General features: G+C 64.4%; 119 protein-coding genes, 2 tRNA genes and 1 pseudogene (2 of these 122 cut by a window edge). 52 read left to right on the forward strand and 70 right to left on the reverse strand.

Annotated features, from left to right (window positions below; all coding sequences use genetic code 11):
* Positions 1 to 283, forward strand: the 3' portion of a protein-coding gene (locus tag K410_RS0120150; protein ID WP_028136552.1) for a DUF6481 family protein. The gene continues 65 nt to the left of window position 1, outside the view; 283 of the gene's 348 nt are visible here — the last part of the coding sequence; the start codon falls outside the window, past its left edge; its stop codon occupies positions 281 to 283.
* A 164-nt stretch (positions 284 to 447) separates the two neighbouring features.
* On the opposite strand, the gene K410_RS0120155 is transcribed toward K410_RS0120150, so the two are convergent.
* Complete coding sequence (locus K410_RS0120155) at positions 448 to 693, reverse strand: pentapeptide MXKDX repeat protein (RefSeq protein WP_028136553.1); 246 nt, start codon at positions 691 to 693, stop codon at positions 448 to 450.
* Positions 694 to 1,020: 327 nt separating this feature from the next.
* Between K410_RS0120155 and K410_RS0120160 the strand changes: the two genes are divergently transcribed.
* The 3 genes from K410_RS0120160 to K410_RS0120170 are packed head-to-tail and all read left to right on the forward strand — an operon-like array spanning position 1,021 to position 3,949.
* Positions 1,021 to 2,043, forward strand: a complete 1,023-nt coding sequence (locus K410_RS0120160; RefSeq protein WP_028136554.1) for a TRAP transporter substrate-binding protein — start codon at positions 1,021 to 1,023, stop codon at positions 2,041 to 2,043.
* Positions 2,040 to 2,594, forward strand: a complete 555-nt coding sequence (locus K410_RS0120165) for a TRAP transporter small permease (RefSeq protein WP_028136555.1) — start codon at positions 2,040 to 2,042, stop codon at positions 2,592 to 2,594. Before K410_RS0120160 ends, K410_RS0120165 begins: the two co-directional genes overlap by 4 nt.
* The gene (locus K410_RS0120170) at positions 2,591 to 3,949 is read left to right on the forward strand and encodes a TRAP transporter large permease (RefSeq protein ID WP_028136556.1); all 1,359 of its coding nucleotides are present in this window, start codon (positions 2,591 to 2,593) and stop codon (positions 3,947 to 3,949) included. Before K410_RS0120165 ends, K410_RS0120170 begins: the two co-directional genes overlap by 4 nt.
* 161 nt (positions 3,950 to 4,110) lie before the next feature.
* On the opposite strand, the gene K410_RS0120175 is transcribed toward K410_RS0120170, so the two are convergent.
* The 4 genes from K410_RS0120175 to K410_RS0120190 are packed head-to-tail and all read right to left on the reverse strand — an operon-like array spanning position 4,111 to position 9,827.
* Positions 4,111 to 5,022 carry a hydroxymethylglutaryl-CoA lyase gene (locus K410_RS0120175; protein WP_028136557.1) on the reverse strand — a complete coding sequence of 304 codons (912 nt, stop codon included), beginning with the start codon at positions 5,020 to 5,022 and terminating at the stop codon, positions 4,111 to 4,113.
* 1 nt (position 5,023) lies between these two features.
* Positions 5,024 to 7,021 carry an acetyl/propionyl/methylcrotonyl-CoA carboxylase subunit alpha gene (locus tag K410_RS0120180; RefSeq protein WP_028136558.1) on the reverse strand — a complete coding sequence of 666 codons (1,998 nt, stop codon included), beginning with the start codon at positions 7,019 to 7,021 and terminating at the stop codon, positions 5,024 to 5,026.
* 4 nt (positions 7,022 to 7,025) lie between these two features.
* Positions 7,026 to 8,630, reverse strand: coding sequence for a carboxyl transferase domain-containing protein (locus K410_RS0120185; protein WP_028136559.1), 1,605 nt, complete (start codon positions 8,628 to 8,630; stop codon positions 7,026 to 7,028).
* Between the two features lie 24 nt (positions 8,631 to 8,654).
* Complete coding sequence (locus tag K410_RS0120190; RefSeq protein WP_028136560.1) at positions 8,655 to 9,827, reverse strand: isovaleryl-CoA dehydrogenase; 1,173 nt, start codon at positions 9,825 to 9,827, stop codon at positions 8,655 to 8,657.
* A 101-nt stretch (positions 9,828 to 9,928) separates the two neighbouring features.
* Here K410_RS0120190 and K410_RS0120195 point away from each other — a divergent pair, with 101 nt between their 5' ends.
* Positions 9,929 to 10,957: an AraC family transcriptional regulator gene (locus K410_RS0120195; protein WP_028136561.1), complete on the forward strand. Its 1,029-nt coding sequence runs from the start codon at positions 9,929 to 9,931 to the stop codon at positions 10,955 to 10,957.
* Here K410_RS0120195 and K410_RS0120200 read toward each other — a convergent pair.
* Both K410_RS0120200 and K410_RS0120205 read right to left on the reverse strand, forming a co-directional pair.
* Complete coding sequence (locus tag K410_RS0120200) at positions 10,954 to 11,442, reverse strand: Lrp/AsnC family transcriptional regulator (RefSeq protein WP_028136562.1); 489 nt, start codon at positions 11,440 to 11,442, stop codon at positions 10,954 to 10,956. The two genes, K410_RS0120195 and K410_RS0120200, sit on opposite strands and share 4 nt — an antisense overlap.
* A 225-nt stretch (positions 11,443 to 11,667) precedes the next feature.
* Positions 11,668 to 11,973, reverse strand: coding sequence for an ETC complex I subunit (locus tag K410_RS0120205; protein ID WP_028136563.1), 306 nt, complete (start codon positions 11,971 to 11,973; stop codon positions 11,668 to 11,670).
* A gap of 255 nt (positions 11,974 to 12,228) precedes the next feature.
* On the opposite strand from K410_RS0120205, the gene K410_RS0120210 reads away from it, so the two are divergent.
* Together K410_RS0120210 and K410_RS0120215 are read left to right on the forward strand one after the other, a co-directional pair.
* Complete coding sequence (locus tag K410_RS0120210; RefSeq protein ID WP_028136564.1) at positions 12,229 to 13,392, forward strand: OpgC domain-containing protein; 1,164 nt, start codon at positions 12,229 to 12,231, stop codon at positions 13,390 to 13,392.
* A 173-nt stretch (positions 13,393 to 13,565) separates the two neighbouring features.
* Complete coding sequence (locus tag K410_RS0120215; RefSeq protein WP_028136565.1) at positions 13,566 to 13,964, forward strand: hypothetical protein; 399 nt, start codon at positions 13,566 to 13,568, stop codon at positions 13,962 to 13,964.
* An 82-nt stretch (positions 13,965 to 14,046) separates the two neighbouring features.
* Here K410_RS0120215 and K410_RS0120220 read toward each other — a convergent pair whose 3' ends face one another.
* Positions 14,047 to 14,241, reverse strand: coding sequence for a hypothetical protein (locus K410_RS0120220; protein WP_028136566.1), 195 nt, complete (start codon positions 14,239 to 14,241; stop codon positions 14,047 to 14,049).
* 334 nt (positions 14,242 to 14,575) lie between these two features.
* Between K410_RS0120220 and K410_RS40440 the strand changes: the two genes are divergently transcribed.
* Positions 14,576 to 14,734 carry a hypothetical protein gene (locus tag K410_RS40440; protein WP_196236026.1) on the forward strand — a complete coding sequence of 53 codons (159 nt, stop codon included), beginning with the start codon at positions 14,576 to 14,578 and terminating at the stop codon, positions 14,732 to 14,734.
* Between the two features lie 291 nt (positions 14,735 to 15,025).
* Here the strand turns inward: K410_RS40440 and K410_RS0120230 are convergent.
* The 4 genes from K410_RS0120230 to K410_RS0120245 all read right to left on the reverse strand — a co-directional run bounded on the left by K410_RS0120230 (position 15,026) and on the right by K410_RS0120245 (position 17,456).
* Positions 15,026 to 15,102: transfer RNA gene (locus K410_RS0120230), tRNA-Pro, on the reverse strand.
* Positions 15,103 to 15,199: 97 nt separating this feature from the next.
* The gene (locus tag K410_RS0120235) at positions 15,200 to 15,685 is read right to left on the reverse strand and encodes a DUF192 domain-containing protein (RefSeq protein ID WP_028136567.1); all 486 of its coding nucleotides are present in this window, start codon (positions 15,683 to 15,685) and stop codon (positions 15,200 to 15,202) included.
* 148 nt (positions 15,686 to 15,833) lie between these two features.
* The gene (locus K410_RS0120240) at positions 15,834 to 16,496 is read right to left on the reverse strand and encodes a cold-shock protein (RefSeq protein WP_028136568.1); all 663 of its coding nucleotides are present in this window, start codon (positions 16,494 to 16,496) and stop codon (positions 15,834 to 15,836) included.
* 198 nt (positions 16,497 to 16,694) lie between these two features.
* Positions 16,695 to 17,456 carry an SIR2 family NAD-dependent protein deacylase gene (locus tag K410_RS0120245; RefSeq protein ID WP_028136569.1) on the reverse strand — a complete coding sequence of 254 codons (762 nt, stop codon included), beginning with the start codon at positions 17,454 to 17,456 and terminating at the stop codon, positions 16,695 to 16,697.
* Between the two features lie 241 nt (positions 17,457 to 17,697).
* Here K410_RS0120245 and K410_RS40445 point away from each other — a divergent pair, with 241 nt between their 5' ends.
* Positions 17,698 to 17,862: a hypothetical protein gene (locus tag K410_RS40445; RefSeq protein ID WP_162832225.1), complete on the forward strand. Its 165-nt coding sequence runs from the start codon at positions 17,698 to 17,700 to the stop codon at positions 17,860 to 17,862.
* A gap of 67 nt (positions 17,863 to 17,929) precedes the next feature.
* On the opposite strand, the gene K410_RS0120255 is transcribed toward K410_RS40445, so the two are convergent.
* On the reverse strand, positions 17,930 to 18,217 hold the full coding sequence (locus K410_RS0120255; RefSeq protein ID WP_028136570.1) for a hypothetical protein: 288 nt from the start codon (positions 18,215 to 18,217) through the stop codon (positions 17,930 to 17,932).
* 282 nt (positions 18,218 to 18,499) lie between these two features.
* Here K410_RS0120255 and K410_RS0120260 point away from each other — a divergent pair, with 282 nt between their 5' ends.
* Both K410_RS0120260 and K410_RS41290 read left to right on the forward strand, forming a co-directional pair.
* On the forward strand, positions 18,500 to 18,730 hold the full coding sequence (locus tag K410_RS0120260) for a hypothetical protein (RefSeq protein WP_028136571.1): 231 nt from the start codon (positions 18,500 to 18,502) through the stop codon (positions 18,728 to 18,730).
* A 79-nt stretch (positions 18,731 to 18,809) separates the two neighbouring features.
* Positions 18,810 to 18,935, forward strand: coding sequence for a hypothetical protein (locus tag K410_RS41290; protein WP_283805926.1), 126 nt, complete (start codon positions 18,810 to 18,812; stop codon positions 18,933 to 18,935).
* A gap of 33 nt (positions 18,936 to 18,968) precedes the next feature.
* Here the strand turns inward: K410_RS41290 and K410_RS0120270 are convergent, their stop codons facing one another.
* On the reverse strand, positions 18,969 to 19,166 hold the full coding sequence (locus K410_RS0120270) for a hypothetical protein (protein WP_028136572.1): 198 nt from the start codon (positions 19,164 to 19,166) through the stop codon (positions 18,969 to 18,971).
* 346 nt (positions 19,167 to 19,512) lie between these two features.
* On the opposite strand from K410_RS0120270, the gene K410_RS41295 reads away from it, so the two are divergent.
* Positions 19,513 to 19,647 carry a hypothetical protein gene (locus K410_RS41295; protein WP_283805927.1) on the forward strand — a complete coding sequence of 45 codons (135 nt, stop codon included), beginning with the start codon at positions 19,513 to 19,515 and terminating at the stop codon, positions 19,645 to 19,647.
* 54 nt (positions 19,648 to 19,701) lie between these two features.
* Here K410_RS41295 and K410_RS40450 read toward each other — a convergent pair whose 3' ends face one another.
* The gene (locus K410_RS40450) at positions 19,702 to 19,839 is read right to left on the reverse strand and encodes a hypothetical protein (RefSeq protein WP_194402184.1); all 138 of its coding nucleotides are present in this window, start codon (positions 19,837 to 19,839) and stop codon (positions 19,702 to 19,704) included.
* A gap of 435 nt (positions 19,840 to 20,274) precedes the next feature.
* Positions 20,275 to 20,571 (reverse strand): HU family DNA-binding protein, encoded by a 297-nt coding sequence (locus K410_RS0120285; protein ID WP_018323108.1) that lies wholly within the window; start codon positions 20,569 to 20,571, stop codon positions 20,275 to 20,277.
* Positions 20,572 to 20,922: 351 nt separating this feature from the next.
* Here K410_RS0120285 and K410_RS0120290 point away from each other — a divergent pair, with 351 nt between their 5' ends.
* Both K410_RS0120290 and K410_RS0120295 read left to right on the forward strand, forming a co-directional pair.
* Entirely contained in the window at positions 20,923 to 21,414 is a 492-nt protein-coding gene (locus K410_RS0120290; RefSeq protein WP_028136574.1) for a hypothetical protein, read from the forward strand.
* Positions 21,415 to 21,625: 211 nt separating this feature from the next.
* Positions 21,626 to 21,928: a hypothetical protein gene (locus K410_RS0120295; protein ID WP_028136575.1), complete on the forward strand. Its 303-nt coding sequence runs from the start codon at positions 21,626 to 21,628 to the stop codon at positions 21,926 to 21,928.
* Between the two features lie 71 nt (positions 21,929 to 21,999).
* On the opposite strand, the gene K410_RS0120300 is transcribed toward K410_RS0120295, so the two are convergent.
* From K410_RS0120300 to K410_RS0120315, 4 genes are all read right to left on the reverse strand, one after another.
* The gene (locus K410_RS0120300; protein WP_028136576.1) at positions 22,000 to 22,377 is read right to left on the reverse strand and encodes a hypothetical protein; all 378 of its coding nucleotides are present in this window, start codon (positions 22,375 to 22,377) and stop codon (positions 22,000 to 22,002) included.
* Between the two features lie 10 nt (positions 22,378 to 22,387).
* Entirely contained in the window at positions 22,388 to 22,555 is a 168-nt protein-coding gene (locus K410_RS39685; protein ID WP_155253517.1) for a hypothetical protein, read from the reverse strand.
* A gap of 72 nt (positions 22,556 to 22,627) precedes the next feature.
* Positions 22,628 to 22,852, reverse strand: a complete 225-nt coding sequence (locus K410_RS0120310; protein ID WP_235884773.1) for a hypothetical protein — start codon at positions 22,850 to 22,852, stop codon at positions 22,628 to 22,630.
* Positions 22,849 to 23,082, reverse strand: a complete 234-nt coding sequence (locus tag K410_RS0120315) for a hypothetical protein (protein ID WP_028136578.1) — start codon at positions 23,080 to 23,082, stop codon at positions 22,849 to 22,851. Before K410_RS0120315 ends, K410_RS0120310 begins: the two co-directional genes overlap by 4 nt.
* A gap of 97 nt (positions 23,083 to 23,179) precedes the next feature.
* On the opposite strand from K410_RS0120315, the gene K410_RS0120320 reads away from it, so the two are divergent.
* The 4 genes from K410_RS0120320 to K410_RS0120340 all read left to right on the forward strand — a co-directional run bounded on the left by K410_RS0120320 (position 23,180) and on the right by K410_RS0120340 (position 24,951).
* Positions 23,180 to 23,371 (forward strand): DUF3072 domain-containing protein, encoded by a 192-nt coding sequence (locus K410_RS0120320; protein WP_028136579.1) that lies wholly within the window; start codon positions 23,180 to 23,182, stop codon positions 23,369 to 23,371.
* Positions 23,372 to 23,429: 58 nt separating this feature from the next.
* Positions 23,430 to 23,582 (forward strand): hypothetical protein, encoded by a 153-nt coding sequence (locus tag K410_RS39690; RefSeq protein WP_155253518.1) that lies wholly within the window; start codon positions 23,430 to 23,432, stop codon positions 23,580 to 23,582.
* A gap of 34 nt (positions 23,583 to 23,616) precedes the next feature.
* Positions 23,617 to 23,769, forward strand: coding sequence for a hypothetical protein (locus K410_RS39695; protein WP_155253519.1), 153 nt, complete (start codon positions 23,617 to 23,619; stop codon positions 23,767 to 23,769).
* 522 nt (positions 23,770 to 24,291) lie between these two features.
* Complete coding sequence (locus tag K410_RS0120340) at positions 24,292 to 24,951, forward strand: oxidoreductase (RefSeq protein WP_028136580.1); 660 nt, start codon at positions 24,292 to 24,294, stop codon at positions 24,949 to 24,951.
* Between the two features lie 225 nt (positions 24,952 to 25,176).
* On the opposite strand, the gene K410_RS37080 is transcribed toward K410_RS0120340, so the two are convergent.
* Both K410_RS37080 and K410_RS0120350 read right to left on the reverse strand, forming a co-directional pair.
* On the reverse strand, positions 25,177 to 26,013 hold the full coding sequence (locus K410_RS37080; RefSeq protein ID WP_049820133.1) for an abortive infection family protein: 837 nt from the start codon (positions 26,011 to 26,013) through the stop codon (positions 25,177 to 25,179).
* Positions 26,013 to 26,792, reverse strand: coding sequence for a hypothetical protein (locus K410_RS0120350; RefSeq protein WP_028136581.1), 780 nt, complete (start codon positions 26,790 to 26,792; stop codon positions 26,013 to 26,015). Before K410_RS0120350 ends, K410_RS37080 begins: the two co-directional genes overlap by 1 nt.
* Positions 26,793 to 27,041: 249 nt before the next feature.
* On the opposite strand from K410_RS0120350, the gene K410_RS0120355 reads away from it, so the two are divergent.
* Positions 27,042 to 27,494, forward strand: a complete 453-nt coding sequence (locus tag K410_RS0120355; RefSeq protein ID WP_028136582.1) for a VOC family protein — start codon at positions 27,042 to 27,044, stop codon at positions 27,492 to 27,494.
* A gap of 303 nt (positions 27,495 to 27,797) precedes the next feature.
* A complete protein-coding gene (locus K410_RS0120365) occupies positions 27,798 to 28,436 on the forward strand; it encodes a glutathione S-transferase family protein (protein WP_028136583.1) in 639 nt (212 codons plus the stop codon).
* A 64-nt stretch (positions 28,437 to 28,500) separates the two neighbouring features.
* Here K410_RS0120365 and K410_RS39700 read toward each other — a convergent pair whose 3' ends face one another.
* The 3 genes from K410_RS39700 to K410_RS0120380 are packed head-to-tail and all read right to left on the reverse strand — an operon-like array spanning position 28,501 to position 29,234.
* Positions 28,501 to 28,668, reverse strand: coding sequence for a hypothetical protein (locus tag K410_RS39700; RefSeq protein ID WP_063831427.1), 168 nt, complete (start codon positions 28,666 to 28,668; stop codon positions 28,501 to 28,503).
* A gap of 6 nt (positions 28,669 to 28,674) precedes the next feature.
* Positions 28,675 to 28,923, reverse strand: coding sequence for a hypothetical protein (locus K410_RS0120375; protein ID WP_028136584.1), 249 nt, complete (start codon positions 28,921 to 28,923; stop codon positions 28,675 to 28,677).
* Between the two features lie 56 nt (positions 28,924 to 28,979).
* On the reverse strand, positions 28,980 to 29,234 hold the full coding sequence (locus tag K410_RS0120380) for a PilZ domain-containing protein (RefSeq protein ID WP_028136585.1): 255 nt from the start codon (positions 29,232 to 29,234) through the stop codon (positions 28,980 to 28,982).
* A gap of 226 nt (positions 29,235 to 29,460) precedes the next feature.
* Between K410_RS0120380 and K410_RS0120385 the strand changes: the two genes are divergently transcribed.
* The 7 genes from K410_RS0120385 to K410_RS0120420 all read left to right on the forward strand — a co-directional run bounded on the left by K410_RS0120385 (position 29,461) and on the right by K410_RS0120420 (position 35,102).
* A tRNA-Glu gene (locus tag K410_RS0120385) sits at positions 29,461 to 29,535 on the forward strand.
* Positions 29,536 to 29,652: 117 nt separating this feature from the next.
* On the forward strand, positions 29,653 to 30,324 hold the full coding sequence (locus K410_RS0120390) for a hypothetical protein (protein ID WP_028136586.1): 672 nt from the start codon (positions 29,653 to 29,655) through the stop codon (positions 30,322 to 30,324).
* 205 nt (positions 30,325 to 30,529) lie between these two features.
* Positions 30,530 to 31,156 (forward strand): pilus assembly protein PilZ, encoded by a 627-nt coding sequence (locus K410_RS0120395; protein ID WP_028136587.1) that lies wholly within the window; start codon positions 30,530 to 30,532, stop codon positions 31,154 to 31,156.
* Between the two features lie 120 nt (positions 31,157 to 31,276).
* A complete protein-coding gene (locus tag K410_RS0120400; protein ID WP_196236027.1) occupies positions 31,277 to 31,549 on the forward strand; it encodes a hypothetical protein in 273 nt (90 codons plus the stop codon).
* A gap of 544 nt (positions 31,550 to 32,093) precedes the next feature.
* A complete protein-coding gene (locus K410_RS0120410) occupies positions 32,094 to 33,134 on the forward strand; it encodes a PrsW family glutamic-type intramembrane protease (RefSeq protein ID WP_028136589.1) in 1,041 nt (346 codons plus the stop codon).
* Positions 33,135 to 33,203: 69 nt separating this feature from the next.
* Positions 33,204 to 33,782: an HdeD family acid-resistance protein gene (locus K410_RS0120415; RefSeq protein WP_028136590.1), complete on the forward strand. Its 579-nt coding sequence runs from the start codon at positions 33,204 to 33,206 to the stop codon at positions 33,780 to 33,782.
* Between the two features lie 234 nt (positions 33,783 to 34,016).
* Positions 34,017 to 35,102 (forward strand): 3-deoxy-7-phosphoheptulonate synthase, encoded by a 1,086-nt coding sequence (locus tag K410_RS0120420; protein ID WP_028136591.1) that lies wholly within the window; start codon positions 34,017 to 34,019, stop codon positions 35,100 to 35,102.
* A 64-nt stretch (positions 35,103 to 35,166) separates the two neighbouring features.
* Here the strand turns inward: K410_RS0120420 and K410_RS0120425 are convergent, their stop codons facing one another.
* Genes K410_RS0120425 through epmA form a run of 3 tightly spaced genes read right to left on the reverse strand, consistent with a single transcriptional unit; the run spans position 35,167 to position 37,609 of the window.
* Positions 35,167 to 35,415 carry a hypothetical protein gene (locus tag K410_RS0120425; protein ID WP_028136592.1) on the reverse strand — a complete coding sequence of 83 codons (249 nt, stop codon included), beginning with the start codon at positions 35,413 to 35,415 and terminating at the stop codon, positions 35,167 to 35,169.
* Positions 35,416 to 35,453: 38 nt separating this feature from the next.
* Positions 35,454 to 36,548 carry a lysine-2,3-aminomutase-like protein gene (locus K410_RS0120430; protein WP_028136593.1) on the reverse strand — a complete coding sequence of 365 codons (1,095 nt, stop codon included), beginning with the start codon at positions 36,546 to 36,548 and terminating at the stop codon, positions 35,454 to 35,456.
* The gene (gene epmA / locus K410_RS0120435; protein ID WP_028136594.1) at positions 36,545 to 37,609 is read right to left on the reverse strand and encodes an EF-P lysine aminoacylase EpmA; all 1,065 of its coding nucleotides are present in this window, start codon (positions 37,607 to 37,609) and stop codon (positions 36,545 to 36,547) included. Before epmA ends, K410_RS0120430 begins: the two co-directional genes overlap by 4 nt.
* Before the next feature lie 162 nt (positions 37,610 to 37,771).
* Between epmA and efp the strand changes: the two genes are divergently transcribed.
* Genes efp through K410_RS0120450 form a run of 3 tightly spaced genes read left to right on the forward strand, consistent with a single transcriptional unit; the run spans position 37,772 to position 41,035 of the window.
* Positions 37,772 to 38,338 (forward strand): elongation factor P, encoded by a 567-nt coding sequence (gene efp / locus K410_RS0120440; RefSeq protein WP_028136595.1) that lies wholly within the window; start codon positions 37,772 to 37,774, stop codon positions 38,336 to 38,338.
* 24 nt (positions 38,339 to 38,362) lie between these two features.
* Positions 38,363 to 39,985, forward strand: a complete 1,623-nt coding sequence (locus K410_RS0120445) for a peptidoglycan DD-metalloendopeptidase family protein (protein WP_028136596.1) — start codon at positions 38,363 to 38,365, stop codon at positions 39,983 to 39,985.
* A 57-nt stretch (positions 39,986 to 40,042) separates the two neighbouring features.
* Positions 40,043 to 41,035, forward strand: coding sequence for a DUF808 domain-containing protein (locus K410_RS0120450; RefSeq protein WP_028136597.1), 993 nt, complete (start codon positions 40,043 to 40,045; stop codon positions 41,033 to 41,035).
* Positions 41,036 to 41,059: 24 nt separating this feature from the next.
* Here the strand turns inward: K410_RS0120450 and K410_RS0120455 are convergent, their stop codons facing one another.
* Positions 41,060 to 41,563: a cupin domain-containing protein gene (locus K410_RS0120455; protein WP_028136598.1), complete on the reverse strand. Its 504-nt coding sequence runs from the start codon at positions 41,561 to 41,563 to the stop codon at positions 41,060 to 41,062.
* A gap of 21 nt (positions 41,564 to 41,584) precedes the next feature.
* The gene (locus K410_RS0120460) at positions 41,585 to 42,061 is read right to left on the reverse strand and encodes a carboxymuconolactone decarboxylase family protein (protein WP_028136599.1); all 477 of its coding nucleotides are present in this window, start codon (positions 42,059 to 42,061) and stop codon (positions 41,585 to 41,587) included.
* A 54-nt stretch (positions 42,062 to 42,115) separates the two neighbouring features.
* On the opposite strand from K410_RS0120460, the gene K410_RS0120465 reads away from it, so the two are divergent.
* Positions 42,116 to 42,646 (forward strand): MarR family winged helix-turn-helix transcriptional regulator, encoded by a 531-nt coding sequence (locus K410_RS0120465; protein WP_028136600.1) that lies wholly within the window; start codon positions 42,116 to 42,118, stop codon positions 42,644 to 42,646.
* A gap of 35 nt (positions 42,647 to 42,681) precedes the next feature.
* Here the strand turns inward: K410_RS0120465 and K410_RS0120470 are convergent, their stop codons facing one another.
* Together K410_RS0120470 and K410_RS0120475 are read right to left on the reverse strand one after the other, a co-directional pair.
* A complete protein-coding gene (locus tag K410_RS0120470) occupies positions 42,682 to 42,933 on the reverse strand; it encodes a hypothetical protein (RefSeq protein WP_028136601.1) in 252 nt (83 codons plus the stop codon).
* Between the two features lie 62 nt (positions 42,934 to 42,995).
* Positions 42,996 to 43,256, reverse strand: coding sequence for a hypothetical protein (locus tag K410_RS0120475; protein ID WP_028136602.1), 261 nt, complete (start codon positions 43,254 to 43,256; stop codon positions 42,996 to 42,998).
* 148 nt (positions 43,257 to 43,404) lie between these two features.
* Here K410_RS0120475 and K410_RS0120480 point away from each other — a divergent pair, with 148 nt between their 5' ends.
* Positions 43,405 to 44,634, forward strand: coding sequence for a lytic murein transglycosylase (locus tag K410_RS0120480; RefSeq protein WP_028136603.1), 1,230 nt, complete (start codon positions 43,405 to 43,407; stop codon positions 44,632 to 44,634).
* Positions 44,635 to 44,650: 16 nt separating this feature from the next.
* Here the strand turns inward: K410_RS0120480 and K410_RS0120485 are convergent, their stop codons facing one another.
* The 3 genes from K410_RS0120485 to recJ all read right to left on the reverse strand — a co-directional run bounded on the left by K410_RS0120485 (position 44,651) and on the right by recJ (position 48,230).
* Complete coding sequence (locus K410_RS0120485) at positions 44,651 to 45,448, reverse strand: aldolase (protein WP_028136604.1); 798 nt, start codon at positions 45,446 to 45,448, stop codon at positions 44,651 to 44,653.
* A 96-nt stretch (positions 45,449 to 45,544) separates the two neighbouring features.
* A complete protein-coding gene (locus K410_RS0120490; protein WP_028136605.1) occupies positions 45,545 to 46,354 on the reverse strand; it encodes an SDR family NAD(P)-dependent oxidoreductase in 810 nt (269 codons plus the stop codon).
* A gap of 34 nt (positions 46,355 to 46,388) precedes the next feature.
* Entirely contained in the window at positions 46,389 to 48,230 is a 1,842-nt protein-coding gene (recJ, locus tag K410_RS0120495) for a single-stranded-DNA-specific exonuclease RecJ (protein ID WP_028136606.1), read from the reverse strand.
* Positions 48,231 to 48,508: 278 nt separating this feature from the next.
* Here recJ and K410_RS0120500 point away from each other — a divergent pair, with 278 nt between their 5' ends.
* The 3 genes from K410_RS0120500 to K410_RS0120510 all read left to right on the forward strand — a co-directional run bounded on the left by K410_RS0120500 (position 48,509) and on the right by K410_RS0120510 (position 52,084).
* Complete coding sequence (locus K410_RS0120500) at positions 48,509 to 49,585, forward strand: methyl-accepting chemotaxis protein (RefSeq protein ID WP_028136607.1); 1,077 nt, start codon at positions 48,509 to 48,511, stop codon at positions 49,583 to 49,585.
* A 198-nt stretch (positions 49,586 to 49,783) separates the two neighbouring features.
* Positions 49,784 to 50,527 carry an SDR family oxidoreductase gene (locus K410_RS0120505; RefSeq protein ID WP_028136608.1) on the forward strand — a complete coding sequence of 248 codons (744 nt, stop codon included), beginning with the start codon at positions 49,784 to 49,786 and terminating at the stop codon, positions 50,525 to 50,527.
* A gap of 300 nt (positions 50,528 to 50,827) precedes the next feature.
* Positions 50,828 to 52,084 (forward strand): adenylate/guanylate cyclase domain-containing protein, encoded by a 1,257-nt coding sequence (locus tag K410_RS0120510; RefSeq protein WP_028136609.1) that lies wholly within the window; start codon positions 50,828 to 50,830, stop codon positions 52,082 to 52,084.
* On the opposite strand, the gene K410_RS0120515 is transcribed toward K410_RS0120510, so the two are convergent.
* The 6 genes from K410_RS0120515 to K410_RS0120540 all read right to left on the reverse strand — a co-directional run bounded on the left by K410_RS0120515 (position 52,072) and on the right by K410_RS0120540 (position 58,416).
* Positions 52,072 to 53,076 (reverse strand): 4-hydroxythreonine-4-phosphate dehydrogenase PdxA, encoded by a 1,005-nt coding sequence (locus K410_RS0120515; protein WP_028136610.1) that lies wholly within the window; start codon positions 53,074 to 53,076, stop codon positions 52,072 to 52,074. The two genes, K410_RS0120510 and K410_RS0120515, sit on opposite strands and share 13 nt — an antisense overlap.
* Positions 53,073 to 54,611: a tripartite tricarboxylate transporter permease gene (locus K410_RS0120520; RefSeq protein ID WP_028136611.1), complete on the reverse strand. Its 1,539-nt coding sequence runs from the start codon at positions 54,609 to 54,611 to the stop codon at positions 53,073 to 53,075. Before K410_RS0120520 ends, K410_RS0120515 begins: the two co-directional genes overlap by 4 nt.
* 11 nt (positions 54,612 to 54,622) lie before the next feature.
* The gene (locus K410_RS0120525) at positions 54,623 to 55,105 is read right to left on the reverse strand and encodes a tripartite tricarboxylate transporter TctB family protein (RefSeq protein ID WP_028136612.1); all 483 of its coding nucleotides are present in this window, start codon (positions 55,103 to 55,105) and stop codon (positions 54,623 to 54,625) included.
* A gap of 207 nt (positions 55,106 to 55,312) precedes the next feature.
* Entirely contained in the window at positions 55,313 to 56,305 is a 993-nt protein-coding gene (locus K410_RS0120530; RefSeq protein ID WP_028136613.1) for a Bug family tripartite tricarboxylate transporter substrate binding protein, read from the reverse strand.
* 53 nt (positions 56,306 to 56,358) lie between these two features.
* Positions 56,359 to 57,612 (reverse strand): CaiB/BaiF CoA transferase family protein, encoded by a 1,254-nt coding sequence (locus tag K410_RS0120535; RefSeq protein ID WP_028136614.1) that lies wholly within the window; start codon positions 57,610 to 57,612, stop codon positions 56,359 to 56,361.
* A gap of 9 nt (positions 57,613 to 57,621) precedes the next feature.
* Complete coding sequence (locus tag K410_RS0120540; protein WP_028136615.1) at positions 57,622 to 58,416, reverse strand: enoyl-CoA hydratase/isomerase family protein; 795 nt, start codon at positions 58,414 to 58,416, stop codon at positions 57,622 to 57,624.
* Between the two features lie 119 nt (positions 58,417 to 58,535).
* Between K410_RS0120540 and K410_RS0120545 the strand changes: the two genes are divergently transcribed.
* Both K410_RS0120545 and K410_RS0120550 read left to right on the forward strand, forming a co-directional pair.
* A complete protein-coding gene (locus K410_RS0120545; protein WP_028136616.1) occupies positions 58,536 to 59,201 on the forward strand; it encodes a GntR family transcriptional regulator in 666 nt (221 codons plus the stop codon).
* A gap of 163 nt (positions 59,202 to 59,364) precedes the next feature.
* Positions 59,365 to 60,336, forward strand: a complete 972-nt coding sequence (locus K410_RS0120550; protein ID WP_028136617.1) for an MBL fold metallo-hydrolase — start codon at positions 59,365 to 59,367, stop codon at positions 60,334 to 60,336.
* Between the two features lie 72 nt (positions 60,337 to 60,408).
* Here the strand turns inward: K410_RS0120550 and K410_RS0120555 are convergent, their stop codons facing one another.
* The 5 genes from K410_RS0120555 to K410_RS0120575 all read right to left on the reverse strand — a co-directional run bounded on the left by K410_RS0120555 (position 60,409) and on the right by K410_RS0120575 (position 65,438).
* Positions 60,409 to 61,128, reverse strand: coding sequence for a haloacid dehalogenase type II (locus K410_RS0120555; RefSeq protein ID WP_028136618.1), 720 nt, complete (start codon positions 61,126 to 61,128; stop codon positions 60,409 to 60,411).
* Positions 61,129 to 61,294: 166 nt separating this feature from the next.
* Positions 61,295 to 62,296: a class II fructose-bisphosphatase gene (gene glpX, locus K410_RS0120560; protein WP_028136619.1), complete on the reverse strand. Its 1,002-nt coding sequence runs from the start codon at positions 62,294 to 62,296 to the stop codon at positions 61,295 to 61,297.
* Positions 62,297 to 62,381: 85 nt separating this feature from the next.
* Positions 62,382 to 63,698 (reverse strand): homoserine dehydrogenase, encoded by a 1,317-nt coding sequence (locus K410_RS0120565; RefSeq protein WP_028136620.1) that lies wholly within the window; start codon positions 63,696 to 63,698, stop codon positions 62,382 to 62,384.
* A 28-nt stretch (positions 63,699 to 63,726) separates the two neighbouring features.
* Positions 63,727 to 64,947, reverse strand: a complete 1,221-nt coding sequence (locus tag K410_RS0120570; RefSeq protein ID WP_028136621.1) for an LL-diaminopimelate aminotransferase — start codon at positions 64,945 to 64,947, stop codon at positions 63,727 to 63,729.
* 215 nt (positions 64,948 to 65,162) lie between these two features.
* A complete protein-coding gene (locus K410_RS0120575) occupies positions 65,163 to 65,438 on the reverse strand; it encodes a hypothetical protein (RefSeq protein ID WP_028136622.1) in 276 nt (91 codons plus the stop codon).
* 253 nt (positions 65,439 to 65,691) lie between these two features.
* Here K410_RS0120575 and K410_RS0120580 point away from each other — a divergent pair, with 253 nt between their 5' ends.
* Positions 65,692 to 67,500, forward strand: coding sequence for a PHA/PHB synthase family protein (locus tag K410_RS0120580; RefSeq protein WP_028136623.1), 1,809 nt, complete (start codon positions 65,692 to 65,694; stop codon positions 67,498 to 67,500).
* 143 nt (positions 67,501 to 67,643) lie between these two features.
* Complete coding sequence (locus K410_RS0120585; RefSeq protein WP_028136624.1) at positions 67,644 to 68,042, forward strand: MAPEG family protein; 399 nt, start codon at positions 67,644 to 67,646, stop codon at positions 68,040 to 68,042.
* A 13-nt stretch (positions 68,043 to 68,055) separates the two neighbouring features.
* Here the strand turns inward: K410_RS0120585 and K410_RS0120590 are convergent, their stop codons facing one another.
* From K410_RS0120590 to K410_RS0120610, 5 genes are all read right to left on the reverse strand, one after another.
* Complete coding sequence (locus K410_RS0120590) at positions 68,056 to 68,649, reverse strand: class I SAM-dependent methyltransferase (protein ID WP_049820135.1); 594 nt, start codon at positions 68,647 to 68,649, stop codon at positions 68,056 to 68,058.
* Between the two features lie 13 nt (positions 68,650 to 68,662).
* Entirely contained in the window at positions 68,663 to 69,709 is a 1,047-nt protein-coding gene (argC, locus tag K410_RS0120595) for an N-acetyl-gamma-glutamyl-phosphate reductase (protein ID WP_028136626.1), read from the reverse strand.
* 26 nt (positions 69,710 to 69,735) lie between these two features.
* Complete coding sequence (gene argC, locus K410_RS0120600; RefSeq protein ID WP_028136627.1) at positions 69,736 to 70,719, reverse strand: N-acetyl-gamma-glutamyl-phosphate reductase; 984 nt, start codon at positions 70,717 to 70,719, stop codon at positions 69,736 to 69,738.
* On the reverse strand, positions 70,716 to 71,381 hold the full coding sequence (locus K410_RS0120605; protein ID WP_028136628.1) for an FMN-binding negative transcriptional regulator: 666 nt from the start codon (positions 71,379 to 71,381) through the stop codon (positions 70,716 to 70,718). The genes argC (K410_RS0120600) and K410_RS0120605 overlap by 4 nt, the downstream gene beginning before the upstream one ends.
* Positions 71,382 to 71,651: 270 nt before the next feature.
* The gene (locus K410_RS0120610; RefSeq protein WP_028136629.1) at positions 71,652 to 72,182 is read right to left on the reverse strand and encodes a DedA family protein; all 531 of its coding nucleotides are present in this window, start codon (positions 72,180 to 72,182) and stop codon (positions 71,652 to 71,654) included.
* A 273-nt stretch (positions 72,183 to 72,455) separates the two neighbouring features.
* Here K410_RS0120610 and parE point away from each other — a divergent pair, with 273 nt between their 5' ends.
* The 4 genes from parE (at position 72,456) to K410_RS0120630 (ending at position 77,007) form a co-directional block, all read left to right on the forward strand.
* Positions 72,456 to 74,498, forward strand: a complete 2,043-nt coding sequence (gene parE, locus K410_RS0120615) for a DNA topoisomerase IV subunit B (RefSeq protein ID WP_028136630.1) — start codon at positions 72,456 to 72,458, stop codon at positions 74,496 to 74,498.
* Between the two features lie 442 nt (positions 74,499 to 74,940).
* A complete protein-coding gene (locus K410_RS0120620; protein WP_028136631.1) occupies positions 74,941 to 75,729 on the forward strand; it encodes an outer membrane protein in 789 nt (262 codons plus the stop codon).
* Between the two features lie 300 nt (positions 75,730 to 76,029).
* Positions 76,030 to 76,215, forward strand: a complete 186-nt coding sequence (locus tag K410_RS0120625) for a hypothetical protein (RefSeq protein WP_028136632.1) — start codon at positions 76,030 to 76,032, stop codon at positions 76,213 to 76,215.
* A 21-nt stretch (positions 76,216 to 76,236) separates the two neighbouring features.
* On the forward strand, positions 76,237 to 77,007 hold the full coding sequence (locus K410_RS0120630; RefSeq protein ID WP_028136633.1) for an SDR family NAD(P)-dependent oxidoreductase: 771 nt from the start codon (positions 76,237 to 76,239) through the stop codon (positions 77,005 to 77,007).
* Between the two features lie 72 nt (positions 77,008 to 77,079).
* Here K410_RS0120630 and K410_RS0120635 read toward each other — a convergent pair whose 3' ends face one another.
* From K410_RS0120635 to K410_RS0120660, 5 genes are all read right to left on the reverse strand, one after another.
* Positions 77,080 to 77,799, reverse strand: coding sequence for an outer membrane protein (locus tag K410_RS0120635; RefSeq protein ID WP_028136634.1), 720 nt, complete (start codon positions 77,797 to 77,799; stop codon positions 77,080 to 77,082).
* A 281-nt stretch (positions 77,800 to 78,080) separates the two neighbouring features.
* Positions 78,081 to 78,848, reverse strand: a complete 768-nt coding sequence (locus tag K410_RS0120640) for an outer membrane protein (protein ID WP_028136635.1) — start codon at positions 78,846 to 78,848, stop codon at positions 78,081 to 78,083.
* Positions 78,849 to 79,027: 179 nt separating this feature from the next.
* Entirely contained in the window at positions 79,028 to 80,269 is a 1,242-nt protein-coding gene (locus K410_RS0120645; RefSeq protein ID WP_028136636.1) for an FAD-dependent oxidoreductase, read from the reverse strand.
* Between the two features lie 423 nt (positions 80,270 to 80,692).
* A complete protein-coding gene (locus K410_RS40455; protein ID WP_063831428.1) occupies positions 80,693 to 81,130 on the reverse strand; it encodes a hypothetical protein in 438 nt (145 codons plus the stop codon).
* A gap of 89 nt (positions 81,131 to 81,219) precedes the next feature.
* Entirely contained in the window at positions 81,220 to 82,734 is a 1,515-nt protein-coding gene (locus tag K410_RS0120660; protein ID WP_028136638.1) for a caspase family protein, read from the reverse strand.
* Positions 82,735 to 82,915: 181 nt separating this feature from the next.
* Between K410_RS0120660 and K410_RS38540 the strand changes: the two are divergent.
* A pseudogene (locus K410_RS38540) lies at positions 82,916 to 83,059 on the forward strand (AraC family transcriptional regulator); the annotation flags it as partial.
* Positions 83,060 to 83,114: 55 nt separating this feature from the next.
* Here the strand turns inward: K410_RS38540 and K410_RS0120670 are convergent.
* On the reverse strand, positions 83,115 to 84,983 hold the full coding sequence (locus tag K410_RS0120670) for an alpha/beta hydrolase (RefSeq protein WP_028136639.1): 1,869 nt from the start codon (positions 84,981 to 84,983) through the stop codon (positions 83,115 to 83,117).
* A 424-nt stretch (positions 84,984 to 85,407) separates the two neighbouring features.
* Here K410_RS0120670 and K410_RS0120675 point away from each other — a divergent pair, with 424 nt between their 5' ends.
* From K410_RS0120675 to K410_RS0120690, 4 genes are all read left to right on the forward strand, one after another.
* Positions 85,408 to 86,943 (forward strand): DEAD/DEAH box helicase, encoded by a 1,536-nt coding sequence (locus tag K410_RS0120675; protein ID WP_028136640.1) that lies wholly within the window; start codon positions 85,408 to 85,410, stop codon positions 86,941 to 86,943.
* A 167-nt stretch (positions 86,944 to 87,110) separates the two neighbouring features.
* Positions 87,111 to 88,178: a GGDEF domain-containing protein gene (locus tag K410_RS0120680; RefSeq protein ID WP_028136641.1), complete on the forward strand. Its 1,068-nt coding sequence runs from the start codon at positions 87,111 to 87,113 to the stop codon at positions 88,176 to 88,178.
* 174 nt (positions 88,179 to 88,352) lie between these two features.
* Complete coding sequence (gene fabA, locus K410_RS0120685) at positions 88,353 to 88,883, forward strand: bifunctional 3-hydroxydecanoyl-ACP dehydratase/trans-2-decenoyl-ACP isomerase (RefSeq protein ID WP_028136642.1); 531 nt, start codon at positions 88,353 to 88,355, stop codon at positions 88,881 to 88,883.
* Between the two features lie 709 nt (positions 88,884 to 89,592).
* Positions 89,593 to 90,285, forward strand: a complete 693-nt coding sequence (locus K410_RS0120690; RefSeq protein WP_028136643.1) for an outer membrane protein — start codon at positions 89,593 to 89,595, stop codon at positions 90,283 to 90,285.
* Between the two features lie 392 nt (positions 90,286 to 90,677).
* On the opposite strand, the gene K410_RS0120695 is transcribed toward K410_RS0120690, so the two are convergent.
* Entirely contained in the window at positions 90,678 to 91,406 is a 729-nt protein-coding gene (locus K410_RS0120695; RefSeq protein WP_028136644.1) for a Crp/Fnr family transcriptional regulator, read from the reverse strand.
* A gap of 160 nt (positions 91,407 to 91,566) precedes the next feature.
* Entirely contained in the window at positions 91,567 to 91,806 is a 240-nt protein-coding gene (locus tag K410_RS0120700) for a DUF6894 family protein (protein WP_028136645.1), read from the reverse strand.
* Positions 91,807 to 92,137: 331 nt separating this feature from the next.
* On the opposite strand from K410_RS0120700, the gene K410_RS0120705 reads away from it, so the two are divergent.
* Positions 92,138 to 94,360 (forward strand): fused MFS/spermidine synthase, encoded by a 2,223-nt coding sequence (locus K410_RS0120705; RefSeq protein ID WP_155253524.1) that lies wholly within the window; start codon positions 92,138 to 92,140, stop codon positions 94,358 to 94,360.
* Between the two features lie 26 nt (positions 94,361 to 94,386).
* Here K410_RS0120705 and K410_RS0120710 read toward each other — a convergent pair whose 3' ends face one another.
* The 9 genes from K410_RS0120710 to K410_RS37085 form a co-directional block, all read right to left on the reverse strand.
* The gene (locus tag K410_RS0120710; RefSeq protein ID WP_028136647.1) at positions 94,387 to 94,878 is read right to left on the reverse strand and encodes a TfoX/Sxy family protein; all 492 of its coding nucleotides are present in this window, start codon (positions 94,876 to 94,878) and stop codon (positions 94,387 to 94,389) included.
* A gap of 197 nt (positions 94,879 to 95,075) precedes the next feature.
* Positions 95,076 to 95,486: a HesB/IscA family protein gene (locus tag K410_RS0120715; RefSeq protein ID WP_080672183.1), complete on the reverse strand. Its 411-nt coding sequence runs from the start codon at positions 95,484 to 95,486 to the stop codon at positions 95,076 to 95,078.
* Positions 95,487 to 95,535: 49 nt separating this feature from the next.
* Positions 95,536 to 95,907 carry an SUF system Fe-S cluster assembly protein gene (locus K410_RS0120720; RefSeq protein WP_018641712.1) on the reverse strand — a complete coding sequence of 124 codons (372 nt, stop codon included), beginning with the start codon at positions 95,905 to 95,907 and terminating at the stop codon, positions 95,536 to 95,538.
* A complete protein-coding gene (locus tag K410_RS0120725) occupies positions 95,904 to 97,151 on the reverse strand; it encodes a cysteine desulfurase (protein WP_028136649.1) in 1,248 nt (415 codons plus the stop codon). The genes K410_RS0120720 and K410_RS0120725 overlap by 4 nt, the downstream gene beginning before the upstream one ends.
* Positions 97,148 to 98,452: a Fe-S cluster assembly protein SufD gene (gene sufD, locus K410_RS0120730; RefSeq protein ID WP_028136650.1), complete on the reverse strand. Its 1,305-nt coding sequence runs from the start codon at positions 98,450 to 98,452 to the stop codon at positions 97,148 to 97,150. The genes K410_RS0120725 and sufD overlap by 4 nt, the downstream gene beginning before the upstream one ends.
* Before the next feature lie 12 nt (positions 98,453 to 98,464).
* Complete coding sequence (gene sufC / locus K410_RS0120735) at positions 98,465 to 99,217, reverse strand: Fe-S cluster assembly ATPase SufC (protein WP_028136651.1); 753 nt, start codon at positions 99,215 to 99,217, stop codon at positions 98,465 to 98,467.
* Between the two features lie 132 nt (positions 99,218 to 99,349).
* Entirely contained in the window at positions 99,350 to 100,846 is a 1,497-nt protein-coding gene (gene sufB, locus K410_RS0120740; protein WP_028136652.1) for a Fe-S cluster assembly protein SufB, read from the reverse strand.
* 113 nt (positions 100,847 to 100,959) lie between these two features.
* Complete coding sequence (locus K410_RS0120745; protein WP_028136653.1) at positions 100,960 to 102,099, reverse strand: cysteine desulfurase family protein; 1,140 nt, start codon at positions 102,097 to 102,099, stop codon at positions 100,960 to 100,962.
* A 9-nt stretch (positions 102,100 to 102,108) separates the two neighbouring features.
* Positions 102,109 to 103,344: an acyltransferase family protein gene (locus K410_RS37085; RefSeq protein ID WP_049820138.1), complete on the reverse strand. Its 1,236-nt coding sequence runs from the start codon at positions 103,342 to 103,344 to the stop codon at positions 102,109 to 102,111.
* 60 nt (positions 103,345 to 103,404) lie between these two features.
* Here K410_RS37085 and K410_RS37090 point away from each other — a divergent pair, with 60 nt between their 5' ends.
* Complete coding sequence (locus tag K410_RS37090; protein ID WP_049820139.1) at positions 103,405 to 104,397, forward strand: LytTR family DNA-binding domain-containing protein; 993 nt, start codon at positions 103,405 to 103,407, stop codon at positions 104,395 to 104,397.
* 337 nt (positions 104,398 to 104,734) lie between these two features.
* A complete protein-coding gene (locus K410_RS0120760; protein ID WP_024337874.1) occupies positions 104,735 to 105,382 on the forward strand; it encodes an alpha/beta hydrolase in 648 nt (215 codons plus the stop codon).
* Positions 105,383 to 105,483: 101 nt separating this feature from the next.
* Here the strand turns inward: K410_RS0120760 and K410_RS0120765 are convergent, their stop codons facing one another.
* Positions 105,484 to 106,161: a glutathione S-transferase family protein gene (locus tag K410_RS0120765; RefSeq protein ID WP_028136654.1), complete on the reverse strand. Its 678-nt coding sequence runs from the start codon at positions 106,159 to 106,161 to the stop codon at positions 105,484 to 105,486.
* Between the two features lie 1,027 nt (positions 106,162 to 107,188).
* Positions 107,189 to 108,289 carry an anhydro-N-acetylmuramic acid kinase gene (locus K410_RS0120770; protein WP_028136655.1) on the reverse strand — a complete coding sequence of 367 codons (1,101 nt, stop codon included), beginning with the start codon at positions 108,287 to 108,289 and terminating at the stop codon, positions 107,189 to 107,191.
* 163 nt (positions 108,290 to 108,452) lie between these two features.
* Between K410_RS0120770 and tyrS the strand changes: the two genes are divergently transcribed.
* Positions 108,453 to 109,171, forward strand: the 5' portion of a protein-coding gene (gene tyrS / locus K410_RS0120775) for a tyrosine--tRNA ligase (RefSeq protein WP_028136656.1). Its footprint extends 535 nt past the window's final position; only the first 719 of its 1,254 coding nucleotides appear in the window; its start codon is at positions 108,453 to 108,455; its stop codon lies beyond the right edge, outside the window.

Below are 109,171 nucleotides of genomic sequence, written 5' to 3' on the forward strand. Positions count from 1 at the left end.
TCTTTTGAACAAATTCAAATCCCAACCGGGGCCTGATGATCCCGCGGTGGCGGCGAAGCGTGCCGAGCGTGAAGCACTCGCGGCCAAGCGCGCCGAGGCGAAGGCTGCGCGCGAGGCCGAAAAGGCCGAGAAGAAGCGTCTGGAGGAAGAGGCCAAGGCCGCCGAAGCTGCGCGGCTCGCGCGCGAGGCCCAGGAAGCTGCCGAAAAGGCCGCGGCTCTCGAAGCCGAGCAGAAGGCCAAGCGCGACGCGCGTTACGCCGCCCGCAAGGCCAAGCGCAAGTAGTTTGGCGTTAGTAACCAAGCGCGAGTCATCTGACGCGTGACCTTTGCAGGTCACGTTCAAATCAAATTGAAGCAAGACATGATTTGGGGCGGCCAGCCGACCGCCCCAAACGTTCGAGCGCGCGTTTGCTTGTGCCAAACGCCTCGATTGCGAACGGGCGAAGATCAGTTCTTCTTCATCATCCCGTCGTCTTTCTTCATGCCGTCCTTCGACATGTGATCCTTCTTCATGCCGTCGTCCTTGGACATGGTGTCCTTTTTCATCATGCCGTCCTTGGACATCGTGTCCTTCTTCATCATGCCGTCATCCTTGCCCATCTTGTCCTGGGCAAAAGCGGCCGGCGACAGCGCAAGGCCGAGCGAGAGAGCGGCAGCCGAGACGCCGAGCGCGATGCGGGTGCGAATGGTCATGGATCATCTTCCCTTCGAGGTCATGTTTGTCAGCGACATACGCCGCTATTCAAGCTCGACGGATGGAAGGCCTGCGTTGTTACGCGGCCGCCGATAAATTTCAGCGACCTCGCCTACGATCCATCGTTTCAGAGCAACCGGACGTGTGCAGCGCAGCACAGCCGGCACTTGCGGCGGCGTTCCATCTCGAACTATCAGTTGAGAGGATATCGGGTGAAAGACCGGCTAGGATGGGCCTACGCACCGGTCACACGTGACCTGCCAATCACGCCAGCCAGAAACCTTCAGACAAGAATCATTCAAAGAAGCGTTCCAGGGGATCACACCATGCTCACGCGCCGCCATCTGATTGCGACCGCCGTCGCCGCACCCGCCATCCTCCGCTTCGGCACCGGCACCGCCCAGGCCGCGACCACGCTGAAGATCTCGCACCAATTCCCGGGCGGCACCATCGACAAGGGCGACTTCCGCGACCGGCTCTGCCGCATGTTCGCCGCCGAAGTGGCCAAGCGCAGCAATGGCGACATCGCGGCCGAGATCTATCCGAATTCCTCGCTGATCAAGACCAACGCGCAATTCTCGGCGATGCGCAAGGGCGCGCTCGACATCAGCCTGTACCCGATGCCCTATGCCGGCGGCGAAGTCCCTGAAACCAATATCGGCCTGATGCCGGGCCTCGTGACCACCTACGACCAGGGCCTGCGCTGGAAGAAGGAGCCTGTCGGCAAGGCGCTGACGGACTTCCTCGCCGACAAGGGCATCATCCTGCTCACCTGGGTCTGGCAGGCCGGCGGCGTCGCCAGCCGCTCCAAGCCGATCGTCGCGCCGGAAGATGCCAAGGGCATGAAGGTGCGCGGCGGCTCGCGCGAGATGGACATGGTGCTGCAGACCGCAGGGGCCTCGGTGCTGTCGGTCCCCTCCAACGAAATCTACGCGGCGATGCAGACCGGCGCCTGCGATGCCGGTATCACCTCCTCGACCAGCCTTATCTCCTTCCGCCTCGAAGAAGTGGCGAAATCCCTGACATCGGGCGCTGGCGCCTCCTACTGGTTCATGCTCGAGCCTTTGATGATGTCGAAGGCGATCTTCGACAAGCTGCCCAAGAACCATCAGGACATCCTGCTCGCCGTCGGAACCGAACTCGAAGCGTTCGGACGCAAGGGGGCGCAGGATGACGACATCGAGGTCGCCAAGGTCTACGAGAAGGCGGGCGCCAAGGTCTCGGCGCTCGATGCCGCCACGGTCGGCAAGTGGCGCGACATCGCCCGCGACACCGCGTGGAAGGACTACAGCGCCAAGACCGCGACCTGTGCAAACCTGCTCAAGCTTGCCAACGACGTCGCTGCATGAGCCACGGTCCGCTTCCGGATCGTGACGACACGGCCAACGCTGTCGCAAGGACGGGCCTTGCGGCAGCGGTCGATCGCGGTCTTGCCATCCTCAATACCGTCATCGTGGTGTTCGCGGCGATCGCGCTGGTCGCCGCTTGCGCGATCCTGAGCTACAGCGTGCTCAGCCGGGCGCTGTACAAGGCCGCCAATTATTGGCAGGACGAGGCCGCGGTGTTCCTCTTGGTCGGCGCGACCTTCATGACCGCCGCCTATGTACAGCAGCACCGCGGCCACATCGGTATCGAGGCCTTCGTCGGCCTGCTTTCGCCGTTCGCCAACAAAGTCCGGCTCTGGCTGGTCGACGCCGCCACGTTCCTGTTCTGCGCCTTCTTCACCTGGAAGTCCTGGACGCTGGCCCATGAGGCCTATGTCGACGGCCAGGTCTCGAACTCGATGTGGTCGCCGCCGCTCGCCATTCCCTACACGCTGATGGCGCTCGGCATGAGCCTGCTCTGCATCCAGATCCTCGTGCAGCTTGCGCTGCCCTTCACCGGAGCCAAGCGTTCATGAGCGTGTTCGGTATCGGCGTGGCCTACGGCGTTGCGACGCTGCTGGTGATGTTCTCGGGAATGCCGATCGCGTTCGCGCTCGGCGCGGTCGCAGTCGTGTTCATGGGCATTTACATGCCCTCGGCCTCTCTCGATACGGTGACGCAGAACGTCTACGAGGAAATGGCCTCGATCACGCTCCTGTCGATCCCGCTCTTCATCCTGAAGGGCGCCGCGATCGGCAAGTCGCGCGCCGGCCAGGATCTCTATTCGGCTTTGCATGCCTGGCTGCACCGCGTGCCCGGCGGTCTCGGCGTCGCCAACGTGTTCGCCTGCGCGTTGTTCGCGGCGATGGCGGGCTCCTCGCCCGCGACCTGCTCAGCGATCGGCTCGGCCGGCATTCCCGAGATGCGCAAGCGCGGCTATTCCGGCGGCTTCGCGGCCGGGATCATCGCTGCAGGCGGCACGCTCGGCATCCTGCTGCCGCCCTCGATCACCATGATCCTGTTCGCGGTCGCGGCTGAAAAGTCGCTCGGACGGCTGTTTCTCGCCGGCATCGGGCCGGGGTTGCTGCTGGTCTTGCTGTTCGGCCTCTATGCCGTGTTCCGTTTCCGTCAGGAATATGCGGCGGCCGAAGCAATCTACAAGAACGGCGGCCCGGAAGCTCCGATCCTCGCCCGCGACGAATACACGCTGGCCGAACGCTTCAGCGTGCTGCCGCGCGTGATCCCCTTCGTGCTGCTGCTCACCGGCGTCATGATCGCGCTCTATGGCGGCTACGCCACGCCGTCGGAAACCGCAGGCCTCGGCGGCCTGCTTGCGCTGGCGCTGATCGCGGCGATCTACAGCGTGTGGCGGCCGAGCGATCTCGCCCCGATCATGAGATCGACGATCCGGGAATCGACGATGCTGATGATGATCATCGGCATGTCGCTGCTCTATTCCTACGTGATGAGCTATCTGCACATCTCGCAGTCGGTCGCCGAATCCATCGTCGCGATGCACCTGCCGCGCTGGGAGCTGCTGTTCGCGATCCTGGTCATGGTCGTCGTGCTCGGCTTCTTCCTGCCGCCGGTCTCCATCATCCTGATGACCGCGCCGATCATCCTGCCGCCGCTCCGCGCCGCAAACTTCGACATCATCTGGTTTGGCGTGGTCATGACCATCGTGATGGAGATGGGGCTGATCCATCCGCCGGTCGGCCTCAACATCTTCGTCATCCGCAACGTCGCGCCGGACATTCCGCTACGCGAGGTGATCTGGGGCACCCTGCCCTTCGTGCTGCTGATGATGCTCGCAGTGCTGTTGCTGTGCCTCGTGCCGGAGATCTCGACCGGCCTGCCGGATCTGGTGATGGGACCGGACGGAAGCAGGTGACGCAATCGCAACTGCCGTAGGGTGGGTTAGCTGTGCGGATGCGCGAAGCGCAATCCGCGCGGCGTAACCCACCTCTTCTGCTTTCGCGGAGACGAACAGTGGTGGGTTACGTCGAGCAGATGCGCTTCGCGCATCTGCTCGACTAACCCACCCTACAATTCTCAAGCGTTCATCCGCTTCTTCTTCGCGTTCAGCGCGGATGCCACGCGGCTCACAGGCGGTTTACCTAGCACACGGCTCATCTCATTCGTCGCCGCCAGCAGCCTGTCCATGTCGACACCGGTCCTGATCCCCATGCCTTCGAGCATGTAGACGACGTCCTCGGTCGCGACGTTTCCGGTCGCGCCCGGCGCATAGGGACATCCGCCGAGGCCGCCGGCGGCGGCGTCGATGACGCGCACGCCCTCTTCCATCCCGGCATAGAGATTGGCGAGCGCCTGGCCGTAGGTGTCGTGGAAATGCATCGCGAGCCTGGCGGGAGGGATGCTGGCACTGACCGCGCGCAGCATCTCCTTCGCCTTCTCAGGCGTGCCGACCCCGATGGTGTCGCCGAGCGAGATCTCGTAGCAGCCGAGCTCGAACAACGTGCTCGCAAGATCGGCGACCGCCTTCGGCTTGATCTCACCGTCGAACGGGCAGCCCAGCACGCAGGAGATATAGCCGCGCACCTTCACGCCATCGTCCCTGGCACGCGCCAGCACCGGCTTGAAGCGCTCGATCGACTCCGCGACCGTGCAATTGATGTTGGCGCGCGAAAAACCTTCCGAGGCGGCCGCAAACACCGAGACCACTTCGGCGCCCGCGGCACGCGCGGCGTCATAGCCCTTCTCGTTCGGGACCAGAACGTGGAATTCGGCGCCGGTCACATGGGCAACGCCGCGCAGCACGGCGTCGGAGCTGGCCATCTGCGGGATCGCCTTGGGCGAGACGAAGGCGCCGACCTCGACCGTGTCGAGGCCGGCAGCGACCAGCGCCTCGATGAAGGCGATGCGGGCCTCGACACTGACCGGAATCTTCTCGTTCTGAAGCCCGTCGCGCGGCCCCATTTCGATGATGCGGACGGAATCGCTCATGTCACTCTCCCGCAGGCTCGACCACGGCGAGCTCGACGCCCTCCTGCACGATGTCGCCGACCTTGCATTTGATCGACTTCAGCACGCCAGCATAGGGCGCGCGCAGCGTCTGCTCCATCTTCATCACCTCGAGAGTGAGGATCGGCGCGCCTTTCTCGAGCGTGGCGCCCTCCTCGGCCAGCACGGCGACGACCGTCCCTGGCAACGGGGCGGCGATCTTGTCCTCGCCGGTCTGCTCCTCGCTCTCGCCGCCGAACGGATCGACCCAATGCAGGTCGAAGCGGCCATTGCGCGTGCGCAAATACAGCTCGTGGCCGTCGATCACGGCCGCGACCTGCGATTTCACACCGTCGAGCGTCAGATCGAAGCCGCCGTCCCGTGGCGCAATCGCGAACGCCAGCTCGCGATCGCCGAGCACCAGCGTCGATGGCCCGCTGCCGTAGTTCAGGATGATCTTCTGCTCGTGTCCGTGCCCGACGCGGAAGGCAAAGCTGCGCTGCCGACGGCCGACCGGCTGCCAGCCGAAGGTTTGCCAGGGCGAATTCGCCTCCGCCATCCGGCGCTCGTCGTGGACGATTGCAGCGACCGCTGCACACAGCTCGAGCTCGCCCGGCGCCGGCGCGGCCTGTGTCAGCACAGCCAGCTCGCGCTCGATGAAACCGGTGTCGATCGCATTGGTCCGCACCTTCGGATGCGTCATCAACGCGGACAAGAACGGAATGTTCGTGACGATGCCGCGAACGTCGGACTCTTCCAGGCCGCGGTTCAGCCGCTCGACCGCGACATCCCGCGTCGGCGCCCAGGCGATCATCTTGGCGAGCATGGCGTCGTAGTACGGCGAGACCATATCGCCTTCGCGATAGCCGGCATCGATCCGCAAGCCGCCGGTTTCCTCCGGCAGCCGCCACGTCGAGATCCTGCCGACCGAAGGCATGAAATTCTTGGTCGGGTTCTCTGCGTAAACGCGCGCCTCGACGGCATGGCCGTTGAGCCGGATCTCGTCCTGCTTCAGCGGCAGCGCCTCGCCGAAGGCGACGCGCAGCTGCCACTCGACGAGGTCGATTCCGGTAATCAGCTCGGTGACGGGATGCTCGACCTGGAGGCGCGTGTTCATCTCGATGAAGAACACGTCCTTGCCGTCGGAGACGAACTCGATGGTGCCGGCGCCGACATAGTTCACCGCGCCCGCCGCCTTTCGCGCGGCGGCGCAGACGGTCTCGCGCTGCGCGGCGTTGAGCGTCGGCGACGGCGCCTCCTCGATCACCTTCTGGTGCCTGCGCTGCAGCGTGCATTCGCGCTCGAACAGCGAGAGCAGATTGCCGTGGCTGTCGCCGATCACCTGCACTTCGATATGCCTGGGATTGTCGACATATTTTTCGATCAGCATGCGATCGTCACCGAACGCGGCCTTGGCCTCGCGTTTGGCGCTGACGATCGCAGGTCCAAGCTCGTCCGCCGAGCGCACGATACGCATGCCGCGGCCGCCGCCGCCGGCCGAGGCCTTCACCAGGATGGGAAAGCCGACCTTCTCGGCTGCCTTCGCCAGCGTCGCATCGTCCTGGGCCTCGCCGTGATAGCCGGGCACCAGGGGCACGCCGGCCTTTTCCATCAGCGCCTTCGAGCCTGATTTCGAGCCCATCGCATTCATCATGTCGGCGGTCGGGCCGACGAAGACCAGCCCCGCGTCATAGCAGGCCTGCGCGAACTCGGCGTTTTCGGACAGGAAGCCGTAGCCGGGGTGCACGGCTTCAGTGCCAGTCTTGCGCGCGGCCTCGATCAGGCGCTCGACATTGAGATAGCTGTCGCGAGCGCGCGCGGGCCCGAGCAGCACGGCTTCATCAGCGAGCGCGACATGCATCGCGTCGCGGTCGGCTTCGGAATAGACCGCGACGGTGCGCAGGCCCATGGCGCGCGCGGTGCGGATGACGCGGCAGGCGATCTCGCCGCGATTGGCGATCAGGAGGGTGCGAAAACGCCGGTAGAGCTTTGAGCGGTCCATCGCATCACATCCTGAACAGGCCGAACTTCGTCGGCTCGATCGGCGCATTCGACGCCGCCGAGAGGCCGAGACCGAGCACGAGGCGGGTGTCGGCCGGGTCGATCACGCCATCGTCCCACAGACGCGCCGTTGCGTAGTACGGGTGCCCCTGGCTCTCATATTGCGCGCGAATGGGCTCCCGGAACTTGTCTTCCTCTTCCTTCGACCAGCTGTCGCCCTTGGCCTCGATATTGTCCCGGCGGACCTGGCTCAGCACCATCGAAGCCTGCTCGCCGCCCATCACCGAAATGCGCGCGTTCGGCCACATCCAGAGGAAGCGCGGCGAGTAGGCGCGGCCGCACATGCCGTAATTGCCGGCGCCGTAGGAGCCGCCGATCACCACGGTGAATTTCGGCACCGAGGCGGTCGCCACCGCCGTCACCAGCTTGGCGCCGTCGCGGGCGATGCCGCCGGCCTCGTACTTCTTGCCGACCATGAAACCGGTGATGTTCTGCAAAAATACCAGCGGAATGCCGCGCTGACAGCACAGCTCGATGAAGTGGGCTCCCTTCAGCGAGCTCTCGCTGAACAGGATGCCGTTGTTGGCGATGATGCCGATCGGATAGCCCCAGATATGGGCGAAGCCGCACACTAAAGTCGTGCCGTAGAGTTTCTTGAACTCGTCGAACTCGGAGCCGTCGACGACACGCGCGATGATGTCGCGCACGTCGAACGGCTTTCTGCCATCGACCGGCACCACGCCGTAGATCTCCTCCGCCGCAAATAGCGGCTCGCGGGGCGGATGCATGTTGAGGTTCGGCCGCACCGGCGGCTTCAGCGTGCCGACGATGCGCCGGGCGATGCCGATCGCATGGGCATCGTTCTGGGCATAGTGGTCGGTGACGCCCGACTGACGCGAATGCACGTCGGCGCCGCCGAGTTCCTCGGCACTGACGACCTCGCCGGTCGCAGCCTTCACCAGCGGCGGGCCGCCGAGGAAGATGGTGCCCTGGTTGCGGACGATGATGCTCTCGTCGGACATCGCCGGCACATAGGCGCCGCCTGCCGTGCAGGAGCCCATCACGATCGCGATCTGCGGAATCCCCTGCGACGACATCTGCGCCTGGTTGTAGAAGATGCGGCCGAAATGCCGTTCGTCGGGAAAGATCTCGTCCTGCAGCGGCAGGAAGGCGCCGCCGGAATCGACCATGTAGACGCAGGGAAGATTGTTCTGCCGCGCGACGTCCTGGGCGCGCAGATGCTTCTTCACGGTCATGGGATAATATGTGCCGCCCTTGATGGTGGCGTCGTTGGCGACGATGACGCATTCGCGCCCGGCAACGCGCCCTACCCCGGTCACGACGCTCGCCGAATGCACATCGCCGCCGTAGAGGCCGTAGGCCGCGAGCGGCGACAGCTCCAGGAACGAGGTGCCGGGATCGACCAAGAGGTCGACGCGCTGGCGCGCCAGCATCTTGCCGCGCGCGGTGTGGCGGTTGCGCGAGACCTCGCCGCCGCCGCCCGCGACCTGGCTGAGTTTCTCGCGCAAGTCGGCAACGAGGGTGCGCATCGCCTCGGCATTGCGCGCGAAATCTGACGAAGACGGATCGATGCTGGAATGAAGCGGCATTTTGATTCCAATGGGGTGAAGGACTTAAGCCGTCTCGGCCATCAGCTCGCGGCCGATCAGCATGCGGCGAACCTCGGACGTCCCCGCGCCGATCTCGTAGAGTTTCGCGTCGCGCCAGAGGCGCCCCACGGGGAATTCGCTGGTGTAGCCGAGGCCGCCGAGCGCCTGGATCGCCTCGCCCGCCATCCACGTCGCCTTCTCCGCCGAATAGAGGATCGCCGCCGCCGCGTCCTTGCGCAAGGTGCGCGCGTGGTCGGCGCGGTCGCAAGCCTTCCCCACGGCATAGACATAGGCGCGCGTGGCCTGCCAGGTCGAATACATGTCGGCGAGCTTGCCCTGCATCAGCTGGAAATCGCCGATCGGCTGGCCGAACTGCTTGCGCTCGTGCATGTAGGGCACCACAGCGTCCATGCAGGCAGCCATGATGCCGAGCGGGCCGCCGGACAGCACCGCGCGCTCGTAGTCGAGGCCGGACATCAGCACCTTGACGCCCTCGCCGACCTTGCCCATCACGTTCTCCTCCGGCACCTCGCACTCGTCGAAGAACAAGGGATAGGTGTTGGAGCCGCGCATGCCGAGCTTGTCGAGATGCTGGCCGTGGCTGAAGCCCTTGAAGCCCTTCTCGATCAGGAAAGCCGTCATGCCGCGCGGGCCGGCCTCCGGATCGGTCTTGGCATAGACCACCAGCACGTCGGCATCGCCGCCATTGGTGATCCACATCTTGGAGCCGTTGAGCACGTAGCGGTCGCCGCGCTTGTCGGCGCGCAGCTTCATCGAGACCACGTCGGAGCCGGCGCCCGGCTCGGACATCGCGAGCGCGCCGACATATTCGCCCGAGATCAGCTTGGGCAGATAGCGCTGGCGCTGGACGTCGTTGCCGTTGCGGCGGATCTGGTTGACGCAGAGGTTGGAATGGGCGCCATAGGACAGCCCGACCGCAGCCGAGCCGCGCGAAATCTCTTCCATGGCGACGACGTGGGCGAGATAGCCCATGTTCGATCCGCCATATTGCTCCGGCGCGGTCATGCCGAGCAGGCCGAGGTCGCCAAAGCGCTTCCACAGGTCCGCCGGAAACAGGTTGGCCTTCTCGATCTCGGCGGCGCGGGGGGTGATCTCCGCCTCCACGAAGGCGCGCAACGTGTCGCGCAGCATCGTGATGTCTTCGCCCAGGTCGAAATCGATGCTCGGGATGTTCAAGGCGATTCCTCCGTGTTTTGGGCACCGAACCTAGCGGGGTCAGAGCCCTCTTGCGGTCGAAAAGGTTGCATTTTCTGCCAAACTTGGCGAGGATTTTCCTCATGCCCTTTCAAGCCGCAACTTCGGTCCCGCGCCGCGCCGTCACTCCGGCCGCCTTCGTTCGCGGCGTGGTTGCCGCCTATGCGCGATACCGACTGGACCCGGCCGAAGCGTTGCAGCGGGCTCAGATAGCGCCAGACCTTGTCAATTCTCCGGACGGGCGGATCACGGCTGCCCAGTTCGAAGCTCTGGCGGGCCATGCCATGCGCGAGCTCGACGACGAGGCGCTCGGCTGGTTCTCGCGGCGCCTGCCCTTCGGCACCTACGGCATGCTATGCCGCGCCTCGATCACGGCGCCGACGCTGGAGGTCGCGCTCAAGCGCTGGTGCCGGCATCACCGCCTGCTCACCGAGGACGTGCTGCTCGATCTCGAGGTCGGCGAGGAAACCGCGGAGGTCTCGATCCGGGAGCTGCGCGATCTCGGCGATTTGCGCGAATTCTGCCTGGTCACGCTGCTCCGCTACGTGCTCGGCTTCTCCTGCTGGGCCGTCGATTCCAGGATCGCGCTGCGCGCGGCCGAATTCCCGCACGCTGAGCCCGGCCATGTCTCGGTCTATCCGACCATCTTTTGCCGGAACATCCGCTTCGATGCCGATCGCGCGGCAATCGTCTTCGACAAGCATTATCTGTCGCTGCCGCTGACGCGCAGCGCCGTCGATCTCGACAACATGCTCAAGGGCGCGCTCAGGCTGACCGTGCTGCCCTATCGGCGCGACCGGCTGCTGGTCGAGCGCGTCCGCCGCGTGCTGCGCAATGCGCGCGGGCGCAGCCTCGGCGCCGAGGATGTCGCGAGCGAGCTTGCGCTCTCCACCCGCACCATGCATCGCCGCCTGCGCGAGGAGGCCACCTCGCTGCGCGACCTCAAGGAAGAGGCAAAATTCGAGCTGGCCAAACAGGAGCTGATGCGGGGCCGCACGCCGATCAAGCGGATCGCGGAGATCGCCGGCTTCCGCAACGAGAAGAGCTTCTCCCGCGCTTTCCGCACCTGGACCGGTGCGAGCCCCCGCGAGTTTCGCGGACGGTATCGCTAAGAGGACGCTGCCGCGACGTCCTGCAGCGGCAGCGGCACGTCCTTGGCAACGCCGAGCACCGGGAAGCTGCGGACATTCTTCACGTCTGGCATGGCCGCGAAATGCAGCAGCTGCTGGCGCATGCTCTCGACGCTCGGCGCCACGCATTTCAGGAGATAGTCGGTGTCGCCGGAAATCCGCCAGCACTGCTGGATGCGCGGGATCGCGGCGATCGAGCTCTCGAACGCCTCCAGCACCGGCTGCGCCTGGCTGCCGAGCTGGATCGAGACGAACGAGACCACCTCATAGCCGAGCCGCCGCTCGTCGAGCACGGCCCGCACCGCCCGGATCACGCCGCGGCTGAACAGCGATTTCAACCGCCGCAGGCAGTTCGGCGCGGATACCCCGACGCGCAGCGCCAGCTCGTTGTTGCGCACCCGTCCGTCCTGCTGCAGCTCGGAGAGTATCTTCAAATCGACGCTGTCGAGCTGGTCCCGCCCGGCCATCCCCTAACCTCGCCATGAGCTTGTCATGCGGGGAGCGAAGCACGCGGCGGAAGGGGTGCCAAGGGGCTGGAGCTGCGCATGGCACCCCCGTATACGAGCAGAATACCTCACAGCGTCATGGCCGGGCTTGTCCCGACCATCCAGGTTCTTTTCTTCGACCCCAAAGACGTGGATGCCCGGGACAAGCCCGGGCATGACGAATTCAGCGTGCGCGGAGGCAAGTGGTCAGTGCGTCCAGGGCTCGCCGCGGCGGAACGAGAAATTGTCGGCATAGGCAACCGGGCGCCGCACCGATTCCTTCGGCTCGATGACCTGGTAGGCGATGCCCTTGCGCTCGCAATAGGCGACCGCCTCCTCCTTACTGTGGAAGCGCAGCGTGATCTGCTGCTTCATGTCGCCCGACGAGGTCCAGCCCATCAGCGGCTCGACCGCGCGCGGCTGCTCCGGCTCATAGTCGAGCTGCCATTCCTTGGTCTTGGACCGGCCGGATTGCATCGCGTTCTTGGCGGGCTTGAAAATGCGTGCGGTCATGGGTGGTGCGGGCCTCGTTTTCGTCTTCGTTCGATTTCGATGCGTCAGGGTGGCAGTTGGTGCAAACCTCAGGGATAGTATAGAGAAAACCGGTTGGGAACTGCTTGGTGATTCCGGCCTCCGTGGCCCCTGCGACGGTATAGTCATTATGCTGCACCGTGACAATTGCGTACCCGCCTCCCGCGCCGGGATCCCGCCCGGCGGCACTGCCTCCCCGACCTCAGCCTGTCCGCCCCCTTCGAGAGCTGCCCTCGCATGGCCTTCCTGAACGTCAACGCCACCCTCCCCGACAAGGGCCGTGATCTCCGGCTCGACCTGTTTCGCGGCGTCGCGAACTGGGCGATCTTCCTCGACCACATCCCCGACAATGTCGTGAACTGGATCACGACCCGCAATTACGGCTTTTCCGACGCCGCCGATCTGTTCGTCTTCATCTCCGGCTACACGGCCTCCTTCGTCTATGCGCGGATGATGCTGGAGCGCGGCTTCATCGTCGGGGCCACCCGGCTGACCAAGCGGGTCTGGCAGCTCTACGTCGCCCACATCATCCTGTTCGTGATCTATATCGCCTCGATCAGCTATCTGGCGCTGCGCTTCGGCGATAGCGAGATGATCAACGAGTTCAACGTCGCCGGTCTCGTCGACAACGCCACCGAGACGCTGCGCCAGGGCCTGTTCCTCCGCTTCAAGCCGCTCAATCTCGACGTGCTGCCGCTCTACATCGTGCTGATGGGCCTGTTTCCGCCGGTGCTGTGGTTCATGCTGCGCAAGCCCGATCTGACGATGGTGCTGGCGATCGTGCTATGGCTGACGGCGCGCCACTTCGGCTGGAATCTGAACGCCTATCCGGCCGGCCAGTGGTACTTCAACCCGTACGCCTGGCAGGTGCTGTTCGTGTTCGGCGCCTGGTGTGCGCTGGGTGGCGCGCGGCGCTCGATGGCGCTGATCAACGCGCCGATCACGCTCTATCTCTGTCTCGGCTATCTCGTGTTCGCCCTGGTCATGACCATGGCGGGCCGCTTCCCCACATTCGGCGGCATGTTCCCGGAATGGCTGTTCTCGGCCTTCAACCCGAACGACAAGACCAACCTCGCGCCCTACCGCTTCATCCACTTCGTCGTGATCGTGATCCTGGTGATCCGCTTCGTGCCGAAGGAATGGCCGGGGCTCGAATGGAAGGTGTTCGATCCCCTGATCGTCTGCGGCCAGCAATCGCTCGCCGTGTTCTGCGTCGGCGTGTTCCTGTCCTTCGTCGGCCATTTCGAGCTGTCGATGAGCTCCGGCTCGCTGCTCGCGCAGATCTTCGTCAGCGTCGCCGGCATCGCGATCATGACGACGGTGGCCTACTACATCTCGTGGTCGAAGAAGCAGGACAAGCCGCTGAAGCCGCCGCCCAAGCCGGCGGCAAGCGCGGCATAGGCGGCCTGAGCCTGGAACGCCCCGCCGTTCGCGGAGCGCGCGGTCGCCCTGGCGGCTTGAGCCGATTGATTGACCTGGGTCAACCGGGGGCTGCGCCGGCCGGCATAATGTCGTCACGACACGCGCCGCCGCTCCGATGTCGGCGGCCTCCCCTCGGACAAGGCCAAAAGCACATGCCCTCTCATTTTCACGCCGTGGTATGGATCGACCATTTGCAAGCCAGGATCTTCCATCTCGGCCTGAGCGGCTCCGACGAAATCACGCTGCATCCGCACCTGGCGACGCGTCACCTTCATCACAAGGCCAGCGTGGTCGGCAGCGGCCATGCCGCTCCTGACAAGGCGTTCTATGCTGAAGTGAGCAAAGCCCTCGCCGATGCCGGCGAGATCCTCATCATCGGTCCGGCCAGCGCCAAGACGGAGCTCGCAAGCTACATCCGCACGAACGCTCCCGATCTCGCCAAGCGGATTGCGGCGGTGGAAGCGGCCGATCATCCCTCGGATGCCGAAATCGTCGCCTATGCGAAACGTCACTTCAAACTGCCGCTGCCGCGCGTACAGGCACGGGGATAGGCCGGCGAACGGCACGCGGGCCTCGGCGCGAAGCGTGACGAACCTTGGGCATGATGAGCGGTCAATCCCGGCTCATCATGCTTCAGGCCGCTTCCTCGCCGTCGAACTCGGTGAATTTCTTGTAGATCCAATCGCGGCCGTCATGGCGGCGCCAGACCTTGCCGTACACGAGCTGGCCATTGATCGAGCGGCGGGGCACGATCACGGTCCAGAGGTGCCAGATCTCGTTCCAGCCCGACTGCGGACCGGCGGTCTCGAGGTTGCGATCGAAGGGCATGGGCAGAACTCGCTGACGCAGAACTCACCTGATGCGCGCCGCGACGAGCCGTGATCGGTGTCGCACGAATGGAGGGCAGCACATCGTGAGCCGGGTTCGATCTGATAGCAGCCCGAACAACGGCCGCAACAATCGCCCGGCTTTAACCTAACCGATCAACCTTACTTCTTGGGATGAAGCTGCGCGGTCGGTTGAATGCTGCAGCCGGCTCTTCTAGAATTGCACGTGATTTGAGAACGAGCGCAGGCTTACGCGCAGGTGCTTTTTTGAACTGACGTCGAACTTTGTAACGGGTTGGATGTTTGAAGATTATTGACGGGCGGGGACGACCACGATGAATTTGGAATATGCATGCTTGCGCGTCGCGCTGCGCTGGGCGTGGTCTGCGCCGGCCGCGGAGACGGCTACCCCGGAACCGCCGAAAGCCGCCAACGACAACCAGACGATCTGGCCCTTCGTGCCGTTTCCCGCCGGCTGGTACGCCGCGGGCTGACCGGCCGGATCCGACAAGCGGTCTGAAAAGCGCAACGCCGCGCAAGCGGAATATCATCGCTTGGCGGCGTTGCGTTTAGACGTTGGGCGCTGAAATCCCCAACACCGATATGTCTATGGCGACGCCAGCAAGGTTCGATGACGTCTTGGTCATTCTCACCGGCTTCGCTTAGATGCCGGCGCCTGATGCCGCCTGGCCATTGGCTTGCAGCCGCTTTGCGCGGTACAGGTCCGGCTCGCCTGAGGCGGAGTTAGAATCGCAAGGAAAATGAAAGGGACTCAACCTCGGGACTGGTCGGGGCAGCTGGATTCGAACCAACGACCTGCAGTACCCAAAACTGCCGCGCTACCAGGCTGCGCTATACCCCGAATGTCCGGCGAGCCCCGTCGATACACGCTTCCAAAGGCGCCAGCAAGCTCACAAACTGGTGCCAGCAGGGCTGCCAATGCCCCTCGCCTGCCTGCCCTATTTGCTGCCGAACAGCGGGTGACCGACGCGGTCGCCGACGCGGATACCGTATTTCTGCACCGTTCCCGCCACCACCTCCAGCACGGCCCGGGCTGGCCCCCGGGACGAGATGATCTTGGTCGACAGCGGCTCGGTGTTCTCGGCGATGCGCAGGATGCGCCCGTTGGCGCTGATGAAGATCATGTCGAGCGAGACATAGGTGTTCTTCATCCACATCGATATCTCCTGCTCGGGATTGAAGTCGAACAGCATGCCTTTGCCGTCCGCCAGCTCCTTGCGGTACATCAGGCCGGTCTCTTTCTCTTCCGCGGTCGTTGCCATCTCCACCGAGAAGACCTGCACGCCGTTCCTGGTGACGATCTCCAGCGGCTGGAAGCTGGCGGCGCCGGCGGGCGCGCTGGCGATGACACAGCCGGCGGCGACGAGGATGGCGGCAAGCCAGCCCTTCAGAGCGGACCAGATGGCCTTTCGATCAGGATTCATGGGGGATACTCGAGGCGTGGGACTGGAGTCAGTCCTTAAGCGGCGGTCGTCGGAAAAGCCAGAGGCGCGCCGGCCTGCCGGCGCGCCTCTGCTCACGATTGCGGGACCTGAAGGCTCGACCGGATCCGGTCGGCACGTCGCACCGTGCTCAGTGCGACTGCAATCCCGGCGATCCGGTCTCGGGATGGATCTCGGCCGCCATCATGCCCTTGGAGCCGGGCCCGAAGCGGACCAGGACATACTGGCCGGGCCTGAGCTCGGTCATGCCGAAGCGGCGCAGTGTCTCCATGTGCACGAAGATGTCGGGCGTACCCTCGCCGCAGGTCAGGAAGCCGAAGCCGCGCAGCCGGTTGAACCATTTGACCTGGGCCCGTTCCAGCCCGCTGGTCGGGGTGACCGTGACGTGGGTGCGCGGCGGCAGCATCTGCGCCGGATGGATCGCGGTCGATTCGTCCATCGAGACGACGCGGAACGCCTGGTAACCCTTGGCGCGCTGGATGCACTCGACGACGATGCGGGCGCCCTCATAGGCGGTCTGGAAGCCGTCGCGCCTAAGCACGGTAACGTGCAGGAGCACGTCCGGCCAGCCGTTGTCGGGAACGATGAAGCCGTAGCCTTTGGAGGCGTCGAACCATTTGATGACGCCGTGGACTTCGACGAGGTTGGCGCTGGCCTCGCCCAACCCGCTGAATGGATTGAGGCCGCTGTCGCGGCCGGCACCGCCATGTTCGCCCGGCGTGACCCGCCCGGACGATGCTCCCTGCCCGGGAACCCCGAGCTTCTTGGACTCAAATCCGTCCGACGACCCCATAACCCCGGACCCCACGCTGCCATGCAACCCGCCACACCGGCGGCGCTCGAATCACGCGTCTTAAGAGAATGTTCTCAATTCGACGCGACGCGAATCTTTCGACTCAAAAGATAACACTCCCGGTTGCGAGGCATAGACAAAAAAGAGATTCGCCGGAACCTATGAACAGCTTGCGCAGCCGCGAATCAAATTGATGCCTCAATTACCGACAAAGGGCCCAAGCGTTTCGCCGATGTCGTGACGGATGACGAGGTCGGCGATGTCGTCCTGCTCGGTCGGCTCGCGATTGATGATCACCAGACGTGCACCGGCGTTCCTCGCCATCATCGGAAACCCCGCCGCCGGCCAGACCACGAGCGAGGAACCGATCGCGATGAAGAGGTCGCAGGCTTGCGACAGCGCGGTCGCGCGCTGCATTTCGTCCTCGGGCATCATCTGGCCGAAAGAGACCGTGGCGGTCTTCACCGGCTCATCGCAGGCGGTGCAGTTGGGCGCGGCGCCGGCCTCGTCGAAGCGGCGCTTCACCCAGTCGAGCGGATAGGCCTGTCCGCATCCGATGCAACGCGCATAAGTGGTGTTGCCGTGAAGTTCAATCACGTGCTCGCCGGCGAAGCCGGAGGCCTGGTGCAGATTGTCGATGTTCTGGGTGATGACGGCGGGAACCTTGCCGGCACGATAGAGCGAGGCCAGCGCGCGATGGCCGCGGCCAGGCTTCGCCGCCGCGAACACCTCCTCCATCGCGAAACGGCGACGCCAGGATTCGTCGCGAGCCGACTGGCTTGCGACGAATTCGCCGAACTCGATCGGACGGTAGCGCGTCCAAATTCCGCCCGGCGAGCGGAAGTCGGGAATGCCGCATTCGGTCGAGATGCCGGCGCCGGTGAACGGCACGATCACCTTTGCCTCGGCGATCATGTCGCCAAGCCGTTCGACGCCGCTTTGAAGATCCGATGCAATCAATCGCGGCCTCCCGATTCGTTTTTGCCCTGGCAGCTCACTGCGCAAGCGGCAAGATCGTTGACGCTCTTATCAAGCGCCAACGCGATGCACTCGGCAATTTTTTCCGGCCTTCGCATATCACAATCCTGCAATGCCGCCTCCCCATTGACGCCCCATTCGGGAGCATCAATGGATGTGTGAATGCGACTCAAGAGGATGCGGCGGCAGTGCTTGAGTTCAATAGTAACCCGAGGGGATGGCCATGACCGAAGACGAAGAACGCAAAGCCCGTGAGCGCGACGAGATCGCCGCCCGTGTCGCCGCCTTCCGTGCCACGCAGGAAAAATTCAAGCGCGAGCGCGAGGAGTATTTCGTGTCGACGCTGGAGAATGCCCGCAAAGTCGAACGGCCGTCGCTTTGGCCGTAACGCGCCTCTGATCATTGCGCATGAAAAAAGCCCGGAGCATCGCTCCGGGCTTTTCGCTTGTCGGGCGTTACCAATGGCGCCAGTGGTGATGGTGCCGGTGGTACGGTCCGCCGCCGTAATAGCCGTAGGGGCCAGGCCCGTAATAATAGGCGGGGCCATCATAATAGCCGTAGCGGGGGCCGTAATAGCCGTACGGGGATGCTGCGACTGCGCCCGCGGTGATCGCGCCGGCGGCGAGGCCGAATGCGAGGCCCGGGCCGATGCCGCGCCCGCGTGCCTCGGCGGGCGCAGGGGCTGCGACCGCGGTCACACCGACGGCTGCGACGGTGACCAGAACTGCCAATGTCTTCTTCATGCACTCCTCCTTCGCGTCTTGCCGGGATTAACGACGCGCGCCTGCGATGGTTGCGCGCAGGGGTGGAACCACAGCTGCAAACAAAAAGCAGAGGGCGCCGGAACGAAACCGCCGGGCGCGCATTGCCTCTCCAAGTGCGGGAGCCTCCGCCATCCGGTTGAGGCGACAGCACGAAGACCCCGTCGGCATCTCCGCGATGCCGGCGGGGTTTTCAGTTTCACGGGAACAGATGGCAGCACACGGCAATGGCTGCCAGCGGGGCGGACGACCGAGGAGGAAGACTTGCCCTTATCCGCTTTGCTGGCCCGTATCCGTAAATTGGTTCCCAGATCCGACGATCGGCATTACGACGAGATCGTGCGCAACTTCGGTAACGGCGCGCTGCACCCGCCGCCGACCCCGATGAGTGACCGCGAGCTGGCGCGGGCCATCGCCGAGTTCCTGAAAGAGCAGCCGTCGAGCGAATCCGTCGCGACCCTCGGCCGCCGCCTCGACCCTTCCTCTCCGGTTTGAGCTGCTATTCGGCAGGAGCAGGGAACGGGGATTGCGCGCGGACGTTGAACTCTCTTCACGCAGAACGGAAGAGGCCGACATGCCCGCATGGCTCGAAGTGGTGCTCAACCTGTCCGGCTATGCCGGCTTCCTGGCGCTCGCCTCGCGCGGCAGCGCATACCCGCACGCGCCGGCCGACAATTGCAGCTACAGCGACGAGCGCTGATCGGGTGCGCCACTTTTTCTGGCGTGTGCCGTTTCAATTGGCATGCGCCGGCTGGCCCGCCGTGCGCACCAGCCGGTCGGCCTTGACCGCAACGCGCGTGTCCTCGACCTGCGGCCGCAGCGAAAAGCTGACCACCACGAACGCGAGACAGAACAGCGTGCCGACGATGGCGACGCGCCGGTAGGTGTGGCGGTCGCCCTGGTAAAAGGAAGGCTGTGAAAAAGGTGTCATGACAAAATTGCTTGCTGCAAAGGCGTTTCTTGCTTGTCTTTGCCAGACACCTACCCGATGCGGCGACAAGCGCAACGCGATTGGGCTTTTAACCTAACCGAATAGGGTTATCGGCTTCCGCGCAAAGGATCGTTAGGAATTTGCGGTGCCATCGCGACGGTCCACTGTCCCATGCGAAGCGCAGTTACGACAGCGCTACTTTGCCGACCGTCTTTGTTCCAGCTTCGACTCCTTTTCGTTCTCAAAGAACGAATCGGAATCGAGAAAATCAGCGCGGCGCGATTCCTAACGATCGATGAAAGCGCGCGCCGCAACGTCGTCTGCCGCAAGACTCCCCGACACGATCTTGGGCGGCAAGAATTTCGAGACGGCCGCAAACACGATGACGATCTCGCGGCATGGCTCACATCGAAAGCTGTTGGCGGAGACCGCCGTCATCGGCTGGGCGCATCGCGGGCATGTCATGCAGGCCGAACGCTGACGGCACAGCTTCGTTCCTGCACGTCGTCCCCGCACGCTGGCTCGTGCGCGCAGATCACGCCGCCCGCTTCGCCTTGCCCTTCTCCGAGAAGCATTCCAGGATCTGAATGCGGAGCTCTTCTGCGGCCGGACCCTCGAGCCTCCTGAGCTCGTTCCAGAGCCTGATCACTTCGCGCTGCTTTTCGACGGTCATGAGTCACCTCCTCCTTGCGGTCGATCTAGAGGAGGCGCATTAGAACAAAGAGGGAACAAAAAGTCCAGCCCCCTGGCGCGATTTTCCCGGCACGTCGCTTTGAACCTTTTCGGCGCAGCGCGGACCCATGAAAGCTGGGGATTTCAGCGCCCAGTTATATGGCAGCGCCGCGGTGAACGAACATATTCCGTCACCCGCGGCGCTGTTGCTTTTTGGATTTTCAACTTTAAGTTTGAGCTACGGCTGACGGCCAGGCGCTGAAATCCCAACGTCGTCAGTCGGAAGAGCCCCGTGCGAAAGCGCGGGGTTTTCTTGTTTGTCCTGATCGTCGTGGCGATGTTCGGCATCGCAGATGCCGAGCACCACCTTTTGTCTTCAGCCCTTGATCGCTGCGCGGCCTTGCGAGAGAGCGCGCCGCAACGATGTCGCCAACGCTCAGACGGCGTCCTTGGCCACCTTGAGCGGCGAGGCCTTGACCGACTTGCTCGCGGGCTTGGCCGCAAACTGCATCGGCTCCTTGGTGAAGGGATTGACGCCCATGCGGGCTTCGGTCGCCGGCTTGTTGACGACCGACATCTTCACGAAGCCGGGAATGACGAACTCGCCGGACTCGTTGAGCTCCTTGTAGCCGACAGTGGCCATGTATTCGATCACCGACTTCACGTCGTTCTTCGAGAGCTGCGTGCCCTCGGCAATCGCATCAATCAATTGGGTTTTCGTCATCTTCGCCATCTCTGAATTCCTTTTGTGCGCGCGAGCAATTTTTGCTGTGGACGCGGCCTGAAGCGCGGGGGGCGCGCTGGCTGATTTCATGCCTGAGGTCATGAAGTGACGGGCTTAGAACCCATCGAGGCCGAAAACGCAAGCAGCGGCTCTGCGGGGTTCCCGACTTCCTGTGCAAGCTGGCGCAGGCCTGCCACTTTCCTTTGAACCATTTTGTCCCTGGTGCGTCTCATCATTGAAGTCCCCAAGCTTCACCCCACCAGAGAGCCCCGCTTCCCCCCAGGCGGGGTTTTCGCTTTGCGCGCCTGGCAGAACGTCCCCGGCTGCTATAATGGCTTGAGGGTTTCTCGCGGGGTGCTCATGAAGGTCGCTATCGTCATCGCAGGTTTGATCGTCGTGGCCGTCGCCGCCCTCGTCGCGCTCCAGCCGAGCTTCCTGAAGCCTGCGTCCCTCGCCGTCGTGAAGAAGTCCGACATCTTCGGCTTCTCGCCCGGAATGACATCCGAGGAGACCAGCAAGCTCGTCAGTCGACGCCATTATCTCTGCCGTCAGGGTCGCAACTCCTACACTCTCGAATGCGATATCAACGGCGCCAAGGTCACGGTTGACAGCGACGAGGCTGATGCCAGCCGCCCGATCTGGCGCGTCAATGCGACGGTGAACAATCCGGGACCGCAGGATGCTGCCGTCAAATCGATCTCCGAACAGTTCAACGCGCAAGCCATCAAGGACCGGGACGGATGGACCTGGATCGTCGGCCGCGGGCTCAAGCTGAGCTATGACGGCCTCGCCTTGAGCCTCGTGGACGAGGCCGCGGAGGCGCGGCTGCGCAAGGTGGATGCCAAGCGCTGAAGCATGATCCGGAAAATTGCGGCGGTGTTTCGGAACGATCATGCTTGAACGACAACCCGAAGCGCAACGGCGATTCACTTCTCGTCGCCTCGCGCTTTGGAGGCTGACGTCACCTCGCCGTGAAACTTGTGGCCGGGCGCGCGTTGTTGACGCTTCAGTAACCTAACGCGGCCAAGCTCCATTCAGTTTCGTTGCGTTGGAGTATCCCACAGTGCTTGATTTTGACGAGCTGCGTGAACTCGCGGCCGATGTTCGTGTCTTTGTCGAGCTCGCCGAGGACAAGGCCGAAGCGCTCAAAGCCGTCATCGCGGCCTATGACGTGGTCCTGGCGATCTTCCCCGCCGACGACGGCATGGGCCTCCATGTCATCAAGGGCAGCGAGATCCTGAACGGGATCGCAAGATCAGGGAGCCATGCGGCCTACAGCCATACGGCGATCGCGGTCCCCGATCTGCAACATGCGCAAGCGCTCAAGCTGCTGACGGCCCCGGTCGAGCAACGGATCGCGGCCTAGCTTCAGACGTCGGGGATGGCTGCCTCGGCTGTCGTCCCAAGGAGCGTCTGAGGTCGCGTCTGACGGCGTTATCAGCGGAGCCGATTCAGGACCCGGAGGGGGAGCCACGATCCCAGCACCATCAAGATCGCGATGATCGCAACGACGGCGTACTTCAGCGGATGTTGCCACGAGGCGAGTGAGCCTTCGAGGCGAAGGTAGGGCAGCACGGCCTCCATGCCCATTCCGATGAGGGCAACCGCCGTCAGACCGCCCACGATTGATGCGAAGAGATTGACGATCCATCCCATCACGCCGCGCTCGTTCGACCACGCCTCGTAGATCGCGACCGCCAGCGTCACGACGACAAAGACCAGCATGAAGCTCATCGAGCCGCCGACGCTCGACGTCGGGCCGAACGCCTCCAGCAGCAACATGGCCGCCACCGCAAGCAGCGTGATCGTCTTCACGAAGCTCTCCTCATCCGTGCCCCAGCAGCAGCACCGCAGAGCCGATCACGATACAGGCGAGGCCGAGGACGGCCGTCGCGATCTCGACGGCATGTTCCAGGCCGAAGAACCTGATGACGGCACTCCATGCGGCCGACAGGAGAATTTCCACGATCGCGCTGAGCAGGGCCTGCAGCATGAGAATTGGTCGCGCCGGCGGAACCGGGGTTCGGCGACGGCGGGTTAAATTTAACCGCTGTCCACGATCTCCTCACCGAATATCCCCGGCCTTCCGGCTGTCACCAATCGAGACCGGCTTGTTGAGAAAATACTCGCGGTTGCCGGTCGCGGCTTCCGCGTACTGGTCGATCGCCACGATGATGGCCTGGACGTGGGCATAGCACCACCCTTCCCGCGTCGCCCGTCGGCGAACGTCCTCGAGCGCGGTCAGGAATGGCGACAGCTCTCGCTCGTCGTCGAACCATCGCCTGCTCACCATGTCCTCCCGCCGAGCACCCGGCCCTTCGCCGCGCGCGGCTCCGCCGCCTTCAGCGCATCGCGCTGCGCGCAAAGACTCTCGAGCTTCGCTTCCATCCGCGACAGCAGCGCTTCGGCCGAGGCCGTGCCGACGCCGGCCCGCTGCAGCTGGAGGATCTCCCTCCTGTGCCTTCCCATCTGGATACGCATCCGTTCGATCTCCCGCCTGACATAGTCCAGGTCCGGCATTGTTCCGCCTCGCGAATTTTGGAGCTGGCCCATAAGAACAAAAGAGGAACGCAGAGTCGAGTCCGACGTTGTACGGAGACGGAAAAGGAGATGCGCGATGGCCGACAACACCCGGAAGGAACCGAAGGACTGGGTTTCCGGAGATGACCCGATGACCGGAGCCCAGGAATCCTACCTCAAGACCCTCGCCGAGCAGGCGCACGAAAGACCGCCCGAGCCGGAGCTGACCAAGGCCGAGGCCTCGGAGCTGATCGACAAGATGCGGCAAAAGGCCGGGCTGGATGAATAGGCGTGGGAATTGCGGGATTGCGGTGCCGTGTGTATGCAAACGAAATTGGGAATCGAAAATGCCTTATTTCGTTTGCGCCCGCGACGGAGCGGGCCAGATCATCTTGAAGCGGGACACCCGGGAAGCGGCCGAGAAGAAGGCCGCCGAGCTCCGCGACATGGGCTATTTCGAAGTCGAGATCATTGCAAAGGGCGTCGAGAAGGCGGCGTGAGGAACTGGCGTGATGTCGGCCGAGTTGGCCGTGCATGACCAAGGAATCCCTGCAACACCAGGCCGACCGCGCGGAAGCTCTCGCCGCCCAGACGGCAGACGGCGAAATCAGAGAAGCTCTGTTGAAAGCTGCGCAGGAATATCGGGCGCAGCTGGATAACGGTGACGACGAAGCCGAGCCAGAGTGATGCGCGGCCTTTTGCATCAGAGCGCCCTACGGATCTCGGCGCAGCGCGCTTAGGAACAAGTCCGGCCAATCGGAATTCACCGATCAAGCAGTGCCGGCATTCCCCCCCCGCGTGTCGGCACTGACAGCCCCGTGGCGCCGCCGCTGCGGGGCTATCCTTTAGGAGGCTATCATGAGCGACCGCACAGGCAACGAACCCGCACCGCTGATGCTTTTCGGCGTGGCCATTCTCCCGGTCATCGCGGTGCTGGCCTGGTTCGCGTTCTGATTATGACTGACGATTAGAGCACTTCGGCTCGGCCCGGCGCTCTGAGTGGCTTTACTGCTACCGAGCCAAGCTCGTAGGATGGGTAGAGCGAAGCGAAACCCATCGATGGCCTTGTTGCGTGGCGAAGCATGATGGGTCTCGCAAGTGCTCTACTCATCCTGCGAGTTCACGCACGTTCTTCGGCGACAACCCTCGTGCCATACTCCCCCGACTTTCAATAAGCGATCAGGCAATCAACGCACAACGGTGTCTTGAATGAAGACCGCCCTTGTCTTCGGCGCAACCGGCTTCATCGGCTCGCATTTGCTGCGCGACCTCCTGGACAGCCCCGACTATTCGCGGGTCGTCGCGGTGGCGCGCAAGCCGCTGGCGGTGGACCATCCGAAGCTCACGGTGCTGATCGGCGATCTCGCTTCCCTGCCCGCCCTCAAGCCGCAATTGGTTGCGGACGAGATCTTCATCGCGCTGGGGACGACACGAAAGCACACGCCTGACGAGGCCGAGTATTACAAGATCGATCATGATTATCCGGTGCTCGCGGCCGAGATCGCCAAAGCGAACGGCGCGCGCTCGGTGTTTCTGGTCACGGCCGTTGGCGCCAACGCCGCTTCGAGCGTGTTCTATCTCAGGACCAAGGGCGAGGTGGAGCGGGACATTCTCGCGCTCGATTTCGAGCACACGCACATTTTCCGCCCGTCGATGATCGTCGGCGAGCGCGATGAGGACCGCCCCCGCGAACGCCTCATCATCGCGATTTGGGGCGTGCTCAATCCGCTGCTCGTCGGCCCGGCCGACCGCTATCGCGGGATCGCCGGCAACGACATCGCGCACGCCATTGCCAACGCCGCGCGGCATCAAACCAAGAAGGTGCGAATCTATCATTGGAAAGAGATGGCGGCGCTGCTTGGAGCGTGATGCGGTGCGTAGGATGGGTAGAGCGAAGCGAAACCCATCGAGGGCCTTGTTGCGTGACGATGCATGATGGGTTTCGCAAGTGCTCTACCCATCCTACGAGCTGCACCCCTGCAGTGAGACACGATAATTACAGTGACAGGTTTTCGAGGATGACCCGTGGCAGGACGAGGAAAGAAGCGCCAATTTTCGACGGCTTCGATTCATCGGAACAGCGAATGCAGGCTCTTAGAGGGATTGCTTCCCGCCTGACTTGCTGGCTTCCCAAGTTTCCATGATGAACAACGTGAGCGTGTGCGCCGCGTTCACAGCCAAGCGCGCGTGACGTGGGTAGATTGGCTGGGTGTCTTCATCGTGCCCGTGCGCCGAACCGTAGTGGGTGCGCAGCGCGGCGACGCCGTGGGTAACTGAGAACATGCCGGTCAAGATCTGCTGAATGTCCCCCTGGTAGTCGGCCGGCGACAGGCCAAGGTGCTTCATGACGAGCGGAAACATGGTGTTCAATAGCTGCTTGTTCGGGGCCTCCTGCTCCTCCTCATTCAGGTAGTTTTTGCAGAGGGCTTCGAGCACGGCACAAGCTGCGGTAATCGCGGCGGGCGGATCGGAGACAACCGTTCTCAGCGCGCGGTCGAATTCCTTCTCGATGGTCTGGAACGGGTTCAGGTTCAGCTGTTCGCGCAGCGATTTGCTAGGGCCCGGCAGGTTCACGCCATGGATATGGCCCCCGCGGCTGTAGCTCAGCCCCTCACTTGCCAGCGCGTCATAAATCGGCTGCCGGAAATCAGGTTCGACCACCGGCGGTGTCCCGTCCCACGAATGACGGACATACGGCTCCCGCTCATGGTCCATCATGTCCGCGATGAATTGACCAAATGCCGTCAACGGATCGGTCATCTGGGCATTACCGCGCATCAGCCAAACCCGGATCTTGTCGATCCTATTTCCGGCCGGTGGCTCGCCGGGGAAACCGCAGGCCATTAGTTTGGCGTTGATTTTCGTATGGCCGTACCATTCACCGGCAATCGGTGCAGTTACCCCAATGAGCTGAGCCGGAATCTGGGCCATCAACCACCAGTATACATCTTCAGTAACAGCGCGGCGATGGTCGAGGACACAACCTTGAGTCCCACGTCGGCCGTAACCTTCACCAACTTGTCTCCCCAACGCTTCAGCTTGCCCGCGTCGGGCTGCGATTTTTCCGCTTCGAGTTTCACCGCATCGGCAAGGTCGCGCACTTCTAGTTGGTCTTCCGATCCCAATGCCTTGAATTCCGGCGACGCCAACGCCTTGTCGATTTCCTGAACGAGCGATTGGTGTGTCTGGGTGAACGCTGACTGGTTGAAGTTGGAGCCGACCTGTTGAACCCCGCCCGGGCTGTTGCTCTGAACAATATTGATCGTACCTTCCTTCTTCATCTTCTGGCTTCCCATCATCCCATGGAAGTAGTCGTCTACGAGGCTATCCCGTTTCTCGGTCAGTTTGACCATCGTCCGGTTCGCAATCGTAGCATAGGCGTCGTTCTGCGCCGAATTCGAGAGCCCGTTCGGAACGCCCAGTTCCTGTCCGATCATGTCCGCCATCCGCCCCATACAATATTTTAGGGCGTTGGTGATTTCTAAGCCGGTGTCTTCGGAGCAGTTGTAGGTGAATTGCGCAGCGTCGAGGGCGTGTTTGGCGAACACCCGCAACGCGATTTCCTCAACTTGCAGATAGGTCCGGCTGTTCTGGAGGGCGTTGCTCGCTGAAGCCCTCCTAACCATAGCGGCCAGTTCCAGCTTGAATTCTTCGAGGGCCTCGTAGGACCTCGCGTTCAGGCGCCTCGATATGTACTCAATATCCGTCATTCTGCCCGCCTCGAGGGTGATTCCGTAGACTTTATTGCGCCAGATCGGCCGATACACTCACAAAAACCGAACGCAGCCAACGCATATCCTCGCCTACGATTCAAGGCCGACGGTGCATAGACTCATTCGCCGTCGTTTGCCTCTCGCGGGCATTTGCCCCCGCCCCTGCCCCTCCTCCCCGTTTCCTGCTATCTCTCCCCCGCCGTCCCGGCCCAAGACAAAACCCTCCACCCCCAGGGAGCCCCACCCATGCGATACCTCCACACCATGCTGCGCGTGCGCAATCTCGATGTCGCGCTGAAATTCTATGTCGATGCTTTCGGCTTGAAGGAGGTGCGGCGGATTGAGAACGACAAGGGGCGCTTCACGCTGGTCTTCCTGTGCTCGGCGGACGATCTCGAGGCGCTGAAGAAGCAGCCGCCGACGCGCGGGGCGCCGCTGGTCGAGCTCACCTGGAATTGGGACGAGGAGACCTACGGCGAGGATCGCTTCTTCGGCCATCTCGCCTATGAGGTCGACGACATCTACGCCACTTGCGAGAAGCTGATGAAGGCCGGCGTTACCATCAACCGTCCGCCGCGCGACGGCAACATGGCCTTCGTGCGCTCGCCGGACCTGCACTCGATCGAGCTGTTGCAGAAGGGCGATCCGAAGCCGCCGCAGGAGCCGTGGGCGTCCATGCCGAACACCGGTCATTGGTAGGTTTGCGCGCGGGAACAAGCACGCGCGGCCCGCGTTCACCCTCCAGTGATGCAATTGGAGGAGGATACGATGGCGAGAGGGCTGTTGTTGTGGATGCTTGGCGTGCCGATCCCGGTGATCATTCTGTTGTGGCTGTTCTTCGGCCGCTGACCGTCGGTTTGATCTTTGCCAGGTTGAACTATGCAATGAAAGCTCCGCCACGTGCGGAGCTTTTTGCATGAGGGGCGCCGCAATCGCGCATCGCTCAAGCCGGCGAATTCCGCTATCACCCGCGACAAGCAACAACGCCGCGGGAGACGTTTCATGCCTGACACCAAGCTGACGATCTGGGGCCGCGCCAATTCGGTCAACGTGCAGAAGGTGCTGTGGTGCCTGACCGAGCTCGATCTGCCCTATGAGCGTATCGATGCCGGCATGAGCTACGGCCGGACGCACGAGGCCGAGTATCTGGCGATGAACCCCAACGCGCGGATCCCGACGCTGGTCGAGGGCGACTTCGTGCTGTGGGAATCCAATTCGATCATGCGCTACCTCTGCCTCGCGCATGGACGCGGCACACCGATCTATCCCGAAGCGCCGAAGCAGCGCGCCTCGATCGACCGCTGGCTGGACTGGACGCTGTCGACGGTGCAGCCGGTCGACCGCCCGGTGTTCTGGGGCATCGTGCGCACGGCGCCCGCCGAGCGCGACATGATCCAGGTGCAGCGCGATGCCGACGCCGCCGCCGAGGTCTGGGCCATCGCCGACCGCCTGCTCTCCTCACGCCGGTTCATGGCGGGCGATGCCTTCACGCTCGCCGACATCGCGGTCGGCTGTTATGCGCGGCGCTGGCTCGGGGTCGAGGGCATCAGCCGGCCGGCGCAGCCGCATCTGACGCGCTGGCTCGCCGAGCTCGGCAAACGGCCCGGATTTGCACAACATGTCGCACCGCCGATGTCGTGAGCCGGCGGTTCGGCGCTTGACGGCTACTGTGCATGGGGTTGTTTTCGCATTTTTTGCTTTGGGCCTAGCGCCAGCCGCGCTCGACCAGCAGCACGCAGACGATCAGCACCAGGGTCACCGCCGCCGTCGCCAGCCGCGCCGTCCAGCTCAGGCCGCGGCCGACCCACCACAGCAGCGCGCAATACATCACGACGGGAACGATGAGGTCGAGGCGGATGAGATCCGGCGACATCGGCCTTTAGCGCCTGACCGTGGTGTCGATGCGGCTCGAGCCCTCGATCTTCACGCAGGTCCCGGTGCCCTCGACCATGACGAAGCGCGGGCCATAGGAGGCGCAGGCGCCTGCTCGGGCCTTGCCGGCCGCGCCCTTCAGCGGCGCGATGGTCGCGCCCGCCTGGGGCCGCTCGGCAGGCGGCAGGCGCAGGGACTCCGCCGCGGCGGCGGACGTGACGAGCAGCGGGATCAGGATCAAGAGCTTGGTGCGCATGGCGGCGTTCTAGCCCGGACCGGCGCAGCGCGCCATCGGGGCGGGTGCACCCGCGATCAGATGAACTTGATGCCGGCCGATTTGCCGCGGCGCCAGACCACCTGGCAGCTCCGCCCGGTGCGCGAATCCCGTGCGAAGGCGAGCCGGATCACGCCCGGGAGCTGGCTGGCATCCTCGTCCAGGGTGATCTTGGCGCCGGAATCCGAGATATCCTGGACCAGGCAATGCCGCGCGGCGAAGCCGCCGTCGAGCGTGATCCAGGCGTGCTTCGACAGCAGCTTGCGGGCTGCACGCTTTTTCGGCGGTGGCATCGGCGAGAGATCTCCCTCCCCAGCGCTACCCGGCGCCCCCTAAGAAACCGTTGCAATCGCCCGCCGATAATCCCCGGATCGGCGCTATCCACCGGGGCCAAAAGACCGGCCCCGACCGGCTTGCCCGGAGGCGTAAAGGCCACTATACGTTCGCCCGCTGCAAGCCGCCGGGCCCTGTTCGGCCGGCCAGCGGCCGTGCCGGGAACAACGGCAGGGCCCTGCGTTTGCTCCCTTCGTCTATCGGTTAGGACGCCACCCTTTCACGGTGGAGAGAGCGGTTCGATTCCGCTAGGGAGCGCCATTGCGCAGGCGATGAACGCCATCGGCTGCCACGGCCGAACGGCAATTTCCGCTGCTTCCCCATGAACCTTCCCGCCGCTCGCCACCGACCAATGTCGGTTGGAACCGGTCCTGGCCTATGACGCAGCGCTACCCCGAAATTGATGGTTCGTCCGGCGCGTCCGCAATGACGCCGGAGCTTCCGCCGTGGCTGGGTCGCCATCCCGGCCAGCATCCATCGGACCTGCGCGCCAAGATGCTGGCGCACATGGCCCGCGCCCGACCGCGTCCGCAGTCTGATCTCGCGCCGCCCGCTCCGGTGCCGTCAGGCCGGATCGCTCGGGAGCTCCTCAGCGATGTCGTCGGCCACGTCATCCTGTTCGGTGTCGCCGCCATGCTCTTCCAATCGCGCGTCCCTCTCTATTTCGGGGCGTTCATCCTCCTGACCGACGGCGGGCGCATTGAAAGCGCGCTGGCAAGCATCGGTATCCGGCTCGAGCCCGAAACGCTCGGCGCAGACATCGTCAAGCGCTCCGCATTCTGGTTCGGATGGTTCGCGTTGCTGGCCGCCTTGAAGGGCTCGGTCCCCGCCTGGCTCGCGCCGTGGATGCCGTCGGCGGAATCCTGGTCTTTCCTCGCCGGCATCGCCCTCTTGCTCGCCGTCGTCGAAGCATTCACGGCGCTCGCATTGCGGCGCGCATTGCCGCAATTGGGATGGGAGATCAGCCCGAACGGCCTGACTGGGACGACGGTCCAGTTCGCCATGGCATTCGGCGCATTGGCCTTGCTGGCGTTGTTCGGATCTTCCTAGGCAGCGCTTTTACCGCCGCGCCCGCAATGACGAGGTTGTGAGAAAGCCTGGAGCAAAACGGGTCCTTATGCCGCGCTTTTTCCGGCGTGACCGCAGCGCGCGTTTACCGGAAATTTACCCCCGCTTTTGAGCGCCGGTATCATTTACTTAGAATTTGACCGCTACCGTGGAATTACGGGAACGATCCCAAACACGGTTGGCGCGCATGTCCGTCACAGAGTTCCTCAGGCAACGAGCAGTGGACGTCGCCGTGAACGGCAGCTACTCGCTGCCGCGCTGGTACGATTGCGAGGGCAAGCTGCGCACCTTCGCCTGCCGCACCAAGCGCGTCTCGCCCTTCCGCATGATCGTGGACGTGCCTGTCGTCGGCAAGGTCGGCGAGCGGCTCACGTCCTACTTCCAGGATTTCGGCGAATTCCAATGCACCATCAGCGCGACGCTGAAAGCCGGCTTCCTGATGGAGCTGGACATGACGCGGGCGCGGCGCGCCTGGATGTCGGAAAAGCTGACCTGGCTGGAAAAGAAGCAAAAGGACGACAGCATCCAGGAGCTGCGGCGTGATGCGCGCTTCGTTCCCCAGGTCTCGCACAGCCTCCTGACGCTCGCCGACGGGAGCACCCATCCCTGCTTCATCATCGACGTCTCCACGGCCGGCGTCGCCATATCCTGCGAGTACGACCCGCCGGTGGGAACCGCGCTGGCCGTCGGCGCCTGCGTGGGGCGGGTCATCCGCAAGTTCGACAACGGCTTCGCGGTCAAATTCGCCGAAAAGCAGGCGCGTGACGACGTGGTCCATCTCATTGCGCGCTCGCCGCTGCAGCAATCGGCTTGAGGCGGACCGGCCGTCTCGCCTCCGCATCGCTGCCCTATCGCGGCCCCATTGCGGGATCAGCTTTCGATGGTCCGTGCCTTACGCCGGACGTCATTTGCGGACTCGCGATCGGGGGACCGGATGGCAGTCAACAAGATCACGGTTGATAGGATCACCGTTGATAAGATCACTTGGGACAGGGTCGGCCGGGTCACCGAGCCCGGACGCTACATGTACACGTTCGGCTGGCTCACCATCACCGCCGGCGATCTGGAGATATGGAAGCTCTACCCGCAGGCCGCGTTCACGTTGCTGGCGCAGCCGGGTGACCCCGACACATCCCCGGGCGGCGAGTTCCATCTCGGTGCTTTCGACGTCGCCCCCGAAGCGCCGCCGCCGTTCACCACCCACTAACGCGGCAAAGCGCCGGCCGCTGCAGGAACGCATGGCATGGGCGTTGCTTTATCATCGTCATGATGCACATCCCCGCCATCGACCAAGTCTTCCTGCTGATACTCATCGTGTTCTGCCTCGGCACGTGCCTCGTGCGCGCCTTCTGGGAACTGGAACAGGCGCGGTCGCACCGGACCGCTTCGTCGCCCCGCAGGGACTCCAACCGCAACTAACGGACCTGCCGGCCGTCCCATCTAGGGACCAGCCTGGTTTCTGCGCTCCGCCACGACAGCCGGAGCAAGCTGCCTGGCGACTCAAAGAAATCCGCACATATCATTGATCCGATTTGCCAACGCGCTCCGATCCCGTCAGACATCGCCGTTGCCATGGCTGACGAACAGGTGTTGGGATGCAATTGATTACGCTTGCTTTCTCCAGCCCGGCAGGCGGCGGCAGATGAACGGCAGCTGTCGCGTGCGTTAAGCGAGCCGACAGCCAGCGCATGACACATGGTCGCATCGCTGAATGTAGATTAGCGGATCAAGGGAACCTATTTTCGGCGCCGATGTACCTGATCGAAGCGTTGCCCACCGTCATCGGAACTGCGGCCATCGCCCCGGCGCTGCTGATGCTGTGGCTTGTCATCGCCGCTGAAGAACGCCCCGGCCCGCCTGCTCAGGTCTGGACCGCGTTCCTGTTGGGTGCGGCCAGCATCTCGTTGCTTGGCCTTGCCCGGGCCCCCTTCGCCAAGATGGTCGCCGCTCCCGACGACCCCTGGGCGGCGTTGGCCATGCATTCGATCTTCGGCGTCGCGCTGCCTGAGGAAGCCGTCAAGGTGATCGCCATCGTTCTGATCTCCTCGACCAAGCGGCGGACTTTTGCCAACCCGATGGACACCGTGGTCTATGGCGCTGCGGTCGGCCTCGGCTTCGCGGCTTACGAGAACCTCGCCTATCTGGTCCAGCACGCCGACATGTGGCGCTCGCTTGCCGCCTTGCGCAGCGTGCTGACCGTGCCGTTCCACGGCGCGCTCGGCATCATCGCGGGCGCCTACCTGACGATCGCACGCGCCGGCACGGCGCTGGGCGCGAACCGCCACCATCGCGACTGGGCCCGCCTGTCCAGCCGCCTCCTGATGCTCGCCGGCCCGCTCGCGCTGCATTCGGCGTTCGACTTTCCGCTGCTGACACTGCAAAGGATGCCCGATCTCGATCCGACGCTGCGGATGTGGCTGGGCGCGGCCAGCCTGCTGGTCGGCTTCGGCTCGATCGCCTTCGCGATCCGCCTGGTCCGGCGCGTCGCCCGCCACCATGCCCCCCGGACCGATATTGCGCGGGAGCGGCTCAGCCAGCTCCGCCGGATGTGGGCGCTGCTGCTCGCTGGCGGCGGCGTCGGCTTTCTCGGCCTCGCCTTCGTGCTGACCTCGATCCATCACTGGCTGATCAATCCCGAGCGCAACCTGACGCTGGCCCTGATCCCGATCGGCTTCGTCTCGATCCTGCTCGGCCTTGCGCTTCTGGTTGTCACGACCGCGATCTACATTCTCGGCCGCAACCGCATCCGTACCAGCGCGGAAGGTTTTTCGTCGGCGTCCGGCAGCGGTTGATCCACCGCATGGCGCGCGCGCCGCGTGCGTACTAGATTGAGTGCTGGCCTTTCGATCTGGAGCCTGCCGATGACATCGCCCGAGGATTATTCACGGCTTCAATCCGCGATGAACCAGACGGTCAAGACGCATTGGAAAGCGTTCCTGTTCGAAGGCATCCTGCTCGCCGTTCTCGGCGTCGCGGCGCTGATCCTGCCGCCGCTCGCAAGCCTTGCGATCGCGATCTTCCTCGGCTGGATGTTCCTGATCAGCGGCATCGGCGGGCTGATCGTGACCTATTGGGCGCGCAACACGCCCGGCTTCTGGTGGTCGCTGATCTCGGCTGCGCTCGCCGTGCTAACCGGCATTCTGCTGCTGGCCCGGCCGGTCCAGGCTGTGCTGACGCTGACCATCGTGCTTGGCGCCTACTTTCTCGCCGAGGGCGTTGCGACAATCATGTACGCGCTGGAGCACCGCCGCGAGCTGAGCAGCCGCTGGTCGTGGCTGCTGATCTCGGGCCTCGTCGACATCGCGATCTCGTTCATGGTGATCACAGGGTTGCCGAGCTCTGCGGAATGGGCCATCGGCATCCTCGTCGGTATCAACCTGCTGTTCGGCGGCGCCAGCCTGATCGGCATGGCGCTGGCGGCGCGCAAGAGCAACACCTGACGCACCTCGTCGCCTGCTGCGCCGATTGGGGGGTGACAACCCTCGAACGGCGCGCTATATGGCCTGCCATGATCACCGTCGCCACCAGCTATTTTTGGTACTTTAGCTACGACAGCTCGCTGGCGGCAGGAGGATCGCGCTCAATCTGAAATATTGCAGCAAACGTCCGAACAAGCCGCCAGACCTGGCGGCTTTTTTATTGGCCGGCAGGTTCGAAACAAACAGGAGCCTGCCGTGCTGAGCACGACCGACGATCTTCGCATCCGCGAACTGAAAGAACTGAGCACCCCGGACGAGGTGATGCGGGAGGTCCCGCGCACGCTCACCGCCACCCGCGTGGTCATGGCCGCGCGCAACGCCATCCATGCCATCCTGAACGGCCAGGACGATCGTCTGCTGGTCGTCGTCGGCCCTTGCTCGGTGCATGATCCCAGGGCCGCGCTCGACTACGCCGAGCGTCTCGCCAAGATGCGCGAGGACCTCGCCGATCAGCTCGAGATCGTGATGCGGGTCTATTTCGAGAAGCCGCGCACCACGGTCGGCTGGAAAGGCCTGATCAACGATCCCGAGCTCGACAGCAGCTTCGACATCAACAAGGGCCTGCGGCTGGCGCGCAACGTGCTGTCGGCCGTGAACAATCTCGGCCTGCCCGCCGGCACGGAATTTCTCGACATGACGACGCCGCAATACATCGCCGACCTCGTGTCCTGGGCCGCGATCGGCGCGCGCACGACCGAGAGCCAGATCCACCGCGAGCTGGCGTCCGGGCTGTCGTGCCCGGTCGGCTTCAAGAACGGCACCGACGGCAATGTGCGGATCGCGGCAGATGCAGTGAAATCGGCATCGCATCCGCATCATTTCATGGCCGTCACCAAGCTCGGCCGCTCGGCGATCGCCTCGACCGCCGGCAACGAGGACTGCCATATCATCCTGCGCGGCGGCAGCCAGCCGAACTACGATGCGGCAAGCGTTGCGGCGGCTTGCAACGAGTTGACCAAATCCGGGGTCGCGCCGCTGGTGATGGTCGATGCGAGCCACGCCAATTCGAGCAAGAAGCCGGAGAACCAGCCGCTGGTGATGGCGGACATCGCCGGCCAAATCGCCGGCGGCGAGACCCGCATCATGGGCGTGATGATCGAGAGCAATCTCGTCGCCGGCCGCCAGGACGTGGTGCCGGGCAAGCCGCTCGTCTACGGCCAGAGCATCACCGACGGCTGCATCGATTGGCCGACCACGGCAACCGTGCTCGAGCAGCTCGCCGATGCGGTCGAGGTCCGCCGCAACACCCGTGGCGCCGGATTGCACGAGCGGTCGGCATAGGACGCGCGCGAGATCGGCGCTTATCACCTCTCCCTGTGTTCAGACCGGGGAGAGGTGGAAGCGATCAGCAGCCGCGGCAGATGCTCTTGATCTTCTTGTCGAGCGCTTGGTTTTCCTTGCTGAGTGGATCGTTCGGGTCGATCACAGTCTTGCTCGGCACGTCCGCGGCGCGCGGCTGGCGATGGCCCACGGGCGCCGGTGGCACCGAACCGGAGCTCGCGCCGCTCGACGTCGGGCCCTTGGCGCCGGTCTGCGCGATCGCCGCGCCGCCGAGCAAGACCACGAGCGATGCCGCCAGCATGATCTTCTTCATGTCCGATCCTCCATTCTCAAGCCGGCGCATCCCACCGCTCAGGTCTCAGGCGGATAGAGATGAACGTCGCCGCAATAGTCGACGATACGATAGCTCGTTTTCGTCTCCGCTTCACGTGCATCGGCTGCGGTATTTTGCTCCGCCAGCACATAGCTGGGCCCCACCGGCGATTTGCCGGCGCCGCCGGGAATGTCGATGACATAGTCCGGCTGACACAGTCCTGACACCCGACCGCGCAACTGCCGCATCAAGTCCTGCCCCTCCGCCAACGTCGTTCGCAGATGCGCCGTACCCGGCGCGAGATCGCCGTGATGCAGATAATAAGGCTTGATCCGGCATTCGACGAAAGCTCGCATCAAATCCGACAAGGCGGCAATGTTGTCATTGACCCCGCGCAAGAGCACGGACTGGCTCACCAGCGGAATGCCGGCATCGACGAGCCGTGTGCAGGCGGCGCGCGCCGTCCCCGTCAATTCGCGCGCATGATTGGCATGCACGGCCACCCACGTGGTCGCGCCCTCGGCCTTGAGCGCCGCAACCATCTCATCGCTGATGCGCCCGGGTTCGGCCACCGGAACGCGGGTATGAAGACGAATGATCTTGACGTGCTCGATCGCCGCGAGGTCGGCCATGATCTCGCTCATCCGCCGCGGCGACAGCATCAGCGGATCGCCGCCGGTCAGGATCACCTCCCAGATCTCGCGATGCGATCGGATGTAGTCGATCGCCGCGCGATAGGCATCGTCCGACAGCGCGCTCTCCTTGCCCGGTCCCACCATCTCGCGGCGGAAGCAGAAGCGGCAATAGACCGCGCAGACGTGAACGAGCTTGAACAAGACGCGATCGGGATAGCGATGCACGATGCCGGGTACTGGCGAGTGTGGATGATCGCCGATCGGATCGGCGTTCTCGCCCGGCTGCATCTCCAGCTCCGCGGCGCTCGGCACGAACTGACGGGCGATGGGATCGTCCGGATCGGCCTTGTCGATCAGCTCGATCAGATCAGGCGTGATCGCGACCGCATAGCGCGCGGCCACGCGCTCGAGCGCGGGCAGCGCTGCCGCCGGTGCGAGGTGCTCGGCCACGAGCTCGGCCGGCTCACGCAAGGTACGTGCAAGATTGGTCTTCGTCATGTCTCACTAGACGTTTCATTTGCTGGCGGTGTCCACACCACCTGGTCAATTCGCGATGCGCCGCTCGCCAGCATCACCAGCCGGTCGAAGCCGAGCGCAACGCCGCTCGCCTCCGGCATTGCCGCAACTGCGGCCAGAAAGTCCTCATCCAGCGGATAGGCTTCGCCGTAGCGGCGCTGCTTCTCCGTCATCGATTCCGTGAAGCGCTTGCGCTGCTCCTCGGCGTCGGTCAGTTCCCCAAATCCGTTGGCGAGCTCGACGCCGCACGCATAGACCTCGAAGCGCTCGGCGACCCTGGGATCGTCCGCCTTGACGCGCGCCAGCGCCGCCTCTGGAGATGGGTATTCGAACAAGATGGTCAAACGCCCCTGCCCCAGATGCGGCTCGACATGCTCGACCAGGATCTTGCTGAAGATGTCGGACCAGGTGTCGTCCTCAGCTATCCGAACCTTTCCGTCGGCCGCCGAGGCGAGCGTGGCACGGTTACCCTCGCTGCCCGAGATTGTCGACAAGAGGTCGATGCCGGCGAACCGCTCGAAGGCGCCCGCGACCGTCAGAAGCTCCGGCTCGGCGAAGGGATCGGCGGTCCGGCCGCGCAAGGAGAAGGTCCCGATCCCGGTCGCCTGCGCGGCCCGGGCGATGACGACCACGGTGTCCGCCATGATGGCGTCATAGGGGGCGCCTGCCCGATACCATTCCAGCATGGTGAATTCGGGCAGATGCAGGTCGCCGCGCTCGCGGTCGCGGAACACCCGGGCGAGCTCGAAGATCCGCGTCTCGCCCGCCGCCAGCAGCTTCTTGCAGGCGAATTCGGGCGATGTCCGCAAGTAACGCCTGGCGCGGCTGCCGTCCGGCCGCATCAGCTCGGTCCGGGGGGCGTGCAGATGGGTCTCATTGCCCGGGGAGACCTGGAGAACGGAGGTTTCGACCTCGACGAAGCCCTGCTCGGCGAAAAAGTCCCGTATTGCGCTGGTAATGGCCCCCCTTGCCCTGAGGAAGGGCCGCCGGTCGAGGTGGCGGTCAGGCGACCAGAACGGTGAGATCGGCTTGTCCCCAGTCATTAACCGACCGCCCCAGGCGCGAGCAAAACGCTGGCATCTAACGGCAAAATCAGTATGTTGCGGCCCGAAACGGGCGCCGAGGTCCGATTTGAGGCCCCAAGTCCCCCATCGATTTGACCACGTCCTGGCCGGTGCCGGGCCAAGCAAGCAGGAAATATCACCTTGAGAGTCATCGCCAGTTCTATTCGCAAGGGCAACGTGATCGAGCAAGACGGCAAGCTTTATGTCGTCGTCAGCGCCGAGAACATCCATCCCGGCAAGGGCACCCCGGTCAGTCAGATCGAAATGCGCCGAATCTCGGACGGGGTAAAGATCTCCGAGCGCTACAAGACCACCGACCAGGTCGAAAAGGCCACCATCGAAGAGCGCAATTACACGTTCCTGTATGAAGATGGCGACGGCTACCACTTCATGAACCCGGAAACCTACGACCAGGTCCAGGTTTCCAAGGACGTGGTCGGCGACGCCGCCGCGTATCTTCAGCCGGACATGACCGTCAAGCTGTCCATGCACGACACCAACCCGGTCTCGATCGCGCTGCCGCAGCGCGTGACGCTGGAAGTGGTCGAGACCGAGCCGGTGACCAAGGGACAGACCGCATCGTCGTCCTACAAGCCCGCGGTGCTCTCCAATGGCGTGCGCACCACCGTGCCGCCACACATCTCGGTCGGCACCCGCATCGTGGTGATGACCGAAGACGGCTCCTATTCCGAGCGCGCCAAGGACTGACGGGGACCAGAGCGGTCGCAACAGATGGCGCCGGGGGGCGGGACAGTGGTTGGGAAAGGTTTCCGCTTCGTCTCGCAACTCCTGGCGTCGCTTTCGCTCTTCACCGCCTCTGCTCTGGCTGCGGATGAATTCCGCAGCCCCTCGCTCACGGCCCTGCGCGTCGACTGGCGCGCAGCGCTCGACCAGTTCCGCGCCGAAATCAACAGCCGCCCCCGGGTCGCGGAGGATTTCGTCTTCGCGCCTCGCCGTTCCGTGCCGCGCTACGATCCGCGCGCGACGCCCGCACTGGTGCAGCTCAACGCGGTCTCCTCGCGCTTCTTCACCGGCATCACCCGCAGCCCGGTGCCCGTGCTGCTGCCGTTCGACGCCGCCGCCTACCTCGAGGGGCAACGCAGCGGCGCGCCGGCGACGCTCGCACTTTCGCGCTACCAGGCCGACTTCAATCCCGTCGACATGTTCGATGCCGGCCCCGCCGGCTACAGCGCGACCTTCTCGCTCGAGCCCGGCGCTGGCGACGGCATGCCGGCCCGCGTGTTCGCACGGCCGGTCGAAGTGCAGATCACGGGCTCGGCGCTCGTCTACGACATCGCCGATCCCTCAGGAGGCAAGGGCGAGCCGGTCAAGCCGCTCGCGACGCTCTATCCGGATTTGCGACGTTTCATCCGCGAAGGTTATGTCCGCTACGCTTTCAACCGTTTCGGCGTCGCCTATGTGGTGTCCATCCAGTGCCTCGACAGCGTCGCCAAGCCGCGGCGGCTCGCCTGCAAGGAGGCCTATCCGGTCGCGGAGCGCTTCCTGAAGGCCTTGCGTGTCGCCGGCGGCCAGCGCATGCGCCCGTTGACGGACATTGCCTCGAAAGTGCTCGATCGTCCGGCGCAGCGTTCGCCGGACTTCAGCTACCGGCCGAGCGGCGACATCATCCCGAACACCGGTTACCGCAAGCAGGGCGGCCATCCCGACGTGATGGCCTATGCCCAGATCCGCTTTCCGCTCGAAAAGGCTCCCGCCTTCGTGCGCTCGCAATCCTACGGCAAGCGCGAGAAGAGCGAGGGACCGACCGCCTATCCCTGGCGCGACAATTTCTGCGAGTCGCGCAGTTTCGAGGTGTGGCAATGCGGCGGAGGCTACGGCCACCAGGGCGAGGACATCCGTGCCGCTGATTGCCCGCCCGCCGGCGAGCGCCGCGAGCCCTGCGATTCCAAGCAGCACGCGGTCGTGGCCGTGCGTGACGCGGTCGTGATCCGCGCAGCCAAGGACCAGGCCGTGACGCTCCAGGTCAACAGCCGGACGGAGCACATCCGCTTCCGCTACATGCACATGAACCCGAACGCGATGAACGCCGACGGCGTGCTCAATGGCCGTAGCGTCACCGAGGGCGAGAAAATCGGCGTGATTTCCAATTATCTCGACCGTCCCGCCGGAACCTCGATGCATCTGCATTTCGACGTGCAGGTGTTCACACGCGACGGCTGGATCTGGGTCAGCCCTTACGTCACCCTGGTCTCGGCCTATGAACGCCTGATCCGCGCCCGCGGCCGCGAGATCGGCCCGGAAATCGCGGTCACGGCGCAGCCGGTCGCACACGCCTTGCCGGACGACGTGCTCAAGCCGGACCTGCGCGAAGGATCGAGCGGCGAGGACAACTGACGGCTTGCAAGAGCTGTTGTCGAACACACCGGCTCCAACGAGCAAAGGACAGGGTTGATGAGTGTCGGACTGATCGGTCTTCTCGACGACATCGCGGGGATCGCGAAGGTGGCGGCGGCCTCGCTCGACGATATCGCGGGCCAGGCGGCCAAAGCGGGCACAAAGGCCGCCGGCGTGGTCATCGACGATGCGGCCGTCACGCCGAATTACGTCATCGGTTTCGCCTCGAAACGCGAGCTGCCGATCGTCGGCAAGATCGCGGTCGGATCGCTGCGCAACAAACTGCTGATCCTGCTGCCGATCGCCCTGCTGCTCGGCTATTTCCTTCCCGCCGCGGTCACGCCGCTGCTCATGCTGGGCGGCGTCTTTCTCTGCTACGAGGGTGCCGAGAAGGTGCTCGAAGCGGTGATGCCGCATCACGCGCACCATCATGAAGCCCAGCTCGAGCCGATCGCGCCGGATGCAAGCTCGGTCGAGGACGAGAAGGTCGCGAGCGCCATCAAGACGGATTTCATCCTGTCGGCGGAGATCATGGCGATCACGCTGGCGGCGATCCCCGTGGGCAGCATCTGGACACAGGCGCTGGTGCTGGCGCTGGTCGGTTTCGCCATCACGGTCGGGGTCTACGGCGTGGTCGCCCTGATCGTGAAGGCGGACGATGCCGGCCTGGCCCTTGCGCGTTACGACAGCGCCTCCTTCATTGGCGGCGCGATCCGCTTGCTCGGGCGCGCGCTCGTCCGTGGCATGCCCGCCTTCCTGGTGGTGCTGAGCACCATCGGCACCGCAGCCATGATCTGGGTCGGCGGCGGCATCATCCTGCACGGCATCGAAAAATACGGCCCGCCCGCGGTCGGCCACACGGTCCATGCCGCGACCGAGGCTGCCGCGCATCTCCTTCCATCGGTTGCCGGTATCGTCGAATGGTCGGTCGAAGCCGCCATCTCGGGCGTGCTTGGGCTGATCATCGGTGCGCTTGCGATTCCGGCCGTCGAATACGGACTCGCACCGGCCTGGAAACGGTTGAGGCGATCGCGGGATCGGGCCTCTTAGCCGCATCCGACCGACGAGCGCGAGCTAATCCAGGAACGTCGTGAGCTGCGCGCCCTCATCCGCAACGAACACTGCGATCAATTCCGCCGGCTCCGTCGCGCTCGCGTTGGCCGACACCAGATGCGTCGAGCCCGGCGGCTCGAAGAACGACTGGCCGACGCCGAACGTCTCGACCGGGCCACCGCCGAGCTGGGAGCGGATCTCGCCCTTGGTGACATGGGCGGTCACCGAGCCGGCGTGACGATGTGGCCGCGAAAAACCGCCGGGACCGTAGGAGACGCGCACGATGGTGACGCGCTTGCCCGGGACGTTGGGCAGCGCGTAGGAGCCGATCGGCTCGACCTTGTCGAGCGACGAGCCATCCGCAGCGCTGGCGCAGAGCGGCGCCAGCGCGCCCGAGACGGTGTCCATCGTCACAGGAAGCGCTTTGCCGATTGCCAGCGCGCAGGCGAGCCCCGCGACGGCGGCGAATGCCGTGGAACGTGACGGTGCCGGGCGCTGCACGGCAGAGAAACTCATGGCTGTCATGATGACCTCCCCGCGCGCCGATCAGGAAGCCGCATGCGCGGCCGCCGGCCGCAACGCCGGCGTCCAACGAAACGCAGCACCAAACCGGTTCCAGACGTTGATCGAGGCCACGGCCGAGGTCAGGTACATCAGCTCGCTCTCGGAGAATTCCCGGGCGGCTTCGGCGTAGACCTCCTCGCTGACGCCGTCGGGCAGCAAGGTCAAGGCCTCGGCCCAGGCCAGCGCGGCCCGCTCGCGCGGCGCAAAGATCGGCGCCTCGCGCCAGACTGCGACCAGATGAAGCTTGTCGACGGGAACGCCGATCCGTTCCGACAGCAGGACGTGGTGCTGCACGCAGAAGGCACAGCCGTTGATCTGCGAGGCGCGCAGCTTGACGAGCTCGACGAGCTGCTTGTCCAGGCCGGCCTTGCCCGCAAGCTGCCCCAGCGCCAGCACCACATCAAATACGTCGGGTGCGATCTTCTTGAAATCCTCGTATTCGCTGCGGGCCTGTGACATTGCGGTTCACCTCGTCTTATTGTAAGTGTCCTTATATCTTATAAGAGCTCTGATATGCTGCGCAAGACCGCCGTCGTCACAAGATCGAAAACTGCCCGCCAGGTGCAAGAAGCTGCCGGCAACGGCACAGTGCGCGTCCCCGCCCCCGGCGAAGGCAAGCGCGGCGAGCAAGGTTATCTCGGCTATCTGCTGCGCCAGGCTCATGCCGCGGTCCGGCTGACGATGGAGCGGGCCCTCGCCGATCTCGGCGTGACCTCGCCGCAATTCGCCGTGCTGACGATGCTGAATGCCTATCCGGGTCTGTCAGGCGCCGACGTTGCCCGCCTCACCTTCCTGACGCCGCAGACCGTCGGCGTTATCATCCGCAATCTCGAACGCGACGGCGCGATCGTGATGACGCCCCATCCCGTTCACGGCCGCATCCAGCAATGGACACTGACGACGCGCGGTACGGCGCTTCTGAAAGCCTGCCGGGAGCGTGTGATCGAATTGGAGAAGCGCCTTGCTCGGAGCCTGGATACGAAGACGGAGACTGCAATCCGGCGCTGGCTCACCAGCATCGCGACCGAGCTGCAAGAGGATTAGACGCTCCGTCCCGCCTCCTGCGACCCGCAAGGGCTCTATCCCCTCTTCAGCGCATCCTTGACCTCGCCGTCGGGCCAGGCTTCGCCTGCGGCGATCACCCGCACGCGGGTTCTGTCGCCAGCATTGACCAGCACATGCGAACTCACCCGGTCGCCGCTCGGCTCCAGGTGCAGATCGGTTTCGGGCTTCCAGCTCAGCGTGGTTGCGAGATCGCCGGGAAAGATCTGCCATTGCGAGCCGTCATCGAGTTCGACGACATGGCTCTCCGCATGCGTGCGTATCTTCATTCCAGCCCGATTTTCCTGATGAACAGAACTTGGCCCCGGCACGCTGGCCGGGGCCCGTTCCGTCAGTCGTTGTCGTGATGGATCACGGTCTTTTCGCGATTTCCGTATTCATCTTCCTTCTTGATCACCGTGGTGCGATCAGAGGGCTCGCGCTCCCTGATCACGGTGGTGCGGTCGCGATCCCGATGCCGCTCGCGGTACTCGTGGGATTGACCGACGGTCACGCCGGCGCCGGACGGACCGACGTGAACGCCGACCTCGTCGGCGAACGCAGGCGCCGCGATCGCGGTGACCATTGCGGCGGCCAACAGATATGTCCTCATATTCTCCTCCTCATCTCGTGCGGAAGAAATGCGGGACTGCGACAGTTTGTTCCGGCGGGAACAGGACCATCGGGCCGGCACCAAAATCATGCAGCGGCTGTTCCAGGAACCGACTCACACGAGCCATGTTTCCGGCTAGAATGCGCCGATGAAACACGCTGATTCCTCGCCCCACCAAACCCGCCGCGCGCTCCTGAAATCCACGCTGGGCGCGGCCGCGCTGCTCGCATTGCCCGGAAGCGGTCACGCTGCGCCTCCGGGCTTCGAAGAATGGCGCGAGAGCTTTCGTGCACGTGCGATGGCGAAGGGCATTTCCGCTGCGACCTGGCAACGCGTGATGGGGCGGGTCGAACCCGACATGAGCGTGTTCAAGCAGATGCGCAACCAGCCCGAATTCCACGAGCAGGTCTGGCAATACATCAATCGCCGCGTCTCCGACTGGCGCATCATCAACGGCAAGATCGCGCTGAAGAACAACGAGTCGTTGTTCGCCCGCATCGAGCGCGATTTCGGCGTCGAACGCGGCACGCTGCTGGCGCTGTGGGGCGTCGAGTCCGCCTATGGCGATCCCTTGGTGCAGCAGAACCACATGAGGCCGGTGTTTCCATCGCTCGCGGCGCTCGCCTGGAATGAGCCGCGCCGCAAGACCTATTGGGAGACAGAGCTCATCAACGCGCTGCGCATCGTCGACAAAGGCTGGAGCACGCCGGAGGAGATGAAGGGCTCCTGGGCCGGCGCGATGGGGCACTCGCAATGGATGCCGGAGGTCTGGCTCAATGTCGGCATCGACTATGACGGCGACGGCAAGGTGTCGCCGTTCGGCAAGCCCGACGACGCGCTGGGCTCGACCGCAAAGTACCTGGTCAATCGCGGCAAATGGCATCGCGGCGAGCATTGGGGCTATGAGGTGCGCGCGCCCGGCAATAGCAGCGGCAGCCGCACCTATGCGGCCTGGCAGGCGGCCGGCGTCACCCGCGCCGACGGCCAGCCCTTCCCGCAGCCGAATGCATCGGCGCAGATGTGGACACCGGTCGCGGGCGGGCCGACGTTCCTGCTGGGGCCGAATTTCTACTCGGTGAAGAGCTACAACCCTTCGATGAACTATGCGTTGGCGATCTGCCATCTCGGCGACCGCTGCCTCGGCGCGCCGCCGTTCATCCAGCCCTTCCCCGGCTCCGAACGCGCACTGACGCTCGCCGAGGTGCAGGAGATGCAGACGCGCCTGACCAAGGCCGGCTTCGACACCGGCGGCACCGACGGCCGCGTCGGCAACGACACCATGAAGGCGGTGAAGGATTTTCAGCAGCGCGCCGGGATCACGCCGGCGGACGGTTATGGCGGGCTGAAGGTGCTGGCGAAGCTGCGGCAGGGGTCGTAAGCACCCGACACAGTGGTCAATGCCGGTACTGCGGCTCCTCCGCATCCAGCTGCCTGCGGATCGCGGCAAGATGCAGCCGTGCGGATTCGCTGTCGCCCTCGCGCATCTGCCGGTAGGTCTCGGCCGCAACGGCGGGATCGACCGGCAGCACCTTCCGTCCCGTCGACATCGCGAGAACCTGCACCTCGGCAGCACGCTCGAGGTAATAGAGGTCGTCCCAGGCCTCCGCGATGGTCGGGGCCAGCACCATCACGCCGTGATGCTTCATGAAGACGATGTCGGCGTCGCCTACCGCCGAGGCGATCCGCGCGCCTTCGCGGCTGTCGAGCGCGAGGCCATTATAGTCGCGGTCGACCGCCGTCCGGCCATAGAATTTCAGCGCGGTCTGGCCGGCCCAGATCAGGGGATCGCCCTCGGTCATCGACAGCGCCGTGGCGTAGGGCATGTGAGTGTGGAACGCGACCTTGGCACGCGGCAGCAGCCTGTGCATCTCGGCGTGGATGTAGAACGCGGTCGCCTCGGGCACGCCCTCGCCGCCGAGCACGTTGCCGTGGAAGTCGCAGATGAGCAGCTTCGACGCAGTCAGCTCCCGGAAGGCGAAGCCGTAGGGGTTGACGAGGAAGAGGTCGTCATGGCCCGGCACGACCGCCGAAAAGTGGTTGCAGATGCCCTCCTCGAAGCCGTTGCGCGCGGCCATGCGGAAGCAGGCGGCGAGATCCTCGCGCGCGGTGCGGATCGCGTCGGTGGCGAGATCCGGCCGGTTCGAACGGAATGTCGCGGGCGCGGGTGAGGACGCGTGAAGATTGTGCGCCATGGCGAGCATACCTCTGTCGGTTGGCAATTCTCGATCTTCTACAGCGACTGCGCCTGCGCGTCAGCCCCCGCGGCCGCCACCCTGCCCTGCGCGAGTTCAAGCGCGCCGCGGCACACCGCCAGCATTCATGCCGCCGTCGATGACGAGCTCGCTGCCCGTGACGTAGCGCGAGGCATCGGAGGCCAGGTAAAGCACGCCCGAGGCGATCTCCGCCGCCTGCCCGGCGCGGCCGAGCGGGGTTGCGACCCTGGCGCGCTCGTTGCAGTCGATCGGCGCATTCTGGCTGGCGCCAGTCGCACCGGTCGGGATCTTGCCCCAGATCGGCGTGTCGATGATGCCGGGATGCACGGAATTGACCCGGATGCCGTCGCCGGCCGCAGCGCATTCCATCGCGATCGACTTCGCGAACAGCCGCACGCCGCCCTTGGTCGCCGAATAGGCCGACAGGCCCGGCGCGCCGCGCAGGCCCGCGAGCGAAGACATCATCACGATCGAACCGCCGCCAGTCTTGCGCATCAGGGGCAGGCAATGCTTGACCGAGAGAAAGACACCATCGAGATTGATCGCGTTCTGCTTGCGCCAGTCAGCGAGTGTCATGTCGACGATCGAGGGCACCGCAATGCCGATGCCGGCATTGGAGACCAGAATATCGAGCCGGCCGTAGCGCTTGGCGATTTCGGCGACAACCTCGATCCAGCGCTCCTCGCTGGTGACGTCCTGTTCGAGAAAGAGCGCCTTGCCGCCGGCACTCGTCACGCGCCTGGCGAGCTCCGGGCCGCGCAGCACGTCGATGTCGGTGATGACGACGGTGGCGCCTTCGCGCGCGAACAGCTCGACGATGGCCTCGCCGATACCGGAGGCCCCGCCCGTCACCAGCGCGACCTTGCCCTCAACCTGCCCTGCCATGTTCACTCCCTTTTCTTGTTGTTTGAGACCTTTGCTATCTAATCACGGACGGCCCCTGGTCCGGTAGCGCAACGTCGACGACGCGGAATTGCACCCGCTCGGCGCCCTGATAGCGGTCGACCGAGAGCGAGCCGGCGACATGCAATTGCTGGCCGCGATTGGCGAGCAACGCGTTGCCGAGCTTCTGGCCGACCGAGCGGAACGCGATGCCATTGACGATGGCGCCGTCCCCCGACTTGAAGCGCAGCCTCAAGTGAGCCTGGCCGACCTCGTCGGCAAACACGAGCTGGTGCGCCGGCAGCGCCAGCACGGGCTCCGGATTGCCGCTGCCGAACGGACCGGCGCGGTTGAGCGTCGCCGCAAGCTCCGTCGTCACCGCGCGCGCGGAGACCGCGCCGTCGATATAGAGCTCGTTGACGTGGCGGGCCTCGGCCACGTCCTGCGCCAATGCGTTCTCGAGATAGGCGCGGAATTCGGCGAGCTTCTCTTTGCGCAGCGTCACGCCCGCGGCCATCGCGTGCCCGCCGCCTTTGAGCAGAATGCCGTCGGCCACCGCCCGCCGCACCGCCTTGCCGAGATCGACGCCAGCGATCGAGCGGCCCGAGCCGGTGCCGATGCCGCCGGGCTCCAGGGCGATGGCGAAGGCGGGCCGCGCGAACTTCTCCTTGAGGCGGGAGGCCACGAGGCCGACGACGCCGGGATGCCAGCCTTCGGAGGCCGTGACGATGACGCCGAGCTTGTCCTCCAGCCCGATCGAGGCCAGCGCCTCGGCCTCGGCCTGCGCCTCCGCCGCCTGCTCGATGACGCGCCGCTCGCTGTTGAGGCGGTCGAGCTCGGCCGCGATCCGCGCCGCCTCGACGCTGTCGCCCTCCAGCAACAGCCGCACGCCGAGATCGGCGCGGCCGATCCGGCCGCCGGCGTTGATGCGCGGCCCCAGCATGAAGCCGAGATGCCAGGCCTCCGGCGGCCCGTTGAGCCGCGCCACGTCCATCAGCGCGGTATGGCCGACATGGTCGCGCCGGCGCATCGCGATCAGGCCCTTGGCGACGAAGGCGCGGTTGAGACCGATTAGGGGGGCGACGTCGGCAACCGTGCCAAGCGCGACGTGATGCAGCATGCCGAGCAGATCCGGCTCGGGCATCTCCGCGCTCCAGAAACCGCGCTGACGCAGCTCGCGATTGACCGCCACCAGCGTCACCAGCACGAGACCAACCGCGGCGAGATGGCCGAGGCCCGAGAGATCGTCGAGCCGGTTCGGATTGACCAGCGCGTCGACCTCCGGCAGCTCGGTGCCGGCCTGGTGATGGTCGATCACGACCACGGACATGCCAAGGCGCCTGGCCTCGGCCAGCGGCTCGATGCTGGTGGTGCCGCAATCGACGGTGACGAGCAAGGTGGCGCCCTTCGCGGCGAGCGCACGCACCGCTTCGGTGTTCGGTCCGTAGCCCTCGAAAATGCGGTCGGGAATGTGGATCAACGGATCGAGTCCGCAATGGCGCAGGTGCCAGGCGAGCAGCGCCGCCGAGGTCGCGCCGTCGACATCGTAGTCGCCGAAGATCGCGACCTTCTCGCCCTTCACTGCGGCATCCGCGATCCGCTTCGCCGCGGCCTCCATCTCCGTCACCGTGAACGGATCCGGCATGAGCTTGCGGATGGTCGGATCGAGAAAGTCGGGCACGGCGTCGATGTCGACGCCGCGGCCGGCCAGCACCCGGGCCAGCAATTCCGGAAGCTGGTGCCGCTGCACGATCGCGAGCGCCTGGGCCGCCCCCCGGGCATCCAGCCGGTCGCGCCAGAGCTTGTTGGTCAGCGAGCGCGCGACGCCGAGGAACGCCTGGGGCGCTTCGACGGGCACGGCGGTGGCAGGCGGCGTCATGGATCGCAGTTGGTTTGAGGAAGCCGCAGCCGACGCGGTCGTGCCGGTGCGGCTTGCGGAGTGATTGACCCGGAATCTCCGGGCATTTGCAATCTCCGCGGTGCACAAAGCGGTGGATTGCCGATTTGCTGCGCTGAGTGACTATCATTTGGGCAATCCGCCGAACAGCAAATTAAGCAGGCGTTAGGTGGAATCTTCGAAAAAGAATCGTATTCGATCTGTAATTTGTAGTTCCGGGTTCGTTGCAGATCAGACCTCATTGCCAAGGGATGCCCCCGATGTCTGCTGCGCTGGGCCTGAAGGCCAAGCCGATCGCCACCGAACCCGCTGAGGACGATTCCGACATTTCCGCGCTGATCAACCGCCTCACCGCGGAGGTCAACCAGATCGCGGTCGACAAGACCAAGTCGATCCAGCAGATCACCAACCAGATGAAGATGCTGGCGCTGAACGCGCTGATCGAGAGTTCGCGCGCCGGCGCGCAAGGCGCGGGTTTTGCCGTGGTGGCGCAGGAGGTGCGCGGCGTCGGCCAGCAGGTCGAGACCATCGCGCGCGAGCTCGAAACCCAATTGACGAAGCGCACCGGCGACCTCGTCTCCTCGATCGAACGCATGAGCCAGCGTTCGCGCGGCGAGCGCATGATGGACCTGTCGCTGAACGCGATCGAGCTGATCGACCGCAATCTCTATGAACGTACCTGCGACGTGCGCTGGTGGGCGACCGATTCCGCCGTGGTCGATTGCGCGGCATCGCCGAGCGCCGCAGCCGTCTCCCACGCCTCGCAGCGCCTGGGCGTGATCCTCGGGGCCTACACCGTCTATCTCGACCTGTGGCTCTGCGATCTCGACGGCAACGTCATCGCCAACGGCCGGGCCGACCGCTTCCGCGTCGTCGGCCAGAACGTCGCCCACACCAAATGGTTTAGCGAGGCGAAGGGCCTGCGGTCCGGTGACGATTACGTCGCCGGCGACGTCGAGAACCAGCCGCTGCTCGGCAACGCGCAGGTGGCGACTTATTGCGCCAGCGTCCGCGCCGGCGGCCAGGCCAACGGCGCGCCGATCGGCGTGCTCGCCATCCATTTCGACTGGGAGCCGCAGGCCCGCGCCATCGTCCAGGGCGTGCGCGTCGGCGACAGCGACAAGGCGCGCGTGCTTCTGGTCGATTCGAACTTGCGCGTGATCGCGGCGTCCGACGGCCAGGGCATCCTCAGCGAGCGCATCTCGATCGCGCTGAACGGCCAGCGCTCCGGCTTCTATCATGACCACAACGGTTCACTGATCGCCTTCCATGCGACGCCGGGCTACGAGACCTATCGCGGACTCGGCTGGTACGGCGTCATCATTTGCGGGGCGTGAGGCACTAGGCTGATCTCAAAACTGCGAAAACAACCCCATGCACAGTAGACTCGGGTTGTTTTCATTGGCATTTTGCGCCACCAGAACGCCGCTTCGCCAAAGCTCTTTGACACGTCGGGCAAAACGCCGGCCTTCCTGGCGCGGCCATGACCATGCCCTTCACCAAGCTCACATTTGCCCCATGCTGAGGAGACTATCATGAAGATCGTCGTGATCGGCGGAACCGGGTTAATCGGATCCAAGCTCGTGGCGAAGCTCAGACAGCGAGGCCACGAGGCCGTGGCCGCCTCGCCGAAATCAGGCGTGAACGCCGTGACCGGCGAGGGCCTCGCTGCGGCATTGGCAGGCGCGGATGTCGTCGTCGATGTTGCCAATGCGCCGTCCTGGGAGCCGGCCGCCGTGCTCGCATTCTTCGAGCGTTCAAGCGAAAATCTCGTCGCGACGGAGGCTGCCGCGGCGGTGAAGCATCACGTGGCGCTGTCGATCGTCGGGACCGAGCGCTCGCCCGACAACGCCTATTTCCGTGCCAAGCTCGCGCAGGAGACAATCATCAAGTCCTCGCCGATCCCCTACTCGATCGTGCGCGCCACCCAGTTCTTCGAATTCCTCGGCGCCATTGCCGAGATGAGTGCGATTGACGGCAAGGTCGTCGTTCCGTCGGCCTTGTTTCAACCGATCGCTGCCGACGACGTCGCCGCTCACCTCGCTGAGGTGGCAACGGGCAAGCCCCTCAACGACACGATCGACATCGCGGGTCCCGAGAAGGCTCCCTTCAATGAATTCATCGCACGCCGCCTGAAGGCATCCGGCGACACACGACCGGTGGTCGGAGACCCGAAGGCGCCGTATTACGGCGGCCTTATCGACGATACATCGCTGAACCCACTCGGCGAGGCGCGGCTCGGAAAAACCCCGCTCGCAACATGGCTCGCAAGCCTGTGAGACCTGCCATCACGAAACGACCGCAGTGAACGCCCCCAACTCCGCAGATTGCTGATCGCCCCGATGTGGCGTTCGGCTCGGATCGCCCCTCCATGGCGCTCCGGAGCATGAGATCCGTACAAGACTGCGCGATGATGGAACCGGCGCAGCTCTACTGCGGAACACCACTTGTCGCGTGTCCGGCACGTCCCAAATGAACGGGGTGGTCGATCGCCGGCTTTCGAACCGGCGGGCCATCCGAGGTCCTCCGCGACGGAGACCAGCATGCCGTCACCGGCACCCGCAAATGAGACTGAGAGATTGGCCGCCCTACGCGCGCTCGACATCCTCGATAGCGCGCCTGAAGCCGCTTATGACGAGATCGCCGAGCTCGCGGCGCAACTTTGCGGCTGCCCGGTCTCCTACATCAGCTTCATCGACGACGAGCGGCGCTGGCTCAAGGCGCAGTATGGCCTACCGGCTGACGTCACCGACGCTCCGCGCGAGAACGCGGTCTGCACAACGACGATTTGCGGCACCGAGCTGCTCGTCATTCCCGACCTGAAACGAGATCCGCGTTTCGAAAACAGCCCGATGGTCTCGCTGAAGCCATCCTGCCGATTCTATTGCGGCATGCCGCTCATCACCGATGAAGGTTATGCGCTCGGAACACTATGCGTGATGGACTTCGAGCCACGGCAGCTTTCCTTCGAGCAGACGGAAGCTCTCCGAATGCTGTCGCATCAGGTGCTGGCCCAACTGGAACTGCGCCGCAAGCTGATCGAGTCCCGCCAGATCATCGAGCAGCTGGAGCAGGCACGCCTCGAGGCTGCTACCGAAAGAGAGCGCGCCGAGACTCTGCTGCGCAACGTCCTGCCGGCGCCGATCGCCAACGAGCTGACACGCCACGGCAGGGTCCAGCCGAAATACACCCGGTCGGCCACCATTCTGTTCGCGGATATCCAGGGCTTTACCCTGCTCGCCGAACGGGCCGAGCCGGCGAGGCTGATCAATCTCCTCGATGAATATTTTTCGTCTCTGGACGAAATCGGTGCCCGACACGGCCTGGAGAAGGTCAAGACCATAGGCGATGCCTATATGGCGGTTGCCGGGGTGCTCTCGCCCGACCGGCGGCACTCGATCGACGTCTGCCTGGCGGCGCTGGAGATGCGAGGCCAGCTCGACCATCTCGGAGCGCAATGCGAAGCGACCGGCCAACAGGCCCTGCAATTGCGCATCGGGATACACACCGGCCCGGTCATCTCCGGTGTCGTCGGCAACCGCAGGATGACCTTCGACATCTGGGGTGATGCGGTCAACACCGCGTGGTTCATGGAAGCGTTCGGAATAGCGGGACGGATCAACGTCTCGGACACCGTGGCAGGGCACGTCCATGGGCTATTCGACCTGGAATCGCGCGGCCCCATCGAGGCCAAGCATGCGCGCGCGCACGAAATGTTCTTTCTCAACGGCCTGAAGAGGGAATATTCGCGTAACGAGGACGGCAATCTGCCGAACGATCGTTTTGTTTCAGAGTATCACCGCATTGGTGGTTCACGGTTGGCTCAGGAACGGTGACGCGCCGCCACCTCCGCGGCAAGCAGCACCGCCGCGCGGCTGGCGCCGATCGAGGCAATGCCCTGCCCTGCAATGTCGTAGGCGGTGCCGTGCGCGGGCGTGCAGATCGGGAATGGGAAGCCGCCGAGCAAGGTGACGCCGCGATCGAAGCCCATCAGCTTCATCGCGATCTGACCCTGGTCGTGATACATCGTCAGCACCGCATCGAAGGCGCCGGCTTTGGCGCGCAGGAACACGGTATCGGCGGGAAACGGTCCCTCCGCCGCAATGCCCTCGCGCCGGCCGGCTGCGACCACGGGCGCGATGACGTCGATCTCCTCGCGGCCGAAATTGCCGCCGTCGCCGGCATGCGGATTGAGACCGGCGACCGCGATGCGCGGCCGTGCGAAGCCGGCCTTGCGCATGCAGGCATCGGTCAGCGCGAGCGCACGATGGATGCGCTCGCTGGACAGCCTTGCAGCGACGTCCCGCAGCGGAATGTGGGAGGTGACCCGCGCGTTCCAGAGCCGGTCCAGCACGTTGAACTCGCTGGCAGGCGTCTCGAGGCCGACCACCTCCGCGGAGAAAGCGATCTCGTCATCGTACTCGGCGCGCGCAAGCCGCATCGCCTGCTTGTTGAAGGGCGTGAAGCAGACCGCGTCGACGCGGCCGTCGCGGCCAAGCTCGAGCGCGTGCCGGTAATTGGTCAGCGCGAATTTTCCGCCGGCAAGAGCCGCGGTCTTCGGCTCGACTTCTTTGGGGTCGAGATGGCCGAGGTCGACGAATAGCGCCTCGCCCGCGGCCGCGCGAACGTCGGCGCCCTGCTCCACCGTCGTCAGCGCCGGCTTGACGCCGGCAACGCGCGCGCCCTCGTCGAAGATGCGGCGATCGCCGATGACGACGAGCCGGCAGCGCGCGCGGATGTCGTCCTGCGCCACCAGCTTGGCCGTCAGCTCGGGGCTGATGCCGGCGGGGTCTCCCATGGCGAGCGCAATCAGCGGCTTTGCGGTCATATGATCGCTTTCTCCTGGCCTGTCGCGCCGGCGGCGGGGGATGCGGGTTTGCGCCGGAGGCGCGCGAGCTGCAGCACGAGCGGCAGCAGCAGCAGCGCGATGCCGGCCACGATCAGGCATGTCACCAGCTTGTTGGCGAAGAAGATACCGAGCGAGCCCTTGGACATCAGCATCGACTGCCGGAACGCGTCCTCGGCCTTGTCGCCGATGACGATGGCGAGCACGAGCGGCGCCAGCGGATAGAACAGCTTCTTGAAGAGATAGCCGACCACGCCGAAGCCGAGCATCATGACGACGTCGAGATAGGAGTTCGAGACGGAATAGGCGCCGACGACGCAGATGATCACGATCAGCGGCGCGATCACCACGAACGGAATCCGCATCAAGGCGGCGAAGACCGGGACGGTCAGCAGCACCAGCACGACCGCGACGATGTTGCCGACATACATCGAGGCGATCAGGCCCCAGACAAAGTCCTTCTGGTCGACGAACAGCATCGGCCCGGGATTGAGCCCCCAGATCATCAGCCCACCCATCATGACGGCCGCGGTGGCCGAGCCGGGAATGCCGAGCGCGAGCATTGGCAAGAGCGCGCTGGTGCCGGCGGCATGATCGGTGGTCTCCGGCGAGACGATGCCTTCGACCTCGCCCGTGCCGAAATACCGGCCGCGGCGCGAGAACCGGCGCGCGATGCCATAACTCATGAACGAGGCCGCGGTCGGGCCGCCCGGCGTAATTCCCATCCAGCAGCCGATCGCAGCGCTGCGCAGCAGCGCCACGCCATGCCGCGGCAGACGGCCGACGGCACGAAACACTTCGCGCCAGTCGATCTTGGAGGACACGGCGCGGGCATGAAACTCCTCCTCGACCGCGACCAGCAGCTCGCCGATGCCAAACAGGCCCATCACCGCGACGACGAAGCTGACGCCCTTGACGAGCTCGTCGATCCCCATGTTGAGGCGCACGCTGCCGGAGACGGTGTCGATACCGATCGCGGCGATGGCAAAGCCGATCGCGAGCGCCACGACCGTCTTGATCGGCGCCGCGCCGCCCATGCCGACGAAGCTGGCAAAGGCCAGGAAGTAGACCGCAAAATATTCGGCGGGACCAAAGGCGAGCGCGACCTGCGCCACCCAGGACGCCAGGAACGTGATCAGGACGACGCCGACCAGCGCGCCGAACGCCGCCGAACCGAAGGCGGTCGCCAGCGCCGTGGTCGGCCGTCCGTCCCGCGCCATGGGATAGCCGTCGAAGGTGGTCGCGACCGACGAGGGCTCGCCCGGAATATTGAACAGGATCGAGGTCACCGAGCCGCCGAACAGCGCGCCCCAATACATGCTGGAGAGCAGGATGATCGCCGACACCGGCTGCATGCCGAAGGTCAGCGGCAACAGCAGCGACACGCCGTTCGGCGCGCCCAGCCCCGGCAGCACGCCGACGAGAATGCCGAGCAGCACGCCGACGCCCATCAGGGCCAGATGCGGCACGGTGACCGCGATGGTGAAGCCGTGCAGCAGCTCCGCGAGATTGTCCATCGGCCTCTCCGTCAGAACCCGAACGCGGCGGCGAGCGCGCCGTGCGGCAGGCTGACCTGGAACATGCGTTCGAACACGACATAGAGCGCCACCGCCGTCGCCCCCGCCATGGCGAGCGCACGGGGCATCGATTGGTGGCGGGGGATCGCCAGCACCGCGAAGACGTACAGGCCCGAGGCGAGATACATGCCGAGCAGCGGGATCGCGGCGACGAAGATCGCGGCCGGCACGAACAGGCCGGCAAGCCGGCGCAACTCCACCTGTGTGATCGCGACCGGGACATTGGCCAGCGATGCTGCCGGCAGCACGCCGCGCACGAGATTGTAGAGGCTGCCGAGCACGATGATGATGCCGGTCAGGAACGGGAAGGTGCCGGCCTCGACGCCCGCGCTCGACCAGCCGATGCCGTTGTCGAGGCTGGAGATGACGACGGTCACGCCGAAGCCGCCGGTGAGGACGGCGGTGGCGAGTTCAAGCGCGCGGCGGGAGATCATGACGTAAAACCTTCGAAGGCTGCGCGGTCCCATGGGACAGCGAGGAGCCTGCCGAACCAGCTAGGCCTGCATGGTTCGAGACGCCCGCTTTGGCGGGCTCCTCACCATGAGGGTCTGACATCGCGCCCCAAAGCACGACCTCATCCCGAGGGCCCGCCGCAGGCGGGCGTCTCGAAGGATGGCCGCAGGCGACCTGCCCACCCCGCCTCACTTCACCAGCCAGCCCTGCTCGCCGGCGACCTGCTTGACGTGTTCAAGGTCCGCCTTGATGAACTTGTCGAGCTCGGCGCCGGTCAGGAAGGTGTCGACCTGGGACGTCTTCTCGATATAGTCCTTCCATTCCGGCGTCGCCTGCACCTTCTTCATGAGGTCGACATAGAACGCGGCCTGGTCCGGCGTGACCTTGCCGGGCAGCCACACCGTGCGCGGCTGCTCATATTGCTTGATGTCGAGGCCCTGCTCGACGCAGGTCGGAACGTCGCTCCAGCCTTCGGTCGCGGTGACTTTCGGACCCTGCGGCAACCGCTTCGGGCTGAACACGCAGAGCGGACGCTGCGTGCCGCCGCGCCATTGCCCGAGGCTCTCGCTGGGATTGTTGACGTGGGAATCGAGATGTCCGCCGGCAAGCTGCACGGCGGTCTCGGCGCCGCTCTTGAAGGGGATGTAGGTCAGCTTGACCTTGCCGACCTTCTCGATCATGCGCGTCAGGACCTCGTCGGTGTCCTTGGACTGCGCGCCGCCCATCTTGAATTCGCCCGATGCCGCCGCCTTCAGATAATCGCCCGCATTCTTGTAAGGCGAATCCTGCTTGACCCAGAGCAGGAACTCGTCCTGCGCCATCGCCGCGATCGGGGTGAGATCGGTGTAGTTGAAGGCGACCTTGGAGACGAGCGGCTGCTGCCAGGCGTTCGACGTGCCGAAGATCACCTTGTAGGGATCGCCGGCCGACGCCTTGCCGTAGACGTAGCCTTCGGCGCCGCTGCCGCCGCCCTTGTTGACGACGACGATCGGCTGCTCCGTCAGCTTGTGCTTGGTGATGATGTTCTGCACCGCGCGGGCGAGATTGTCGGTGCCGCCGCCCGGCCCGGCGGTCGCCACGAACTCGATCGGCTTTTGCGGTTGCCAGGCACCGAGCGCCGGCATGGTGCCGGCGAGCACGGTCGCGGCCGCGGAGAGCAGAAATGTTGACGTCCGACCCATGATTTCCTCCAGCTGGTATTTTTTATCTTTGGTCTTGTCGTATCGACGTCCGGTCAGGCGACGCGTTCCCCGCGTCTTGCCGAGCCCAGGACGATGGCGCCTTCTTTGGCGAGCGCTTCGATCTGCATCTGGTCGAACCCGTGCTCGGCCAGCACCTCTCTCGTGTGCTCACCGTAGACCGGTGCGCCTGACAGTACTTTGCCTGGGGTCTCCGAAAACTTCACGGGAAGCCCGATCGTCTTCACGGAACCGAGCGTGGAATGCTCGACCTCGACGACCATCTCGCGCGCCAGCGTCTGCGGATCGCTGAGCGCCTCGAGCATGTCGTGCACGGGGCCGCACGGCACGCCCTTCTCGTCCAGCGCGGCGAGCCAGTGCGCCCGCGACCGGGTGCGGAAGCGCTCGCTCAAGACCGCTTCGAGCGCCTTGAGATTCGCCATGCGGTCGGCGCCGTTGACGAAGCGCGGATCTGCGGCGAGCTCACTCGCGCCGAGCGCCTCCAGCATCAACAGCCAGTGCTTCTTGTTGGCACCGCCGACCACGAGCCAGCCGTCGGAGGCTTCGAACGCCTGGTACGGCGCGTTGAGCGGATGGGCCGAGCCCATTGCCCGCGGCGCGGTGCCTGCGGCGAGCGCGATGGTCGACTGCCAATAGGTCTGCACCAGCGCGGCCTCGTACAGCGAGGTTTCGACCCACTGCCCCTCGCCGGTCTTGAGACGGTGCGTGTAGGCCGCAAGGATGCCCATGCTCGCGAGCAGGCCGGCGGTGATGTCGGACAGCGGCGGGCCGCATTTCACCGGCGGACCGTCGGGGCGCTCGCCGGTAAAGCTCATGATGCCGCTCATGGCCTGCGCGACCAGATCGAAGCCACGGCGGTGCTTGTAGGGACCGGTGCGGCCGAAGCCCGACAGCGAGCAATAGATCAGCGATGGATATTGCTTGTGCAGCTCCTCGTAACCGAAGCCGAGACGTTCCATCGCGCCGGGTGCAAAGTTCTCCACCAGCACGTCGGCCTCCGCGATCAGGCGGCGCAGCACCTGCTTGCCGCCCTCGGTCTTGAGGTCCAGCACGATGCCGCGCTTGTTGCGGTTCATCATCAGGAACGAGGCCGCCTCATCCCCGATCTTCGGCGGCACCGAATGGCGGGTATCGTCGCCGTTCGGCGATTTCTCGATCTTGATGACGTCGGCGCCCATGTCGGCGAGCATCAGGGTGCAGGTCGGCCCCGCCATGACATGGGTGAGATCGACGACCTTGAGGCCGGCGAGCGGTCCCGAACGGCGCGAGGTGGATGGCGAGCTTTGCATCGGGGCGTCCTATTGGCCGCGCCATTGCGGCGCGCGCTTGTTGAGGAAAGCATCGAGCCCTTCGCGAAAATCCCGGCTCGTGTAGCACATCAGGATGAGGTCCTCGCCCTCGTCCCGCGACAGCCGCCGCTGCAGGCGGGCGACCGCCTGCTTGGTCGCGTTCAGCGTCAGCGGCGCGTGGCTTGCGAGCAGCCGGGCGACCTCGTCGGCTCGCTTGTCCAGCGCGGCAAGATCCTCGACGACCTCGCCGAGCAGCCCGATGCTGGCGGCTTCCGCAGCATCGACCAGGCGCGCGGTGAAGATCATATCCTTGACGCGCGCCGCGCCGATCAGCGCGGTGAGACGGCTGACATTGGACATCGACAGGCAATTGCCGAGCGTCCGCGCGATCGGGAAGCCGATCTTCGCGCTTGCCGTGCCGATACGCAGGTCGCAGGCCGCGGCAATGCCCGCCCCGCCCCCGGTGCAGAAGCCGTTGATCGCCGCAATGGTCGGCACCCGGCACTGCTCCAGCGTGGTCAGAACGCGATCGATGCGGTTCTCGTAGTCGATCGCGTCCTGCGGCGTCTTGAATTCACGGAACTGGTTGATGTCGGTGCCCGAGGCGAAGGCCTTGTCGCCGGCTCCGCGCAGCACCAGCACCTTGATGGTCTGGTCCCGGTTGGCCTGCTCGCAGATTGCAGCGAGCCGTTCGTACATCGCGAAAGTGAAGGCGTTGCGCGCCTGCGGCCGGTTGAAGGTGATCCGCCCGATGCCGTCGTTGCATTCAAAAACGAGGTCGTCCGCCTCCGCCGCCAGGTCCATTTCCTCATATCCTCTTGTTTTTTGCATTTTTGAATGCAAAATTTGCGATTAGCAAGCTGGAACTTCGATATTTCGATCCGAAGTTCGCGTTTTGCATTCAAATTGGAGCGCCCCGTCCCATGCTTCACGAGGATGTCGTCAGCCGTATCCGTGCGATCCTGCTCGACGGCGAGATTCCGCCGGGCGCCCGGATTCCCGAGCGCGAGTTGTGCGAGCGGCTCGGCATCTCGCGCACGCCGCTGCGCGAGGCGCTCAAGGTGCTCGCTGCCGAGGGGCTCGTGCAGCTCTTGCCGCATCGCGGCTCGCGCGCGGCGAAACTGACCGACAAGGACATGCGCGACCTGTTCGAAGTCTGCCAGGGCCTGGAGGCCCTCGCCGGCGAGCTCGCCTGCGAGCGCATCACGGACGCCGAGATCGATGCAATTGCCGCCGCGCATGCAGCCATGGTGCAGCATTATCGCGACGGCGACCTGATCCAGTACTACCGCGGCAACCGCGCCATTCACGAAGCCATCGTCACCGCGGCCGGAAATCCCGTGCTCGCGGGACTTTACACGTCGGTGACGGCACGCATCCGCCGCGCGCGTTACGTCACGCCGATGACACCGCAGCGCTGGGCCCTCGCGGTGAAGGAGCACGAGGCGATCCTGAACGCGCTGCAGCGGCGCGACGGGGCCGGCCTCTCGCATATTCTCCGCGCGCATCTGCGCCACAAGCGCGAAGAGGTGCTGCAGGCCGGCTTTGCTGAGACGGAAGGCAACGATCTCGCGCTGAAAATTGCGTGACGCGCAATTCCGCGGTCGGATGCACCCGCGAACCAATTCTACTTGCTAGCTTGTCGTAACCGGCGCAGCATGGCTTCTGCCGACCTCTGGCCGCGTGGCCGCTGGGGCCGGTCGCAACGCGCGAACAATCGCGCAAAGCAAAAGACAAAGGCGGAGGAAACGCATGACAATCGATGTCTCACGTCGATCTTTACTTGCACTTGGAGCTGGCCTTGGGGCCAGCGCGATGCTCGGCAGCAGCGCGTTGGCGCGAGCTCCCAAGCTCGGCACCCAGACGCCGTACTGGCACCGCTTCGTTCTCGGCGATGCCGAGGTGACCGTCGTGTCCGACGGACCGCTGCCGCTCGGCGATCCCTCCGGGACCTTCACCGGCGTTCCCAAGGAAGAGGTCAAGAAGATGCTGGCGGACAATTTCCTGTCGCCGGACAACGTCGTGCTCGAACAGAATTCGCCGATCGTGAACACCGGCGACAAGCTGATCCTGTTCGACACCGGCATGGGCTCATCGAAGATGTTCGGCGCCAGCACCGGCCGGCAGCAGAAAAGCATGATGGAGGCCGGCATCAAGCCCGGCGACATCGACGCCGTGGTCTGTTCGCATGCCCATATCGACCATATCGGCGGCATCGTCGATGAAGCCGGCAAGCCGCTGTTTCCGAACGCCCAGGTCTACATCTCGCAGACCGATTTCGACTTCTGGACCGACGAGGCCAAGCTCGGCGGCCCGGCCAAGGACTTCGTCGTTCATGCCCGCAAGAACCTGCTGCCGGTGCGCGACCGCATCGTGTTCTTCAAGGACGGCCAGGAATTCCTGCCCGGCGTGCAGGCGATCGCGGCGCCCGGCCACACTGTCGGCCACACCATCTTCATGGTGACGTCGGCGGGAAAATCCTTTGCTTTCCTCGGCGACCTCTCGCACCATTCCGTGCTGTTGCTGGAGCGGCCGCGGATGGAGTTTTCCTACGACACCGATCCGAAGCAGGCGGCGGACACGCGGGTCAAACTGCTGACGATGCTCGCGGCGAACAAGACGCCGGTGATGTCCTATCACTTCGCCTGGCCGGGCTACGGTCATGTCGCCAAGGCCGGCGAGGGATTCCACTATTATCCCGAACCGATGAAGATGACGCTGTAGCGCAGATCACCCCCGGGCAGCGCTCGCGCTGCCCGGACCACTGTTGCCGCGCACCTCAAGCGAGGACGGCGGCTAGCACCCCAGCCTGTCGGCGATGCCGCCAAAGTCCTTGGCGACGATGTCCCACTTGCCGGTCGCCTCGAAGTCGACCTTCTGCAGCGGACCGTATTCCGTCGGCCGTGCCACGAACGCGGTCTTGAGCCCGTTTTTCTGCGCGGCCGCGAGATCACCATTGTGGGCGGCGACCATCATCACCTCCTCCGGCTTGAGGCAAAGCAGCTTGGCTGCGCCGAGATAGGTCTCGGGATCGGGCTTGTAATGCTCGAACAGCTCGGCCGACATGATGAGGTCCCACGGCAGGCCGGCGAACTTCGCCATGTTGGTGAGCAGCGCGACGTTGCCGTTCGAGAGCGGCGCGATCACGAACTTGGATTTCAGCCGCGTCAGGCCGGCAACGCTGTCCGGCCAGGGATGGAGGCGGTGCCAGCCCTTGGTGAGGTAATCGAGATCGGCGTCGGTGAGGCCCTTGATCGCGAACTGTGCGACCAGCTTCTCCAGCGAGCGGCGGTGCAGATCGTCGAGCATGACGTAGCCGCGCTCAGGATGCTGGCGCACGTCGTCCATCGAGGCCATGTACATGCCGCGCCAGCCGTCGACCAAGGCGGTCCAGTCGGCGCTGATGCCGCGGCCCTTCGCCCACCACATGAAGTCGGTGATCAGGCTGGTGCGCCAATCCACGACCGTGCCGAACACGTCGAAGACCAGGGCTTTGACGGAGGAGAGATCGGACATGGCGCTTCCCGTGCTTGCTCTTGTTGTCATTCCGGGATGCGCCGTAAGGCGCAGGCCCGGCATCCATTTCACCTCGCGCTCTGCCGCCCGATGGATTCCGGGCTCTCCGGGCCGCGCTCTGCGCGGTCCCGTCGCCCCGGAATGACGGCAGTCGTTGTCACGTCGCTCAGTCCAGATGGAACTTGGCGAGCTCGCGATGCTCGGCCTTGATGTAGCGCACGGTGCCGGTGACGGAGCGCATCACCACCGTCTCGGTCTCGATCACGCCGTCCTTGCGGAATTTGACGCCTGACAGCAGCGAGCCGGTGGTGACGCCGGTGGCGGCGAACAGGCAGTCGCCGCGCGCCATGTCCTCTATGCCGTAGATCATCTTGGGGTCGTTGACGCCCATCTTGGCGGCGCGCTCGATCTTCTCCCCGGAATCCAGGATCAGGCGGCACTGCATCTGGCCGCCGATGCAACGCAGCGCCACGGCGGCGAGCACGCCTTCCGGCGCGCCGCCCGTGCCGAGATACATGTCGACGCCGGTGTTGTCGGGATCGGCGCAGTGGATCACGCCGGCGACGTCGCCGTCGGTGATCAGGCGCACCGCGGCGCCGGTGGAGCGCACGCTCTCGATGATGCTGGCGTGACGCGGACGGTCGAGCACGAGAACGGTGATCCCCTCCGGCTTGACGCCCTTGGCCTTGGCGAGGCGGCGGACGTTGTCGGCCGGGCTCGCATCGAGCTCGACGACGCCCTTGTCGTAGCCGGGGCCGATCGCGAGCTTCTGCATGTAGACGTCGGGAGCGTGCAGCAGCGTGCCGCCGTCGGCCATCGCCATGGTGGCGATCGAGCCCGGCATGTTCTTGGCGCACAGCGTGGTGCCTTCGAGCGGATCGACCGCGATGTCGACTTCGGGGCCGGCGTTCACGCCAACCTTCTCTCCGATGAAGAGCATCGGCGCCTCGTCGCGCTCGCCCTCGCCGATCACGATGGTGCCCTGGATCGGCAGCTTGTTGAGCTCGCGCCGCATGGCGTCGACCGCGGCCTGGTCGGCCGCCTTCTCGTTGCCGTGGCCGCGCAGGCGCGCCGACGACACTGCCGCCCGCTCCGTCACCCGCACGATCTCCAGCGTCAGGATGCGCTCGAGCAACGCTTGCGGCGGGACTGAAATATGGGTCGACATCGGCTAACTCCTTCAAACGGGTTTGGGACAGAATTCTCTGCCCGCATCAATTCGCAACGCCCACGATTCGTTCGAACGAACCGCCTCAGTTCTTTTCGATCCGGATCACCTGCGGCCGTCCGCTGATCACCTTGTCCTTCTGCACGGCCGCAAGGGCGCGGCGCACGGCATCCTCGTGCGTCGCATAGGTGATCAGGATGACGGGCACGGGGACCGCCTTGCCGCTATCAGGCGCAGCGCCGCCATTGGGATGACGCTGCACGATCGACTCGATCGAAATCTTCTGCTCGGCAAGCCGGGTCGCGATCGCAGCCGCAGTGCCGGGGAAATCGCGCGCCAGAAGGCGGATGTAATAGCCGCCCTCGTGGCGCTCCATCGGCGCCTTCTTGGTGTCGCGCAATTGCGCAATGGGCCGGCCGAACGGATTGGCGCGGATGCCGCGCGCGACATCGGCGATGTCGGCGACCACGGCTGACGCGGTGGCGGCGCCGCCCGCGCCAGGTCCCACCAGCGTGATCGGCGGAATGCCCTCGCCGTCGATCGTGACCGCGTTGGTGACACCCATCACCTGCGCGATCGAGGAGGATTTCGGCACCATGGTCGGATGCACGCGCTGCTCAATGCCCTTGGCGGTGCGCACCGCCACGCCGAGCAGCTTGACGCGATAACCGAGCTCGGACGCCGCGCGCAGATCTTCCGGCGCGATGGATGAGATGCCTTCGACATACACCGCGCTTTGAGCAACTTTCGTGCCGAAGGCGAGGCTGGCGAGGATCGCGAGCTTTTGCGCGGTATCGTGGCCATCCACATCGAACGACGGATTGGCCTCGGCATAACCGAGCCGCTGCGCGTCCTTGAGGCATTCGGCGAAGGACAGCCCCTCCTGCTCCATCCGGGTCAGGATGTAATTGCAGGTGCCGTTGAGGATGCCGTAGACGCGGTTGATGCCGGTGCCGGCAAGCCCCTCGCGCAAGGTCTTGATGACGGGGATCGCGGCGCCGACGGCTGCCTCGAAATTCAGCGCTCCGCCGTGCTTTTCAGCCGCCTTGGCGAGCTTGATTCCGTGCTTGGCCAGCAGCGCCTTGTTCGCGGTGACGACCGACTTGCCGGCGCTGAGCGCGGCGTCGACCGCCGACAGCGCGGGATCGCCGGCGCCGCCCATCAGCTCGACGAAGCAATCGATGCCGGGATGGGTGGCAAGCGCGATCGGGTCCTTCGCCCATTCGAAGCCGCGCAGATCGATGCCGCGCTTCTTCGTCTTCGAGCGCGCAGTGACCGCAACCACGCGGATGCCGCGGCCGCTGCGCCCTGCGAGCACGCGCGCCTGCGTTTCGATCAAACGGATGACTTCGGCACCCACGGTGCCGAGCCCCGCTATGCCCACTTTCAGGGGTGCGACCATGATACTTCAGAAAACCTGCAGAAGAGAATTAGCGCCGATTGGCGAGTGGAACCACGTTGTGCAACGTTTCGATGCCGCTTTCAAGGAAGCGTCGCACGCCGCGCGCGGCCTGCCTGATCCGTTGCTCGTTTTCCACCATGGCGATGCGGACATATCCTTCACCATGCTCGCCGAAGCCGACGCCGGGCGAGACCGCAACGCCGGATTTCTCCACCATCAGGGTGGCGAACTGCATGCTGCCGACGCTGCGGAAGGCCTCCGGCAGCGGCACCCAGGCGAACATCGAGGCTTCCGGCGGCGGAATCTCCCAGCCGGCACGGCCGAACGATTCCACCAGCGCATCGCGGCGCTTGCGATAGGTGTCGCGCATCTCCTTGATGCAATCATCCGGGCCGTTCAGCGCCGCGGTCGCGGCCACCTGGACCGGCGTGAACGCGCCGTAATCGAGGTAAGATTTGACGCGGGCGAGCGCTGCGATCACGCGCTCATTGCCGACCGCAAAGCCCATGCGCCAGCCGGCCATCGAATAGGTCTTCGACATCGAGGTGAACTCGACCGTGCAGTCCATCGCGCCCGGCACCTGGAGCACCGAGGGCGGCGGGTTGCTCTCGTCGAAATAGACCTCGGCATAGGCGAGATCGGACAGGATCAGGATCTCGTGCTTCTTGGCGAAGGCGACGAGGTCCTTGTAGAAATCGAGGCTCGCGACATAGGCGGTCGGGTTCGAGGGATAGCAGACCACGAGCGCGAGCGGCTTGGGGATCGAGTGGATGATCGCCCGTTCGGCGGCCTCGAAGAATTGCGGCGTCGGCTCGGAGGGCACCGAGCGGATCACGCCGCCCGCCATCAAGAAGCCGAAGGCGTGAATCGGATAGCTCGGGTTCGGACAGAGGATGACGTCGCCGGGCGCGGTGATCGCCTGCGCCACGTTGGCAAAGCCCTCCTTCGAGCCGAGCGTCGCCACGATCTGGGTGTCGGGGTTGAGCTTCACCCCGAAGCGGCGGGCGTAGTAGCCGGCCTGGGCCCGGCGCAGTCCGGGGATGCCGCGGGACGCCGAGTAGCGGTCGGTGCGCGGCTTGCCCAGCGTCTCCTTCAGCTTCTCCAGCACATGCGCCGGGGCCGGCAGATCCGGGTTGCCCATGCCGAGGTCGATGATGTCGGCGCCGGCATTCCGCGCGGCCGCCTTGGCCCGGTTGACCTGCTCGAACACGTAAGGCGGAAGGCGGCGGATGCGGTAAAATTCTTCCATGGCTCTCTGGGCTCCCGGGCAACCGGTCAGGACAGAATCGAAAGACAGGACGGCTTTACGGAAAGGGGCTCGGTCCCGTTGCGAAAATCACTCAAAATCAAATACTTAGAGCAATCATCAACAGCGAAGGCTGAGGTCGTTCGCCCTGACTCTCGGCTGAACCCAGGTCTTTTAGCACGGCAAGGCGGGGGCGCCAGAGATTACGTTGCACCGCCTCATTTCGCGTCCTTGGCGGCGGCCGCCTGGCGATCGCGCGCGGCGGCGAGCTCGGCCTCGATCTTGGCGCGCTGCTCCGGCGTGATGACGGCTTGATCGCGATCCGGCGGCAGATCGTGCACCGGCAGATAGCTTCCGGGCTCCCTTGCAGGTGCCTGCGCGTCCATCGGCGTCATATCCGCGAACTGACTCGAACAGCCGCCCAGCACAAATGCCACGCTCAGCAGCGCGCCACCGATCAGCAGCGACCTCTGTAGGACCCTCAACGCCAACACTTTGGGAAATCCCCTGCTCGTCCCAATGCAAGCTGCCGCACACTAACCCGACAACCTGCCCAAGCTCAAACCATTGCTGCCCACAAATGGAACGAGCGAGAAAACACCAAAGGCCCACGACCGGAGGGTTGCACCGCGATTGTGACAAAACCAAGAACCTTTGTCGCAGTGCAGCACATCTTCGAGCGTGTTTAACGTCAAACATGCGAGCTTCGCGGTGACGAATAAGGAATGACTCGTTACTGTTCTGTCCATGAGTATGGCCACGACCGATACGCCTAAACCCGAGACGAAGTTCGATGCGGAAGCCTTCGCGATGAATGTCGCGCGGGCGATGGAGAGCGGCGGTAAGGCGCTTGCGGCCTACCTCAAGCCGCGCGAGAGCGGCGAGGTGCAGGATCGCCCGCCGGCCGAGCTTGCCGAGGTCGTCAAGACATTCACCTCGGTCGCCGAATATTGGTTGTCGGATACGTCCCGCTCGTCCGATCTGCAGACCAAGCTCGCCAAGGATTATCTCGACCTCTGGGGCTCGGCAGTGCGCCGCATGGCCGGCCAGGACGCCCCCCCTGCGATCGCGCCCTCGCCGCGGGACAAGCGCTTTGCCGATCCGGAATGGAAGTCGAACCAGTTCTTCGATTTCGTCATGCAGCTCTATCTGCTCACGACCAAATGGGCGCAGGAGCTGGTGCGCGATGCCGAAGGGCTCGATCCGCACACCCGCCGCAAGGCCGAGTTCTACGTCCAGCAGGTCACCAACGCGCTGTCGCCGTCCAATTTCGTGCTGACCAATCCGGAGGTGCTGCGCGAGACCCTGGCGAGCAGCGGCGAGAACCTCGCGCGCGGCCTTTCGATGCTGGCCGAGGACATCGCGGCCGGCAAGGGCATGCTGAAGATCCGCCAGTCCAACCCGGACAATCTCGTCGTCGGCGTCAACATGGCGACGACGCCGGGCAAGGTGATCTATCAGAACGAGATGATGCAGCTGATCCAGTATTCGCCGACCACGGAGACGGTGCTGCGCACCCCGCTCCTGATCGTGCCGCCATGGATCAACAAGTTCTACATCCTCGACCTCAAGCCGGAGAAATCCTACATCAAGTGGTGCGTCGACCAGGGCATCACCGTGTTCGTGATCTCATGGGTCAATCCCGACAAGCGGCTCGGCAACAAGAGCTGGGAAGACTACATGAAGGAAGGCCCGCTCACGGCGATGGACGTGATCGAGAAGGTCACCGGCGAGATGAAGGTGCACACCGCCGGCTATTGCGTCGGCGGCACCATGCTCGCGACCACGCTGGCCTGGCTCGCCGAGAAGCGCCGCCAGCGGGTGTCGTCGGCAACGTTCTTCGCGGCACAGGTCGACTTCACCCATGCCGGCGATCTCCTGGTGTTCGTCGACGAGGAGCAGATCTCTTCGCTCGAGCAGGACATGAAGGCGGCCGGCGTGCTCGAAGGCTCGAAGATGGCGATGGCCTTCAACATGCTGCGCTCCAACGATCTGATCTGGTCCTACGTGGTCAGCAATTATCTCAAGGGCCAGCAGCCGAGCGCATTCGACCTCTTGCACTGGAATTCCGACGCGACGCGGATGACCGCGTCGAACCATTCCTATTATCTGCGCAATTGCTATCTCGAGAACCGGCTCTCCACCGGCACGATGGTGCTCGACAATACCTTGCTCGATCTCTCCAAGGTCAAGGTGCCCGTCTACAACCTCGCCACCCGCGAGGACCACATCGCGCCGGCGGAATCGGTGCTGTACGGCTCGCAATTCTTCGGCGGTCCGGTGAAATATGTGCTGTCGGGCTCGGGTCATATCGCAGGCGTGGTCAATCCGCCGGCCTCCAACAAGTACCAGTACTGGACCAACGACAACATCAAGGACGTCAGCGTCGCCGAGTGGATGAAGGGCGCGGTCGAGCACAAGGGCTCGTGGTGGCCAGACTGGCGGCAATGGCTGGGCGAGCTCGATCCGGAGCAGGTTCCGGCGCGCCTGCCGGGGAGCGAAGCATTCCCGCCGATCGAGGACGCGCCCGGCAGCTATGTCAGGGTCCGCGCATAGCGCATGATCCGGACAAGTGCGGAGCGGTTTTCCGATCGGATCATGCACAAGCAAGCAACGAAGCATTCTTTGCGCATGGCGAAATCTCTCGCGCTTTCGTATAGACTCGCGCTCACCACAGCGACGACAGAGGGGACCGGACTATGACGCGCGAATTGTTCTGGCTGACACTGACGGTAATCCTGACCGGGATCCTCTGGATTCCCTACACGATCAACCGGTGTCAGGTCCGCGGTCTCAGCGGGGCGATGGCCAACCCTTCTCGCAACGACAAGCCGCAATCGGACTGGGCGAACCGGCTGATGTTCGCGCATGACAACGCGGTCGAGAACCTCATCGTCTTCGCACCGCTGGTGCTGATCCTCAACGCGATCGACTATTCCACGAAATGGACGGTGCTCGCCTGCGCGGTCTATTTCTGGGCTCGTGTCGCGCACACCATCGTCTATACGCTCGGCATCCCGGTGTTCCGCACCCTCGCCTTCACCGTCGGCTTCCTCGCCCAGGCCGTGCTGGCGCTGGCGATCTTCGGGGTGTTCTGAGGGGGCGCCGCGCTCAGCCCCTCTTCTGCGCGACGACGAACAGCATCGATGCGGCCTTGTCGTCGAAGCCCTTGACCTCGCCGGTATCGATCGTCACCCCGCTCCAGCTGGCCGCCTCGGCGTAGGTCGCCCGCAGCCAGTCCGGCGAGGGATAATTGTAATAGCGGTTCAACGTGTCGCGCCCTTCGGCCTCGCCGGCCTTGTAGCTGGCGTAGAAGAAGCCGGCCGGATTCAGCGCGCGCCAGATCCGCGCAAGAACCCCGGCGAGTTCGGGTCTCGGCACATGCAGCAGGCACGCATTGGCCCAGACGGCGTCATAGGCCTCGGTCTCGTCGAGCTGCTCGAACAGCAGGGTCTCAACGGGACGGCCGAGACGGCGCGAGGCGACCTTCGCCATTTCCGGCGATCCGTCGGTCGGGCGAACCGCAAAGCCGCGCGCCAGCATGTCCGCGGTATCGCCGCCGGCGCCGCATCCGAGTTCGAGAATGGAAGCACCTGGCGCGAGCCGGGCGAGAAACGCCGTCAGCCGCGCCTGGCGCGAGGTGATCTCGCGCCCAGCATAGGCCTCTGCGTTGCCGCGGTAGAATTGCAGCGTCTCTTCGTCCACTGTCGCACTCACATCACGGGAACAGCGCGATCTGCTCCAGCCCCTCCGTCTCGGGCAGTCCGAACATCAGGTTCATATTCTGGATCGCCTGCCCCGCCGAGCCCTTCACCAGATTATCGAGCGTGGAAATGACGATCGCCCGGTTCTTGATGCGGTCGGCAACGACACCGATCTGCACATAGTTGGAACCGCGCACATTCTGCGTCTGCGGCAGCACGCCCTTTTTGGCGACATGCACGAAGGGCTCGTTGACGTAGACTTTCTCGAGAGCGGCCCGCAAATCGTCGGGCGTCGCGCCGTTGAGTTTTACATAGCACGTGCAGAGTTCGCCACGCGCCATCGGGATCAGATGCGGCGTAAAGTTCACCGTCACGGCAGAGCCGGCGGCGAGGCTGATCTCCTGCTCGATCTCGGGCGCGTGCCGGTGGGTGCCGACCGAATAGGGCGAAAGTCCCTCGCCCGCCTCGCTGAACAACGTGTTCTGCTTCAGCCCGCGTCCGGCACCGGTGACGCCCGATTTGGCGTCGATGACGATGTCGTCGACATCGATCAGCTTGGCCTTCGCGAGCGGCACCAGCGCGAGCAGCGCCGCCGTGGGGTAGCAGCCGGGACAGGCCACCAGCCGCGCCGACGTGATTTTCTCGCGATAGAATTCGGTCAGACCATAGACCGCCTCGCCCTGCAATTCGAGTGCCCGGTGCTCGTGGCCGTACCATTGCGCATAGGTGTTCTTGTCCCGCAGCCTGAAATCGGCGGACATGTCGAGGACCTTGATCTCAGGATTCACCTTAAGGACCGCGGCGATGATTTCCTGCGTGGTCCCGTGGGGCAGTCCGCAGAATACCGCATCGAGCCTGCTCCAGTCGACCTTTTCCCATTCCACAAGTTTAGGCAGGTCCAGCATGAAGAAATGCGGAAACACCTCGCTCATGGATTTGCCGGCATGGGTATTGGCAGTGAGTGCGGCAATCTCGGCGTTCGGATGCCGCGCCAACAGGCGCACCGCGTCGACGCCGGTGTAGCCGGAGGCGCCGAGAATGCCGATCTTCTTGGTGCTCATCACACGCTCCTCTAACGCTGGATCGGTTACGCCTCTGCCAGCCCCAGCATCAGCCGCATGTTCTGGACCGCCGCGCCGGATGCCCCCTTGCCGAGATTGTCGAGCCGGGCGACCAGCACGGCCTGGTGATGTTTGTCGCTGGCGAAGACGTAGAGCTCGAGCATGTTGGTGTCGTTGAGCGCCTCCGGCTCGAGCCGGCCGCCCTTTGACGCTTCGTTCTGAAGCGGCATCACCTTGACGTATTTCGAGCCGGCGTAGCGCTCGGCGAGCGCGGCTTGCAGGTCGGCTCCCCCAGGCTTGCCGGGCAGCGTGTCGAGCTGCAGCGGCACCGAGACAAGCATGCCCTGCCGGTAGTTGCCGACGGACGGGATGAAGATCGGCCGCCGCGTCAGGTTGGAATAGAGCTGCATCTCGGGCAGATGCTTGTGCTCGAAGCCTAGGCCGTAGAGCTCGAACGACGGCGCGCTGCCGTCTTCGAAGCTCGCGATCATCGACTTGCCGCCGCCGGAATAACCGCTCACCGCGTTGACGGTGACGGGATAATCTGATGGCAGCAGCCCGGCATCGACGATCGGCCGCAGCAGCGCGATCGCGCCGGTCGGATAGCAGCCGGGATTGGAGACCTTGCTGGCGGCCTTGATCTTGCCGGCCTGGTCCGGCGTCAGCTCGGGAAAGCCGTAGGCCCAGTCAGGCGCGACCCGGTACGCGGTCGAGGCGTCCAGCACCTTCGGCGCCCGAGCTCCCATGCTGTCGACCAGGGCGACCGTCTCCTTGGCGGCGTCGTCGGGCAGGCAGAGGATGACGAGGTCCACCTCCTCCATCAGCGCCTTCTTGGCCGCGGGGTCCTTGCGCTTGTCGTCGGAAAGCGCCTTCACGACGACGTCGTTCTGGAGCTTCAGCCGCTCGTTGATGCCGAGGCCGGTCGTGCCGGAGCCGCCATCGACGAAGACGGTGGCGGGCTTCTTGGCCGCACCGGTGGTCGGAGCTTTGGTGGTGTCGGCGAGGCTCATGACGCGCTCCCTTCGAGCATGTTCGTGTCGTTTGCGAAAACTTGCGGCCTTGCCTGCCGCATCAAATCCGAGATCTGCCTGGCGTCGGCATCGCCGGCGCTAAGCGCATTGGCGATCGCCGCATAGTCGGCGTCCGATTTGTGCTGGTTGAGCTTGAAGCTGCCTTCGACCTCTTCAACATTCATCACCAGACCCACGATCGCCTTCTTCATCGTCTCCAGGCGGCCCGCCGCCATCTTGCCCGACGTCCACGGCTTCTTCGGCAGCAGCCAGCTCTCGAACTTGTCGCTGAGCGTGTCGATCTGCACCGACAATTCGTCGTCCGTCAGCAGGCGCACCGGCCCGCTCAGATGCACCGACTGGTAGAGCCAGGTCGGAACCTGATCCGGCGAGACGTACCAGTCCGGCGATACATAGGCATCGGGGCCGTTGACCGCGAGCAGCCAGGACGCATCACTGCCAGCCAGCTTTAACAGCGGATTGTGACGCGCGACATGAAAGGCGGCCTGCGGCGTGCCGTCAGCGGCGTAAGTCAGATAGAACGGCAGCGGCGAGGCGATCGGCTTGCTGCCGTCGAACGCACACATGGTGCCGAAGCCGCGCGCTTCGGCGAATTTCAGGCTTGCGGCGCGGTCCTGCTTGAAAAAGGCTGGCGTGTACATCGTGGTCTCCTGCTGGGCCTCCTAAGGGAGCCGCCGGATCAGATCGCGCTGACAGGAGAGAGAATGCCGCGGATCGGATCCAGCGGCAAAGACGATGATCTCAAACGCGATCGACCGCCCAAACCGCTAAGATGCGGCGGCGGCGACGGGCGAACAGGATGGTCGCGGCGTTGATCATGGCGCGCGGCTATAAAGCGAGATCGGGTTCCCGTCAAGGCAACCCTTGTCATTCCGGGGTGATGCAGAGCATCGAACCCGGAATGACGGGACCTAGATCACCCGCCAGATCCATTCCATGATCTTGGCGAGCACGTCGCCGAACAGCAGGAGCACGGCGGACCAGAGCAGGGCCGAGACGAAATTGGCGACCTGGAAGCTCCAATAGGGCATCTCGAAAATGCCGGCCGCAAGCGGCACCGAGGCGCGCAAGGGGCCGAAGAAGCGGCCGATGAAGATGCTGGGGATGCCCCAGCTGCGCACGAAGGCCTCGCCTCTGGGCAGCAGTCCCGGATAGCGCGAGAGCGGCCACATCTCGGCGACCTTTTCCTTGTAGCGATAGCCGAACCAGTAGGAGACCCAGTCGCCCAGTGCCGCGCCGAGGCCGCCGGCGATCCAGACCGGATAGAAGCTGATGCCGCTCACGCCGATCAGCGCACCGATCGCGACCAGCGCGCCCCAGGCCGGAACCAGCAGCGAGATGAAGGCGAGCGACTCCCCGAAGGCGAGCAGGAACACAATCGGGGCTGCCCAAGCCTGGTGAACGCGCACAAAATCGACCAGGGCGTGCGCAAACTGCTCCATCAAGAATTAGCCTTCCCGCCCCATCTCAAGGTGCTGCTCGATCAAAAAGACTGGTAAGCCAAGCACTTGTGTGACATCAAGTCACAAAGCCCCACAAGACGCCTGGCGAACCGTCAAATTGCCGGGAATGGATGGCCTGCGGCGTAAAATCGTCGGGATTGGCTCCCAACACACCGCCCGGCCCGCCCCTGCGATAACCTTTCCCGGTCAGAAGTGGCATAGTCGGCCAAATCGATTCGCCGCTTATGCGGCCCTCAAAACGCATCAAGATATATGTCCAAGCAGTTGAAACCCAAAGCAAACGACGACTTTTTCGGCGGCGACGAGCCGAAGCCCCGGGCCGCCCGGCCGGCGCCGCGCGGAAGCGGCGGCGAAGCCGACTACACCGCCGCCGACATCGAGGTGCTCGAAGGCCTGGAACCGGTGCGGCGCCGGCCGGGCATGTATATCGGCGGCACCGATGAGAAGGCTTTGCATCATCTGTTCGCCGAGGTCATCGACAACTCGATGGACGAGGCGCTGGCCGGACATGCGACCTTCATCGGAGTCGAGCTCAGCGCGGACGGGTTCCTGACCGTCACCGATAACGGCCGCGGCATCCCGATCGATCCGCATCCGAAGTTCCCGAAGAAGTCGGCGCTCGAAGTGATCATGTGCACGCTGCATTCGGGCGGCAAGTTCGACAGCAAGGTCTATGAGACCTCTGGCGGTCTGCACGGCGTCGGCATCTCCGTGGTGAACGCCCTCTCCTCGCGGCTCGAGGTCGAGGTCGCGCGCGGCCAGAAGCTGCACCGCATGATCTTCGAGCGCGGCCATCCCAAGGGTAAGCTCGAGGACCTCGGCAAGGTCAACAACCGCCGCGGCACGCGCGTGCGCTTCAAACCCGACACCGACATCTTCGGGCCCAAGGCCGCCTTCAAGCCGCAGCGCCTGTTCAAGATGACGCGCTCGAAGGCCTATCTGTTCGGCGGCGTCGAGATCCGCTGGAACTGTGCGCCCGAGCTGCTCAAGGGCGTCGAGGACGTGCCGGCGGAAGCCACGTTCCACTTCCCCGGCGGCCTCAAGGACTATCTGGCGGCGGCGATCCACGCCGACACGCTGGTGCATCCCGACATCTTCTCCGGCAAGTCGGGCCGCAACGGCGCGCATGGCGCCTGCGAATGGGCGGTGGCCTGGACCGCGGATGCGGACGGCTTCCTCTCCTCGTACACCAACACCGTCCCGACGCCCGACGGCGGCACGCACGAATCCGGCCTGCGCAGCGCGCTGCTCCGCGGCCTGAAGGATCACGCCGAGCGCGTCGGCCAGGGCAAGCGCGCATCGTCCATCACGTCTGAAGACGTGATGGTGGGCGCGGCCGTGATGCTGTCGGTGTTCGTGCGCGAGCCCGAATTCCAGGGCCAGACCAAGGACCGTCTCGCCACCGCCGAAGCACAGCGCATCGTCGAACAGGCCATGAAGGATCCGTTCGACCATTGGCTGTCGGGCAATCCGAACATGGCCAACCGGCTGCTCGACTTCGTGATCGACCGCGCCGAGGAGCGGCTGCGCCGCCGCCAGGAAAAGGAAACCGCGCGCAAGACCGCCGGCAAGAAGCTGCGCCTGCCTGGCAAGCTCGCCGACTGCACCGACGCCGGCACCGAAGGCTCCGAGCTCTTCATCGTCGAAGGCGACTCGGCCGGCGGCAGCGCCAAGCAGGCGCGCGACCGCAAGACGCAAGCGGTGCTGCCATTGCGCGGAAAGATCCTCAACGTCGCTTCCGCCGGCAAGGACAAGCTGACCGCGAACGCACAGCTCTCCGATCTCGTGCAGGCGATCGGCTGCGGCCAGCTGCTGCAATATCGCGAAGAGGATCTGCGCTACCAGCGCATCATCATCATGACCGACGCCGACGTCGACGGCGCGCACATCGCTTCGCTCTTGATCACCTTCTTCTACCGGCAGATGCCGAAGCTGATCGACGAAGGACACCTCTTCCTCGCGGTGCCGCCGCTCTACAAGCTGACCCACGGCACGAAATCGGTCTACGCGCGCGACGACAAGCACAAGGACGAGCTGATCAAGACCGTCTTCAACGCCAACGCCAAGGTCGAGGTGAACCGCTTCAAAGGCCTCGGCGAGATGATGCCGGCGCAGCTCAAGGAGACCACCATGGATCCGGCCAAGCGGACCCTGCTCAAGGTGGTCCTGCTGCCCGACGACCGTGACACCACCGCCGATTCGGTGGAGCGCCTGATGGGCACCAAGGCGGAGGCGCGTTTTGCCTTCATCTCGGACAAGGCCGAGTTCGCCAGTGAAGAGTTGCTGGACGTCTGAACGCCAGCATTGTCGCATCCCACTCGAGAGCCCCGGCCAGACGCCGGGGCTCTTCGTTTTGGGCGGCCTCGTTCTTTCCAGGGTATACCGGCCTACCGCCGCTTCGCGTCGGGCGATTCCCGGCGCGGTGGCTGCGATTCGGCCACCGACTCACGGTGATCGGACCGTGGCGGCACGGCATCGATCTTGGAGAAGGCCGAATTTCCTAGCGAAACCCTACCTGGATTGGCTGCGCGATATTTTTCTCAAGTTATTGAATTTACCTCGCTATTGCCGATTTTGGCACGTCAGGCCCCAAATGCGCGCTCCTGGCGTTTTCGGGCGACTGTGCCTGCCCGGCAACAGCATTTCGGCGGGAAACGTCTATAGTCCGGGTCATCAGATGACACGAACTTCAGTGCGCTCGCGCCTGTTACGACAGACCAAGGTTGGGGATTTCGACATGAAGAAGATTTTGCTCGCACTGACCGCGGTTGCCGCGATGACCGGTTCGGCCTCGGCCGCCGACCTCGGCGCTCGTCCCTATGTGAAGGCCCCGATGCCGGCGCCCGTCGCCAACTGGACCGGCTTCTACGTTTTCGGCGGCGGCGGCGGCGGCCTCTCGAACACCGACCAGCATGTTCAGACCACGGTCGGCGCTGTTCCGCTGACGATCGATCAGCGCCAGGGCGGCTCGGGCTGGTTCGGCACCGTTGGTGCCGGTTATGACTGGCAGTTCAGCGGCACCTGGGTTGCCGGTGTGTTCGCTGACGGTCAGTTCGGCAGCATCAAGGGTACCATCCAGGATCCCACCGTTGTCGGCGGCCTCACCGGCTCTCAGAAGCTGGAAACCTCGTGGGCTGCTGGTGTGCGCCTCGGTTGGTTGGTCGCGCCGAACGTTCTCTCCTACGTCAACGGCGGTTACTCGGGCGCGCATTTCGGCCGTACCAACTTCACCAACCTCGCCGGCACTCCGGCCGGTATCCATCTCGACGGTTACGACCGTCACGGCTGGTTCATTGGTGGCGGCGTCGAGAACAGCCTGAACTTCTTCGGCATCACCTCGCCCGGCTGGTTCATGAAGACCGAGTATCGTTCGGCCTTCTACAGCGGCAAGACCCAGAACGAGCTGTTCGATGTGACCAACACGCTGGTCGGCCGCGACATTCGCGCCACCCACTGGAACCAGACGATCTCGACCTCGCTGGTCTACCGCTTCAACTGGACCGGTCCGGTCGTCGCCAAGTACTGATCCGAACGCAAGTTCAGACGTCAAAGCCCCGGCATCGTCCGGGGCTTTTTCGTTATGGAGTGTCGGCAGGCGCTGCTCGCCCTCGGCGACCGCACAAAGCGAACTGGGCCACCATCGCCGCCCATGCGGCGCGGTGATCGCACTGCATCGCGCACTACGACATGCGGTCCGCGGCGGCTCGGGCCGGCACGCCATTGTATCCAAACCAGAGCTGCGGTTACTGTGCGCCCAAGCTTTCGAGGCCGCAGCAGATCCTTCACGCCGCGAGTCGCGACAGAAGCGGACCGATGGGAGGAAGGCATGCGCAGATTTCTGCTTGTCGCAGGCCTGTTTGCAACCGCTCTCGGCCTGCTCTGGATTGGACAGGGCACAGGCACCGTCCCCTGGCCGAAATCGAGCTTCATGGTCAGCCAGCTGCAATGGGCCGGCTATGGCGCCGCCATGGCCGGCTTCGGGCTGGTGCTGATCTGGCAGAGCAACCAATAGAACAAATCAGGACATGAAAGCATGACATCCAGCCGGTTCGATCTCCGCGGCAAGGTCGCGATCGTCACAGGAGGCAATGGCGGCATCGGCCTCGGCATGGCGCGCGGTCTTGCCGATGCAGGCGCCGACATCGCCGTGGTCGGGCGCAACGAGGCGAAATCCAAGGCGGCCGTCGAAGATCTCGGCCGGCGCGGCGTCAAGGCGATCGCGGTTGCGACCGACGTCACCGACAGGGCCGCGATCGAAGCCATGATTGCCCGCGTGCTGAAGGATCTTGGCCGCATCGACATCCTCGTCAACAACGCCGGCATGAGCATCCGCAAGCCGCCGCACGAGCTCGAGCTCGACGAGTGGAACAAGGTGATCGAAACCAACCTCACCAGCGCCTTCCTGTGCTCGAAGCTCGCCTATCCGCACCTGAAGGCGTCCGGCAACGGCAAGGTGATCAACATCGGCTCGATGATGTCGATCTTCGGCGCGAGCTTCGCCACCGCCTATGCGGCGAGCAAGGGCGGCATCGTGCAGTACACGCGCGCCTGCGCCAATGCCTGGGCGCCCGACAACATCCAGGTCAATGCGATCCTGCCGGGCTGGATCGATACCGACCTCACCCGCGGCGCGCGGCAGCAGGTGTCGGGATTGCACGAGCGGGTGCTGGCGCGCACGCCGGCGGGACGCTGGGGCGACATCGACGACTTCTCAGGCATCGCCGTGTTCCTGGCATCGCCCGCATCGAACTTCGTCACGGGCACCGCGATTCCGGTCGACGGCGGCTTCTCGGTGATGGCCTGAGGCACGCGACGCGACGCATGAAAAGAGCCCCGGCATCCCTGCCGGGGCTCTTGAATCTAATGCCTGCCGCGATCAGTACTTCGCCATCACGGGGCCGCCGAACTTGTAACTGACGCCGACCGTGACGGTATGGTACTGGCTGGCGACGCTGTAGGGAACATTGCCGTTGGGCGTGACCAACGGCACGCCGGCGCGGCGATAGCGCTCGAAATCGTAGTAGCGATACTCGACCTTGCCGAGCCAGTTCGGAGCAAAGGCGTATTCCACGCCCGCACCCGCCGTCCAGCCGTTGGTGTTCGATGAGAAGGCATCGACACCGATCAAAAGATCCGTGTTCACGTGGCGCTGCTGGCCATAGGCCCAGCCGCCCGTCGCGAAGAGCAGCCATTTGTCGAAGGCAATGCCGGCCCGGCCACGGATGGTGCCGACCCAGCGCAGCGTGGTCTCGTCCCTGTTCCCGCCGACGAAATTGTCGTCGCCCTTGATGTCGGCCCAGGCGATATCGCCTTCGACGCCGAGCACGAAGTTCCTGATCTGCCAATTGTAGCCGGCGAGGCCGCCGGCGATGCCGCCGCTCGAGCTGTAGCTGTTCGTAAAACCGGCGTCATTGAGGCGATCGTGGTCGCCCCAGCCATATCCGCCGAACGCGCCGATGTAGAAGCCGGTCCAGTTGTAGATCGCCACCGGCGGCGCGATCGGCGCAGCCTTGACTGCCATGTCGGCTGCCGTCGCGATGCCGGGCGCGCCGACCAGAAGAGACATCATTCCTGCGAAAGCCAAAGCCCTTTTCATCGTATTGCTCCAGACAAAGTTGCAACGAAGCGAAATGGTCTAGAGACGAATTTATACGTGGCGCCGCTCGCGCCGCGAGAGTGAATCCGCCCTTCGCTCCGGTTCCCGTGCGCTATTCAGGAGAAAGTGGCATTCGGATCACGCAAGGGTCTGTGAGATTGACGTTTCTCTCCACGCAGAATGTCATTCACCGCGCAAAAAAGAAGCCCCGGACCAAGCCGGGGCTTTTGAATTTGGCAGTGCTTTTCTTGATCGTTGGTCGCGTTGCGTCGTCGACGTGCTCAGTAACGGGCGATGGTCGGGGCGTCGAACTTGTAGCTCGCGCGCACGACGGCCCATTGGATGTCGCGCGGCTTGGCGTCGAAGGTGTAGTTCCCCGCCGTGCCGCCGAGCTGATAGGTCTGGCTGCCGAAGGCGGCGTAATTGTATTCGAGGCCTACGATCCAGTTGCGGGTAACGCCGTATTCCCAGCCGGCGCCGACCGTCCAGCCGTTGGCCCAGTGGGTCTGTCCGCCCGAGCCTGTCGCCGGGCCGACCGTGTCGGTCACCGAGAGACGGTTGTTCACGCCGGCATAGCCGCCCTTGATGTAGAAGAGGTTGTTCTGCACGGCGAAGCCGGCGCGGCCGACCACGGTCGCGAGCACGTTGGCGCGCCAGGAGAACACGTCGTCCCCCGCACCGAACGCGGTGTTCGTGAACGAACCGTGGTTGTCGAGGCCGGAGATCGTGCCTTCCATGCCGAACACGTAATTGTTGGCCTGCCAGTTGTAGCCGATCTGGGCGCCGCCCATGACCCCCGAGCCGCGCTGACGATAGCCCTGGCCCGGGACGAGGTCGCCGAACGGCGCGCCGATCCCGTTGTTGACGAACTGCTCGTTGGTCCATGCGCCGCCGATGTGGCCGCCGACATAGAAGCCGGTCCAGGTGAACAGCGGCTCCGCATAGGCGGGCGCCTTGGTGTAGCGCGCGCCGAGATCGGCGGCGGAAGCAGCGCCGGTCGAAACCAGAGCGGTCGTGCAGGCGAAGGCGGCAATCAACTTGTTACGCATGGTACACCCCGTGTCCTTTGATGGGCGCACGGTCACAGACGGGCGTTACTAAAATTGGAATCAACACAGTTAACGCGGCGCGCCGGGCTGCGCAGGTCCACAAATCCACCCGCGCTGTTGCAGACCCGCAACGCCCGAGGTGCGATTTAACGCGACATTATCCCTACCGATATGTTGCGCTAGGGCGCTGCCTTCGAACGCACGTGCTCGGGCCGCACGCCGAGCGCCAGCAGGCGCGCCGGAATGCCCTGGAGCCATGGCAGCGCGGTGATGAGGCGCACGATCAGCGGCACCTTCAGCGGCCGGTCGCCGCTTCGCAGGGCGCCGCTGATGATGTTGTTCTGCACGAGCACCTGCATGCGCTGCGTCATCTTCACCGGAAACTCGCGGCGGCGCCTGACGGCATCGAGCTCGCTCTCGGACGGGCAGCCAAGCTGAAGCTTGTCCGCCAGCAGATTGGCGGTCGCGACAGCGTCCTGAACGGCGAGATTGACGCCGACGCCGCCCACCGGCGACATCGCATGCGCGGCATCGCCGATGCAAAGCAGGCCCGGCCGCGTCCAGCGCGGCAGGCGGTTGATCGCGACGGTCAGCAGCTTGACGTCGTCGAAGCTCTTCACGTCGGCAATGCCGCACCCGAGGACCGGGGCCATGCGCACGACGTCGTCGAGCAGCGCCTGCAGCCCCCTCGCCTTCACCGCCTGGTGCTGTCCCTTGGCGATGACGTAGGCGCATTGCCAATAATCGCCGCGATCGAAGGTGATCATCATCTTGCCGGGCTCGACGCGCGCGAACACGTTTTCCGTCTCCTCGGCGTTGCGGCCGGCGCGGAACCACAGCACGTCCATCGGCGCGCCGATCTCCTCGACCGCGAGGCCCGCGCGCTCGCGCACGGTCGAATGCCGGCCGTCGCAGGCAATGGTGAGATCGGCTTCGATGTCGATGAGGCCGTCAGGCGTCTTCGCGCGCACGCCGGCGATGGTCTCGCCGCGGCGGATCAGATCGACCGCCTCGGCGCTCATCATCACCTCGAGCGAGGCAAAACGCCGGCCGGCCTCGCGCAGGAAGTTCAGGAAGTCCCATTGCGGCATGAAGGCGATGAAAGGATATTTGGTGCGGAGTCGCGAAAGATCGGCGATGCGCACCGGCGTGCCGCCGAACAGGCCGTCCATCGTCTGCAGGCGCTGATGCGGGAGCTTCAGGAAGCCGTCGATCAGGCCGAGCTCGTCCATCACCTGAAGCGTCGAGGGGTGCACGGTGTCGCCGCGAAAATCGCGGAAGAAATCCGCATGCTTCTCCAGCACCACGACCTCGATGCCGGCCCGCCCCAGGAGATAGCCGAGCATCATGCCCGCAGGTCCTCCGCCGACGATGCAGCAGCGGACTTGTTTCGTCCGGTTCGATGGTTGGTCGGATGTCATTGCAGCCACGATCCGCGATGTGAGATCGATCAAGCCATGGCCGGCAATGTAACGCCGATTCCGCTCGAGCGGAGCTTGAAATCTGGATGCGCGATGCCGGCATTGACCGGCAGCTCGGATCGTGCCGGCCCGCCCGATCCCGGGAATAAGCCGCGCCCCCTGTTGTTATCAGGAGATACGACCCGACAAGGGCATCCGAGGGAACGTTCAACGTGGCATGGTTGCTTGCAGGGGTGGCAGCCTGGCTGACCATCAACATCGCGCTGGTCTATCTGCGCACGCGCCGAGCCGGCGATGCGGAAGAGAACGAGCCGCGGATGTAGCTCTGGCTGCGGCAGCCGTTCGCGTCAGGGCCGCCGGGCGCCACTTGCGAGGCAACAAATAGGCCCGCACCACGCGGGCCTATCCTGAACAGCAGCCAGCCTATTTCTGATCTTCGTTGCTGGTCCCGGTGCCCGGGCTGCCGATCGGCAAGCCGTTCGGCGCATGACCGACACCCGCGTTCCGTTCGGCTTGCGCGGCCGATGGCGAGGTGCCGTTTGCGGTCGGCGGCTGCACGTTCGGATTGTTCTGGCTCCTGTTGGTGTTGACGTTCGCCCCGGTCGTGGTGCCCTGCGTTCCCATGCCGGAAGGAGCCGATGGCCCCGAGTTGGCGCTGCTGGAGGACGTGCCCATTCCGGCGCCCGAGCTCGCCGCGGACCCGGCCCCGCCGGTCCCCGTTCCGGCAGCAGCACCGGCACTGGCACCGCCACCCGCACCGCCGCCTGCTCCTCCTCCTCCGCCGCCACCACCTCCTTGAGCGAAGGCCGCGGTCGAAAGTGCCGCACAAGCAATGGTCACGAGGATGGACTTGCGGATCATGGATCGTCTCCCTGGTTTGCTGGACAATCCAGGTCGCCCGGAAGTTGTTCCACTTCCGAGCATCACAACCTATCCGCCGACAATCGCCCTCAATTGTTACTGCGGTTCGCGCTGCGAAAACTCTTGATTTCGGACACGCTGCCGTCGCGATAGGTCAGCTCCACGGAGACGGTTTGCGTCGCCGGTGCGAGCTTCATGTAGAGCGGCATGCCGGCGGTGATGGCGCTGGGATCGCGCATGTCGCAGGGCGGCATCTTCAGCACCTGGTTGGGCACGGCAGTATCGATGCCGATGCGCACCTCGCGGATGGCGCAGCGGTAGGACACGAGGTGCGTGTAGTAGACCAGGAGCCCGTTGAACTCGCGGAACGACAGCCAGCTCGTCGAGGTCATGTCGAGGATCTTGCGCTGGTCGCGGATCAGTGCGGCCTCGGGATCGAACCGGATCGGGAACGGCCCCTGCATGTCGCCGGACTGGTCGACATAGCGGACCTCGATGGTGCCGGCCTGCGCATCCCCAGGCAATTCGATCGACGGGTTCGGCATCCGCTTGCGCGTGCGCGGATCGAGCGTGTCGATGAAGCCGGTCTCGCGGAAATCGCCCTTGCCGGCCATGCGCCAGGAAATGCCGAGCGTAGGATCTGCGAACGAGAACACCACGCTCCAACCGCCATTGTGCCGCGAGAAGCTCGCGATCGGCGCGTTGAGGCTCTCCTCCTTCGGCAGCTGCGGCACCGACACCGGCGGCAGCACGGCGAGCTTCTGCGGCGGCGGATCGTCGGAACGCGCGACGGCGTCCTTGGCGAGACCGCTGAGGAAGACGTCGTCCACCATCTGGTCGAAATAAACCGGCACCTGCCTGTGCTTGACGGTATCGGCCAGCTCGCTGACGGCGCGGCGGGTGCGCTGCGCCACCTGCACGAGGTTCTCGCCGGGCTTGAGCAGCTCCTTGGCGAAGGTGCGCGTGAACACCGAGTTGGGATTGGTGTCGTCATTGGACAGACGATCGAGCGCGGTCTGGCGGGGACCGGCCGAGAATACCGAGAACACGCCTTCGGGCAATTGCGTCATCGGCGCGAGCCCGCCGGCGCCGGCAACCGCGCGGGTGCCCTTGCGTTCGAACGGATTGTTGCGGCACGCGTCGAACACCAGGATCGAGGTCCGCGCCTTCTTGTTCTGTAGGCGCTCGACGATGCGGTCGGCAAGGATCGCGGAGTCACGCACCAGCTCCTCCTGCCCTTCCGTCGCCGCCGGCACGTCGGTCGGCAGCAGGTAGTTCTGGCCCGCGATCTCGAAGCCGTGGCCGGCGTAGAAGAAGAACGCGGTATCGCCGGGCTCGATCGCCTTGTCGAAGGCGAGCAGCGTCTCGGAGAATTGCTGCCGGCTCTGGTTCTCCGCCACCATCACCGAGAAACCGAGCTGCTTCAGCGTGTCGCCCATGGTACGGGCGTCGTTGACCGCCTTGAGCAGCTTCGGGACGTTCCTGTAATCGTTGTTGCCGACCACCAGCGCGACGCGCTTCTCGGCATGAGCGGGAAGCGCAAAACCGCTCAGACCCGCCGCGAGGCCCAGGGCCGCCAGAATTCTGAAAAACCGACGCGTCATCGCAAATTTCCCGTTGCAGATCGGCGGAGAGGCCGCTTCCTTTGAACGGCAGTTCATTGGACCCCCTGCCGCTGAGGGATAGTCGGCCCAGACGTAACCGCGGTTCAAGGGACCCGGGCTCCGGTTCCATGATCTGGCTATGGCAGATTCCCGCGGAATCTGCTCCTTCTAGGGCAATTGCGCGCCCGAGCGGTTGATCGCCGATATCGCGGCCGCCTGCCGCTTCGAGAGCCTGGCGACCTACTACCGGGTCTTCAATGCCGCCTACGGCATGACCCCAGGTGACTTCCGGTCCGACTACCGGGCCCAGGGCTCGGAGGGTTAGCCGGCGGGCTCTTCGCTCCGCGCGGCTACCATGCCCTTGGGAGCCATTCGGCCATTCAGATCTTCCCCTCGATCTTGAGGTAGTCGACCTTTCCGACCGAAAGCGCCCGCAGTGACTTCGCGGAACTCCATTCGCCGAGTTGCTCGGCAGCATAGGCGGAGATCGACCCCGATTTCCGCATCAGATCGTTGCCCGCCTTGCTTGCCACGCCGGCGGCCAGCGCGCGCTTGCCGAAACTGAACGCCGCCGCAGAGTCGTTTCGATTGAGGTAAATGTGCGCCGAATTGTTGAACGCCCAGGCGCGACGCTGGTCGCTATCGCTCGCAACATCGGCGAACAAGCGATACGCGTTGGCGCGCGCCAGCGCATCCTTGTCCGTCATTGCGGCCGACAAGAGATCGTCCGGTTGAACGTTCAGCGCGGTAAGCACGCCCTTGGTCGTCCTGACGGTGACATCGTTCGGATCGTCTGCGAGCGAAGGGACGGCAGCACGCAGCGAGGCATAGAGCGTGACGAGACCATCGACATTTCCCGTCTTGGCCGCGAATTTCCGCTGCATCTCCCGATGCAACTCGTCGCGGTAATCGTCCAGATAGTCCATGAATTCGTCCGATCCGACCAAGTGAAGGTGTCCCTCGCCCGACGACCGCGACGTATTCGCCGTCGAGTACATGCGCTCCGACGCGATCCATCTCGGAACAGTTCCGTCGCCCTCGTCGCACAGCTTGGTGTCGATCGTTGCCGTTTCGCTCAGAGTGGCTGGTTGATTGATCGTCACCTCGCAAATGGTTTTGCGGCGCATCCCTGAAACCCAGACGACGTCGAACTTCTGCTCGGGCCGGTAGCGGCTGATCCCACATGCAAAGTCGCGGGCCGCGCTCAACAGTTTCGGCAATTGCTTGTCAACGAAGCTGGCCCGATCGATCGACGGATCAATGAACTTGGGCCAGCGGAGCAGCTTCCACGTGCGGTGGTCGAACAGATCGATTTGCGAGGACGTACTTCCATTCGTCGACTTGACGAACACCAGCGAGGGCCATTTTGGATCGGCGAAACACTTGTTCGTGTTGACGATCGGCAGCAGTTCATAGGCGCTCGGGAACGTTGCACCGAAGGCGTTCAGCGATCTGGAGAACGTGGCCGCATCGGCCCGGCCGAGGATCGCATTCAGCGTCGTGTCGTCGCGGTCGACAAACAGCGAATAGCTGTCGGCAAAGGCGGTGATTGCCTTGGGCGCTCCATAGTGAGGCGTGCCCACGAAGATGATGCGCTTGATTTTTGCCCAGCCGGCAAACGTGTCTCCCGGCGAACATCCGGACGTTTCGTAGATGTCCTTCAGCCACGACTTGACCACCAATCCGCCCATGCTGTGAGCGATGACGACCAAAGGCCGCGTCGCGAACTCGGCCTTGTTGTCGCACATCCATGCCCCGAACTTCTTCGCGCTCCAGGCATTTGGCTGGCGCCAATCGTAACCGAACTTGCGCACACTATCGCCTGCGGAGAGATCGAGAAACGCGAGCTTTGCGACTGCTTTTCCGTAGACGTCGAATGCCTTGTTGAGGACGTAGTAGTCTTCCAACGGCTCGGCGGCGACCTGGTCCGTTTCGTCGTATTGCAGAAACCTGTTGGGAGCAGAAAAGACCCCGTCTGCCCGCCCCCATATCAGCTCCTTCTTGCCGTTCGGCAGCGTCTTGGTCAGGCGCGAACCCATGACTCCCGGCACAAAGATGAACAGCGGGAAGGTTTCGGCTGCCGCCGCTTCCATGTCCGATCTTTGCGAGGCGGGCAGTTGCTGGATCGCGGCCCGGACTTCGCTCCCCGCAGGAAGGCGAAGGCTGACCGGATCGGCACCGGCGTTGGACCCCTGCAACGCCATGGCAACCAATAGCAGCGGGCCGCAGATCTGCTTGATCAAGGACATGAGCCTCCCCCCTCTTCGCCAGGATATCCGAAACGTCCCCGGCACTTCAACGAGGCTGCAAACTTGACCGCCGCAACTCGGGAGTGAGTTCGGCGCCACACCTTGGGGGTCGGGCTGGCCCGTTCCGGAAGCTTGGCCGCTCCCCACGTCCTGTGCCAGCTGGACAGAAAAGACGAGCGACGCCCGAGATTTGGGCAAAAACCTCAGGTTTTTTAGGGCCTTCCCGCGCCTGCTCCATTGACTTTGGCCGATTCCCGCCTATGTTCCGTGGCGACGCGGCTCAGATCGAAGAGCGATTCCTGAGCCTTGCGCTTTGTTCGCGTGAGTCAGCACCCCCAGCTTCTTTGAGAGCGCGCCGTTTCGGGGTGGAACGCGACAGCCTTATCACCCTCGATTCCGAACGGCGGTTTCGACCAGAGGCTCAATGTCCTTTTCAAATCTCGGACTGTCCGAAAAAGTCCTCGCCGCAGTGGCGGCCACCGGTTACACCACCCCGACCCCCATCCAGGAACAGGCGATCCCCCACGTCCTCGCACGCAAGGACGTGCTCGGCATCGCCCAGACCGGCACCGGCAAGACCGCGGCCTTCGTGCTGCCGATGCTCACCATCCTCGAAAAAGGGCGCGCCCGGGCACGGATGCCCCGCACCCTGATCCTCGAGCCGACCCGCGAGCTCGCCGCCCAGGTCAAGGAGAACTTCGACCGCTACGGCGCCGGGCAGAAACTGAACGTCGCCCTGCTGATCGGCGGCGTCTCCTTCGGCGACCAGGATGCCAAGCTGACGCGCGGCGTCGACGTGCTGATCGCCACCCCCGGCCGCCTGCTCGACCACACCGAGCGCGGCGGTCTCCTGCTCACCGGTGTCGAGCTGCTCGTCATCGACGAAGCCGACCGCATGCTGGACATGGGCTTCATCCCCGACATCGAGCGCGTCTGCAAGCTCGTCCCGTTCACACGGCAGACGCTTTTCTTCACCGCGACCATGCCGCCGGAGATCCGGCGCATCACCGAAACCTTCCTGCACAATCCGCAGAAGGTCGAGGTCTCCAAGCCCGCCACCACCGCCGTCACCGTCACGCAGGTCCAGGTGCCTGCCGGCCGCGAGGCGCACGAGAAGCGCGAGCTGCTGCGCCGCCTGCTGCGCGAGGCCAAGGACCTCAAGAACGCGATCATCTTCTGCAATCGCAAGCGCGAGGTCGCGGTCGTTCACAAATCGCTGCAAAAGCACGGCTTCAGCGTCGGCGCGCTGCACGGCGACATGGATCAGTCGGCCCGCACGGCCGCGCTCGAGCAATTCCGCAAGGGCGAGCTGCCGTTGCTGGTCGCTTCCGACGTCGCCGCTCGCGGCCTCGACATTCCCGAGGTCAGCCACGTCTTCAATTTCGACGTCCCCCATCACGCCGACGATTACGTCCACCGCATCGGTCGCACCGGCCGCGCCGGCCGCACCGGCACCGCGATCTCGATCGTGACGCCGCTCGACCAGAAGTCGATGGTGGCCATCGAGAAACTGATCGGCCAGAGCATTCCGCGCGCCGAAGGCGATTACGAAGTCCAGGCCGAATCCTCCGATGGGTCCGAGCGTCCGCGCGAGGCGCGTGGCCGCGAACGTTCACGCGGCGGACGCGGCAAGCCGCAGCGCGGCCGCGACCGTGAGCGCAGCCACGAGCCGCGCGAGGCGCGTGGCGAGGCAAGGCATTCCTCTGAAGCCAGGCATTCTTCTGAAGCAAGGCATTCGTCCGAGACGAGACATCCCGCCGAAGCAAGGCATCGGGCCGACGAGAAGCCCGCCGGCGAGCCGCGTCGCGGCGCGCGCCAGCAGGCCAACAATGCGCATGTGCCGTCGATCGGCCGTCCCGAACCGCGCCGCCAGCGCGAGGCCGATACCGAGCCCGGCGATCATTCGCACCTGCCGGCGTTCCTGCTCCGGCCCGTGCGTTCGTCTCCCGCCGGGGCCTGAAGCGCGGGAGCGCGCTCCAGGTTTCAGTTGCGGAAACGGGAAGCACACGTTTTTAGACGCTTCGTGAACGTATATTTACGGGGCGTTCACGATCGTCCGTTAGCCTACGAACATAATTTAAGCATTGCTGCGGTCGCCGGCGCTCCGACCGCTGTGGGGTATGTTCTGTGGTCAAGGTGCTCGACGAACACGAACGCACGATGGCGTTCGCCGAAGTGGCGCTCGGTCAAATCCGATCGCTTCGGCAGACGGCGATTCCCCGCAATTACGAGATCTGGTACGTCTACGCGACCGGCTACAACGCACCGCTCAACAAGATCGTCAACGAGACGCTGGCGCGCAGCGGCAAGCTGACCGAGGCCGACCTCGAGCAGATCTACGAGACCTATCTCTCCCACATCAAGACCACCGACCGCATCGACAAGGTCGGCGCGCGCGTCATCGGCGAGATCGACGACGTGATGAAGGTCTTGAGCGACGCCCTCGGCATGACCGGCTCCTACGATACCACCCTGTCCGGCGCGGCCGCGAAGCTGTCGTCGGCCAAGAGCGGCGACCAGATCAAGACGATCGTCGAAACGCTGCTGCGCTCGACCAGCGAGATGCGCGAAACCAACAAGGCGCTGGAAGACCGCCTGGCGCTGTCGAAGAACGAGATCAGCAATCTCCAGCAGAGCCTGGAGGCGATCCGCGCCGAGAGCCTGACGGATCCACTCACCGGCCTTGGTAACCGCAAATATTTCGACCGCATGATCGACATGGCGGTGCAGAGCGCGCTTGCCTCGGGCGAGCCGCTGTCGCTGCTGCTGTTCGACATCGACCACTTCAAGTCGTTCAACGATTCCTACGGCCATCTCACCGGCGACCAGGTGCTGCGGCTCGTCGGCCTGTCGCTGAAGCAGACCATCAAGGGCCAGGACATCACCGCGCGCTATGGCGGCGAGGAATTCGCGGTCGTGCTGCCCAACACCGCGCTGCGGCAGGCCCTCACGGTGGCCGACCACATCCGCCGTGCGGTGATGGCGAAGGAATTGAAGAAGAAGTCCACCGGCGAGATCCTCGGCCGCGTCACCATCTCGGTCGGCGTGTCCATGCTGAAGCCGAGCGACGACACCGACGCGCTGATCGAGCGCGCCGATGCCTGCCTCTACGCCGCCAAGCGCAACGGCCGCAACCGCGTGATCTGCGAGGCGGATCCGGAATACGCGGTCGAGTCGCACAGCCGCGTGGCGTAGGTTTCCATCAACTGCCGCAGGGTAGTCGCAGGGTTGGCAAAAGGCGCAAAGCGCCGTGCCCACGTATAGTCCGTGGGCACGCTCCGCTTTGCCCACCCTAGGGCACCGCCGCTTGACAATCTCCAATCGCAAGCAACATCTTCCTCGCTGCTTGAACATCGAGGTCTTGTCGTCTTGCCCAACCCTCACGATTTCCACACGCCGCAACCGTCATACACCAGAGCCGAGCTGCTGAGATCGAGCGAAGGCGGCTATTTCGGCCCGGGCAATGCGCAATTGCCAGCACCGCCGATGCTGATGATGGATCGCATCACGGAGATCAGCATGGACGGCGGCGCGTTCGGCAAAGGCCATATCGTCGGCGAGCTCGACATCACGCCAAGCCATTGGTTCTTCGACTGCCACTATCGCGGCGACGCGATGATGCCGCCAACCCTGGGCCTCGACGCCATGTGGCAGATGATCGGCTACTGGCTCGGCTGGTCGGGCTCACCGGGCAAAGGCCGCGCCATCGGCGTCGGCGAAGTCGAGTGCACCGGCACTGTGACACCCGACACGAAGCGCGTTCGCTACGAGGTCGCGATGCGCATGGTCCGGCGCGGCAAGCTGGTGCTCGGAATCGCCGATGGGCGCGTGCTGGCCGACGGCGCATCTGTCTTCGCAGCGAAGGATATGCGCGTCGGCCTGACCAAGGCCGCGGACTAGCCCCTGTACTCATCAAGCCGTTGGCCGCTGATGTCTGCTCAGCGCCGATAGCGACGAACAAACGATATCTCCGGAGATCGCTCGCCACGGAGCCGCGGCCTGCGCAATCGTGCTCGCGTTTCAACGCTCTCGAGATAGCCTGCACAAAATGCGGGGCGTCAGAGATGAGACTGACGCTAGTTGCGCCTCGTGGTGATACTCTGGAACAGCGCCGGTACGTCTGCGATCACTGCGATCGTATTGAAAGCTATCTCATCCATTCCTTGCTCGTTCCGCGATTGAGCGCCTTACTTCTTGGTCGCCGGAACCTTGAAGCCCCCCGGAACCTTGGTTGGATTCCTCCGCTCTACGCGCGTCAATCGCGTCCTGCAAAATGAACATTGGTAGGTCCGAAGCTCATGCCTGCGCTTCAGAAGCTCGACCTCCCTCGTTTCGACGTTGCAGTCTATGCAGATCGGAACCGCCATGATTCTTCCGCCTGATTTCGCAGGACCTCAGTCGCGAAGCCGTCTCTCTGCATCGATCGATCTTCTTGTCGAGAGATGCACTTCGCGTACTTGGGCTGTCGTTGGGGTCGACACGGTTCCTCACTTAACAAATGATCGCTCTGCAAACGAAGATTGCGACGTGTGTCTGTCGCGCTACAGCAAATGCACTGAATCGAGAGCTAGTGGTTTTGGGGCAGAGATCAACACATGAAAGATTCGAAATGAAAAGGTTCCTTCTCGCTACTGTCGCTTTGGCCGCCCTAGCGGGTACAGCATCGGCAGCTGATATGGCCGCGCGTCCCTACACCAAAGCCCCAGCGATGCAGCCTTCGCCGATTTACAATTGGACCGGCTTCTACATTGGTGGTCACGTCGGCGGCGCATTCGGCGGCGACAACAACATTCTGGCCCCCGGCTTCACCGGCACCAGCAGCAACGACGGTGTGTTCATGGGCGGCGCGCAGGTCGGTTACGACCATCAGTTCTCACCGAACTGGGTGCTAGGCGTTGAAGCGAACTACAGCTTCCTCGACACCAACAGCGACCCCTTCGTCAACCGTGGGCTCGGTTCGGTCACCGGTCGCCTCGGCTACACCTGGGGTCCGGCGCTGCTGTACGTCAAAGGCGGTTATGCCTGGGCTGACTCCCGCCTTACGAACGGCTTCGGCGGTGGCACCTTTACCAACAATGGCGGTGGTCGCGACGGCTATACCGTAGGCGGCGGCCTCGAATATCTGTTCGCCCAGAATTGGTCAGGCAAGGTCGAATACCAGTACTACGACTTCGGCACCCGGAACGCTCTCTTCACCAGCGCCGCTGGTGTTGTTACGGCCGTAGGCTTCCGCAACGACGAGCACACCGTCAAGGCTGGCCTGAACTATCGCTTCAATTGGGGCGCTGGCGCCGGCTTCTAGGCACCAACGACTTGGATGATACACTCAAAGGGTCAGCCATCTGGCTGGCCCTTTCTCATAGGAGTCGTTGCTTACCGAGGCCTGGTGACTGACTTAGATCCAATTGGACGATTCCGCGGCTGGGAAGTGGCGCGGGTCGACCGCGATATAGATCCCAATCGACGCCCGCAGGCGGTTTGCCGCCCAAGCCGCTTAGGGCACGAGGTCTGGCATGTGATCATGCCTGACCTCACCTTGATTCAATGAGGACCCTTGGACAGCCGTGGTGCATGAGCGCCGTTTGGAAGGTCGCGCCTGTTGCTCCGGTCTACCCAACCAGCCGACAACGTGCACGCCGCCCGAACTTCGCGTTCGGGCCACAAGCGGAAGCGCACTGAACGGCGCATCTGTCATCAGATCGAAGGACGCTGGTGCAGGTAGATCCTTTCGAACTGGCCAACTTCCTCAACTTTGGCTTGGTCAAGCAAGTGGAAAGTTCTGCGCTCGATCGCGACGATTCCTTCTTGGCGAAGCTGTTGGAGCGTTCGGTTGACGTGCACCACGGACAGGCCGAGGCAGTCTGCCAGCTCGATTTGCGTGATTGGCAGCTCAAACGACCCGTTTAGCGTCCGCCCGATTAAAGCGAGGCGCTCGTGGAGCTCCGCTAGCATGTGTGCCATTCGAGCGCGCGCTGGCCTGCGGCCGACATTGACGATCCATTCCCTGAAGATTGCGGAATCGACCAATGTCTCACGCCAAAGCGCAGCCGCCACGTTCGGACGCATTTTGATCAGTTCACGTAACGCATCGTGTTTGATGAAACCGAGCGTGCATTCTGTGAGCGTCGTTAGGTCATGGTCCATGACGTGCAAGTGAAGGCTTTGAAGGTCCGGGATTTCTCCCGGAATATGGAGTGACAAAATCTGCCTTTGTCCGTCTTGCGTTAGCTTCGACCGGAAGGCGAACCCATCAACGATCAGGCAGGACTCCGACGGGCGGTCACCGTCGCGCACAAAGCGGTGCTGCGCAGCGACACGCTTGCTATGGATGGGAAGCTGTTGAATCGCCAGGATGTCGTCCTGGTCGAGCCGATTGACCTTGCTAAGCTTCTGAACGAGTGCAGCCGTCAATGTCCCCGGCATCACACCACTCCGCGCTTGAGGAAGTTGAGCCGGAATGGGGAACTCGCCGCTCCAGCCGGCAAGGCGGGAGCACAAAACTCTCAGCCACCAGCGCCCAAGAGTCTCAGCCGGTGATAGGGGGATAAACACATGTTAAGGGGAAGGTTCCAGATGAACTATGTTAATCCAGTCGAAAATGTTCGATCTCGAAGCGTAAGGCAATCCGCAGAACCGGGCCCAGATCATCACGAACTTCGATCGCAAGCGTCCTGATGACAGAGCTAGGCAGCACATCCTTGGCAAGTTCGGTCAATGCCGTCGTCGCCTGGGCCTTCACATCGTCCAAGGAGGAGAAGTCAAGGCCCTCATCGTCGGCGATGAATCTATCGTTGTCTCGTGAGTCGAAGTAATAGCGCGGCATCTTCCACAATCAGGAACGCTCACGTCCGTTCCTAGCCCTCGTCCGCTCAGGGGTCACAAGGGGCGTTTTGCGGGCGAAGCAGTCACTTCCGGTCTCCCCTGAGCAGTGGTCGTTTTAACCGGCTATTGGCGGGTCGCTGAAGGGCCAGGAGCCGATCTCGACGCCCCACGTCCTAAGGTGGGCGTCCTGATCCGCTGTTCACCATGGCTTAACCCTGCGCACCGAGTGCCAGATCGGGCCATTGATCCAGCCTCGTTCAGCCAACCCCCCGCAACCTTTACTTACCTTTTCTCCAGCAGGTTGCGAGGGCGTGGGAGAATGGATCATCAATATGACGGCCGTCGAGTTACCTGCGGATGCGCCCGCGCAGAGATTCGCTGCGCCCGGTGTCCGCGTTCTCTGCATCCTCTTCTTCTTTTCCGGCTTTCCGGCGCTGATCTACCAGCTGACCTGGCAACGAAGCCTGTTCCGGATCTTCGGCGTCAATTCGGAATCAGTCACGATTATCGTGACCGCCTTCATGCTCGGGCTCGGGCTTGGCAGCCTGTGTGGCGGCTGGATATCCCGACGCACCAACGTCAAGCCGCTGTTGCTGCTCGGAGTGATCGAGCTTGCGACCGCCGCATTTGGATTGGCCTCGCTCCAGATCTTCGAGACGGTGGGCGCCATGGTGGCAGACCTGCCGCTGCCCGCCCTCGCCGCAATCAACCTCGTCCTGGTGCTGCTGCCGACCCTTCTGATGGGCGCAACGCTGCCGATCCTGGTCTCGTATCTGGCACGCATGACCGGCGAGATCGGGGACGCCGTCGGCACGCTCTATTTTGTCAATACGCTCGGCGCCGGTGCCGCGTGCCTCGTATGCGCCACCCTGATCTTCCCTTTTCTCGGCATGCATGAGTCAATCACGATCGCGGCTGGAATCAATCTCGTGGTCGGCGCCGGCGCGATCGCGGCGCACATTCTCTCTGCTCCCGGCGCGACGCCGGACTCGCAGACGTCGACCAAGGCTCCGGACACGCAGCCGATCCTCGGCATGGGTGTTGTCGTCCTGCTCGCGATGGCGGGTGGATTCATCTCGTTGTCCTACGAGATCTTCCTGTTCCGCGTGATGTCGTTTGCCTCGGGATCGAGCTCGCTGGCATTTGCGATGACGCTCTATGCTTTCCTGACAGGTATCGCGGTCGGCGCGCGAAAGGCCGGACAGTCCTGCAGGTCGCTCGCGCCGCAGGATGCCTTGCGCCAGGCCGCGAGCGATCTGATCTGGGCCAATTTGTTCGCCGCGATGTTCCTTCCGTTGATGACGCAATTGGCCTGGGTCGGCGCCGGCGCGATCGGCATCGCCGTCGCGATCACCTACCTGATCGCGCGGCAATGGGGTGCGCTGCTCCCGTATCTTTCACAGTTTGGCATCGCGACCGACGAACGAATCGGCCAGCGGACGGCGCTGCTTTATTTCGCCAACATCGCTGGCTGCGCCAGCGGGGCGATCCTCACGGGCTTCGTGCTGACGGAGTATCTTGGAATCAGGCAGATCGCGGCGATGCTGCTCGTCGGCGGCACGATGGCCGCATTTGCATTGATAGCGCTTGCCCCAAGGCAGGAGCGAAATCGTCTTGGCTATCTTGCCATCGCGGTTCTCGTCCTCGGCCTCGGCGCAAGCGCCTTGTTGAGCCAACGGCTGCTGGAAAATCTGCAGGCAAAGACGCTCGCCGACCACGACTTCGCTGAGATTGTCGAGAATCGCAGCGGCATCATCACCGTCGACACCGACGGCACCGTCTTTGGCAACGGCATGTATGACGGCCGCTTCAACACGGATCTGAAGTCCGACCGCAATGGCATCATCCGGCCGTACGCGCTGAGTCTGTTCCACCCCGCACCACGGCAGGTGCTGATGATCGGCCTCTCGTCCGGTTCATGGGCTCAGGTCATCGCCAACAATCCCGACGTGGAATCGCTCACGATCGTCGAGATCAATCGCGGATATCTCGAGTTGATCGCAAAGCACGACGATGTCAGATCGATCCTGAACAATCCCAAGGTCAGGATCGTGGAGGACGACGGCCGCCGTTGGCTCCGCCACCATCCCGACGCACGTTTCGATGCGGTCGTCTCCAACACGACGTGGCATTTCCGCGCGAACGCCACCAATCTGCTGTCGTCGGAATTCCTTGGCCTCGTGCAGCAACACCTCAAGCCCGGCGGGATCTTCTTCTACAACACCACCAATTCGCGGCGCGCGCAGCGCACAGGCTGCACCGCCTTCGCCTACGGTGCCCGGTTCCTGAACCATATGGTGCTGTCGCAGACCCCGATCGCGTGGGATCATGAGCGCTGGCGACGAACGCTCGAAACTTACAGCATCGACGGCAAACCCGAATTTGCTTCCGATGACGCTGACCGCGCTCGGCTCGACGCACTGATTGCCGACTTCCGTCAGGATGGTCCCACGATCGAACCATGTCCGCAGCTGCTGGAGGCGACCGCCGGCCAAACCCTCGTGACCGACAACAATATGGGCACCGAGTGGCGCTACTTCCTCGGTTTGGAGTGAGCGCCGTGCCCACCATCTCGGCATAACTATCTCGAACGGCGGGCCCGCTTCCGCCTTCGCTCTGCGAGCTGCGGCGGACGAGTCGCTTTGCCCGCCCGACGCACCGACTTCTTGACTGCCTTCTTCGCCGTCTTCTTGGCAGCAGGCTTCTTCGGCTCGGTTTTCTTGCTGGCCGCCTTCTTCCCCTTCGGCCGCTTCTTCACCTTGGCGCGCTGGGCGGCGGCGAGTGCCGCCCTCGCCCATTGCACGAACTCCTCGGAATCGTCGAACAGCCGCGCCGGCAGCTCCCAGTAGGAGTTGACCACCACGGTCTTGGCGCGGGTCGAATATTGGAACGGCTTCGAGCCTTCGGCCTCGAAGTCCGGGATGGTCACGTCGTCGGCGCGGAAGAACAGGCCGGCGCGCAAGGACAGAGCGAAGTTGATGCCGTCGGCGGAGATGCCATAGCCCGAGAACATCCTGCGGATGGTCACAGGGCCGAAATCGGCGAACAGGTCGATCAGGAATTCGCGGTCCATACGCACGCTCCCTCGTGCCCCGGACGCGGCGCGCCGTGCAACGGTGCGCCGCTGAGCCGGGTCCCAGCCCCTCCGAGACGGAACCATAGCGTGGGTCCCGGCTCTGCGCAGCAGCAGCATAAGCGCGTTTACGCGCGTCTTCGACACGCTATGGCGCTGCACCGCGTCCGGGACAAGAGAGCAGAGCGTAGGCGGAATTACCCGTCGATCTTGGCCGGCCGCAGCTCGACGGACTCGCCGCAGCCACAGGCGGAGATCTGGTTGGGGTTGTTGAAGACGAACTGGGCCTGCATCTTGTCGGCCCTGTAGTCCATCTCGGTGCCGAGCAGGAACAGCACGGCCTTGGGGTCGACCAGGATCTTGACGCCCTTGTCCTCGACGACCTCGTCGGTCGGCCGGATCTCGTGGGCATATTCGACCGTGTAGGACTGGCCGGCGCAGCCGCCGTTCTTCACGCCGACGCGCAAGCCGACGATCTCGGAATCCGCACGCTGGGTCAGCTCGGTGATGCGCTGGGCGGCCGCATCCGTCAGCCGCATCACCTGCGGGCGCGGACGCCGCGGCTTCGGAGTGGATGCTGGGGTCGAACCTGACGAAATCTGGGTCATCTTATCTATCTGGTCCGTTGCGGAGCGAATTCAATGCCGGTGTAACCCGTCACCACATGTTGAGGACGAGGCGGGCCTCGTCACTCATGCGCTCGGGCGACCACGGCGGCTCCCAGACCACCTTGACGTCGACCACGCCGACGCCGGGAACGCTGGCGACCGCGTTCTCGACCATGGTCGGCAGCTCGCCAGCGGCGGGGCAGTTCGGCGTCGTCAGCGTCATCTGCACGTCGACGGAGCGGTCGTCCTTGATCTCGACCTTGTAGATCAGGCCGAGCTCGTAGATGTCGGCGGGGATTTCCGGGTCGAACACGGTCTTGAGCCCGGCGATGATCTCGCGGGTCAGCCGCTCGGTCTCCTCCGGCGGCAGCGCCGAATGGGTCTCCATCGGATTGGCTTTGATTTCGGCCGTGTCACTCATGCGAACAAATCCCGCGCCTTCAACAGCGCCTGTGCCAGATGATCGACTTCTTCCCGCGTATTATACATGCCGAACGAGGCCCGGCAGGTGGCCGTCACGTTGAACCGCTCTAAAAGCGGCATCACGCAATGGGTGCCGGCACGCACCGCGATGCCCTGGCGGTCGATCACGGTGGCGACGTCGTGGGCGTGCGCGCCCTTGAGCTCGAAGGAGATCACCGGGCCCTTGCCCCGGGCCGTGCCGATCAGCCGCAGCGAGTTGATCTCGCGCAGGCGATCCTGGGCGTAGGTGGTGAGATCGGCCTCGTGCGCGGCGATGCGTTCCTTGCCGATCGAGTTGACGTAGTCGATGGCCGCGCCAAGGCCGACGGCCTCGACGATCGCCGGCGTGCCCGCCTCGAACTTGTGCGGGGGATCGCCATAGGTGACGACATCGCGCGAGACTTCCCGGATCATCTCGCCGCCGCCGTTGAAGGGGCGCATCGCGACGAGATGGTCGTACTTGGCCCAGAGCACGCCGATGCCGGTCGGCCCGTACACCTTGTGGCCGGTGAAGACGTAAAAGTCGCAACCGATGTCCTGGACGTCGATCGGCAGATGCACCGCGCCCTGGCTGCCGTCGACCAGCACGGGAATGCCGCGCGCATGCGCGATCCTGACGACCTCCTTGACCGGCACGATGGTGCCGAGCGCGTTCGACATCTGGGTGATCGCGACCAGCTTGGTCTTGGCCGTGAGCAGCTTCTCGAACTCGTCGATGAGGAAGTTGCCTTCGTCGTCGACCGGCGCCCATTTGATCACCGCGCCTTGGCGCTCCCTGAGGAAATGCCAGGGCACGATGTTGGAATGGTGCTCCATGATCGAGATGACGATCTCGTCGCCTTCCCCGATGTTCGGCCCGCCCCAGGACGACGCGACCAGATTGATCGCCTCGGTCGCGTTGCGGGTGAAGATCACTTCCTCGGTCCGCGGTGCATTGATGAACTGCGCCACCTTGGTGCGGCCGCCCTCATAGGCTTCGGTCGCCGCGTTCGCGAGGTAATGCAGGCCTCGATGCACGTTGGCATATTCGGATGTATAGGCCTGCGTCATGCGCTCGAGCACGGCGCTCGGCTTCTGCGCGGAAGCGGCGTTGTCGAGATACACGAGCGGCTTGCCGTAGACTTGCAGCGCGAGCGCCGGAAAGTCCTGGCGCACGCGCGCGACGTCATAGGCGCCGTTCCTGACCGCGGGATGCGTGCTCATGAGCGCCGCTCCAGCCAGCGCTCGGCGATGCCGATCACGTGCTCGCGCAGGGCCTCATCGGCGATCTGCTCGACCGCCTCGCCGACGAAAGCCTGGATCAGCAGCGCCTGGGCCTGCTTTTCCGGCAGGCCGCGCGCCTTCAGATAGAACAGCAGGCTGTCGTCGAGCGCGCCGGCGGTGGCGCCGTGGCCGCAGGAGACGTCGTCGGCAAAAATCTCGAGCTCGGGCTTGTTGTCGGCCTCGGCCTCGTCAGAGAGCAGCAGCGCCCGCGTCATCATCTTGCCGTCGGTCTTCTGCGCGTCGGGACGGACGATGATGCGGCCCTGGAACACCGAGTGGCCGCGGTCGTCGATCACGGCGCGGAAGATCTCGCGGCTGACGCAGTTCGGCACGGCGTGGTCGACCACCAGCGTGGTGTCGCCATGCTCGGTCTTCTTCAACAGGTTGACGCCGTTGGCCGAGAGCTCGCTGCCCTCGCCCGCCAGCGTGATGAAGCCCTGAAGGCGGCTCACCGCAGCGCCGGTGGTCATGTTGAAGAAATTGTACTTCACGTTGGCGCCGATGGTGACGAAATGCGACGACACGTTCACCGCGTCGGGCGCATCGTCCATCAGGCGGATGTGGGCGACGTCGGCATCATCGCCGACCGAGAGGAGCACGGCGTCGTTGACCTGGTAAGCCCCGGCGTCCGCCGCAACGAAGGTCTCGACGAGAGTGGCGCGAGCCCCCTTCCCGACCACGATCTGCGAGCGGGTGAACGCCGACGCTGACCCGGCGGCCGCGATGTGGATGATCTGGATCGGCGCGGACAGCTGTGCGCCGTCGGCGATCGACAACACGAATCCGTCGGTCGCCATCGCCGCGTTCAGCGCGATCACCGCATCGGTGGCCGCGGTCTTCAGCAGACCGGCGTCCTTGTCCAGCGCCTCGCGCAGGGTCTTGAATCCTGCCTCGGCGGCAAGCGCCTTGACGTCGGACAGATCGGCCGCGAACACGCCATCGACCAGCACCAGCTTGCGGGCACCGGCGATCGCATGCACCTTCACCGCGTCCGCGGCGCGCTTCACCACGGCCGCATCGGGGCTGGCCGCCAGCGGCAGCACCTCGCCGACCAGCGCGCGCAGGTCGGTGTATTTCCATTCCTCGATCCGGCGGTGCGGCAGGCCGAGACGCTCATAGGTCTCGAACGCCTCGCGGCGCACCGCGATCACGTCAGGCGAACCCGGCAGCCGGCCCTCGGCGCTGGTGAAGAGATCGCTCACCGCGCGGCCCTTTCCGGTCTTTGCCGCAGCAACGTTCATTGCAAACAATCCTTACGCGGCATCCTCGAACTGGGCGTAGCCGGACGCTTCCAGCTCCAGCGCCAGCTCCTTGCCGCCGCTCTTCACGACACGGCCCTTCGACATCACGTGCACGACGTCGGGCACGATGTAGTTCAGCAGCCGCTGATAATGGGTGATGACGACCATCGAACGCTTCGGCGAGCGCAGCGCGTTGACGCCGTCGGCCGCGATGCGCAGCGCGTCGATGTCGAGGCCCGAATCCATCTCGTCGAGGATGCACAGGCTCGGCTCGAACAGCGCCATCTGCAGCACCTCGTTGCGCTTCTTCTCGCCGCCGGAGAAGCCGACATTGACGCCGCGCTTGAGCATGTCCTGCGGGATGTTCAGCGACTTCGAGACTTCGCGGACCTTCTTGAGGAAATCCGGCGTCGAGTATTCATCCTCGCCGCGCGCCTTGCGCTGGGCGTTGAGCGCCGTGCGCAGGAAGTTCATGGTGGCGACGCCGGGAATCTCGACCGGGTACTGGAACGCCAGGAACACGCCCTTGGCGGCGCGCTCGTTCGGCTCCATCTCCAAGAGGTCTTCGCCCTTGAACAGGATCTGGCCGTCGGTGACCTCATAGCCGGGCTTGCCGGCGATGACGTGCGAGAGCGTCGACTTGCCGGAGCCGTTCGGCCCCATGATCGCGTGCACCTCGCCCTCGTTCACGGTCAGCGTCAGCCCGTGGAGAATCTCACGCTCCTCGACACGAACCTTGAGGTCTTTCACTTCAAGCAAAGCCATCATGTTTTTCCATCTATCCCTTCATCCCAGGGAGCGCCGCAAGGCGCGTCTCGAAGGATTGAGGCCAACAATCTTTCCGGTATCCATCCTTCGAGACGGCCGCTGCGCGGCCTCCTCAGGATGAGGTCCGAGTTAGCCGACCGACCCTTCCAGCGAGATCGAGATCAGCTTCTGCGCTTCCACCGCGAACTCCATCGGCAGCTGCTGCAGCACGTCCTTGACGAAGCCGTTGACGACGAGGCCGACCGCTTCTTCCTGGCTGAGCCCGCGCTGGATGCAGTAGAACAGCACGTCCTCGGAGATCTTCGAGGTGGTTGCTTCGTGCTCGAACGTCGCCGAGGAATTCTTGGCCTCGATGTACGGCACGGTGTGCGCGCCGCATTTGTCGCCAATGAGAAGAGAGTCGCACGCGGTGAAGTTGCGGGCGCCGGTCGCCTTGCGGTGCGCGGTGACGAGGCCGCGATAGGTGTTCTGCGACCTGCCGGCGGCAATGCCCTTGGAGATGATGCGGCTCGACGTGTTCTTGCCGAGATGGATCATCTTGGTGCCGCTGTCGACCTGCTGGAAGCCGTTCGAGATCGCGATCGAGTAGAACTCGCCGCGCGAATTGTCGCCGCGCAGGATGCAGCTCGGATATTTCCAGGTGATCGCAGATCCCGTCTCGACCTGGGTCCACGAGATCTTGGAATTGGCCCCGCGGCAATCGCCACGCTTGGTGACGAAATTGTAGATGCCGCCCTTGCCTTCCGAATTGCCGGGGTACCAGTTCTGCACCGTCGAATATTTGATCTCGGCATCGTCATGCGCGACGAGCTCGACCACGGCGGCATGCAGCTGGTTCTCGTCGCGCTGCGGCGCGGTGCAGCCTTCGAGATAGCTGACGTAGGAGCCCTTGTCGGCGATGATCAGCGTGCGCTCGAACTGGCCGGTGTTGCGCTCGTTGATGCGGAAATAGGTCGACAGCTCCATCGGGCAGCGCACGCCGGGCGGCACGTAGACGAACGAGCCGTCGGAGAACACCGCCGAGTTCAGCGTCGCATAGAAATTGTCCGAGGTCGGCACCACCGAGCCCAGGTACTTCTGCACCAATTCAGGATGCTCGCGGATCGCCTCCGAGATCGGCATGAAGATCACGCCGGCCTTCTTCAGCTCGGCCTTGAACGTGGTCGCCACCGAGACCGAATCGAAGACAGCATCGACCGCGATCTTGCGGCGGGCCGGGTCTTCCTCGCCGGGCTTGGGCTCGACGCCTTCGAGCATGGCGACTTCCCGCAAGGGAATGCCGAGCTTCTCGTAGGTCTTCAGGATTTCGGGGTCGATCTCGTCGAGCGAGGTGACCGTCTTCTTCGGCTTCGGCGCCGCATAGTAATAGAGATCCTGGAAGTCGATCCTGGGATAGTCGACGCGGGCCCAGGTCGGCTCGGCCATGGTCAGCCAACGGCGATAAGCCTCGAGCCGCCACTGGAGCATCCAGTCGGGCTCGTTCTTCTTCTGCGAGATGAACTTGACGGTGTCTTCCGACAGCCCCTTCGGGGCCTTGTCGGACTCGATCAGGGTCTCAAACCCATAACGATACTGGTCGACGTCGATGCGCTTCACGCGCTCGACCGTCTCTTGTACGGCTGGCATTCCATCCTCCGCTCGCGGTTTCAAGGACCGCGGTGGATCAAACTCGGTCGAGTATTACGATATTTCTCTGCGGAAAGCACGGGCTTAGAACCGTTCAAGCCGTGTTTCATCGCTTAGCCCTTAAGTAGGGTATTACCGAGCTTTCGCCAAGCCTCTAACGCCCTATTGATGTCATCTGGTTCCGTGGACCAGCCGAGACTAAGACGCACCGCTCCCTGCGCCACTGCGGGGTCGAAGCCCATGGCGGAAAGCACGTGGGACGGCTGGACCTTGCCCGAGGAGCAGGCCGAGCCGGATGAGACGGCGATGCCTTCGAGGTCGAAGCCGATCACGGCCGTCTCGGCCTTGAGGCCGGGCGCCGTGAACAGGACGGTATTCGGCAACCGCTCGGCGTCCTCCGAGAAGATGGTGGCGCCCGCGATCCCCCGGATGCCGTTTTCCAAGCGGATTCTGAGGGTTGTGATGCGCTCCGCAACCTCCGGCAGAGCCTGAAGCGCGACTTTCACGGCAGCACCAAAGCCGGCGATGCCGGCGACATTCTCGGTTCCAGCGCGACGGCTGAGCTCCTGCCCGCCGCCTCGCAGCACCGGCTCCAGTCCGGCAATCCCCTCGGCCATGACCAGCGCGCCGACGCCCTTGGGGCCGCCGATCTTGTGCGCAGAAAAGGTCGCAAGGTCGATGCCCATAGCCTTGATATCGAAAGGGATTTTACCCAACGCCTGGATCGCATCGACGTGCAGGAGGCCGCCGGCCTCGTGAACGATCCGCGCCGCCTCGGCGACCGGCTGGAGCGCGCCCGTCTCGTTGTTGGCGGCCATGATCGAGACCAGTGCCGGCGGACCGTCCGCGAGCCCTGCCTTCAGGTGTTCGAGATCGACCACGCCGGCGCGCGTCACGCGGATCAGGCCGATCCTGTCCGCCAGGAACCGGCCTCCCGCCAGCACGGAGGCGTGCTCGACCGCCGACACCAGCAGCCGCTGGACCGGTCCGCCGGACGGTCCCCGCAACCCCGGCGACAGCGCGAGCGCGTTGGCCTCGGTTCCCGCCGAGGCGAAGACCACGTTCCGGGGCAAGGCGCCGACCGCCAGGGCAAGCTCGGCTCTAGCCTCCTCCACCAGTCGCCGCGCCTCCCGTCCCTCGGCATGAACCGACGAGGGATTGCCGACCAGGTCGAAGGCCGCAACCATCGCGGCCCGAGCCTCGGGCCGCAGCGGCGTGGTCGCGTTCCAGTCGAGATAGACACGGGTCGGCATCTCGCCCTCTTAGCACCTTTTGCCATCCGTCCAATCGGAGGCCGCGTGGATCAGGGCCGGCCGGTGCGGCTCGATCGCGGCAACAATCCGCGGCAGCACCCGCAATCCGAACAGAGGTCGCAGCCAGACAATGCGCCGGACGATTTCATAGGTCGCCACACATGCGAGTGCGGTCCCAATGATGACAATGGAGGCCTCGGCCCCCACCGGGAGACCGCTGTCGCGCAAGGCGTGGGCGATCACGATGATCGCGGTCTGATGCACGATGTAGTACGGAAAGATCGCGTCGGTGAGATAGCGCCGCGCCGGTCCGTCGGCGGCGAGGTGGCGTCGCGCAAAGCCCAGCACGGCGGCGATCGCGAGCCATTGGTAGCAACCGTAAGCCGAGGCGGCGGCCCACTTCAGCGCGGGTGACGGCGCAAACAGTCCGGCGCGAACCAGGATGAAGGCCGAGAAGCAGGCCGCTGCAGCCGCCAGCGCCAACCAGCGTTGGCGCGCGACCTCGCGCCAGATCCCCTCCTGCCTCGCCAGCAGGAAACCGATCAGGAAGGCGGTGGCGTGGTCGGCGTGGTTGTACCAGTCGCCGAACAGCGCATGGGTCGACGGGAAGGCCGGAAACAGCACCAGGCGCCAGGCCACGTACAACACGCAGGGCACGACCAGGAGCCACGGCCCGGCGAGCACGACGGCTAGCTTGCGGCCGAGCCAGTCAGCGCCGGCCGGCCAGAGCGCAAGCACGCCGATCAAGGCCATCGTGTAGACCCACAGATAGACCACGAACCAGAGATGGTTCCAGGTCGGCAGCACGATGCAGGGGTTCGGACAGAACTGCGCGCCGAACGCAAAGTAATGCCTGGCATAGAAATCGAGAAAGCCCGCGGGATAGCCGAGGCTCTCGACGATCTGGAGATAGGATTGCGGCGGCACGATCACGAGCATGCCGAAGACCAGCGGGATCAAGAGCCGTACCGACCGGGCACCGGCAAGCGCGGCCAGGGTCGACTTGTCGAGCATGAAGCGGGTGGCAACCCCGGACACCAGAAACAGCAGCGACAGCCGCCAGGGATTTAGCAACAGCATCACCGGTTCCAGCCAGGTCAGCCGGTGCTCGCTCTTGATGTGAAATCCCCAGGACACGTAGAGCATGCCGACGTGGTAGAAGATCAAGAGCCCGAAGGCTAAAATCCGCACCCAGTCCAGATCGATGCGCCTGTCCGAGCTTTGGAATTGCTGTGGTGTTGTCATGGTTTTCTGCTCCTTGACGGGACGACGAACGCGGTTTTCGGGCCATGGCTGACACTGAAAATGGCTGACACCGAAAATGCGCCGCCGACGCCGCGCGTCGAGCCGGTTTGGGATCAGAATCCGACGCGACGGGACGAGCCGCCGGTGGCTGGGACGAATAGCGGACCTTTCGGGATCAGCGGGGGCGACCGGACCACGTTCGCTGCGATCGCGGCGGTCGCGCTCGCGATCGGAATCGTCAACGCGTTCTCGGGCGCCCAGGACGCGGCCTGGCGCGGCGACAGCTACGACATCGGCCGGCGGCTGTTCTGGGAGATGTCGAGCATCGCGATCATCCTGCTGCTGCTGCCGATCCTGGTGCTGGCGGTCCGCCGCATGCGTGGAACCCCTGGCCTTGCCGCCCGCGCAGCAATCGGGGCGATCATCCTGCTCGGCTTCTCGGCCCTGCACATCACCGGCATGGTCTGGGTGCGCAAGCTGGCGCTCTGGCTCGCCGGCGGCGCTTACGATTTTCGCTTTTCGCTCGCGACGGTCCTCTACGAATTCCGCAAGGACGCGGTGGCCGTCGTCCTGATCGCCAGCACGATCTGGCTGCTCGAAAGCCGGCGTGAGCTAAAAAGCGCCGCAGCCGCTCCCTCGCCTCCGCCCGCTCCGCTCCAGCCCTCGTCCCCCGACGCGATCTGGCTGCGCGACGGAACGAGCCGCATTCGCGTGGTGCCGCGCGACATTCTCTGGGTCGCCTCCGCCGGCAACTACATCGAATACAGCCTCGCCGACGGGACCCGGCACCTGATCCGGGGCACGCTGGCAGCAGCGGAAAGCGAACTGGCGCGCTTTTCCGTCGTTCGCGTTCACCGGACCAAGCTTGCCAATCTCGACCGGGTGCGCGGCGTCGACCTCAAGCCGTCAGGGGATTTCGAGCTCGCCTTCGACAACGGCCAGACACTCGGGGGCAGCCGGCGTTACCGGCCGGCGGTCGCCACGCTCGGAAGCCGGGCCGCCCCTGTGGGAATCGCCGCCGCCGATCGGCCAGCGATCCACAAACAATCGTGATTCCAATCGGTTGAGCGGTATCCTGCGGCAGAGCCGCCGCCCCCGCCGGCACCGATTGCATCCAGGCGACGTCCCGCGCCGGCGACAAGACCGGACATGACGCTGAGATGACCGGCTAAGCTCTTGAGCCCATTGAGAGATGTCGAAGAAGCTTGCTTTTTGACCCTCGCCTCGTGTTAGAAGCGCGCGTCAGTTCACCTGCGCGCCACTCGCGCATCATCCGAGGGCGCGCCTCTCCACCTTTCATCCGTGCTCTCGTCGGCGGCAACGCCGGGCAGAGCCACAATCGGACGATTGCGCAGGGATCACCTCCAAGGGACTTAAATCAGAGACATCCATGCCTGAAGTCATTTTCACCGGCCCTGCCGGCCGCCTCGAGGGTCGCTATCACCCGGCCAAGCAGAAGAACGCGCCGATTGCGATGATCCTGCATCCGCACCCGCAGTTTCACGGCACGATGAACCATCAGATCGTGTACCAGTGCTACTACGCCTTCGCCCATCGCGGCTTCTCGGTGCTGCGCTTCAACTTCCGCGGCGTCGGCCGCAGCCAGGGCTCGTTCGACCACGGCACCGGCGAATTGTCGGATGCCGCCGCAGCGCTCGACTGGGCCCAGACCATCAATCCCGAGGCGCGCGCCTGCTGGGTCGCCGGCTTCTCCTTCGGCGCCTGGATCGGCATGCAGCTGTTGATGCGCCGCCCCGAGGTCGAGGGCTTCATCTCGATCGCGCCGCCGGCCAATCTCTACGACTTCTCGTTCCTCGCGCCCTGCCCGTCGTCGGGCCTGATCGTGCACGGCGAGAAGGACGCGGTGGTGCCGCCCAAGGACGTCAACACGCTGGTCGAGAAGCTGAAGACGCAGAAGGGCATCGTGATCGACCAGCAGATCATCCCCGGCGCCAACCATTTCTTCGACGCCAAGCTCGAGCCGCTGATGGAGACCATCACGGCGTATCTCGACATGCGCCTCGCCAACGTGCGCTGAGGCTTCTCGGTGCCCCGGACGCGGTGCATCACGCAGTGATGCGCCGCAGAGCCGGCCCATATATCGCCGGGCTAGATTTCAGCGAAATCCGGACAACGAAATCACGCTGCCAGCTTGAGCAGATGCGCATCGTGGCGCACCAGGAACGCGCGCAGCAATTGCAGATAGTCCGCGCCCACGGCCGTGCGCACGCTCGGACGTTTCGCGAGCTCGGCGCGCCACGCGCGCACTTTCGGCACATCGCGGAAGATGCCGTGCTCGGTCAGCTCGTCGAACAGGTCGAAATAGCGAAAGACCGGCGCGAACACTGCATCGACCAGGCTGAACGCATCGCCAGCGAAATACGGCCCCGCGCCGAGCGCGGCTTCGACACGCGCGAACTTCGCCGCAAGCGCCTGACGCTTGCTCTCGAACGTCGCTGCATCGGTCGTGGTCTCCAGCCCCCAGAGATCCCCGAGGATCGCCGAGCCGAACTCCATCCAGGCGCGATGCTCGGCCCGCTTCAAAGCATCCGCCGGATGCAGCCGCGCACCGCCTTGCGTCTCCTCGATGTACTCGCAGATCACGTTGCTCTCGAACAGCGCGACCTCGCCCCTCTCCGTCGTCACCACCAGCACCGGCACCTTGCCGAGCGGCGACAGCTTCAAGAACCAGTCGGGCTTGTTGGCGAGATCGATGTCGACGCGCTCGAACGGCACGCCCTTCTCCTTCAGCGCGATCACCGCGCGCTGCACGTAGGGGCAAAGCTTGTGGCTGATGAGTTTCAGTGAAGCGGTCATGGTGCGATCCCGGCGCGGTTTGATGCAACTGCATCAACTATAGATGCATTTGCATGTATCTGTCAAGGTCAATGCACCTGCATTAATTCGCACGTCTGCGATCATGGAGGCGTCGGGCAAAACACCCCAAAATTCGTCAACCCCCGCGGGCAAAAATATGTCACTTTTCCGAATTTCGGATTTATGGCATACACCGTCCATCCCGGCCCTGCCAGAGGGGCGCTTCGCGATCGTCACGAGATGCGGGTTGGGGTGCGGTGGACGCGGCAGCGCCGGCGCGGATGTGTGGCGACAGGGCGGCCCAACCGTGAGTCTCACGCAGCGCGCATACGACACGGCGCGGTCACAGCGGTCTCGTTGGACATCAAGGGCGAGCACGCGTCAGCCCCTGATGATCTGGCGGGAACGTCCGCGGACGGAGAAGTCGTGTGGTCCCGACGCCCGGGGTTCTGGCGTCAAGCCTTAGCGGCGATGCGGCGGCCAACCGGTGCGCACATCGATCAGCCGCAAGGCGACGGGGGCAATAGTGCAACGCTCCCCGAGGAGAGCACGAAGGACACCGTTAAAACCATCCGCGCAGGGAAGGCCGGGCGACCGGCACACCTGTGGTCCACCCCGTGTGCGCTCTTACGCCCACGGACCTGCGGGTGCCGCCGGCGCCCGGCCTTCCCTGCGCCCTTTGGCATTCATGGGGCGCAAGACGGCAGCACAACTCGGGCACAACGCGCCGCGGGAATGCGAAGGTGTGTCTGCAGATGAAGTCTTTATCGGTAGAGCAATCATTGCGTCCGCCTTCGCCGAGTTTCGGCGGCCAAGTCGCTGCGCTCGCAATGACGGCTGTGGAAACAGGTGCGCAACAACTTACGTTCTCCTGCCCCGGACGCAGCGCAGAGCCGGGGCCCATGCATCGGCCCGGAATGAAGCGGCTGGGTCCCGGCTCTGCGCCGCAGCGTTGCACGCTGCGTCGCGTCCGGGACACGGGATTAGCCCATGCCGCTGCTTCGAACTCCGCCTCCGGCGCCCGCCCTCAGGGCCTTGCGATCACCCCGCCGGTCATCGGCATCGGTACGCCCGTGGTAGCGGGATACGACAGCGGCAGGCCCTTCATGCCGCGGACTGCGAGGAAGCCGAAGGCCTGCGCCTCGATGGCGTCGGAGGCCCAGCCCAGCGTCTCGGCGGCCTCGACCGTGGCTGCCCCCACCCGCTCCCGCAGCATCCGCAGCATCGTGAGGTTGCGGGCGCCGCCGCCGCAGACGATCCAACTCCGCGGCCGCCGCGGCAACAGCGGGATGATGCGGGCGATCGCCGCTGCGGTGAAGGCGGTCAGCGTCGCGGCGCCGTCGGCCGGCGCGACATCGCCGAGCTTCAGCGCCGCGAAGTCGTTGCGGTCGAGCGATTTCGGCGGCGGCAACGCGAAGAACGGCAGCTCCAGCGCGCGGGCGATCCAGGCCTCGTCGACCTTGCCGAGGCTTGCGAACTTTCCTTCCGCGTCGAATGCCTGGTTCATGATGCGGTACATGAAATCGTCCAGCAGCGCATTGCCGGGGCCGGTGTCACAGGCGATCAGCGTGTCGCCGTCGATATAGGTGATGTTGGAGACGCCGCCGATATTGACCACGACGATCGGCCCCTCGCGGTCCAGCGAATGGGCGAGCGCGCGGTGGTAGACCGGGACAAAGGGCGCGCCCTGCCCGCCGGCCTCGACATCGGCGGCACGAAAATCATGCATCACGGGAATATGGATGGCTTTTGCCAGTGCCTGCGCATCGCCGATCTGCACCGTCAGGCGCTTTTCAGGCCGGTGCAGCACGGTCTGGCCGTGGAAGCCGACGATGTCGATGTCCTCCGGCCTCATGCGGTTCTGGGTCAGGAAGCTGGCCACCGCCTCGGCATGGGCTTGCGTCACCGCCCGCTCGGCCTCGGCGAGAACGCCCGGGCGGGCATCGCGCTTGGTCAAATGCACGGCTTCGCCCAGGGCCTGACGCAGCAGATTGCGCTCCGCAGGTTGATAGGGCCGGTAGCCGGACGGCCCGAACGCCTTGACCTGTTTTCCATCGGTTTCGATCAGCGCGACGTCCACCCCGTCCAGCGAGGTGCCGCTCATCAGACCGAGTGCCGTCAACATCATGGATCAGCGTCCTCAAGACCCGTTCCGGCATGCCGATCTTGTGCCAGAGGGGCACATCTTATAATGCCACAGCGCCAAGTGGCGGGCGGCCGTCGGGTTCCCACGCAAGACCCTTAAATTGCCCCCAAAACAGTAAACCAAGAATTGTCAGGCGCGCCGACAGATGACTGCATTTAAATCTGATTTCCTCAATATCCTGCAGGAACGTGGCTTCATCCACCAATGCTCCGATTTCGAGGGGCTGGACGCGCTCGCCGCCAAGGGTGAAGCGACCGCCTATGTCGGCTACGATTGCACCGCCCGCTCGCTGCATATCGGCAATTACCTGACCATGATGATGCTGCACTGGCTGCAGCAATCCGGCAACAAGCCGATCACGCTGATGGGCGGCGGCACCACCATGGTCGGCGATCCCTCGGGCAAGGACGAGACGCGCGCGATGCGGACGATCGCCGAGATCGAGGGCAACAAGGCCTCGATCCGCGGCGTGTTCGCCAAGGTGCTCAACTATGGCGACGGCAAGAGCGACGCCATCATGCTCGACAATGCGGAATGGCTGACCAAGCTGAACTGGATCGAGATGCTGCGCGACGTCGGCCGGCACTTCTCGGTCAACCGCATGCTCACCATGGACTCGGTGCGGCTGCGGCTCGAGCGCGAGCAGGAGATGAGCTTCATCGAGTTCAACTACATGGTCTGCCAGGCCTACGACTTCGTCGAGCTCGCCAAGCGGACCGGCTGCAAATTGCAGATGGGCGGCTCGGACCAGTGGGGCAACATCATCATGGGCGTCGACCTCGGCCGCCGCATGGGCACGCACCAGCTGTTCGCGCTGACGACGCCGCTCTTGACCACCGCCTCGGGCGCCAAGATGGGCAAGAC

Source organism: Bradyrhizobium sp. 22 (assembly GCF_000482425.1).
Lineage (GTDB): Bacteria > Pseudomonadota > Alphaproteobacteria > Rhizobiales > Xanthobacteraceae > Bradyrhizobium > Bradyrhizobium japonicum_B.

Coding starts and splice junctions, on each gene's coding strand:
- K410_RS0120155 (WP_028136553.1), bottom strand. CDS start 693: ATGACCATTCGCACCCGCATCGCGCTCGGCGTCTCGGCTGCCGCTCTC.
- K410_RS0120160 (WP_028136554.1), top strand. CDS start 1,021: ATGCTCACGCGCCGCCATCTGATTGCGACCGCCGTCGCCGCACCCGCC.
- K410_RS0120165 (WP_028136555.1), top strand. CDS start 2,040: ATGAGCCACGGTCCGCTTCCGGATCGTGACGACACGGCCAACGCTGTC.
- K410_RS0120170 (WP_028136556.1), top strand. CDS start 2,591: ATGAGCGTGTTCGGTATCGGCGTGGCCTACGGCGTTGCGACGCTGCTG.
- K410_RS0120175 (WP_028136557.1), bottom strand. CDS start 5,022: ATGAGCGATTCCGTCCGCATCATCGAAATGGGGCCGCGCGACGGGCTT.
- K410_RS0120180 (WP_028136558.1), bottom strand. CDS start 7,021: ATGGACCGCTCAAAGCTCTACCGGCGTTTTCGCACCCTCCTGATCGCC.
- K410_RS0120185 (WP_028136559.1), bottom strand. CDS start 8,630: ATGCCGCTTCATTCCAGCATCGATCCGTCTTCGTCAGATTTCGCGCGC.
- K410_RS0120195 (WP_028136561.1), top strand. CDS start 9,929: ATGCCCTTTCAAGCCGCAACTTCGGTCCCGCGCCGCGCCGTCACTCCG.
- K410_RS0120200 (WP_028136562.1), bottom strand. CDS start 11,442: ATGGCCGGGCGGGACCAGCTCGACAGCGTCGATTTGAAGATACTCTCC.
- K410_RS0120205 (WP_028136563.1), bottom strand. CDS start 11,973: ATGACCGCACGCATTTTCAAGCCCGCCAAGAACGCGATGCAATCCGGC.
- K410_RS0120210 (WP_028136564.1), top strand. CDS start 12,229: ATGGCCTTCCTGAACGTCAACGCCACCCTCCCCGACAAGGGCCGTGAT.
- K410_RS0120215 (WP_028136565.1), top strand. CDS start 13,566: ATGCCCTCTCATTTTCACGCCGTGGTATGGATCGACCATTTGCAAGCC.
- K410_RS0120220 (WP_028136566.1), bottom strand. CDS start 14,241: ATGCCCTTCGATCGCAACCTCGAGACCGCCGGTCCGCAGTCGGGCTGG.
- K410_RS40440 (WP_196236026.1), top strand. CDS start 14,576: ATGAATTTGGAATATGCATGCTTGCGCGTCGCGCTGCGCTGGGCGTGG.
- K410_RS0120235 (WP_028136567.1), bottom strand. CDS start 15,685: ATGAATCCTGATCGAAAGGCCATCTGGTCCGCTCTGAAGGGCTGGCTT.
- K410_RS0120240 (WP_028136568.1), bottom strand. CDS start 16,496: ATGGGGTCGTCGGACGGATTTGAGTCCAAGAAGCTCGGGGTTCCCGGG.
- K410_RS40445 (WP_162832225.1), top strand. CDS start 17,698: ATGACCGAAGACGAAGAACGCAAAGCCCGTGAGCGCGACGAGATCGCC.
- K410_RS0120255 (WP_028136570.1), bottom strand. CDS start 18,217: ATGAAGAAGACATTGGCAGTTCTGGTCACCGTCGCAGCCGTCGGTGTG.
- K410_RS41290 (WP_283805926.1), top strand. CDS start 18,810: ATGCCCGCATGGCTCGAAGTGGTGCTCAACCTGTCCGGCTATGCCGGC.
- K410_RS0120270 (WP_028136572.1), bottom strand. CDS start 19,166: ATGACACCTTTTTCACAGCCTTCCTTTTACCAGGGCGACCGCCACACC.
- K410_RS40450 (WP_194402184.1), bottom strand. CDS start 19,839: ATGACCGTCGAAAAGCAGCGCGAAGTGATCAGGCTCTGGAACGAGCTC.
- K410_RS0120285 (WP_018323108.1), bottom strand. CDS start 20,571: ATGGCGAAGATGACGAAAACCCAATTGATTGATGCGATTGCCGAGGGC.
- K410_RS0120290 (WP_028136574.1), top strand. CDS start 20,923: ATGAAGGTCGCTATCGTCATCGCAGGTTTGATCGTCGTGGCCGTCGCC.
- K410_RS39685 (WP_155253517.1), bottom strand. CDS start 22,555: ATGCTGCAGGCCCTGCTCAGCGCGATCGTGGAAATTCTCCTGTCGGCC.
- K410_RS0120315 (WP_028136578.1), bottom strand. CDS start 23,082: ATGCCGGACCTGGACTATGTCAGGCGGGAGATCGAACGGATGCGTATC.
- K410_RS0120320 (WP_028136579.1), top strand. CDS start 23,180: ATGGCCGACAACACCCGGAAGGAACCGAAGGACTGGGTTTCCGGAGAT.
- K410_RS39690 (WP_155253518.1), top strand. CDS start 23,430: ATGCCTTATTTCGTTTGCGCCCGCGACGGAGCGGGCCAGATCATCTTG.
- K410_RS39695 (WP_155253519.1), top strand. CDS start 23,617: ATGACCAAGGAATCCCTGCAACACCAGGCCGACCGCGCGGAAGCTCTC.
- K410_RS0120340 (WP_028136580.1), top strand. CDS start 24,292: ATGAAGACCGCCCTTGTCTTCGGCGCAACCGGCTTCATCGGCTCGCAT.
- K410_RS37080 (WP_049820133.1), bottom strand. CDS start 26,013: ATGGCCCAGATTCCGGCTCAGCTCATTGGGGTAACTGCACCGATTGCC.
- K410_RS0120350 (WP_028136581.1), bottom strand. CDS start 26,792: ATGACGGATATTGAGTACATATCGAGGCGCCTGAACGCGAGGTCCTAC.
- K410_RS0120355 (WP_028136582.1), top strand. CDS start 27,042: ATGCGATACCTCCACACCATGCTGCGCGTGCGCAATCTCGATGTCGCG.
- K410_RS0120365 (WP_028136583.1), top strand. CDS start 27,798: ATGCCTGACACCAAGCTGACGATCTGGGGCCGCGCCAATTCGGTCAAC.
- K410_RS39700 (WP_063831427.1), bottom strand. CDS start 28,668: ATGTCGCCGGATCTCATCCGCCTCGACCTCATCGTTCCCGTCGTGATG.
- K410_RS0120375 (WP_028136584.1), bottom strand. CDS start 28,923: ATGCGCACCAAGCTCTTGATCCTGATCCCGCTGCTCGTCACGTCCGCC.
- K410_RS0120380 (WP_028136585.1), bottom strand. CDS start 29,234: ATGCCACCGCCGAAAAAGCGTGCAGCCCGCAAGCTGCTGTCGAAGCAC.
- K410_RS0120390 (WP_028136586.1), top strand. CDS start 29,653: ATGACGCAGCGCTACCCCGAAATTGATGGTTCGTCCGGCGCGTCCGCA.
- K410_RS0120395 (WP_028136587.1), top strand. CDS start 30,530: ATGTCCGTCACAGAGTTCCTCAGGCAACGAGCAGTGGACGTCGCCGTG.
- K410_RS0120400 (WP_196236027.1), top strand. CDS start 31,277: ATGGCAGTCAACAAGATCACGGTTGATAGGATCACCGTTGATAAGATC.
- K410_RS0120410 (WP_028136589.1), top strand. CDS start 32,094: ATGTACCTGATCGAAGCGTTGCCCACCGTCATCGGAACTGCGGCCATC.
- K410_RS0120415 (WP_028136590.1), top strand. CDS start 33,204: ATGACATCGCCCGAGGATTATTCACGGCTTCAATCCGCGATGAACCAG.
- K410_RS0120425 (WP_028136592.1), bottom strand. CDS start 35,415: ATGAAGAAGATCATGCTGGCGGCATCGCTCGTGGTCTTGCTCGGCGGC.
- K410_RS0120430 (WP_028136593.1), bottom strand. CDS start 36,548: ATGACGAAGACCAATCTTGCACGTACCTTGCGTGAGCCGGCCGAGCTC.
- epmA (WP_028136594.1), bottom strand. CDS start 37,609: ATGACTGGGGACAAGCCGATCTCACCGTTCTGGTCGCCTGACCGCCAC.
- K410_RS0120445 (WP_028136596.1), top strand. CDS start 38,363: ATGGCGCCGGGGGGCGGGACAGTGGTTGGGAAAGGTTTCCGCTTCGTC.
- K410_RS0120450 (WP_028136597.1), top strand. CDS start 40,043: ATGAGTGTCGGACTGATCGGTCTTCTCGACGACATCGCGGGGATCGCG.
- K410_RS0120455 (WP_028136598.1), bottom strand. CDS start 41,563: ATGACAGCCATGAGTTTCTCTGCCGTGCAGCGCCCGGCACCGTCACGT.
- K410_RS0120460 (WP_028136599.1), bottom strand. CDS start 42,061: ATGTCACAGGCCCGCAGCGAATACGAGGATTTCAAGAAGATCGCACCC.
- K410_RS0120465 (WP_028136600.1), top strand. CDS start 42,116: ATGCTGCGCAAGACCGCCGTCGTCACAAGATCGAAAACTGCCCGCCAG.
- K410_RS0120470 (WP_028136601.1), bottom strand. CDS start 42,933: ATGAAGATACGCACGCATGCGGAGAGCCATGTCGTCGAACTCGATGAC.
- K410_RS0120475 (WP_028136602.1), bottom strand. CDS start 43,256: ATGAGGACATATCTGTTGGCCGCCGCAATGGTCACCGCGATCGCGGCG.
- K410_RS0120480 (WP_028136603.1), top strand. CDS start 43,405: ATGAAACACGCTGATTCCTCGCCCCACCAAACCCGCCGCGCGCTCCTG.
- K410_RS0120485 (WP_028136604.1), bottom strand. CDS start 45,448: ATGGCGCACAATCTTCACGCGTCCTCACCCGCGCCCGCGACATTCCGT.
- K410_RS0120490 (WP_028136605.1), bottom strand. CDS start 46,354: ATGGCAGGGCAGGTTGAGGGCAAGGTCGCGCTGGTGACGGGCGGGGCC.
- recJ (WP_028136606.1), bottom strand. CDS start 48,230: ATGACGCCGCCTGCCACCGCCGTGCCCGTCGAAGCGCCCCAGGCGTTC.
- K410_RS0120500 (WP_028136607.1), top strand. CDS start 48,509: ATGTCTGCTGCGCTGGGCCTGAAGGCCAAGCCGATCGCCACCGAACCC.
- K410_RS0120505 (WP_028136608.1), top strand. CDS start 49,784: ATGAAGATCGTCGTGATCGGCGGAACCGGGTTAATCGGATCCAAGCTC.
- K410_RS0120515 (WP_028136610.1), bottom strand. CDS start 53,076: ATGACCGCAAAGCCGCTGATTGCGCTCGCCATGGGAGACCCCGCCGGC.
- K410_RS0120520 (WP_028136611.1), bottom strand. CDS start 54,611: ATGGACAATCTCGCGGAGCTGCTGCACGGCTTCACCATCGCGGTCACC.
- K410_RS0120525 (WP_028136612.1), bottom strand. CDS start 55,105: ATGATCTCCCGCCGCGCGCTTGAACTCGCCACCGCCGTCCTCACCGGC.
- K410_RS0120530 (WP_028136613.1), bottom strand. CDS start 56,305: ATGGGTCGGACGTCAACATTTCTGCTCTCCGCGGCCGCGACCGTGCTC.
- K410_RS0120535 (WP_028136614.1), bottom strand. CDS start 57,612: ATGCAAAGCTCGCCATCCACCTCGCGCCGTTCGGGACCGCTCGCCGGC.
- K410_RS0120540 (WP_028136615.1), bottom strand. CDS start 58,416: ATGGACCTGGCGGCGGAGGCGGACGACCTCGTTTTTGAATGCAACGAC.
- K410_RS0120545 (WP_028136616.1), top strand. CDS start 58,536: ATGCTTCACGAGGATGTCGTCAGCCGTATCCGTGCGATCCTGCTCGAC.
- K410_RS0120550 (WP_028136617.1), top strand. CDS start 59,365: ATGACAATCGATGTCTCACGTCGATCTTTACTTGCACTTGGAGCTGGC.
- K410_RS0120555 (WP_028136618.1), bottom strand. CDS start 61,128: ATGTCCGATCTCTCCTCCGTCAAAGCCCTGGTCTTCGACGTGTTCGGC.
- glpX (WP_028136619.1), bottom strand. CDS start 62,296: ATGTCGACCCATATTTCAGTCCCGCCGCAAGCGTTGCTCGAGCGCATC.
- K410_RS0120565 (WP_028136620.1), bottom strand. CDS start 63,698: ATGGTCGCACCCCTGAAAGTGGGCATAGCGGGGCTCGGCACCGTGGGT.
- K410_RS0120570 (WP_028136621.1), bottom strand. CDS start 64,947: ATGGAAGAATTTTACCGCATCCGCCGCCTTCCGCCTTACGTGTTCGAG.
- K410_RS0120580 (WP_028136623.1), top strand. CDS start 65,692: ATGAGTATGGCCACGACCGATACGCCTAAACCCGAGACGAAGTTCGAT.
- K410_RS0120585 (WP_028136624.1), top strand. CDS start 67,644: ATGACGCGCGAATTGTTCTGGCTGACACTGACGGTAATCCTGACCGGG.
- argC (WP_028136626.1), bottom strand. CDS start 69,709: ATGAGCACCAAGAAGATCGGCATTCTCGGCGCCTCCGGCTACACCGGC.
- argC (WP_028136627.1), bottom strand. CDS start 70,719: ATGAGCCTCGCCGACACCACCAAAGCTCCGACCACCGGTGCGGCCAAG.
- K410_RS0120605 (WP_028136628.1), bottom strand. CDS start 71,381: ATGTACACGCCAGCCTTTTTCAAGCAGGACCGCGCCGCAAGCCTGAAA.
- K410_RS0120610 (WP_028136629.1), bottom strand. CDS start 72,182: ATGGAGCAGTTTGCGCACGCCCTGGTCGATTTTGTGCGCGTTCACCAG.
- parE (WP_028136630.1), top strand. CDS start 72,456: ATGTCCAAGCAGTTGAAACCCAAAGCAAACGACGACTTTTTCGGCGGC.
- K410_RS0120620 (WP_028136631.1), top strand. CDS start 74,941: ATGAAGAAGATTTTGCTCGCACTGACCGCGGTTGCCGCGATGACCGGT.
- K410_RS0120625 (WP_028136632.1), top strand. CDS start 76,030: ATGCGCAGATTTCTGCTTGTCGCAGGCCTGTTTGCAACCGCTCTCGGC.
- K410_RS0120630 (WP_028136633.1), top strand. CDS start 76,237: ATGACATCCAGCCGGTTCGATCTCCGCGGCAAGGTCGCGATCGTCACA.
- K410_RS0120635 (WP_028136634.1), bottom strand. CDS start 77,799: ATGAAAAGGGCTTTGGCTTTCGCAGGAATGATGTCTCTTCTGGTCGGC.
- K410_RS0120640 (WP_028136635.1), bottom strand. CDS start 78,848: ATGCGTAACAAGTTGATTGCCGCCTTCGCCTGCACGACCGCTCTGGTT.
- K410_RS0120645 (WP_028136636.1), bottom strand. CDS start 80,269: ATGACATCCGACCAACCATCGAACCGGACGAAACAAGTCCGCTGCTGC.
- K410_RS40455 (WP_063831428.1), bottom strand. CDS start 81,130: ATGATCCGCAAGTCCATCCTCGTGACCATTGCTTGTGCGGCACTTTCG.
- K410_RS0120660 (WP_028136638.1), bottom strand. CDS start 82,734: ATGACGCGTCGGTTTTTCAGAATTCTGGCGGCCCTGGGCCTCGCGGCG.
- K410_RS0120670 (WP_028136639.1), bottom strand. CDS start 84,983: ATGTCCTTGATCAAGCAGATCTGCGGCCCGCTGCTATTGGTTGCCATG.
- K410_RS0120675 (WP_028136640.1), top strand. CDS start 85,408: ATGTCCTTTTCAAATCTCGGACTGTCCGAAAAAGTCCTCGCCGCAGTG.
- K410_RS0120690 (WP_028136643.1), top strand. CDS start 89,593: ATGAAAAGGTTCCTTCTCGCTACTGTCGCTTTGGCCGCCCTAGCGGGT.
- K410_RS0120695 (WP_028136644.1), bottom strand. CDS start 91,406: ATGCCGGGGACATTGACGGCTGCACTCGTTCAGAAGCTTAGCAAGGTC.
- K410_RS0120700 (WP_028136645.1), bottom strand. CDS start 91,806: ATGCCGCGCTATTACTTCGACTCACGAGACAACGATAGATTCATCGCC.
- K410_RS0120705 (WP_155253524.1), top strand. CDS start 92,138: ATGACGGCCGTCGAGTTACCTGCGGATGCGCCCGCGCAGAGATTCGCT.
- K410_RS0120710 (WP_028136647.1), bottom strand. CDS start 94,878: ATGGACCGCGAATTCCTGATCGACCTGTTCGCCGATTTCGGCCCTGTG.
- K410_RS0120715 (WP_080672183.1), bottom strand. CDS start 95,486: ATGACCCAGATTTCGTCAGGTTCGACCCCAGCATCCACTCCGAAGCCG.
- K410_RS0120720 (WP_018641712.1), bottom strand. CDS start 95,907: ATGAGTGACACGGCCGAAATCAAAGCCAATCCGATGGAGACCCATTCG.
- K410_RS0120725 (WP_028136649.1), bottom strand. CDS start 97,151: ATGAGCACGCATCCCGCGGTCAGGAACGGCGCCTATGACGTCGCGCGC.
- sufD (WP_028136650.1), bottom strand. CDS start 98,452: ATGAACGTTGCTGCGGCAAAGACCGGAAAGGGCCGCGCGGTGAGCGAT.
- sufC (WP_028136651.1), bottom strand. CDS start 99,217: ATGGCTTTGCTTGAAGTGAAAGACCTCAAGGTTCGTGTCGAGGAGCGT.
- sufB (WP_028136652.1), bottom strand. CDS start 100,846: ATGCCAGCCGTACAAGAGACGGTCGAGCGCGTGAAGCGCATCGACGTC.
- K410_RS0120745 (WP_028136653.1), bottom strand. CDS start 102,099: ATGCCGACCCGTGTCTATCTCGACTGGAACGCGACCACGCCGCTGCGG.
- K410_RS37085 (WP_049820138.1), bottom strand. CDS start 103,344: ATGACAACACCACAGCAATTCCAAAGCTCGGACAGGCGCATCGATCTG.
- K410_RS37090 (WP_049820139.1), top strand. CDS start 103,405: ATGGCTGACACCGAAAATGCGCCGCCGACGCCGCGCGTCGAGCCGGTT.
- K410_RS0120760 (WP_024337874.1), top strand. CDS start 104,735: ATGCCTGAAGTCATTTTCACCGGCCCTGCCGGCCGCCTCGAGGGTCGC.
- K410_RS0120765 (WP_028136654.1), bottom strand. CDS start 106,161: ATGACCGCTTCACTGAAACTCATCAGCCACAAGCTTTGCCCCTACGTG.
- K410_RS0120770 (WP_028136655.1), bottom strand. CDS start 108,289: ATGATGTTGACGGCACTCGGTCTGATGAGCGGCACCTCGCTGGACGGG.